The 104,084-nt window shown below is 60.0% G+C and carries 91 protein-coding genes and 1 other RNA gene (1 of these 92 running past the window's edge); 54 read left to right on the plus strand and 38 right to left on the minus strand.

The features are described 5' to 3' along the window. Both ACYQ1A_RS05860 and ACYQ1A_RS05865 read right to left on the minus strand, forming a co-directional pair. On the minus strand, positions 1 to 1,279 hold the 5' portion of the coding sequence (locus tag ACYQ1A_RS05860) for a hypothetical protein (RefSeq protein WP_499360961.1). The gene continues 176 nt to the left of window position 1, outside the view; only the first 1,279 of its 1,455 coding nucleotides appear in the window; the start codon lies at positions 1,277 to 1,279; the stop codon falls past the left edge of the window. Positions 1,280 to 1,677: 398 nt separating this feature from the next. Next, positions 1,678 to 3,468 carry a bifunctional metallophosphatase/5'-nucleotidase gene (locus tag ACYQ1A_RS05865; RefSeq protein ID WP_499360963.1) on the minus strand — a complete coding sequence of 597 codons (1,791 nt, stop codon included), beginning with the start codon at positions 3,466 to 3,468 and terminating at the stop codon, positions 1,678 to 1,680. A gap of 219 nt (positions 3,469 to 3,687) precedes the next feature. Here ACYQ1A_RS05865 and ACYQ1A_RS05870 point away from each other — a divergent pair, with 219 nt between their 5' ends. Beyond that, on the plus strand, positions 3,688 to 4,335 hold the full coding sequence (locus ACYQ1A_RS05870; RefSeq protein ID WP_062221407.1) for a TetR/AcrR family transcriptional regulator: 648 nt from the start codon (positions 3,688 to 3,690) through the stop codon (positions 4,333 to 4,335). Positions 4,336 to 4,460: 125 nt separating this feature from the next. Here the strand turns inward: ACYQ1A_RS05870 and ACYQ1A_RS05875 are convergent, their stop codons facing one another. Then, positions 4,461 to 5,585, minus strand: a complete 1,125-nt coding sequence (locus tag ACYQ1A_RS05875) for a hypothetical protein (RefSeq protein ID WP_499360964.1) — start codon at positions 5,583 to 5,585, stop codon at positions 4,461 to 4,463. A gap of 278 nt (positions 5,586 to 5,863) precedes the next feature. Here ACYQ1A_RS05875 and ACYQ1A_RS05880 point away from each other — a divergent pair, with 278 nt between their 5' ends. The 5 genes from ACYQ1A_RS05880 (at position 5,864) to ACYQ1A_RS05900 (ending at position 9,326) form a co-directional block, all read left to right on the plus strand. Next, positions 5,864 to 6,313: a PTS sugar transporter subunit IIA gene (locus ACYQ1A_RS05880; RefSeq protein ID WP_499360965.1), complete on the plus strand. Its 450-nt coding sequence runs from the start codon at positions 5,864 to 5,866 to the stop codon at positions 6,311 to 6,313. 20 nt (positions 6,314 to 6,333) lie between these two features. Continuing rightward, positions 6,334 to 6,600 (plus strand): PTS sugar transporter subunit IIB, encoded by a 267-nt coding sequence (locus ACYQ1A_RS05885; RefSeq protein ID WP_499360967.1) that lies wholly within the window; start codon positions 6,334 to 6,336, stop codon positions 6,598 to 6,600. Between the two features lie 80 nt (positions 6,601 to 6,680). Continuing rightward, entirely contained in the window at positions 6,681 to 7,937 is a 1,257-nt protein-coding gene (gene ulaA / locus ACYQ1A_RS05890) for a PTS ascorbate transporter subunit IIC (protein ID WP_499360969.1), read from the plus strand. 228 nt (positions 7,938 to 8,165) lie between these two features. Continuing rightward, entirely contained in the window at positions 8,166 to 8,723 is a 558-nt protein-coding gene (locus ACYQ1A_RS05895) for a hemerythrin domain-containing protein (protein WP_499360970.1), read from the plus strand. Between the two features lie 51 nt (positions 8,724 to 8,774). Then, positions 8,775 to 9,326 carry a type 1 glutamine amidotransferase domain-containing protein gene (locus ACYQ1A_RS05900; RefSeq protein ID WP_499360971.1) on the plus strand — a complete coding sequence of 184 codons (552 nt, stop codon included), beginning with the start codon at positions 8,775 to 8,777 and terminating at the stop codon, positions 9,324 to 9,326. 149 nt (positions 9,327 to 9,475) lie between these two features. On the opposite strand, the gene ACYQ1A_RS05905 is transcribed toward ACYQ1A_RS05900, so the two are convergent. Further along, on the minus strand, positions 9,476 to 10,279 hold the full coding sequence (locus ACYQ1A_RS05905) for a substrate-binding periplasmic protein (RefSeq protein ID WP_499360972.1): 804 nt from the start codon (positions 10,277 to 10,279) through the stop codon (positions 9,476 to 9,478). Between the two features lie 205 nt (positions 10,280 to 10,484). Between ACYQ1A_RS05905 and map the strand changes: the two genes are divergently transcribed. Together map and dbpA are read left to right on the plus strand one after the other, a co-directional pair. Continuing rightward, positions 10,485 to 11,252, plus strand: coding sequence for a type I methionyl aminopeptidase (gene map, locus ACYQ1A_RS05910; protein WP_062221386.1), 768 nt, complete (start codon positions 10,485 to 10,487; stop codon positions 11,250 to 11,252). A gap of 14 nt (positions 11,253 to 11,266) precedes the next feature. Next, positions 11,267 to 12,652: an ATP-dependent RNA helicase DbpA gene (gene dbpA / locus ACYQ1A_RS05915; RefSeq protein ID WP_499360974.1), complete on the plus strand. Its 1,386-nt coding sequence runs from the start codon at positions 11,267 to 11,269 to the stop codon at positions 12,650 to 12,652. A 157-nt stretch (positions 12,653 to 12,809) separates the two neighbouring features. Here the strand turns inward: dbpA and ACYQ1A_RS05920 are convergent, their stop codons facing one another. The 3 genes from ACYQ1A_RS05920 to ACYQ1A_RS05930 form a co-directional block, all read right to left on the minus strand. Further along, positions 12,810 to 14,984 carry a response regulator gene (locus ACYQ1A_RS05920; protein WP_499360975.1) on the minus strand — a complete coding sequence of 725 codons (2,175 nt, stop codon included), beginning with the start codon at positions 14,982 to 14,984 and terminating at the stop codon, positions 12,810 to 12,812. A gap of 179 nt (positions 14,985 to 15,163) precedes the next feature. Further along, complete coding sequence (locus ACYQ1A_RS05925) at positions 15,164 to 15,352, minus strand: hypothetical protein (protein WP_499360976.1); 189 nt, start codon at positions 15,350 to 15,352, stop codon at positions 15,164 to 15,166. Positions 15,353 to 15,541: 189 nt separating this feature from the next. Beyond that, complete coding sequence (locus ACYQ1A_RS05930; RefSeq protein ID WP_499360977.1) at positions 15,542 to 16,879, minus strand: cytochrome-c peroxidase; 1,338 nt, start codon at positions 16,877 to 16,879, stop codon at positions 15,542 to 15,544. 194 nt (positions 16,880 to 17,073) lie between these two features. Here ACYQ1A_RS05930 and acpA point away from each other — a divergent pair, with 194 nt between their 5' ends. Next, positions 17,074 to 19,203: an acid phosphatase gene (gene acpA, locus ACYQ1A_RS05935; protein WP_499360978.1), complete on the plus strand. Its 2,130-nt coding sequence runs from the start codon at positions 17,074 to 17,076 to the stop codon at positions 19,201 to 19,203. 77 nt (positions 19,204 to 19,280) lie between these two features. Here the strand turns inward: acpA and ACYQ1A_RS05940 are convergent, their stop codons facing one another. Next, positions 19,281 to 22,898: a hypothetical protein gene (locus ACYQ1A_RS05940; RefSeq protein ID WP_499360979.1), complete on the minus strand. Its 3,618-nt coding sequence runs from the start codon at positions 22,896 to 22,898 to the stop codon at positions 19,281 to 19,283. A gap of 259 nt (positions 22,899 to 23,157) precedes the next feature. Between ACYQ1A_RS05940 and ACYQ1A_RS05945 the strand changes: the two genes are divergently transcribed. The 13 genes from ACYQ1A_RS05945 to ACYQ1A_RS06005 all read left to right on the plus strand — a co-directional run bounded on the left by ACYQ1A_RS05945 (position 23,158) and on the right by ACYQ1A_RS06005 (position 38,310). Next, a complete protein-coding gene (locus ACYQ1A_RS05945) occupies positions 23,158 to 23,604 on the plus strand; it encodes a GNAT family N-acetyltransferase (protein WP_062224711.1) in 447 nt (148 codons plus the stop codon). Positions 23,605 to 23,719: 115 nt separating this feature from the next. Continuing rightward, on the plus strand, positions 23,720 to 24,919 hold the full coding sequence (gene macA, locus ACYQ1A_RS05950) for a macrolide transporter subunit MacA (RefSeq protein ID WP_499360980.1): 1,200 nt from the start codon (positions 23,720 to 23,722) through the stop codon (positions 24,917 to 24,919). A gap of 2 nt (positions 24,920 to 24,921) precedes the next feature. Continuing rightward, positions 24,922 to 26,886 (plus strand): macrolide ABC transporter ATP-binding protein/permease MacB, encoded by a 1,965-nt coding sequence (macB, locus tag ACYQ1A_RS05955; protein ID WP_499360981.1) that lies wholly within the window; start codon positions 24,922 to 24,924, stop codon positions 26,884 to 26,886. 43 nt (positions 26,887 to 26,929) lie between these two features. Further along, positions 26,930 to 28,294: an efflux transporter outer membrane subunit gene (locus ACYQ1A_RS05960; protein ID WP_499360982.1), complete on the plus strand. Its 1,365-nt coding sequence runs from the start codon at positions 26,930 to 26,932 to the stop codon at positions 28,292 to 28,294. A gap of 197 nt (positions 28,295 to 28,491) precedes the next feature. Further along, complete coding sequence (locus tag ACYQ1A_RS05965; protein WP_499360983.1) at positions 28,492 to 29,436, plus strand: alpha/beta fold hydrolase; 945 nt, start codon at positions 28,492 to 28,494, stop codon at positions 29,434 to 29,436. 44 nt (positions 29,437 to 29,480) lie between these two features. Next, positions 29,481 to 30,026: a DUF2214 family protein gene (locus tag ACYQ1A_RS05970; RefSeq protein ID WP_499360984.1), complete on the plus strand. Its 546-nt coding sequence runs from the start codon at positions 29,481 to 29,483 to the stop codon at positions 30,024 to 30,026. Positions 30,027 to 30,321: 295 nt separating this feature from the next. After that, a complete protein-coding gene (locus ACYQ1A_RS05975; protein ID WP_499360985.1) occupies positions 30,322 to 31,329 on the plus strand; it encodes a putative 2-aminoethylphosphonate ABC transporter substrate-binding protein in 1,008 nt (335 codons plus the stop codon). Between the two features lie 64 nt (positions 31,330 to 31,393). Further along, positions 31,394 to 31,954 (plus strand): phosphonate degradation HD-domain oxygenase, encoded by a 561-nt coding sequence (locus ACYQ1A_RS05980; protein ID WP_062224272.1) that lies wholly within the window; start codon positions 31,394 to 31,396, stop codon positions 31,952 to 31,954. A 14-nt stretch (positions 31,955 to 31,968) separates the two neighbouring features. Further along, entirely contained in the window at positions 31,969 to 33,072 is a 1,104-nt protein-coding gene (locus ACYQ1A_RS05985) for a putative 2-aminoethylphosphonate ABC transporter ATP-binding protein (RefSeq protein WP_499360986.1), read from the plus strand. Then, a complete protein-coding gene (locus ACYQ1A_RS05990; protein ID WP_499360987.1) occupies positions 33,069 to 34,766 on the plus strand; it encodes a putative 2-aminoethylphosphonate ABC transporter permease subunit in 1,698 nt (565 codons plus the stop codon). Before ACYQ1A_RS05985 ends, ACYQ1A_RS05990 begins: the two co-directional genes overlap by 4 nt. A 103-nt stretch (positions 34,767 to 34,869) precedes the next feature. Then, entirely contained in the window at positions 34,870 to 35,967 is a 1,098-nt protein-coding gene (locus ACYQ1A_RS05995) for a 2-aminoethylphosphonate--pyruvate transaminase (RefSeq protein WP_499360989.1), read from the plus strand. A gap of 55 nt (positions 35,968 to 36,022) precedes the next feature. Beyond that, entirely contained in the window at positions 36,023 to 36,862 is an 840-nt protein-coding gene (gene phnX / locus ACYQ1A_RS06000; RefSeq protein WP_499360990.1) for a phosphonoacetaldehyde hydrolase, read from the plus strand. Positions 36,863 to 36,864: 2 nt separating this feature from the next. Then, positions 36,865 to 38,310 carry an FAD-dependent oxidoreductase gene (locus ACYQ1A_RS06005; RefSeq protein WP_499361087.1) on the plus strand — a complete coding sequence of 482 codons (1,446 nt, stop codon included), beginning with the start codon at positions 36,865 to 36,867 and terminating at the stop codon, positions 38,308 to 38,310. A 207-nt stretch (positions 38,311 to 38,517) separates the two neighbouring features. On the opposite strand, the gene ACYQ1A_RS06010 is transcribed toward ACYQ1A_RS06005, so the two are convergent. From ACYQ1A_RS06010 to ACYQ1A_RS06040, 7 genes are all read right to left on the minus strand, one after another. Next, positions 38,518 to 39,450: a DHH family phosphoesterase gene (locus ACYQ1A_RS06010; RefSeq protein WP_499360991.1), complete on the minus strand. Its 933-nt coding sequence runs from the start codon at positions 39,448 to 39,450 to the stop codon at positions 38,518 to 38,520. Between the two features lie 83 nt (positions 39,451 to 39,533). Continuing rightward, the gene (locus ACYQ1A_RS06015; protein ID WP_499360992.1) at positions 39,534 to 40,472 is read right to left on the minus strand and encodes an SPFH domain-containing protein; all 939 of its coding nucleotides are present in this window, start codon (positions 40,470 to 40,472) and stop codon (positions 39,534 to 39,536) included. Between the two features lie 113 nt (positions 40,473 to 40,585). Continuing rightward, on the minus strand, positions 40,586 to 41,014 hold the full coding sequence (locus tag ACYQ1A_RS06020) for an NfeD family protein (protein WP_499360994.1): 429 nt from the start codon (positions 41,012 to 41,014) through the stop codon (positions 40,586 to 40,588). Positions 41,015 to 41,197: 183 nt separating this feature from the next. Continuing rightward, positions 41,198 to 42,484 (minus strand): serine--tRNA ligase, encoded by a 1,287-nt coding sequence (gene serS, locus ACYQ1A_RS06025; RefSeq protein WP_499360996.1) that lies wholly within the window; start codon positions 42,482 to 42,484, stop codon positions 41,198 to 41,200. Positions 42,485 to 42,582: 98 nt separating this feature from the next. Next, complete coding sequence (locus ACYQ1A_RS06030; RefSeq protein ID WP_499360998.1) at positions 42,583 to 43,902, minus strand: replication-associated recombination protein A; 1,320 nt, start codon at positions 43,900 to 43,902, stop codon at positions 42,583 to 42,585. Beyond that, the gene (gene lolA, locus ACYQ1A_RS06035) at positions 43,886 to 44,500 is read right to left on the minus strand and encodes an outer membrane lipoprotein periplasmic chaperone LolA (RefSeq protein WP_499361000.1); all 615 of its coding nucleotides are present in this window, start codon (positions 44,498 to 44,500) and stop codon (positions 43,886 to 43,888) included. The genes ACYQ1A_RS06030 and lolA overlap by 17 nt, the downstream gene beginning before the upstream one ends. Positions 44,501 to 44,608: 108 nt before the next feature. Further along, positions 44,609 to 45,307: an OmpA family protein gene (locus tag ACYQ1A_RS06040; protein WP_499361001.1), complete on the minus strand. Its 699-nt coding sequence runs from the start codon at positions 45,305 to 45,307 to the stop codon at positions 44,609 to 44,611. Between the two features lie 303 nt (positions 45,308 to 45,610). Here ACYQ1A_RS06040 and gyrA point away from each other — a divergent pair, with 303 nt between their 5' ends. From gyrA to hisC, 7 genes are all read left to right on the plus strand, one after another. Continuing rightward, complete coding sequence (gyrA, locus tag ACYQ1A_RS06045) at positions 45,611 to 48,292, plus strand: DNA gyrase subunit A (RefSeq protein WP_499361002.1); 2,682 nt, start codon at positions 45,611 to 45,613, stop codon at positions 48,290 to 48,292. A 21-nt stretch (positions 48,293 to 48,313) separates the two neighbouring features. After that, a complete protein-coding gene (locus tag ACYQ1A_RS06050; protein ID WP_499361003.1) occupies positions 48,314 to 48,781 on the plus strand; it encodes a PaaI family thioesterase in 468 nt (155 codons plus the stop codon). Continuing rightward, positions 48,778 to 49,200 (plus strand): PaaI family thioesterase, encoded by a 423-nt coding sequence (locus tag ACYQ1A_RS06055; protein WP_499361004.1) that lies wholly within the window; start codon positions 48,778 to 48,780, stop codon positions 49,198 to 49,200. Before ACYQ1A_RS06050 ends, ACYQ1A_RS06055 begins: the two co-directional genes overlap by 4 nt. A 73-nt stretch (positions 49,201 to 49,273) precedes the next feature. After that, complete coding sequence (gene serC, locus ACYQ1A_RS06060) at positions 49,274 to 50,368, plus strand: 3-phosphoserine/phosphohydroxythreonine transaminase (RefSeq protein ID WP_499361006.1); 1,095 nt, start codon at positions 49,274 to 49,276, stop codon at positions 50,366 to 50,368. Positions 50,369 to 50,411: 43 nt separating this feature from the next. Continuing rightward, positions 50,412 to 51,485 (plus strand): prephenate dehydratase, encoded by a 1,074-nt coding sequence (pheA, locus tag ACYQ1A_RS06065; protein ID WP_499361088.1) that lies wholly within the window; start codon positions 50,412 to 50,414, stop codon positions 51,483 to 51,485. An 18-nt stretch (positions 51,486 to 51,503) separates the two neighbouring features. Next, positions 51,504 to 52,091, plus strand: coding sequence for an LOG family protein (locus tag ACYQ1A_RS06070; RefSeq protein ID WP_499361008.1), 588 nt, complete (start codon positions 51,504 to 51,506; stop codon positions 52,089 to 52,091). Positions 52,092 to 52,146: 55 nt separating this feature from the next. Next, positions 52,147 to 53,247, plus strand: coding sequence for a histidinol-phosphate transaminase (gene hisC, locus ACYQ1A_RS06075; protein WP_499361010.1), 1,101 nt, complete (start codon positions 52,147 to 52,149; stop codon positions 53,245 to 53,247). 38 nt (positions 53,248 to 53,285) lie between these two features. On the opposite strand, the gene rarD is transcribed toward hisC, so the two are convergent. The 4 genes from rarD to rquA form a co-directional block, all read right to left on the minus strand. Then, positions 53,286 to 54,170, minus strand: coding sequence for an EamA family transporter RarD (rarD, locus tag ACYQ1A_RS06080; RefSeq protein ID WP_062222966.1), 885 nt, complete (start codon positions 54,168 to 54,170; stop codon positions 53,286 to 53,288). A gap of 119 nt (positions 54,171 to 54,289) precedes the next feature. After that, the gene (locus tag ACYQ1A_RS06085) at positions 54,290 to 54,781 is read right to left on the minus strand and encodes an SRPBCC family protein (RefSeq protein ID WP_499361012.1); all 492 of its coding nucleotides are present in this window, start codon (positions 54,779 to 54,781) and stop codon (positions 54,290 to 54,292) included. Between the two features lie 111 nt (positions 54,782 to 54,892). Then, positions 54,893 to 56,794, minus strand: a complete 1,902-nt coding sequence (locus ACYQ1A_RS06090; protein ID WP_499361014.1) for a DEAD/DEAH box helicase — start codon at positions 56,792 to 56,794, stop codon at positions 54,893 to 54,895. 304 nt (positions 56,795 to 57,098) lie between these two features. Then, positions 57,099 to 57,851 carry a rhodoquinone biosynthesis methyltransferase RquA gene (rquA, locus tag ACYQ1A_RS06095; protein WP_499361015.1) on the minus strand — a complete coding sequence of 251 codons (753 nt, stop codon included), beginning with the start codon at positions 57,849 to 57,851 and terminating at the stop codon, positions 57,099 to 57,101. Positions 57,852 to 58,049: 198 nt separating this feature from the next. On the opposite strand from rquA, the gene ACYQ1A_RS06100 reads away from it, so the two are divergent. Continuing rightward, positions 58,050 to 59,153, plus strand: a complete 1,104-nt coding sequence (locus ACYQ1A_RS06100) for an NADH:flavin oxidoreductase/NADH oxidase (RefSeq protein WP_062223280.1) — start codon at positions 58,050 to 58,052, stop codon at positions 59,151 to 59,153. After that, positions 59,150 to 60,028: an NAD(P)-dependent oxidoreductase gene (locus tag ACYQ1A_RS06105; protein ID WP_499361018.1), complete on the plus strand. Its 879-nt coding sequence runs from the start codon at positions 59,150 to 59,152 to the stop codon at positions 60,026 to 60,028. The genes ACYQ1A_RS06100 and ACYQ1A_RS06105 overlap by 4 nt, the downstream gene beginning before the upstream one ends. A gap of 70 nt (positions 60,029 to 60,098) precedes the next feature. Here ACYQ1A_RS06105 and ACYQ1A_RS06110 read toward each other — a convergent pair whose 3' ends face one another. Then, positions 60,099 to 61,709: a GGDEF domain-containing protein gene (locus ACYQ1A_RS06110; RefSeq protein WP_499361020.1), complete on the minus strand. Its 1,611-nt coding sequence runs from the start codon at positions 61,707 to 61,709 to the stop codon at positions 60,099 to 60,101. Then, the gene (locus ACYQ1A_RS06115) at positions 61,706 to 63,259 is read right to left on the minus strand and encodes a diguanylate cyclase domain-containing protein (RefSeq protein ID WP_499361022.1); all 1,554 of its coding nucleotides are present in this window, start codon (positions 63,257 to 63,259) and stop codon (positions 61,706 to 61,708) included. The genes ACYQ1A_RS06110 and ACYQ1A_RS06115 overlap by 4 nt, the downstream gene beginning before the upstream one ends. A 322-nt stretch (positions 63,260 to 63,581) precedes the next feature. On the opposite strand from ACYQ1A_RS06115, the gene ACYQ1A_RS06120 reads away from it, so the two are divergent. Continuing rightward, positions 63,582 to 63,767: a hypothetical protein gene (locus ACYQ1A_RS06120; protein ID WP_499361024.1), complete on the plus strand. Its 186-nt coding sequence runs from the start codon at positions 63,582 to 63,584 to the stop codon at positions 63,765 to 63,767. A 74-nt stretch (positions 63,768 to 63,841) separates the two neighbouring features. On the opposite strand, the gene ACYQ1A_RS06125 is transcribed toward ACYQ1A_RS06120, so the two are convergent. The 6 genes from ACYQ1A_RS06125 to ACYQ1A_RS06150 form a co-directional block, all read right to left on the minus strand. Next, the gene (locus tag ACYQ1A_RS06125; protein ID WP_499361025.1) at positions 63,842 to 66,112 is read right to left on the minus strand and encodes an Orn/Lys/Arg family decarboxylase; all 2,271 of its coding nucleotides are present in this window, start codon (positions 66,110 to 66,112) and stop codon (positions 63,842 to 63,844) included. Positions 66,113 to 66,482: 370 nt separating this feature from the next. Next, a complete protein-coding gene (locus ACYQ1A_RS06130; protein ID WP_499361027.1) occupies positions 66,483 to 67,469 on the minus strand; it encodes an L-threonylcarbamoyladenylate synthase in 987 nt (328 codons plus the stop codon). 156 nt (positions 67,470 to 67,625) lie between these two features. Then, positions 67,626 to 68,297: a Crp/Fnr family transcriptional regulator gene (locus ACYQ1A_RS06135; protein ID WP_053938593.1), complete on the minus strand. Its 672-nt coding sequence runs from the start codon at positions 68,295 to 68,297 to the stop codon at positions 67,626 to 67,628. A 21-nt stretch (positions 68,298 to 68,318) separates the two neighbouring features. Further along, positions 68,319 to 68,660 carry a hypothetical protein gene (locus ACYQ1A_RS06140; protein ID WP_499361029.1) on the minus strand — a complete coding sequence of 114 codons (342 nt, stop codon included), beginning with the start codon at positions 68,658 to 68,660 and terminating at the stop codon, positions 68,319 to 68,321. Positions 68,661 to 68,806: 146 nt separating this feature from the next. Next, positions 68,807 to 69,685 carry a Tim44 domain-containing protein gene (locus tag ACYQ1A_RS06145; RefSeq protein ID WP_499361031.1) on the minus strand — a complete coding sequence of 293 codons (879 nt, stop codon included), beginning with the start codon at positions 69,683 to 69,685 and terminating at the stop codon, positions 68,807 to 68,809. A 424-nt stretch (positions 69,686 to 70,109) separates the two neighbouring features. Continuing rightward, positions 70,110 to 70,466, minus strand: a complete 357-nt coding sequence (locus ACYQ1A_RS06150) for a dihydroneopterin aldolase (RefSeq protein WP_499361033.1) — start codon at positions 70,464 to 70,466, stop codon at positions 70,110 to 70,112. An 85-nt stretch (positions 70,467 to 70,551) separates the two neighbouring features. On the opposite strand from ACYQ1A_RS06150, the gene plsY reads away from it, so the two are divergent. After that, positions 70,552 to 71,181, plus strand: coding sequence for a glycerol-3-phosphate 1-O-acyltransferase PlsY (gene plsY / locus ACYQ1A_RS06155; RefSeq protein WP_062222746.1), 630 nt, complete (start codon positions 70,552 to 70,554; stop codon positions 71,179 to 71,181). A gap of 51 nt (positions 71,182 to 71,232) precedes the next feature. On the opposite strand, the gene smpB is transcribed toward plsY, so the two are convergent. Next, the gene (smpB, locus tag ACYQ1A_RS06160) at positions 71,233 to 71,691 is read right to left on the minus strand and encodes an SsrA-binding protein SmpB (RefSeq protein ID WP_499361034.1); all 459 of its coding nucleotides are present in this window, start codon (positions 71,689 to 71,691) and stop codon (positions 71,233 to 71,235) included. Positions 71,692 to 71,761: 70 nt separating this feature from the next. Between smpB and ACYQ1A_RS06165 the strand changes: the two genes are divergently transcribed. The 6 genes from ACYQ1A_RS06165 (at position 71,762) to ACYQ1A_RS06190 (ending at position 75,204) form a co-directional block, all read left to right on the plus strand. Then, the gene (locus tag ACYQ1A_RS06165; protein WP_499361036.1) at positions 71,762 to 72,745 is read left to right on the plus strand and encodes an asparaginase; all 984 of its coding nucleotides are present in this window, start codon (positions 71,762 to 71,764) and stop codon (positions 72,743 to 72,745) included. Between the two features lie 41 nt (positions 72,746 to 72,786). Then, positions 72,787 to 72,884, plus strand: an RNA gene (gene ffs / locus ACYQ1A_RS06170) — signal recognition particle sRNA small type. Between the two features lie 231 nt (positions 72,885 to 73,115). Next, positions 73,116 to 73,763, plus strand: coding sequence for a septation protein A (locus ACYQ1A_RS06175; protein ID WP_499361038.1), 648 nt, complete (start codon positions 73,116 to 73,118; stop codon positions 73,761 to 73,763). 4 nt (positions 73,764 to 73,767) lie between these two features. Next, positions 73,768 to 74,070: a YciI family protein gene (locus tag ACYQ1A_RS06180; RefSeq protein ID WP_499361040.1), complete on the plus strand. Its 303-nt coding sequence runs from the start codon at positions 73,768 to 73,770 to the stop codon at positions 74,068 to 74,070. Positions 74,071 to 74,078: 8 nt separating this feature from the next. Next, positions 74,079 to 74,345, plus strand: a complete 267-nt coding sequence (locus ACYQ1A_RS06185) for a BolA family protein (RefSeq protein WP_499361041.1) — start codon at positions 74,079 to 74,081, stop codon at positions 74,343 to 74,345. A 76-nt stretch (positions 74,346 to 74,421) separates the two neighbouring features. After that, positions 74,422 to 75,204: a peptidylprolyl isomerase gene (locus ACYQ1A_RS06190; RefSeq protein ID WP_499361042.1), complete on the plus strand. Its 783-nt coding sequence runs from the start codon at positions 74,422 to 74,424 to the stop codon at positions 75,202 to 75,204. A 79-nt stretch (positions 75,205 to 75,283) separates the two neighbouring features. Here ACYQ1A_RS06190 and ACYQ1A_RS06195 read toward each other — a convergent pair whose 3' ends face one another. The 9 genes from ACYQ1A_RS06195 to radC form a co-directional block, all read right to left on the minus strand. Next, the gene (locus tag ACYQ1A_RS06195; RefSeq protein ID WP_499361044.1) at positions 75,284 to 76,048 is read right to left on the minus strand and encodes a YdcF family protein; all 765 of its coding nucleotides are present in this window, start codon (positions 76,046 to 76,048) and stop codon (positions 75,284 to 75,286) included. 113 nt (positions 76,049 to 76,161) lie between these two features. Then, a complete protein-coding gene (locus tag ACYQ1A_RS06200) occupies positions 76,162 to 76,875 on the minus strand; it encodes an ABC transporter ATP-binding protein (RefSeq protein WP_499361046.1) in 714 nt (237 codons plus the stop codon). After that, on the minus strand, positions 76,872 to 77,642 hold the full coding sequence (locus tag ACYQ1A_RS06205) for an ABC transporter ATP-binding protein (protein WP_062222756.1): 771 nt from the start codon (positions 77,640 to 77,642) through the stop codon (positions 76,872 to 76,874). Before ACYQ1A_RS06205 ends, ACYQ1A_RS06200 begins: the two co-directional genes overlap by 4 nt. Beyond that, positions 77,635 to 78,786 (minus strand): ABC transporter permease subunit, encoded by a 1,152-nt coding sequence (locus ACYQ1A_RS06210; protein ID WP_499361048.1) that lies wholly within the window; start codon positions 78,784 to 78,786, stop codon positions 77,635 to 77,637. Before ACYQ1A_RS06210 ends, ACYQ1A_RS06205 begins: the two co-directional genes overlap by 8 nt. A gap of 21 nt (positions 78,787 to 78,807) precedes the next feature. Continuing rightward, a complete protein-coding gene (locus ACYQ1A_RS06215; RefSeq protein ID WP_499361050.1) occupies positions 78,808 to 79,737 on the minus strand; it encodes a branched-chain amino acid ABC transporter permease in 930 nt (309 codons plus the stop codon). A gap of 450 nt (positions 79,738 to 80,187) precedes the next feature. Further along, on the minus strand, positions 80,188 to 81,405 hold the full coding sequence (locus ACYQ1A_RS06220; protein WP_499361052.1) for a branched-chain amino acid ABC transporter substrate-binding protein: 1,218 nt from the start codon (positions 81,403 to 81,405) through the stop codon (positions 80,188 to 80,190). A gap of 274 nt (positions 81,406 to 81,679) precedes the next feature. After that, complete coding sequence (locus tag ACYQ1A_RS06225) at positions 81,680 to 82,648, minus strand: hypothetical protein (protein WP_499361053.1); 969 nt, start codon at positions 82,646 to 82,648, stop codon at positions 81,680 to 81,682. Between the two features lie 95 nt (positions 82,649 to 82,743). Next, positions 82,744 to 83,769: an SPM autocatalytic domain-containing protein gene (locus ACYQ1A_RS06230; RefSeq protein WP_499361055.1), complete on the minus strand. Its 1,026-nt coding sequence runs from the start codon at positions 83,767 to 83,769 to the stop codon at positions 82,744 to 82,746. Between the two features lie 97 nt (positions 83,770 to 83,866). Then, positions 83,867 to 84,541 carry a RadC family protein gene (radC, locus tag ACYQ1A_RS06235; RefSeq protein ID WP_499361057.1) on the minus strand — a complete coding sequence of 225 codons (675 nt, stop codon included), beginning with the start codon at positions 84,539 to 84,541 and terminating at the stop codon, positions 83,867 to 83,869. 106 nt (positions 84,542 to 84,647) lie between these two features. Here radC and coaBC point away from each other — a divergent pair, with 106 nt between their 5' ends. The 3 genes from coaBC (at position 84,648) to ACYQ1A_RS06250 (ending at position 86,751) form a co-directional block, all read left to right on the plus strand. After that, entirely contained in the window at positions 84,648 to 85,844 is a 1,197-nt protein-coding gene (gene coaBC / locus ACYQ1A_RS06240; protein ID WP_499361059.1) for a bifunctional phosphopantothenoylcysteine decarboxylase/phosphopantothenate--cysteine ligase CoaBC, read from the plus strand. A 48-nt stretch (positions 85,845 to 85,892) separates the two neighbouring features. Continuing rightward, complete coding sequence (gene dut / locus ACYQ1A_RS06245) at positions 85,893 to 86,342, plus strand: dUTP diphosphatase (protein WP_499361060.1); 450 nt, start codon at positions 85,893 to 85,895, stop codon at positions 86,340 to 86,342. Positions 86,343 to 86,487: 145 nt separating this feature from the next. Further along, the gene (locus ACYQ1A_RS06250) at positions 86,488 to 86,751 is read left to right on the plus strand and encodes a hypothetical protein (RefSeq protein WP_499361062.1); all 264 of its coding nucleotides are present in this window, start codon (positions 86,488 to 86,490) and stop codon (positions 86,749 to 86,751) included. Positions 86,752 to 86,784: 33 nt separating this feature from the next. Here the strand turns inward: ACYQ1A_RS06250 and ACYQ1A_RS06255 are convergent, their stop codons facing one another. Further along, entirely contained in the window at positions 86,785 to 87,711 is a 927-nt protein-coding gene (locus tag ACYQ1A_RS06255) for an oxidoreductase (RefSeq protein WP_499361063.1), read from the minus strand. 149 nt (positions 87,712 to 87,860) lie between these two features. Here ACYQ1A_RS06255 and ACYQ1A_RS06260 point away from each other — a divergent pair, with 149 nt between their 5' ends. The 12 genes from ACYQ1A_RS06260 to ACYQ1A_RS06315 all read left to right on the plus strand — a co-directional run bounded on the left by ACYQ1A_RS06260 (position 87,861) and on the right by ACYQ1A_RS06315 (position 103,972). Further along, positions 87,861 to 89,645: an FAD-dependent oxidoreductase gene (locus ACYQ1A_RS06260; RefSeq protein ID WP_499361065.1), complete on the plus strand. Its 1,785-nt coding sequence runs from the start codon at positions 87,861 to 87,863 to the stop codon at positions 89,643 to 89,645. Positions 89,646 to 90,203: 558 nt separating this feature from the next. Continuing rightward, positions 90,204 to 91,298 (plus strand): AraC family transcriptional regulator, encoded by a 1,095-nt coding sequence (locus ACYQ1A_RS06265; protein ID WP_499361067.1) that lies wholly within the window; start codon positions 90,204 to 90,206, stop codon positions 91,296 to 91,298. Positions 91,299 to 91,449: 151 nt separating this feature from the next. Continuing rightward, positions 91,450 to 92,250, plus strand: a complete 801-nt coding sequence (locus ACYQ1A_RS06270) for a gamma-glutamyl-gamma-aminobutyrate hydrolase family protein (protein WP_499361069.1) — start codon at positions 91,450 to 91,452, stop codon at positions 92,248 to 92,250. A gap of 129 nt (positions 92,251 to 92,379) precedes the next feature. Next, the gene (locus tag ACYQ1A_RS06275) at positions 92,380 to 93,714 is read left to right on the plus strand and encodes a glutamine synthetase family protein (protein ID WP_499361071.1); all 1,335 of its coding nucleotides are present in this window, start codon (positions 92,380 to 92,382) and stop codon (positions 93,712 to 93,714) included. A 44-nt stretch (positions 93,715 to 93,758) separates the two neighbouring features. Next, positions 93,759 to 95,138 (plus strand): aspartate aminotransferase family protein, encoded by a 1,380-nt coding sequence (locus ACYQ1A_RS06280; protein ID WP_499361072.1) that lies wholly within the window; start codon positions 93,759 to 93,761, stop codon positions 95,136 to 95,138. A 267-nt stretch (positions 95,139 to 95,405) separates the two neighbouring features. After that, the gene (locus tag ACYQ1A_RS06285; protein ID WP_499361073.1) at positions 95,406 to 96,440 is read left to right on the plus strand and encodes a polyamine ABC transporter substrate-binding protein; all 1,035 of its coding nucleotides are present in this window, start codon (positions 95,406 to 95,408) and stop codon (positions 96,438 to 96,440) included. 163 nt (positions 96,441 to 96,603) lie between these two features. Then, a complete protein-coding gene (locus ACYQ1A_RS06290; RefSeq protein ID WP_499361075.1) occupies positions 96,604 to 97,743 on the plus strand; it encodes an ABC transporter ATP-binding protein in 1,140 nt (379 codons plus the stop codon). An 11-nt stretch (positions 97,744 to 97,754) separates the two neighbouring features. Beyond that, complete coding sequence (locus ACYQ1A_RS06295; RefSeq protein WP_499361076.1) at positions 97,755 to 98,663, plus strand: ABC transporter permease subunit; 909 nt, start codon at positions 97,755 to 97,757, stop codon at positions 98,661 to 98,663. Next, positions 98,660 to 99,481, plus strand: a complete 822-nt coding sequence (locus tag ACYQ1A_RS06300; protein ID WP_499361078.1) for an ABC transporter permease subunit — start codon at positions 98,660 to 98,662, stop codon at positions 99,479 to 99,481. Before ACYQ1A_RS06295 ends, ACYQ1A_RS06300 begins: the two co-directional genes overlap by 4 nt. Positions 99,482 to 99,567: 86 nt before the next feature. Beyond that, on the plus strand, positions 99,568 to 101,085 hold the full coding sequence (locus ACYQ1A_RS06305) for a DUF3138 family protein (protein ID WP_499361079.1): 1,518 nt from the start codon (positions 99,568 to 99,570) through the stop codon (positions 101,083 to 101,085). Positions 101,086 to 101,158: 73 nt separating this feature from the next. Further along, complete coding sequence (locus tag ACYQ1A_RS06310) at positions 101,159 to 102,445, plus strand: NAD(P)/FAD-dependent oxidoreductase (RefSeq protein WP_499361081.1); 1,287 nt, start codon at positions 101,159 to 101,161, stop codon at positions 102,443 to 102,445. 30 nt (positions 102,446 to 102,475) lie between these two features. After that, a complete protein-coding gene (locus tag ACYQ1A_RS06315; RefSeq protein WP_499361082.1) occupies positions 102,476 to 103,972 on the plus strand; it encodes an aldehyde dehydrogenase in 1,497 nt (498 codons plus the stop codon). Positions 103,973 to 104,084 lie beyond the last annotated feature (112 nt).

Here is a 104,084-nt window from a genome sequence, read left to right on the forward strand (position 1 = left end):
AGGTTGCTGCTGCCCAGGTGAAATAGAACGTCACCGGGATGGAATCACGGTTGACGCCCATGATGGCGGTCTTGCCTGCACCATCGGTGGTGGAGCAATGGCGCATCTGGTATCCGCCGCCGTAGCTATAGGGCGAGGCTGTGTTTTGATTGTTTTTGGGGTTTTGCGAGGCGTAGGTCGTGGTGACATCCGCCAACAGGCCCTTGCGCAAGGCCTTCAGGGCTTCGTAAGTGGCCGAGGTGTATATCGTGTTGTTAGTCGCGTCAGGGTGGAACACGGTCCATGGCGCCACTTCGATGGCCTGGTAGCATGATCCGGCAAACATCGGCGAGGTCATGGTCATGATGGTGTAGTCCGCAGTAGAGGTTGCCGCCAGGCCGCCGCTGTCGTCGACCGCATTGCAGCTACCGCCTTGCGTAATGCAGGTGTCGTACCGGGCATGCTCCGTCACCACAACGGGTAGCGTGCCCCATGCCGAATACTGGTTCTTGGTCGCAAACGTCGCGACGTCCTGGATATAGAAGCCGTAGTCGTAATAGACATGGATCGCGATGCCATCCGGGACCGTAGTCATGTTGGGCGCCACGCTGCTGATCCAGGTGGGGTTGGTACTGTAGCTGGTCTGGCCATGGATCAGGATCTTGCGGCCCACGTATTTGGCGCGAATCGCCTTGATGACCGTATCGCAACAGCTTGCATATTGGGCACCGGTCCAGAGCGGTGTCGTGGTACCAGGAATCGTGGGCAAGTCCAGCTCATTGCCAAGTTCGTAATACGAAATCAGGTTGCTGTAGTGCGCTTCCAGATAATCGACCAACTGCATGATGTCGGCGGCAGCGGCGGCATCCTGATCTGCCTGCGTTGCGCCTGGCCACTTCTGATTAACCACCCACCCTGTCTGTGCCTGGTTCTGGTAAGCAGGTTGCATCAGATTCAGCGTGTAGACGACTTTGCCGCCTGCTGCGCTAACAAAGCTGAAAAACTCGTCGATGCCCATATTGACGGCTGATACAGCATGGGAAGACGTTGGCGCGAATTGGTAATACTGGAGCGCGCGGCTGCTGCTGGCCAGCGCCTGGCGCCAGTTGAAATAGTTGGATGGCGTGCCGCCGGGATAGCGATATAAGGCGCCGGGAAAATCGGCGCCCAGCTTGATCGCCATCTGATCGCGCTGAGCCGCGCTGAAGGCGCCGCTGCCTTCAAAACTGGCCCAACACACGTTAAAGCCGAACAGTTCTGGCGTGGCGTTCGTGCGTAGAGGCGTATTCGCGGTCAGCATCGCGGATGGCCACGCTGTAGGGGTTGTGCCTTCGTCGATCACGGTGCCCGTCAATGGGGCGGTGCAGCTTGAGGTCGCAATGGCAAGTTCAGGAAAAGCAAGTGTAAATCCCAATGCTGGGACGGTTTTTAATAAATCACGACGACCGATCATGGTGGCAAGTCCTTTAGTTTATCCCGGAGCGCAGGGGCAACGCCCCCACGCGTTCAGTATTGGATAAACTATTAAAAACTTTGTACCGGCTGTCATTTTTTTTCAATTAAATGTCAGCAAAAACTTGATCTCGAAGATATCTGCTTACGCAAATACTTACTGAAATTTCTGGCTCGACATGGCGGTGAGGTGGATTTAAGTGGAGGCTCAGAGACAAGACGAGGCGCGGCTGGAGGGCGTGCGCGTTATTCCACCCGCACAATCCGCCCTTGCGGTTGCGCCCAACCAGCGGGTTTACCAGCATCGGCGGCGGCCTTCAGATAATCCGCCAACGCGTCGCTATCTAGCACGCCGGGGGCGAGGCGGTTGGTGCCTTCTTTGAGTACCACAAAGCCATCGCCACCTTCGGCGAGGAAGTTATTGACCGCGATGCGATAAGCGCCGTCGGGCCGCACCGGTTTGCCGTCAAATTTCATATCCAGCACACGATGGCCGACCGGTGCGCTGGCTTTCCAGCGGTAGCTGAAGCCGTTGGAGACTTGCAGAACAAACTGCGCGTTGGTGTGGCGCAGCCATTGTTGTTCCAGCAGGGTCTTCAGTTGCGCGCCGCTTAGCGTCATCACTTGCAAGGTGTTGTTGAACGGCTGGCTGGCGGTGACATCGCCCCAGCTCACTGCGTTGTCGATGGCGGGGATGTGGTCGGGCAGCGGGGCGCGCAGGCCGCCGCGGTTGGTGATGGCGATTTGCGCGCCATAGATGCGGGTGGCGGCCAGTTGGGCATCGGCGACCACATCGCCCAGCGTGGATTCACCCGAGCCTTTGTCGTTGCCGCCCGGGGTTTCCAGCGTCAGTTGCGGTACGGCCAGTTGTGCCACCGGTTGTTTGATCACCGGCTCGGTAATTTCACGCGCGCGGTCGAGGATTTTTTGCATGGCCGGGTCAGGTGCCAGGGTCGTGGCATCGACCACCAGGTTGGTGGCTTTAACGCCGACCACGCTGGCGCTGGCTTTATCGACTGACAGCGTCAAGCGCGTGGCCAGATGGCCATAGGCGTCGGCCTGGGTGACCAGCGTGTTATTCACGCGGCAGTTGTAGCCCTGGTGCGTGTGGCCACTCAGCACGGCGACCACGGCGGGGTCGAGGCGGCGGGTGATGCCGACAATATCGCCGCGCAAGGTGCTGCAATCTGCCACGGCAAAGCTGTCGGGCGTGTCGCCGCCCTGGTGGATCAGCGCAACCACGCTATTGACGCCCTGGCCTTTAAGGCGGGTGACGATGCGGTTGATTGAGTCGGCTTCGTCTTCAAAGCGCAAGCCGACCACGCCGGAGGGCACCACCACGCGCGGGGTGTCTTCCAGCACGGCGGCCACAAAGCCGATTTTTACGCCGTGAAATTCGCGGATTTCATAGGCGGGCAGCAGCGGCTTGTCAGTGCGGTCTTCAATAACGTTGGCAGCCAGCCAGGTGTATTTGGCGCCGGGGTACTTACGTGCAAATTTGCAGGCCTTTTGCGGACGATTGGAGCCGCAGCCGCCGCGCTGCATGCGTTGTAATTCATCCTTGCCCTGATCGAATTCGTGATTACCCACGCTGCTGAACGCCATGCCCATGCCGTTCATGGCATCGACCGTGGGCTCATCGCGCCACAGGGCTGACAACAGCGGGCTGGCGCCGATCAGATCGCCCACGCCGACAAACACAAAGTCAGCGTTGCGGGCGCGTTCTTGCGCCACCAGCGTGCCCAGCGCCGGAATGCCGCCCGCCATGATGGTGCGGGTCTGGCCGGGATGATCGGGGTCAGGAATCTTGAAAGGGGTGGGTTCCAGATGCCCATGCAGATCATTGATGGCCAGTACTTCGACCTCAAACGGCGGCGTGCTGGATTTGGGTTTGCTGTCACCAAACGGGTTGAGCGAACTCATCGACGGCAACGACACGCTCGGCATCGATGGCATATGCATCGAGCTGCAGCCAGACATCAGGGCTAACAGCGCCGACGTGGTGGCGTAGTAAGCAAAGCGGCGTTGCAATTGCATAAAGCGAATGATCCGGAAAGGGGCGGGCCTAAGTTAGCTGTCAGCAGTGTACTTGTGCAAGATTTCTGCGGTACTTCTACGTACAGCGTTGTATTCAAATCAGCAGCCCTTCATGCTGCAGGGCGGCACGCTTACAACAGCGGCCGGTTGTCGCTTGCAGCGCGCCGTTGGTTTGCCGGTAGAATACAGCGCCCCCTTTGTCTGTTATGGAAAACCCCTATGCCATCTGCTTCAGCAGTATCAGCAGTGCGCGCCAATCCAGTAGCCGCTTTGCTGGACAGCGCAGAAGACGTTTTCGCCACGCGCGGCCTGGAAGGCGCCACCACCGGCCTGATCGCCGAACGTGCTGGCGTGCCCAAAGCCACGCTGCATTACCATTTCCGGACCAAAGAAGTGCTGTACAAACACGTGCTGCAAGATGTGTTCCAGGAATGGCTGCAAGCGTCGGACAGTTTTAATGAGACGGACGATCCGGCCGAAGCCATTGCCGGTTATGTGCGGACCAAGATGGAACTGGCACGGCGGCGCCCCAAAGGTTCCAAGATCTGGGCCCTCGAAATGATCGCGGGTGCACCGCATTTGCGCGAAATGATGTTGCAAGAAGTCAAACCGTGGTTTCAGGCGCGCGTAGCCCGTATCGAGCAATGGGTGGCGGCCGGTCGTATTGCCCCGGTGCATGGCGAGACCCTGATGTTCATGATCTGGGCGACCACGCAGCATTACGCGGACTTTGAAACCCAGATCCGCATGGTGACCGACACCTCGCGTCTGACCAAAGCGTGGTTTGAACGCGCTACCGAAGAAGTGACTGCATTGGTGTTGCGCAGCGTGGGCCTGGAAGCCGCCGCTGTCTCTGACGCCGCCTGACGCGCCGCCCCGAGGTCACCCCTCAGCGCGAGCCGCGGTAGCGGGTTGGTTGATCCTGACCTGCCATCGCAGTCCCCCAATCTGCCGGTTGATCGCCGCCAGAGGCTGGTATCAGCGCCACATGGCTAGGCCGATGCGTGCAAGTTGCTGCCGCCCGCCGCCAATGCCACTGCCAGATGTGGATCAATAATCTGGTAACGCCCGGTACTGTCCTGGGCCAGCACGCGGTTACGGATCAGCTTTTTCAGGCTGCTCTGAATTTGCGAAGTCGAAACTTGCGCCACGCCGGTTTGCGCGGCCAGCAGGGTGCGCATTTCGCCGCTGTAAAACCCGGTTTGCCCCTGCGCTACCTGCGCCAGCAACAGCCGATCCAGTCGGCTCATTTCGTCCCACGACAACACCGAAACGCGATGCCGTTGCAGCCGCGCCAATTGCGTTTGCAAGGCCTCCGCCGGTGAGCGTTCCGGATTGAGCACCAGGTCTTCGACCAGCGCGCGAAAGTAATACGGAATGCGCTGCAAACGCTGGAATGCATCCAGCAGAATGCCCTCATCGGCCTGGCCCCAGGTAATGCCTTGATACGGGCTGCCCAGCTTGCCGAACAACGAGTCGTTTTGCCGTTTGCTCTGCGTCAGCTGTTGATATTGCTGGGCCAGATGCAGCACAAACCCGTCGCCGATATCCGGCAAGGCCAGAATGGTGCTGTGTTGTTGTAGCAGCGCGGGCAGACCTTGTTGGCCGCTTTGCGTGGTTGCGCTCATGATCAGCCGCGCCTGGCCGCTGGTGCTGGCAAATGCAGACAGGATTTCGCGCAGCAGGGCCTCGCCTTGTGGCAGCTGCAGCACCCGGTCCACGTCATCCAGCAACAACAGCGAGCGTTTTTTTTCGCCCCGCAATTGCGCCAGTTCGCCCACCAGCCGTGCGGCCAGCCCCTGGCGTGCAGTGCTGCGCTGTCCGCTAAGGCGGGCGAATTGCTGCATCAACCATTTCTCGCCGGCGGCAAAGTCCGAAATTGCTTCTTCCAGCCGGCGCTGCAGCACGCGCGGCGAGACCGATGCGCAGCTGAAATAGCGCACGCGCCAGCCGCTGTTTTCGGCCTGCGGCAGCACGTCTTGCTGCATGAATTCGGATTTGCCCATCTGGCGCGGGGCGATCACCGTAACGGCTTGCGACAGCCCGGCCTGCAAGGCGGCAAGGGGGATTTGGGCGAGATCGCTGCGGGCAAAATGCCAACTGATGGCGGCAGGCATTCAAATTTCTCGTTTATGCATGAGTGCATAATTATGCACCGAAAGAATACTAGATATAAGTCCGCATAAGCGCGGGCAGGCAAACGCGGCGCGCTACATTTTTATAAAAATAGCTGCATTAAATCAGTCAGATAAAAATATCCAGTATGTATCTGCCCGCTGCCGAAAAATTTTATGCCAGCGGCTGAATTTTCTTTGCCTTATGGGTAATTTTCCAATTTATGCGTTTTCGAGCGGCGAGGAACATGCATCCACGCCATCCACCGCAAGGAAACGCAATGCTTACCGAAATTATGCCCGCCGACAGCATCCGCTTTGCCGAAGGCTTTACCGACTGGCGTGAAGCGGTGCGCGTCTCGTGCCAGCCATTGCTGGAACGCGGCGCCATCGAAGCGACTTATATCGACGCGATTATCGAAAACGTCGAAAAAATCGGCCCGTATATCGTGATCTCACCCGATGTGGCCATTCCGCATGCCCGACCTGAGGCGGGCGCACGTGCCATCGCAATGGCACTACTTAAGACCACCACGCCGGTGCAGTTCAGCGCCGACCCCGATCACCATGCCCGCTTGCTGTTTGCCTTTTCCGCCACCGACAACCACAGCCACCAACGTGCTTTGCGCCAGCTGGCGCGCTTGATCATGGACGAGGCGCGCTTTGCCCAATTGCAAGCCGCAACCAGCGCCGCCGCCATTCTTGAACTGATCGCCTCACAACCCGAATAAAAACCCCAAGGAATACCGCAATGAAAATCCTGATCGTATGTGGCAATGGTCTTGGCAGCAGCCTGATGCTGGAAATGGCCGTCAAAGACGTGCTGAAAGAACTGAAGAGCGATGCGCAAGTAGGGCACGCCGATCTGTTTACCGCCAAGGCGGAAACGGCTGATCTGTTTCTGGGCGCCAAAGAAATCATCGACAACCTGAACGACGGCAGCCGCAAGGTGGCCTCGGTTAAAAACATCATGGACAAGGTTGAGATCAAAGCGGTGCTGGCGCCTTTCCTGAGCTAATTCGTCCGTCGTACGGCTGCTGCAAGGCGGCCCGGCCTGGCCGGTGCCGCCACCTCAAGCTTTATCGGAGTCAGACCATAATGATCAAATTCATCCTCGATATTCTTTCTGATCCAGCCATCCTGATCGGGATCTTTGCGCTGCTGGGTTTGTTGCTGCAACGGGCCAAGGTGTCCGATGTGGTGGCGGGCACCATCAAGACCATACTGGGCTTTGTGATTCTGGGCGCCGGCGCACAGATTCTGGTTGGCTCGCTTGATATCTTCCGCCAGATCTTTGACCACGCCTTTGGCCTTAAAGGCACCATCCCCAATAACGAAGCCATCGTGGCGCTGTCGATGAAGCAATTCGGCTCGCAAACCGCCTATGTGATGATCCTGGGCATGCTGGTCAACCTGCTGCTGGCGCGCTTTACGCCGCTCAAATACATTTTTCTGACTGGCCATCACACTTTGTTCATGGCGTGCTTGCTGGTGGCGGTCATGAGCGCCGGGGGCATGACCGGGCTGCCGCTGGTGTTGGTAGGCGGCGCCATGCTGGGCGCGCTGATGGTGATCATGCCGGCGTTGACGCAGCCATTTACCCGCAAGGTCACCGGTAGCGACAGCTTTGCGCTGGGCCATTTTGGTTCGTTTGGCTATATCGCCGCCGCGCTGGTGGGCAAGGTCATCGGCAAAAAAGGCCGCAGCACCGAAGACATCAAAGTGCCGGAATCGCTGCGCTTTTTGCGTGATACCTCGATCTCGATGGCGCTGACCATGGGCATCCTGTTTATCGTGGTATCGCTGGTGGCGGGGCCGACCTTTATCGAAGCCAATCTGTCGGCCGGCGTTAACTTCCTGGTGTTCTCGATCAAACAAGCGCTGGTGTTCTCGGCCGGTGTCTACATCATTCTGGCGGGCGTGCGTTTGCTGATTGCTGAAATCGTGCCCGCCTTCAAAGGCATCTCGGACAAACTCATCCCCAACGCCAAACCAGCGCTGGATTGCCCGGCCGTGTTTCCGTTTGCACCTAACGCCGTGGTGATCGGCTTTATGTCGAGCTTTGTCGGGGGCCTGGTGGCAATGTTTATTACCCCGGCGTTTGGCCTGGCGGTGATTGTGCCAGGGTTGATTCCGCACTTCTTTACCGGCGCCACGGCAGGCGTCTATGGCAATGCCACCGGTGGCCTGCGTGGCGCGGTGCTGGGCGCCTTTGTTAACGGCATCCTGATCAGCTTCTTGCCTGCCGTGTTGCTCACTTGCCTGGGTGCCATCGGCTTTGCCGGTACTACCTTTGGCGATACCGATTTCAGTGTGGTGGGCATCTTGATGTCTTTTGTGATGCGCGCGCACTGATCACTGCGCAATCCGTAGTAGCCCTTCAGAGCCGGCCTTGTGCCGGCTTTTTTTTGCCCGCTGTCTGGCGCGCCCAGGCGGGGACGGCGTCGGGCCGCCGCGCGGGGCTACAGCGCTGACTCACGTCGTCTTACTCCCGAATCGCTGGCGCGCCGATAATTTGCGCGCCACGGCGGCACTAGCATGGTCAGCGTCCAACACTGTCCGTCTATGCAACCGGAGGCCATCATGGCACAGCTCCCTCAAGCCGCACCCGAACCCCGCAGCGGCCCTGCCGCGCGTGTATTGGCCGTGCGCAAAGACGCCGCCACCAGTTTGTTGCTGGAAGACCATCTCAAGATCAAGAAGCTGTTCAAGCAGTTTGGCCAGGCCCGTTCGGCGGGCAGCACGGCACTCAAAAAGCAACTGGTGCAGCAGGTGTGTGCCGAGTTGCGCATCCACACCCGGATTGAAGAAGAGATGTTTTACCCGGCCGTGCGCCGCGCTTCGGGTGATCCCGACATGGTGTATGAAGCCGTAGTCGAGCATGCCAGCGCATCGGCCTTGATCCACCAGCTGGAAAACATGCCTGCCGATGACCCGATGTTCGACGCGCGAGTCAGCGTACTGAGCGAATACGTGTTGCATCACATCAAGCAAGAAGAAGCCGAGATGTTTCCGGCGGCGCGCAAAGCGCTGGCTGGCGAGCTGGATGGCCTGGGCCAGCAAATGGCCGCGCGCAAAACCGAGCTGATGCAAGAAGCAGGGATCGCGCTTGAACCGCATGTACATCCGCGCACGCATTAACCCGCATTCATTCCAGTAAAACCCCGCTTTAAATCAACCAAGGAGTTCGAGATGACTGCAGCCGCAACTTTGCAAGGCGTCAAAGTGGCCATATTGGTGGCCGATCTGTTTGAACAAGCCGAACTGGCCGAACCACGCAAGGCGCTGGAAGCCGCCGGCGCCCAAACGGTGGTGGTCTCGCCCAAAAGCGGCGAAGTGCACGGGCTTAACCATGTGGAACCCGGTGATACCTTCAAGGTGGATCTGAGTTTGTCTGACGCCAACGCGGCCGATTTTGACGCGCTGCTGTTGCCCGGTGGCGTGGTGAACGCCGATGCGCTGCGCACCGATCCCAAGGCTCAGGAATTTGCCCGACAGATTGATCGTAATGGCAAGCCGATTGCGGTCATCTGCCATGGCGGCTGGTTGCTGGTTTCGGCTGGCCTGGCCTCCGGGCATACGCTAACCAGCTGGCCGTCCTTGCAAGACGACATCAAGAACGCAGGCGGCACCTGGGTGGATCGCGAAGTGGTGGAAGACGGCAACTGGATTAGCAGCCGCAAACCGGACGACATCCCGGCATTCAACCGCGTGTTGCTGGAACGGCTGGCGCGTCTGCATTAAGCAAGCGGGCAGGTGACGCATCCCGTTGACCTGCCACCGCGCATAGGGTGGGTCAAGACCCACCACCCAAAGTGGCATGCCAGGCTCGCAATGTTTGATTGATGGCTTTGGCGGGTGGGTCTTGACCCATCCTATGCGGTTTCCGCGCTTTATACGCCCGCTTCGCTGATCCAGCGCGCCAGCGAGCCGTCTTTCTTCAGCGCTTCCAGCCCCTGGTTAAACGCATTCACCAGTTCGTCGTGGTTTCTGGCGTTGCGCGAGAACGCCACATACAGCGGCATGACCGAGACGGCGGGCTCCATCCACACCAGCTGGTTTTTAAGCTGCGGCAGGCTGTTGTTGAGCAAACCCTGCGCCACGCCTTTTTCGATCAGCACAAACTGCACGCGTTTGCCCGCCAGCTTGCGCAGATTGGTTTCGTCGTCGCTGGCTTCTTCGGTATGTAACCGCGCTTCTTCAAACGCTGGCGGATTGGCATAGCCGCGTACGGTGCCAATGCTGTAGCCACGCAGCTCGCTTAGCGTGGCAAACGTCACCGGATTATCGATGCGCTTGAAAAAGCCGATTTTGGTGCTGGTCAACGGGTTGGAATACTGCAGCGTGCTGGCGCGTTCGGCGGCAAACCATACCCCCGCAATGCCATCGACCGTGCCTGCCTTGGTCAAATCCAGCGCGCGTGCCCACGGCAGAAAGGTGGTTTTGACTTCGTAGCCGCTGCGGTTCATGGCGGCGGTGGCAATGCGGATCACCAGGCCCTGGCCTGGCGCGCGTTCGCTCATATAAGGCGGATATTCAGTGGTCACAAGCTGTATGCTGCGGCTGGCCGTGGCGCTGGCAGTGGCTGCCATGGTGCAGGGCGTGACAGCGCCCAGCACGGCAAGCAGCACCGCTGCCCGCGCGCGGCCACGGCTTGGCGTGCGGGTTAAAAGGCCAGTAGAAACGGGCTTGCGCATCGGTCTTCTCCCTGTTGCACGGCGTGACCGTATTGTCCGGCTTAATCATATGGCATAAAAAACCGGTTGCGCGCAATTCAGGTGGCGGGTGTGGCGCCTGCGCCCAAAGCGCCGTCTGCAGTCCGACCGGCGCGGGCAATCCGCGATGCATAAATTGCCTTAACGCGGGATAATCGCGGCTGCCCCCGCGCTTTAAGGACTATGAATGGCTATCACGATCAAGACGCCCGAGCAGATTGCCGCCATGCGCGTCGCCGGCCAGATGGCGGCCGAAGTGCTCGAGATGATCTCGGAATACGTGCAACCGGGAGTGTCGACTGAAGAACTCGACCGCCGTTGTTTTGAATACATCACCAAAACCCAGAAAGCCACGCCCGCCAATGTGGGCTACCACGGCTTTCCTAAAACCCTGTGCACCTCGATCAATAGCGTGGTTTGCCATGGCATACCCAGCCCGCGTGAAATCTTGCGCGATGGCGATATTGTTAATATCGACGTCACCGTCATCAAGAATGGCTGGCATGGCGATACCAGCCGCATGTTCTACGCCGGTACGCCGTCGCCCGAGGCGCAGCGTCTGAGCGACGTCACCTTTGAAGCGATGATGGCGGGTATCAACGCCGTCAAAGCGGGCGCCACGCTCGGTGATGTCGGTTATGCCATCCAGACCCTGGCCGAAGCTGCGGGCTATTCGGTGGTGCGGGATTATTGCGGGCACGGCATCGGCCGCGTGTATCACGAAGAACCGCAGGTGCTGCATTACGGCCGTCCCGGCGCCGGTTTGCGCTTGCGCGCCGGCATGACGTTTACGGTCGAGCCGATGATCAACGCCGGCGGTGCCAGCGTGCGCGGCTTGCCGGATGGCTGGACCGTGGTGACGCGCGACGGCTCGCTGAGCGCGCAATGGGAACACATGATTGCCGTCACTGAAGACGGCTTTGAAATTTTGACCCCCTGGCCGTCCGCGGCCTGATATCGAGTATCAAGTTGAACGCTAAAACCGCATTTTCCTCGTTGCCGCTCGACGCGGCCCAGCTCTCCAATCTGGAAAGCCTGGAATACCACGAGATGACGCCGATCCAGGCCAAAGCCCTGCCGCTGATCCTGGAGCGCAAGGATGTGATCGCGCAGGCCAAAACCGGTAGCGGCAAGACCGCCGCGTTTGGCCTGGGCATTTTGCATAATCTGAACCCGAAGCTGTTTGCCATCCAGGCCATGGTGCTGTGCCCGACGCGCGAACTGGCCGATCAGGTGGCCAAATCGCTGCGCCAGCTGGCGCGGCATATGGACAACATCAAGATCATCACGCTGTGTGGTGGCACGCCGATGGGGCCGCAGATTGGTTCGCTGGAGCATGGCGCACACATTATTGTCGGCACGCCGGGCCGTCTGCATGACCATCTGTACCGCGAAACGCTGGACTTGCGCCGTCTGAATACGCTGGTGCTGGATGAAGCCGATCGCATGATCGATATGGGCTTTTACGATGAAGTGATCAATATCGTGCAGCAGTGCCCGGAACGGCGGCAGACGCTGCTGTTCTCGGCCACCTATACCGAAGACGTGCGCAAGCAAAGCGCGGCGTTTTTGCGCAATCCGGTCGAAGTTAAAGTTGAAGCGCAGCACGACAACAGCCGCATCGAACAACGTTTTTACGAAGTCGAGCACACCGCACGCAACGCGGCCGCGGCGCAGCTGATCAAGCATTTCCGGCCGGAATCAACGTTGGCCTTCTGCAATACCAAAATTCATTGCCGCGAACTGGCTGAGCAATTACGCGATGCCGGGCTGTCGGCCGAAGCGCTGTATGGCGATATGGAACAGCGCGATCGTGACGAGATTCTGGTGCGCTTTGCCAACCGCAGCATTTCGGTGCTGGTTGCGACCGACGTCGCGGCACGCGGGCTGGATATCGCATCGCTGGATATGGTGCTGAACGTTGATGTGTCGAAAGACAGCGAAATCCACGTGCACCGCATCGGCCGCACCGGTCGCGGCAGCGCGCGGGGCCTGGCGGTTACGCTGGCGGCGCCGAACGAGCAGAAGTGGGTCAAGCTGATCGAGGATTATCAGCACGGTTTGAAGGCGCAATGGTTCAAGCTGAGCGAAGCCACCATCGCCAACGACGGCCCGCTGTTACCGCCGATGTCCACGCTGGTGATTGCCGCTGGCCGCAAAGACAAAATCCGCCCCGGCGATATTCTGGGGGCGCTGACCGGGGATGCGGGCTTCAAGGGCGAGCAGGTGGGCAAGATCAATGTGTTTGATTTTTCCACCTACGTCGCCGTGGACCGCCGTATCGCGCATCAAGCCGAAACCCGCCTGGCCAATACCAATATCAAAGGCCGTAAATACAAATTGCGGCTGATCTGAGCCGCGCGCCGCGCATAGGGTGGGTCTGGACCCACCAATCAAAGCCGCTGCTCAATGCTGCGGTCGTGGCAGACGGCTTTGGACGGTGGGTCTAGACCCACCCTATGCGGCGCCGCTGGCATCAAGCGGGCAGTCCCGTTTACTTCCGTCCAAGGGCTTACAGATTTGCGCTGCGGGCCAGTGCTTCGTGCAGCGCCAGATTCAGTTTTTCTTCGCTGAATGGTTTGGCCAGCACGTTGATGCGGGCTTTCAGCGCGCGCTGCAGTTCTTCGGCGTAGCCCGTCATCAGCAGCACGGGCAGATGCGGCCATGCCACTTTGATGGCTTCGGCCAGATCGATGCCGTTGATTTCGCCGGGCATATGAATATCCGACAGCACCACATCCAGCAGCGCATCGCGTTGCAGCGCTTCCAATGCCTCGGCGGCGCTGGCTACGCGGCTGACCACGTGGCCATCGGTATCCAGCATGGCGGCGATGCCGGCGGCGACTTCATCGTTATCTTCCACCAGCAAGATCCGCAGCGGGATCGAACTGCGGGTGGCCTGGGCGCGCAGCTCACTGGCCTTGACCGCTTCGGGCTGGGCGCGCGGCAGATAGAGATTAACGCTGGTGCCGCCGTTGAGCTTGCTTTCCACATTAACCAGGCCGCCAGATTGTTCGCAGAAAGCAAACACTTGCGCCAGGCCCAGGCCGGTGCCCTGGCCTTCCGCCTTGGTGGTAAACAACGGTTCAAACACGCGTTCGCGCACCGATTCCGGCATGCCGGGGCCGTTATCCGCCAGCGTCAGGCGCACAAATTCGCCGGAGCGCCCGGGGCCGCCGGCCGGCAGCACGATGTTTTCGGCCCACACGGTAAACACGCCACCATAAGGCATGGCATCCCGCGCATTGACTGCGATATTGATCAGCGCCACTTGCAGCTCGCTCGGGTCAACTTTAACCGGCCACACGCTGTCGTCCAGCGCAATGCGCAGCTCGACTTTTTCGCTTAGCGCCGAGCGCAGCAGTTGTTCGGCCAGTTGAATCTGGCGCGGCAACACCACGATTTCGGCCTGCAAGGGAAAGCGGCGGCTAACTGTCAGCAACTGGCGCGTCAGCGATTCGCCCGTTTGCAGTGCGCGTTCGATCGCGTCGATATAGCGGTTTTCTTCGGTCAGATGGCGACGGCGCAGAATTTGCACATTGGCCGACACCACCATCAGCAGATTATTAAAATCGTGCGACACGCTGCCCATCAGCTTGCCGAGGGCTTCCATCTTGCGCGATTCGCGCCAGGCCGCTTCCATGGCGTGGCGCGCGGTGGCCTCGGTCAGCCAGCGTTGCCAGGCATCTTCTTCGCGCGAGAGCTGGCGCAAGGAATAGACAATGACGGCCCACAAGGCGGCGCAGGGCAGGATGAAGATCAGGCTGAAGCCCGCCATCTGCCTTAGCCAGGCCACGTATAGATCATGCTCGGGGTAGGCCGAGATCACATAGCCGCCGTGCGCTTCCACGCGGCGATAGGCAAAGAATTTCCATTTGCCATCCAGCGCAGAGCGCGCTTCGAGCGTGCCAGCCTGCGGCGCGTTTTGATAAGCAGTGGCAAATTGCAGCGATGAGTTAAAGCGCATGCCCACGCGATCGCTGTGCGGATAGATGGCCAGCAGGGTGCCGTCGCTGCGGGTCAGGGCGATGGATTGGCCGGGCAGGTCGCCGGCAAGTTCGGCGTAGAACTTCTGAAAATAATCCGGGCTGAGCGAAATCAGCACCATGCCCGCAAAGCGGCCGTCACTTTTGCGCCAGGCCACGCTGTCGTTAAAAATGGGTTTGGGTGTGGCGCGCGCGATCATCACATCCGACAAACGCCCGCCCACGCCGGCGCGGACATCCTGAAAATCCTTGCGGTCGGCAATATTGAGCGGCTTGACCGGATAAACCCGGCTGCTGACCAGCACCGTGCCTTGAGAATCGATGACGCCGATGGCAAACACTTGCGGCAGATTGGCCGCCATCGGGGCCAGCCGCGCATGCAGTTCGGCTTCGTCGGCTTTGACTTGCGCCTCGCTGCGATCGCCCAGCACTTCGGTCACGCGGTCGGTCAGGGCGGTGTCGAGATCAAAGACTTTATTGGCTTGTTCGGCGGCAACGCCGGTGGCGCGGACCAGGGTGGCTTTGACTTCAGCCTTGCGGTCTTCCAGCGCGCGGTGCGCCACAAAGATAAACAGCAGCAGCGGCAAGATGACGGCAGCCGCCAGCGTTGCCTTGAGCATGCGCCGCAGCAGTTCAAAATTGCGAGGAGGAAGTGCCCGCAGCGGGGTGATTTCCGCCGAGGAGTCGTGCACGCGCGTCATGCTGCGGGAAGGCCTTTTCAGTTCTTGCGATAGACAGCGTCAGAGGCGCCAATTATGCCGGGTCCGACCGGTCGGTTTCTACCGGCAACGCCTTGTGTACAAAATAAACGTGAGCCAATAAAAACCCCGCCGAGGGCGGGGTGGGATGCAGCGCAGCGGCCAGTCTGGCTGGCGGGCGCTTAAAAATCGTAAGTCGAGCCGGCGTTGCGCGCTTCGACCAGATCTTCCAGTTGGCGACGGCGTAAAGTCTTTTGCCGGTTGGCGTTGGAAATCATCTCTTCGGTGGGACCACGACGGCGGGCCGGAGCCGGGCGCGTGGTCATCTGGGCCACTTCTTTTTCAAGCGTTTCGTCTGCGTTCATTGACATCTACCCCTTCCTGGAAACGTTACGCGGGTTAACAAGGTGTACAGCGGGTTGTTGTTAAGTCTTGCCTGAAACGTAATCACAAACCGCAAGAATACCACCATCTGTACAGAAATTTCTGATATTTCCTTGTAACCCTCGAAAAAGCCAACGCGGCCCAGCCGGGCCGCGTTGCTTGCACTGCAGTAGGGCTTACTGCGCTTTGGCGGTGCGGATTTTGCCCCCTTGCTGGATCGGGTCGGTGTAGCCATCGGTCAGCGTTTTCATAAACGCCACCACATCACGAATCTCGGCATCGGTCATCGGCGGCTTGTCACCGCGTTTGTGGTTGAACGGCGCTTCCATATTGATATTGGCGTCATATTGGCGCGGCAAATCATCGTATTTGATGACCTTGCCGTGACTGTCTTTGGCATACCACTTGCCGGGGTTGGTTTCGCGTTCGTTATAGAAATGCACCACTTTTTCCAGATCATTGAATGCACCGTTATGGAAAAACACTTTGCGCGTGGCCACGTTGCGTAAAGACGGGGTGCGGAACAAACCGCAGAATTCATTACGCCCTTTAAGATCAGTACGGTCCGGGCCGCATGCGCCCATATCGTAGAACTTGCTGTTCTGGTTGATGGCGAGCTTCATATTGCGTGGCACGCCGATGGCCAGCAATCCGAAATCACTGAAGTTGGGGAAGATGCCTTCGGGCGTCACAGCGCTGATATGGCAGCTGGCGCAATTGCCTTTTTCTTCGTCGTTGAAGACTTCCAGACCATGCAGTTCTTGCTTGGTCAAGGTGGTCTGGTGGCGCAGGTAGGCGTCATATTTGCTGCTGTAGGGATAAAACTCAGCCGGCGTGTCTTGATAGTTTTCCAGTGCCAGCGTGCTCCACTTGAACAGCTGTTCCGGATTATTGAAAATCTCGTCGCCCAGCATTTTGCGCAGTTGCGCGGCGTAGGGGGCTTTCTGCAATTTAGCGGCCACGTCAGCGGGGGATGCGTTCGCCATCTCATTCACCGCCAGCAGCGGAATTCGCGCCTGCTCGTGCACATTGCGCGCCCGGCCGTCCCAGTTATGCCCGCCGGTGGGGCCGGCATCGACGCTGTCATCGCCATCATCATCAAAGAAGTGTTCAGTAAACGCCGGCACGGTTTGCAGATAACGCAAGGACGGCACCGCGCGCGTGCCTTCCAGCTTGCCGTCGCGGCCGCCCAGTTGCACTTGCAGATTATTGGGCGGACCAAATGCGTGGTCCGGGCTGTGACAGGTGGCGCATGCCATCTTGCCCGAGGCCGACAGCGACGGATCAAAGAACATCAGTTTGCCGATGGCGGCCAGGTCTTTGTAGCCGGGCTGATTCTTGATCGGGGCGTAATCAGAACTCTTCCATGCCGGTTCTTTTTTGCTGACCGGCGCACTGGCCACGGTGGCAGCCAGGCTGTCCTTGCCGCCATATAAAGCACCCAGTGCCAGCAGGGCAGCGCAACTGAAGACGGGAAAAAAGAGCCGGGATTGGGACTTGCTCAGACGGGGCATCGCGGTGGCCTACTTATCAAGAATTATTCTCAAGGCCCGCAGTCTAGGTTTGACACATTACCGACATATGACAAGTTGGCGTAACGCTGACACGTCAGCGACAAAGAAATTGCTCCACGCAACATTTCGCTAACATCGCTGAAACATTGCAATACACATAATGCGCGCACTTCTAACAAGGAGATGTACAAAACATGAAGCGCGCACTTGTCTTTCTGCCCATGGCTGCGGCCATCGCGGGCGCTCTGGTGGCCTGTGGTGAGGGCAACGATGGCGGTACGCCTACGCCCGTGACCAACGGTGTTGTTACCGGCAGCTACTTCCAGAACGCTACGGTTTGTCTTGATGCCAACAATAACGGCGTCTGTGACAGTAATGAAGTTTCCACCAAAACCGATACCTCCGGCGCCTTCAAGCTGGTAGGCACCGGCGCCCTGGTCGCGGTGATCGACACCAGTGCCACCCGTTACGATCCGGACACCAAAGCCAGCACGCCAGTAAGCAGCAAACTGGTGTTCCGCGCCCCGAGCGGCGCCAGCGTGGTCAGCGCATTGACCACCGAAGTGGTAGCGCTGGCCGCAACCAATGGCGGCGATGTAAGCGCTGCGCAAACCACGCTGGCTAACCGCCTGGGCGTGACCGCGGCGCAAGTGATGGAAGATCACAACAAAGAACTCGACGCCAACGTCAAAGCCATCCTCAAGGCCGAGAGCGATCAGGGCATTACGCGCATTGCCACCGCCGTGGCTGCGGGCGGCGATGTGAGCAAGGCGCTGACCAACGCGCTGGCACTCGACCAGATCCAGAACGTGGTGGTGATCTACGCCGAAAACCGCGGCTTCGATAACCTGTATGGCCTGTTCCCGGGCGCTAACGGCATTCCCGGCAAAAACGCGACCGCCACCGGTAGCGTCGCCGCGCAAACCGACTATGACGACAGCGTGCTGCCGAACCTGCCCAAGACCTGGGGCGGCCTGACCGCCGCAGGCCAGAAGGTGACCATCAGTGAATCGATGACGGCCAGTTTCCCCAATGGCATGTTCCAGATTGATGATCCCAAAGGGCTGCTGAGCACCGGCGTGGTGGTTGATCAATCGGTGCTGACGCGCGATCTGGTGCACCGCTTTTATAACAACCAGATGCAGATCAACGGCGGCAAGAACGACAAGTACGCGGCCTATTCGGATGCCGGTGGCCTGAGCATGGGCTACTTTGATGGCAGCAAGATGCAGATGTGGAAGGTGGCACAGAACTACGTGCTGGCCGACAACCTGTATCAAGGTGCTTTTGGCGGTTCGTTCCTGAACCACCAATACCTGATCTGCGCCTGCGCGCCGACCTACCCGAACGCTGAAGACGCCAGCAGCCCGGCCAAAAACTCGATCGCGGCAATTGATGTGGATGCCAATGGCAACTTTGTACGCCTGACTCCGGGTGCCACCGCCTCGACCAGCGCGCTGAACGGCGCCCCGGTGTACAAGCGCGACAGCACGATTACGCCGAAGGACGCGTCGGGCATGTACTACGCCGTCAATACGATGCAGCCGCCGTATCAGCCGTCTGGCCTGGCCCCGGTTTCGACCGACAGCACCCGGTTGTATGCCGATGCGACGCAAGCAACCTACTTGCCGCCGCAAACCCAGACCAATATCGGCGATCTGCTGAACGCCAAAAAAGTCAGCTGGGCGTGGTATGGCGGCGCATGGAAAGACACTCTGGCGCAAGGCGTGGCGGGCCGCGTGTTTGGCAGCCCGATCCCCAACTTCCAGTTCCACCATCAGCCGTTTAACTATTACGCCGAGTTTGATCCGGTGACGCACGCTGCTGACCGCGCTGCCCACCTGAAAGACTTCGACACCGACATGCTGGCGGACATCAAAAACGGCACGCTGCCCGCCGTGGCGTTCTACAAGCCGCAGGGCAACCTGAACCAGCACAACGGCTACGCCAACGTCACTGACGGCGATGCGCACATTGCTGATCTGATTGCCAAGCTGCAAGCCAGCCCGCAATGGAAGCACATGCTGATCATCGTGACTTACGACGAAAACGGCGGCTTCTACGACCACGCCAAAGTGCCGAAGGCTGACCGTTGGGGTCCGGGTACCCGTATTCCGGCCATCATCGTGTCGCCCTACGCCAAAAAAGGCACCGTGGACCACACGCAATACGACACTGCCTCCATCCTGCGCTTTATCACCCACCGTTACTCGCTGCCGGTGCTGCCGGGCCTGACCCAGCGGGATAGCGCGCTGGTGGCTAATGGCAGCCAGCCTATGGGCGACTTTACGGCCGCGCTGGATTTCACCCAGACCGTGCAATAAAGCCTGAGTCAAAACACGTAGTGAACACCCCGGAAGGCGTTAGCCGACCGGGGTTTTTTATTGCGGCCCGGCGCGCATCAATTGGCCGACATGGTCGGCGGCAACCAGAATTCGATCACGCCCGGGCGCGGCGACAGCACCGCAGGTAATTGCCGTGACACCGCCCCCGGATAGGCCGCCGCCAGCGCATCGGCACAGGCGGCATCGCTGGGCGCATACAAGAAGGTCGGCACGCTCCAGCGTTGCGGTGGCAGCGTGTCTTGCTTGAGCGCGGTGGTGGTGACGTTCTCGATGCCTGGGGTCCGGATGCCGGAGCCCGCCAGCCGGTTGATAAAGCGCAACGCCTTGCTGCGTTCGCTCTCGGCATAAATCTGCACAAACAAACGGATGGGCCGTAGCGACAGATTGCACGACACCACCACGCGGTCAAACGGCGCCGGTGCCGCCGTGGGGAGAGGCGTGGGCTGCGGTTGGATGACCACCACCGATTGCGACGCGCTTGTGGGCGCTGGCGTGGTCCTGCTGGCACTAGGGGCCGGCGCGGGCAGGGGCAACACCGCATCCGGCGCCACGCTGGCGACGTCTACCCGCTCGGTCAGCATCATGTGCAGCAGTTGGCTTAGCCATGCCTGTGCCCCGCCTATCCACGGCAGATTGCCCAGATCAAACGAGGCAGGCCGCGCAGTCTGATCGCCGCCGGTCACGCCGTACCAGTACTGGTGCCAGACCTCGCCCGGTTGCGCCCGGCCCGGCAGCGCCTTGAGCGTGGTGCAGCGGTCGTCTTGTGCGTGCTTGCTGCAAAACGCCGAGATGGCTTTTTCGATACTTTTAAGCGCCGCATCGGTGGCATCGCTGCGGCCAAAATCCTGCTGCATTTCACGCAGACGCGTAATGCGCACATTGATCGCCAGCGCGTCATCACAGGCACTGGCGCTGCATTTGTTCAGATCGCTTTGCACCTGGTCGTACAGCTTGAAGAAGTCCGCTGCCGCCTTGCTGTTGTCGGCATGTTGCTGATCCACGCCGTGCCACAAGGCCGCCAGCAACGACAAGCTGGCGGTGGCGCCCACGGTCCAGCGCAGCGCGGGCGTGGCGCGCTGGCGGCGGGCGAGGGCGGGGTCAACGCTGTCGGCGGCCGGGGCGCGCGCGGTTTCAACTTGCTGGATCGAGGTCTCGGCCGCCCAGCGCGGCAACTGCCAGATCAGTTCAGGCGTGATGGTCTGGCCCAGTATGCGGCCCAGGCAGTGATAGCTTTCCCACTGCGCCTCATCAAAGAACTGATCGTTAGTGCTTTGCTGCGGAAAATCCGGATTGCTGTCGGCGTAACCGATCAAATCAAAGTCCGGGTGCGGCGCGCGGCGCGGCTTGACCACCAGCAGCGCGCCTATGCGCGGCAACTCGCCATTGCGCTTGCAATAGCGGATGCGACCCAGCAAAAAATGTTCGGGTCCGGCTTCTTTGGTCAGCGTGCTGACGGTACCCACACTGGCCATAAATGCGTCGTGGTCGGGCCAGCGCTGCCGCAAGGCATCGGGGGCGAGGAATTCAATTTCCACGCCGTAATCAATACGGGCCTTGCGGATCAGGTTTTCCAGATCTTCAAACAAATACTCCGGATCAATACCGCAATCGGCCAGGATAATCACCGCCGGCCGCCGCTTGAGCAGGCTATAGACGCCGGTATTGTCAAAATGCCCGCCATCTGACAAATACCAGTGCGGGTCATTCAGGCCCGGAAAGCGCGCCAGGCATTCACCGCAAATGGCCCAGTATTTGGCAAAGCGGTGTTGCCAGCGCCGGGCGCGGCTGCGGTGGTCGGCATCCATCGCGGCATTCGGCGCGCGCAGGCGCGGTGACCAATAGCCCAGGCGCAATGCCGACAAAAAGAACAACGCGCTCAAACCACTGCGCGTGCGCGATCCCATGCCAGAACCTATGGCCGCGCCGGAAATCACCGTCCATTGCGCCAGCGTGGTGGCGGGCGGCAAGGCCGCAGCATCGGGAAACCGCGTGCCGGTTTCCACGCCCAGCCCGCTGACCGCCATGGCGATGCCTTTGCGGTCTGCGTTATAGCTGTCGGTGCGGTCGTCCACAGTTTGATTGATGCAACAGTTGATCAGATGAATCGGGCCGCCATGTTTATGCGGAGCGTACTGGCTCATCGGCGGATCGTCTCCGTCGACGAATTCGGAGATATTGCAAATCTGATCGGCAATGGTCGATGACACCGGGTCCAGCGGCGAGCCGGCGCGAAAGCGGCCGCCGACCCCGATATTGCCCAGCGAGATATACGCCCGCGCCATGCGCAAACGATAGAAGTAATGCAGCGAGGCCAGATTGGCATGTTCCAGATCGCGCCCGGTCAGGAGCATATAAATCAGCAACGGCACCAGTAGCACCAGCCAGCGCAGCAAGCCTTGCCATAAGGGGGGATCGGCTTGGGCCGGCAGCGTCCACGAAAAAAACAAAAAGAACTGCAGCGCCACTGACCAGAGCAACAAGATAAACAGCAACAGCGCAATGCCGACGTAATGTGCAATGCGCTCGAGCGGGATCGAAGCGCGGGTTTTGGCTTCGAGTGCTTGCTGGAATACCCGCACCGCCAGCAAAACGATGCTGCTGGTTGACGCACCGGTCAGCAATGACCAGCCGTGTTCGCTATTGGCCAGGCGAAATGCCAATTGCCAGCTGAGGGCATCCAGCCCACATGCCGCCAATAACAATCCGGCACCGTACAGGGCCCGGGTCAATCCCGCAGTGGCCCATTGTCGCAAGCCCGCGGGTGGCATCTGTTTGACGCGCAAATGGCAACTGGCCCAGGCCGCACTGAGCAAGCCCGATAACACGGCCAACAACACCAGACTGGTGAACACGCTGGGGCTGATCTGATAAACATCCATCGAACACGGAAACACCGCCGCCTGCGCGGCATCGCGGGCGCATTCGGCGGCATCGCCCAGCCCGTCCAGCACGGTGCCGCTGAGCGCGCCCACAAAGCATAAAACCAGCGCCGCCAGCGCCAGGGTCTGACGCGGGGTGCTGGTTTCGCTCTGGGAAAACCAGAACACGCCGATATGTTTGGCGAGGTAATACAACGCAATCGGCCACAGTAAAAACCAGCACGACGGCAGGGTGACATTGTGCAAGGTCAGCCATGGGGTGCGCGGGCTGATCTGCAGCAGGTTTTCCAGTGCGTGGGGCAGGGTGACGATGCCGGCCAACAGCAGCATCAACAAGGCGACTTCAAATTGCGTAGCGATAAAACCGCGCAAGCCGGTGGCAAAAAACAAAGCCTGATCGCGCGCGCCGCCCGGCATCAGATAACGGCCGTTGCTACGCAGCCACCACAGCAAGGTCGAGTCGTCGCGGCGCATGCCGGATTGCACTTCTTCGGCGTTGGACGTTTCGATATCGCCCGCTTGTGCGGCATGCACGCGCAAGCCAAACAAACGCCCGAACGCCGCGCCGATATAGCCGCCGCCCGAGACGGTGGACAAATAATCCACGTGTTCCAGCACGCGGTTTTTGGCCAGCGCGCGCAATAAACCAAAGCAGAACGTCGCGCTACGGATTCCGCCACCGGATAAGGCAACGCCCACCACCGGCCGCTGCTGATCCGCCACCCCGGCATGACGTCGCCGTTCGGCAATGACTTCATGTTCGAATTCCAGACCGGACGGCTCGGGATGTTCCATGCGCAGCGCTCCCACAAGACGGGATGGTGACGGGGGCGAGCGAGGGCGGCCGGTCTGCGGAGCAATTGCCGGATATGGCAGGAGTATATGTGGGGCAAGGCGGCTTGCAACCGACGACGTTTGAACGGACACGATGCCCGGCACAGCCGACGCAGGCGGCCCCGCCTGGGTTGCGCCGCATTTTGTTTATGCGCAGAAATCAGCGACGATAACGGCTGTCGCAACGCCCGCCTTCAACCCCTTTTTTAAAAGCCACGCCATGCTGCAGTTTTGCCCCGTTAGCGCCGCCGATGCCCCGGCACTGGCCGATTTGCGTGCCGCCGCCATGCGTCCCAGTCTTGAACGGGTCGGCCGCTTTGATCTGGCCCGTGCCCGCGCCCGTTTGCTCGATGGTTTTGACGCGGCGCGCACCACGGCCGTTGATTACGCGGGCCGACGCGTTGGCTTCTTTGTGCTGGATGCGCCGCTGGCTGATGGCAGCGTCTATATCCGCCATCTTTATCTCAGCCCGGAGGCATCGGGCCAGGGCATCGGTAGCCAGGTCATGCAGCATTTGTGCGCGGCAGCCGATGCGGGCGGCTATGCCTTGACGCTGGGCGCCTTGTTGGAAAGTGCGGCCAACCGCTTTTACCAACGCCACGGTTTTGTTGAAACGCATCGCGATACCTTCGATATCTATTACCGGCGCCCGCCTCACGTCGGTTGAATTGCGGTGCTGCCGCCGCTTATGTCTGCCTGTATCCATCGTTACCGCTGCGCGCGACGGTTTTGCGCGACTGCGGGTATGATCTTGCGGTCAATCGCTTGCCTGTCTCCTTCCGATGAAATTAAAAAATTCCAAAGTGCGCTGGCTGCTCGGCGCGCTCGTAGTGGTGGTGCTCGCGCTGTTCGCCAGGCATTTTTTCTTTAAACCCGCGCCGCCGCAGTACCTGAGCACGCCGGTCACCCGCATGGATCTGGAAGACACCGTGCTGGCCAGCGGCACCATCAAGCCGGTGAAACAGGTCAGTGTGGGCGCGCAGGTAAATGGTCAGCTCAAGTCGCTCAAGGTGGCGCTCGGCGACCGCGTCAAAAAAGGTCAGTTGCTGGCCGAAATCGACCCGGTGCTGCAAGAAAACGATCTGCGCAAAGCCGAGGCCGCGCTGGCCAATGTGCAAGCGCAAAAGGCGTCCAAGCAGGCCTTGCTGGCGCAATACCAACTGACCTTGACCCGCCAGCAAACCATGTTCGGCCAGGACGCCAGCGCCAAAGCCGATCTGGAATCTGCGCAAGCGCAAGTGGATTCGACCAAAGCGGACCTGGCGTCACTGGATGCGCAAATCCGCGAATCGGCCGTCGAAGTCGATACCGCCAAAGCCAACCTCGGTTACACCCGCATCACGGCGCCCATGGATGGCGAAATCATTTCCATCGTCACGCAAGAAGGCCAGACCGTGGTGTCGGCCCAAAGCGCGCCGACCATACTGATCATGGCCAATCTGGACACCATGACCATCAAAGCCCAGGTCTCCGAAGCCGATGTGGTACGGGTGAAAGCGGGTCAGCCGGTGTATTTCACCATCCTCGGCGCGGCGGACAAGAAGTTCTCCAGCACCTTGCGCGCGGTTGAACCGGCGCCGGAAAGCATCAGCACCGAAAGCTCGACCACCACCACGACCAGCACCAGCACCACCACGGCGGTGTACTACAACGGCCTGTTTGATGTGCCCAACCCCGGCCATGTGCTCAAGACCGATATGACGGCGCAGGTCTCCATCGTGCAGGGCGCAGTCAAGCAGGTGCTGGCGGTGCCGGTCACGGCGCTGGGGCAGAAGGCGGCAGATGGTTCGTACACCGTGCGCGTGGTGGGGCCGGATGGTCATGCGCAGCCGCGCAAGATCACCACGGGCCTGAACAACAACGTCAATGTGCAAGTGCTGAGCGGCCTGGCATTGGGCGACAAGGTGGTGGTGGGCGATTCCACCCAGGTGAAGCCGGCCAGTGAAGAAGATCAACATCGCGGCCCGCCGCCGGGGCATTGAGCATGAGCCAGGCACCCAAGCCCTTATTACAGCTGTCCGGGCTGGAGCGGCGTTTTCCGGCAGGCGAAGAAGAAGTTCGCGTGCTCAAAGACGTCAATCTGACCATCCACGCTGGCGAGATGGTGGCGATCGTCGGCCAGTCCGGTTCGGGCAAATCCACGCTGATGAACATCCTCGGCTGCCTGGACCGGCCCTCCAGCGGCAGCTACAAAGTGGACGGCCGGGAAACCCGCGAGCTGGAAGGCGACGAGCTGGCCACGCTGCGGCGCGAATATTTTGGTTTTATCTTTCAGCGTTATCACTTGCTGCCGCATTTGAGCGCGGAAGAAAACGTCGAAATCCCCGCGGTCTATGCCGGGGCCGACAAGCAGCAACGGCGCGCGCGCGCGCGGTCTTTGCTGGGCCGACTGGGTCTGGATAATCGCACCTTGCATCGGCCCAGCCAGTTGTCGGGCGGCCAGCAACAGCGGGTGAGTATCGCGCGTGCCTTGATGAACGGCGGTGACGTGATTCTGGCGGATGAGCCGACCGGGGCGCTGGATAGCCACAGCGGCGAAGAAGTCATGAACATCCTGCGCGAGCTGCATCAGCGCGGCCATACCGTCATCATCGTCACGCACGATATGCAGGTGGCCAGCAATGCCCAGCGCATTATTGAACTGCATGACGGCGCGGTCATATCGGATCGGCCCAACGGGGTGCAAACGCCGGACCAGACCACCTTGCTGGATGCCAAACCCAGTGCCATGCAGGCCTTGTGGCAAGCCGCCTGGGGCCGCTTTGGCGAGGCCTTCAAGATGGCGTGGATTGCCATGGCATCGCACCGCATGCGCACTTTGCTGACCATGCTTGGCATCATCATCGGCATTACTTCGGTGGTGTCGATTGTGGCGCTGGGGCAGGGCGCACGGCAGAAGGTCATCAATGACATCAGCTCCATCGGCACCAACACTATCGATATCGTGCCCGGCAACGGCTGGGGCGACGACCGCGCCAGCACCATCCACACCCTGGGCGTGAATGATTTGAGCGTGCTGCAACAGCAGTTCTATATCGATAGCGCCACGCCCGGCGTCAGCGGCAGCGTGATTTTGCGCTATGGCAACGTCAAGGCTTCGGCCTCGGTCAGCGGCGTGGGCGAACAGTATTTCCGCGTGCGGGATATCGAGATGGCGGAGGGCCAGGCGTTCTCGACGGCCGATGTGCATCGTCAGGCGCAGAGCGTGGTGATCGACGACAACACGCGCAACAAGCTGTTCAAGACCTGGGAACAACCGGTAGGCAAAGTGATTTTTCTTGGCGGCATGCCCGCCACGGTGGTGGCCGTGGCCAAGAAAAAAGAAAGCGCCTTTGGCAATAACACCAGCCTGGAAGTCTATCTGCCCTACACCACGGCGATGGGGCGTTTGCTGGGCCAGACCTACTTCAACAGCATTACGGTGCGAGTGCGTGACGGCATGCCCAACGATATTGCCGAAGCCAGCCTCACCCGGCTGCTGACGCTGCGCCATGGCACCAAGGATTTCTACACCAACAGCAGCGACAGCATTCTTAAAACCGTGGAGAAAACCACAGCCACGCTGACTTTGCTGATCTCGGCCATCGCGGTCATTTCGCTGGTGGTGGGCGGCATCGGGGTGATGAATATCATGCTGGTGTCGGTAACCGAGCGCACCCATGAAATCGGCATCCGCATGGCGGTGGGCGCGCGGCAGAACGACATCATGCAGCAGTTTCTGATCGAGGCCGTGCTGGTGTGTCTGATCGGCGGCATGATCGGCGTGGTGCTGTCATTTGGCATCGGCGTGGTGTTTTCGATGTTTGTGAAATCCATGTCGATGCAGTTTTCGATCTTTTCGATTGTGGCGGCGTGCGTGTGCTCCACCTTGATCGGCGTGATCTTCGGCTATCTGCCCGCGCGCAATGCGGCACGGCTTGATCCGATCCAGGCGCTGGCGCGTGAATAAACGGCGGCCGCTCGACATGCGTTATTTATCAGGTTGTCGTGTTATGAAAACTTCGTTTCTTGCGCTGGCGCTGGTGGCCGGCGGCGTATTGAGCGGCTGCGGTAGCGCGCTGCAAACGCAATATCACACGCCCGCAGCCAGCATGCCGGCGCAGTGGTCGGGCGCGGTCGATGCGGTCAGTCCCAACCGCAGCGCGTGGTGGCACGCGTTTAATGATCCGCAACTGGACGCGCTGATCGAACGGGCGCTGGCCAGCAATAACGATCTGGCCGTTGCTGGCTGGAAAGTGCGGCAGGCGCGGCTGCAGGCTGGTTTGACCGATACCAATCTGACGCCCACGGTCACCGTCGGCGCCAACGGCAGCATCGAAAAGCCGCTTGATGGCGGCGCCAGTACGCGCGCTTATGGCGTGACCGGCTCGCTCAGTTATGAAATAGATCTGTGGGGCAAGCTGGCCCGGCAACGCGATGTGACGCAATGGGAAGCCACCGCCACCGAGCTGGATCGGCAAAACACCGCGCTGACGCTGGTCGGCACCACCGCCGACTTGTACTGGCAGATTGCTTATTTAAACCAGCGCATTACCTCGACCGAGCAAAGCATCGCCTATGCCGAGCGCACGCTGGCGCTGGTCAGAACCCAGCATGCAGCGGGGGCGTCCAGCGGGCTGGATGAGGTGCAATCGGCGCAAGCGCTGGCCACGCAACGTGCTGGCCTGGCTACGCTGCTGCAGCAGCGCGAAGAAGCGCGCAATGCGCTGGCTATCCTGTTTGATCAAGCCCCGGAACACCGCAGCGCCGAACTGGCGCAGCTGCCGCTGGGCGCGCTGCCTGCGGTGCCAGCGGGTGTGCCCGCCGATGTGCTGGCGCGGCGCCCCGATCTGCAAGCGGCCGAGGCGCGCCTGCGCGAAAGCCTGGCCAATGTGGATTACACCCGGGCCAGCTTTTATCCAGCGTTTACGCTCACCGGCAGCGTCGGCACCAGTAGCACATCGCTGTCGAATGTATTGCGCGATCCGCTCGGCACATTGGGCGCGGGCCTGACGCTGCCGTTTGTGCAATGGAACACCACGCAACTGACGATCAAGGTCTCGCAAGCGCAGTACCAACAAGCTGTGGTCAGCTTCCGCCAGACCTTGTATTCCGCGCTGGCCGATGTCGAGAACACCTTGTCGGCGCGCACGCAATATCTGCAGGAACAAACGCAACGCCAACTGGCCTTTGATTACGCCGTGCGCGCGGAAAAACTCAGCGAAACGCGTTATCGCGTGGGTCAGACCGGTGTGAAAGATTGGCTTGATCAACAGGAAGCACGCCGCACTGCCGATTTGTCGCTGGCGGAAAATCGCTATAACCAGTTGTTGAATTTGATGAAATTGTATCAATCCGTCGGCGGCCAGGCGCTGTAAGGCAGGGTGGGGCAGGTGCCGTGTAAGAACCGGCCCACAGCGCTAACAGCGCGGCGGGGGCTGCAAACTGTGGCGTAGTGTGTGAATTTTTGGGCCAGTAGCGCAACGCGCTGGCCCAATTTTCTCAAGAACGATATTTTTGAGAAATACGGCTTTCGACCAAAGTCAGCTGCCCGCAACCACACACCGACGCCACCATGCCCCGTGCCCAGCTCAACCCGATCGAACTCGAATATCAAACCTTTGGCGATGCCAGCGATCCGCCCGTCTTGCTGATCATGGGGCTGGGCATGCAATTGCTGGGCTGGCCCGAGGAGTTCTGCCGCAATCTGGCCCGAGCGGGCTATTTTGTAATTCGCTACGACAATCGCGATGTCGGTCTATCCAGCAAACTTGAGCATCTGGGGCGTCCGCCGCTGCTGCTGAATATGCTGCGCCACAGTCTGGGCTGGAAAATTCCCGCGCCCTACACCTTGGACGATATGGCCGAAGACGCGATCGGCTTGCTCGACGCGCTGGGCATTGCGCGCGCGCATATTGTGGGCGCATCCATGGGCGGGATGATTGCGCAACTGCTGGTCACCCATGCGCCGGAGCGTGCTTTGTCGCTGACCAGCATCATGAGCAGCACCAGCGCACCGGGCTTGCCCGGCCCCAGCGTCGCTGCACGCGCCTGTTTGACGCGTCGGCCGCCGCGCAAAGCTTATCTGCCGGAGCAACGCGAACTGATGGTCGAGTTCATGCTCAACAATCTGCGCGTGCTGCAAAGCCCGGGCTTTCCCATGGGCGACGACATCGCCGCCGCGCGCATCCGCGAATCGCTGGATCGCTCGCTCTATCCGGCCGGTGTGCTGCGGCAATTGCTGGCGGTGGTGTCGGCGCCGGACCGGAGTTCGCTGTTACAACAAATCACTACGCCGACGTTGGTGGTCCACGGCGTGGACGATCCACTGATCCCGCTGGCGGCGGGCAAAGACACGGCCGATAAAATTCCCGGTGCACGATTTGTGGCGGTGCATGGCATGGCGCATGATCTGGCGCCCGGGGTCTGCACCCGGCTGGAAGCGCTGCTGCCGCCGCATTTTGCTGCCGCCGAAGCAGCGGCCGCGGCGCAGGCGACGCTGGTCGAGACAGTGGGCTAAGCACGGCGCGGCACTGACGGCGTGGTGCGTGGCACGAGCGCCGCGTGCCCGCGCTGCGGCGCGGTGTGGGGCACGGCAGCCAGCAAGGGCGCTGCCCATGGACTAACCTCGATGGAAACCCATGCCGAGCACATCCCATGATTGAACGCTGGCTCCTCGCCGCCCTGCATCTGCTGGCCTTCGGCTTTGCCCTGGCCGCTATCCGTAACCGCGCCAGGGCGCTGCGCCAACCCATCCCGCTGTTTGACCCGGGCGATATCCTGCGCCAGGACATGCTGTGGGGCCTCACCGCACTGGTCCTGCTGCTCACCGGCCTTTGGCGCGCTTTCGGTGGCGTGGAGAAGGGCGCGGCCTATTATCTGCACCAGCCGTTCTTTCACCTCAAAATGACCTGCCTCGCGCTTATTCTCATTCTGGAAGCGTGGCCCATGCGCGCGCTGATCAAATGGCGCCTGGCCCGCAGCAAAGACCCCAGCGCCCCGCTGCCCGAAGCCCGCCAATTGGCCATCATCAGCGATGTGCAATTGTTGTTGCTGCTGTTGATGGTGCTGGCGGCAACAGCCATGGCACGCGGTGTGACGATGGGCTAGCGGCGGCATCTGCCGCAGTACCCACACGGCGGGCCCGGAGCGGGGCGCCGCGTTGGGCCGGTCAGGGACTTCGCTGCGTTGCCTGGCCTGAATGCAACCGCTCGCAGGGTGGCTGCCGATCACCGCGTATATCGCGGCCCGCGCCCGCCTTCGGCGCGCCAAGCGCTCAGCCAGGCAGACGGTTTTGCGCCACCGCCGCCGCACTCTTGCTGGAAAGGTCTAGACGTTCATATCGTTGTAACGTGCCGGCCGCATTATCGCCTCGAACCAAACCACTACATCGAGGATCACGGAAATGCTGCCACGCCTGTTTGCCGCCGCCCTTGCACTAAGCGCCACTGCCGCCTGGGCCGACACCACCTTGACCGTCTACACCGCGCTGGAGGCCGATCAGGTCAAGGCGTATCAAGACAAGTTCGAGCAAGAAAACCCGGGCCTGCATATCAACTGGGTGCGTGATTCCACCGGCGTCATCACCGCGCGTTTGCTGGCCGAAAAGGCCAATCCCAAGGCCGATGTGGTGATGGGCCTGGCCGCGTCTTCGCTGTTGATCCTGGATAAAGAAGGCATGCTGCAGCCTTATGCGCCCAAGGGTGTGGACAAGCTGACCAGATCGTACGTCGACAGCAAAAATCCGCCGGCTTGGGCCGGTATGGACGTGTGGGGCGCAACGGTCTGTTTCAACACCGTCGAGGCCGGCAAGCTGGGTTTGAAGAAGCCGGAATCGTGGAAGGATCTGCTCAAGCCCGAGTTCAAAGGCAAGATTGTGATGCCGAACCCGGCTTCCAGCGGCACCGGTTATTTTGACGTGACCGCATGGCTGAAGATTTTTGGCGAAAAGGGCGGCTGGGATTACATGGATGGTCTGCATCAGAACATCGCCCAGTACGAACACTCGGGCAGCAAGCCGTGCAAGCAAGTAGCGGCGGGCGAATATCCGGTGGGTATTTCGTTTGAATATCGCGCGGCCACGCTCAAGAAAGGCGGCGCGCCGATTGATCTGGTGTTCCCGAAAGAAGGCCTGGGCTGGGATCTGGAAGCTACCGGCATCATGAAGGGCAGCAAAAACCTCGACGCCGCCAGAAAGCTGGCCGACTGGTCCGCTTCGCTATCGGCCAACCAGTTGTATGAAAAGAACTTTGCCGTGGTCGCCATCCCCGGCGTGGCCAAGCCCATCGAATTTATTCCTGCCAATTACGAGCAAATGCTGATCAAGCAGGATCTGGGCTGGTCCGCCAGCAACCGTGATCGCATCCTCGCGGAATGGACCAAGCGTTACGACAGCAAGTCCGAGCCGAAATAAGCCTTGCCCGCACGGCGCGCGCATCCGTTCGGGCTGTGCGCGCTGTGTTTTGCTGGATGTCCTTATGCCTTACTCCCTTGCCGATCTACACGCCCTGTATGCCCATCAGGGTGATGAGCAGTATGGCGGCGAAGCCGTGTCGCAATGCGAGCACGCCTTGCAATGCGCCTGGTTTGCCGAGCAGGACGGCGCGCCCGAACACCTGGTGATTGCCGCCTTACTGCATGACGTGGGCCATCTGCTGGCCGGGCAGCAGGAAGACGATATCGCCCACGGCATCGATGACCGGCATGAGGCCGTCGCCATGGCTGCGCTAAAGCCCTTGTTTGCTGAGAACGTGCTGGCGCCGATTGCCCTGCATGTGGCGGCCAAGCGTTATCTGTGCACGGTGCAGGCGGATTATTGCGCCAGTTTGTCCGCCGCCTCGCGCCAGTCGCTGGCCTTGCAGGGCGGACCGATGCAGGCCAGCGAGGCGCTGCGCTTTGCCAGCAACCCGTATGCCGCCGCCGCGATTGCGCTGCGTACTTACGATGACCGGGCCAAGATTCCGCAACTGGCCACGCCCACCCTTGACCATTATTTTGCCCGCGCGCATGCCCTCAGTGTGCGCGCTGGCTTGCGCTAAGCCAGGAGCCGTACATGCGATCTGACCCGGTCATTCATCTGACGCCAGCGGCCGCGCTGGCGCTGAGTGGGGTATCCAAACGCTTTGGCGATTTCACTGCCTTGCACGAGATCGAACTCAATGTTCATAAAGGCGAATTCGTCTGTTTGCTGGGGCCTTCGGGCTGCGGCAAGACCACGCTGTTGCGCATTATTGCCGGGCTGGACAGCGCCGACCGTGGCCGCATAGACATGCATGGCCAGGACGTCACGCGCATGCCGCCGGCCAAACGCGATTACGGCATTGTGTTCCAGTCCTATGCGCTGTTTCCCAATCTGACCGTGACGCAAAATATCGCGTACGGGCTTAAAGGGCGTCGCCAGGACCGGCGTCAGCGCGTCAGCGAATTACTGCAGTTGATTGGCCTGGCTGGCATTGAAGCGCGTTATCCCAATCAGCTGTCCGGCGGCCAGCAACAACGGGTGGCCTTGGCACGCGCGCTTGCCACCGCCCCCGGCTTGCTGTTGCTGGACGAACCGTTGTCAGCGCTGGATGCACAAGTGCGCGAACATCTGCGCCGCGAAATTCGCAGCCTGCAACAGCGGCTTGGCATTACCACCATCATGGTGACGCACGACCAGGAGGAAGCGCTGACCATGGCCGACCGGATAGTGGTGATGAACCACGGCGTGATCGAACAAATCGGCACGCCCGAACAGATTTACGCCAGCCCACGCAGCCGCTTTGTGGCTGAATTCGTCGGCCGTGCCAACTGGCTGCCGGGCGTGGCGGAGGCGGGGCATTGCGTGCGGGTGGGCGATGTCAGTCTGCAACTGGCCGATTCCGCGGTGATGCAGCCCGGCCAGGCGCTACAGCTGTTTATCCGGCCCGAGGCCATCAGTGTTACGCCGCGCTGGCAGGGCGGCAGCAATACCGTGCTGGCGCAATTGCTCAGCCAGGAATTGCTGGGCGGATTTTGTCGCTTGACGCTCAGCGTGCCCGCGATGGGCAACCTCAATCTGATCGCGGATGTGAGCCGTCCGGCGCTGGCGCAACTCAAGCTCGACGCCGGCCAACGCGTGCCGCTTACTTTGGCCGCGTCGGCATTACGCGTGTTTGTTGACGGGGCCACCGCATGAATCTGTCCCTGCTGCTTTGGCGCGGCAGCCAGCCGCGCGCGCGCACCGACCACGTGGCTGGCGCGCTGACGTGGTTGTCGGCCTTGTTGTTGCTGGTGTTTCTGGCCTTGCCGCTGTTGGCGATGCTGGGCAAAGCCTTGTGCGACAAGTCGGAGCAATGGGTGGGCCTGGCCAACTTTGCCGGCCTGCTCTCGCCGCGCTCCATCTTTTTGCTGGGCAATAGCCTGAGCGTGGCTGTGCTCAGCACGCTGCTGACCGTGCCACTGGCCTTTGTATTTGCCGCTGCGCTCACTCGCAGCTGTATGCCAGCGCGGCCTTTGTTCCGCATGTTGGCGCTGATTCCGCTGCTGGCACCGTCATTGCTGCCCGGCATTTCGCTGATCTATCTGTTCGGCAACCAGGGTTTGCTCAAAGCCTGGTTCGCCGGCGCCGGGCTGTCGATTTACGGGCCTTGGGGCATCGTACTGGGCGAGATGTTCTACACCTTTCCGCACGCCTTGATGATCTTGCTGACCGCCTTGTCGCTGGCCGATGCGCGTCTGTACGAAGCCGCCACCGCCCTCGGTGCAGGCCGGGTGCGGCAGTTCATGACGGTGACTTTGCCGTCGGCGCGCTACGGGCTGATTTCGGCGGCGATGCTGGTGTTTACCCTGGTGATTACTGACTTTGGCGTGCCCACCATCGTTGGCGGTCGCTACGACGTGCTGGCGGTCGAGATCTACAAACAAGTCATCGGGCAGCAGAATTTTGCGCGCGGCGCGGTGTACGGCATTTGTCTGTTGATGCCTGCGGTATTGAGCTGGTTGCTGGATCGGCATGTGCAGCGCAAGCAGCAAGCCATGCTGAGCGCCCGCGCCCAACCTTGGCAGCCCCAACGCCAGCCGGTGCGCGACGCCTTGGCCTTGCTGGTATGTGTGCTGGTGGCGTTGTGGCTGCTGGGCATGCTGGGCGTTTCGGTGGCCGCTGCGTTTATCAAACAATGGCCGTACAACCTGAGCCTGACGCTGGCGCATTTTGATTTTGACAATATGGATGGCGGCGGCTGGCAAGCCTGGCGCAATAGTCTGCGCCTGGCCGGTGGTGCCGCCGTGGTGGGTGGGGTGGTGGCCTTTATCGGGGCCTATTGGGTGGAAAAAAGCCGCGCCGCAGCGCTGGGCCGCGCCACCATCAATATGTTGGCGATCTTGCCGATGGCCGTGCCCGGTCTGGTGCTGGGCCTGGGCTACATCTTTTTCTTTAATGCGCCGGGCAATCCGCTCAATCTGTTGTACGGCACCATGACGCTGCTGGTGCTGTGCACGGTGGTGCATTACTACAGCACGGCGCATCTGACCGCGCTCACCGCGCTCAAACAACTCGACGGCGAATTTGAACACGTTGCCGCCTCGCTCAAGGTGCCGTTCTGGACCACCCTGCGCCGCGTAACCGTGCCGATCTGCTTGCCTGCGCTGCTCGATATTGCGCGTTATTACTTTGTGTCGGGCATGACCACGCTCAGTGCGGTGATCTTTCTGTACACCCCGCAAACCGTGCTGTCGGCGGTGGCGGTGCTGAATATGGATGACGCGGGCGATACCGCGGCCGCCGCCGCCATGGCCAGCCTGATTGTGGCCACCTCGGTCGCGGTTTGCATCGTGTCTGGTGGGGTGTCGTGGTGGGCTTTGCAGCGGACCCAAGGCTGGCGCCAACGCTGATTTCCAGCCTGATCCTCATGATTCCGGACCGGCGTGCCGCGGTGTGCCGGTGATCTTCAAACTGTTTTTTTGCTTCGATTTCGTCCAGACGTTCGGGAGATATATGCGCGAACCCATCCTGTTAACCCCAGGCCCACTCACCACCACGCTCAAAACCAAAACGGCCATGTTGTCGGATTGGGGCTCGTGGGATGCCGCCTTTAATGAACTGACTGCCAGCGTTTGTGCCGATTTGCTGGCGATTGCGCATGCCGAGGAAGACCACGTCTGTGTGCCGCTGCAAGGCTCGGGCACGTTTGCGGTCGAGGCCGCCATCGGCACGCTGTTGCCGCGGCAGGGCAAATTACTGGTACTGGTGAATGGCGCTTATGGCAAGCGTATGGCGCGCGCGGTCGAGGTGATGGGGCGGGCAGTGGCGGTGCTGGAATTTGCCGAAGACCAGGCGGTAGACGCGGCCGCCGTGGCCAGGCGGCTGGCACAAGAGCCTGCGATTACCCATGTCGGCGTTATCCACTGCGAAACCAGCACCGGCGTGCTCAACCCTTTGGCCGAGATTGCCAGCGTGGTCGCGGCGCAAGGCAGACGGTTGATTATTGATGCGATGTCGAGCTTTGGCGCGCTTGCTATCGATGCGCGCAGCGTACCGTTTGATGCACTGGTGGCGTCCAGCAACAAGTGTCTGGAAGGCGTGCCCGGCATGGGCATCATCATCGCCCGGCGTTCCGCCCTGGTGGAAAGCCTGGGTAACAGTCATTCGCTGTCCATGGATTTGCATGATCAGTACGTGTACATGCAAAAGACCGGCCAGTGGCGCTTTACCCCGCCCACCCATGTGGTGGCGGCATTGCGCGCCGCGCTGGATCAATACCATGCCGACGGTGGCCAACCGGCGCGTCTGGCGCGCTATCAAGCCAACTACGAGATGTTGGTCAGCGGGCTGGCGCGGCTGGGTTTGCGTACTTTTCTCGCCCGCCAGGATCAGGCCCCCATCATCGTGACCTTTCATGCCCCGGCACATCGCGACTATCACTTTCGCGCTTTGTATGAAGCGGTGCGCGAGCGCGGCTTTGTGCTGTATCCAGGCAAGCTCACTCAGGTCGAAACCTTCCGCGTGGGCTGCATCGGCGCCATCAACGAAGCAGAAATCGGCCAGGCCGTGGCCGCTATCGGCGAAGGGTTAAACCAGTTGGGCTGGCTGTAACGCGCGGACAACGTTTCATATCGTTTTCATATATGCGGTTTAACCTGAGGCCATCATGAATATTGCACATCCAACCAATGCGTCCATCGCGTGCCAGGTGCAGGCGGTCATTTTTGACTGGGCTGGCACCATCGTCGATTTCGGCTCGTTTGCGCCGACGCAAGTGCTGGTCGAAGCCTTTGCCGGCTTTGATATCGAACTGACGCTGGACGAAGCGCGCGGCCCGATGGGTGTGGGCAAGTGGCAGCATATCGAGGCGCTGGCCGCGCACCCGGCAATTGCCCCACGTTGGCAAAAACGCTTTGGACGCCCGCTGTGCGCGGAGGATGTCGACGCGCTGTACCAGGCGTTTATGCCCTTGCAGATTGCCCGGGTCGGCCATTATTCGTGGCCCATTCCCGGCGCACTGGAGATGGTGGAACGCTTGCGCGCGGCCGGTGTGCGCATCGGTTCTTGCTCCGGCTATCCACGCCAGGTGATGAACGCCCTGCTGCCGCTGGCGCGAGAACGCGGCTACGTGCCAGATACCGCCATTGCCGCCGATGATCTGGCCGCCGGTGGCCGTCCCGGCCCTTGGATGGCGCTGGCCAGTGTGCTGGAACTGGGCGTCGATGAAGTTGCTGCCTGCGTCAAAGTGGACGATACCGTGCCTGGCATTGCAGAAGGTATACGCGCCGGCATGTGGACGGTGGGTTTGTCGGCCAGCGGCAACGAAGTCGGCCTGACGTTTGAGCAGTGGCAGGCGCTCAGCCCGGCCGAGCAACTGGCGCGCACCGCGCCTGCTGAACAAAAGCTGCGTGATGCCGGTGCGCATTATGTGATTGATACCGTGGCGGATTTGTGGCCGGTGCTGCAAGACATCGCCTGGCGTCGCAGCCGCGGAGAGCGTCCGTGAACATGCCCAGCGCGCCCGCTGAACTCAGTGCTTCTGCCTCCACCACCGCTTTTCGTCCGTTCTGGTTTGAGCAAGCGTTAGCGCGTGAAGCGCTGCCGCCCGCCGCGCCTTTGCAAGGCGCAACGACGGCCGATGTCTGTATCGTCGGCGGCGGCTTTACCGGTTTGTGGACGGCATTGCAGTTGAAACTGGCACGGCCCGAGCTCGATATCGTCATCATTGAGCGCGACCTGTGCGGCGCGGGCGCTTCGGGCCGCAATGGCGGTTGCATGCTGAGCTGGTCGACGCGGCTGTTCACGCTGCAACGTTTGTTTGGCCAGCGCGAGGCCACACGGCTGGTGCGGGCCTCGGAACAAGCCGTGCATGACATCGCGGGTTTCTGCAAAGCGCATGGCATCGAGGCCGACCTGCGCGTGGATGGCACCTTGTATACCGCCACCAACCAGGCGCAGATGGGCAGCATGGATGAATTGATGGCCGGGCTGACCAGCAGCGGCTGCAACAGCTGGCAGCGCTGGAATGCCGCCGATATCCAGAGCCGCGCAGGTTCGGCGCGGCATCTGGAGGGCTGGTATTCACCCGCTGCGGGCACAGTGCAGCCGGGTTTGCTGGTGCGTGGGCTGGCCCGCGTGGCACGGCAGATGGGCGTGCGCATTTACGAAAACACGCCGATGTGCACGCTCAAGCCCGCCGACCAGCCGCTGGTGCTGACCGAACAGGGCAGCGTGACGGCCGGGCAGGTGGTGCTGGCACTCAACGCGTGGATGGCGACGCAGTTCAGCCAGTTTGCGCGCAGCATCGCCGTGGTCTCCAGCGACATGATCATTACCGAGCCGCGCCCCGGCCTGCTGGCGCGCACCGGGCTGGCCCATGGCACCAGCGTGCTGGATTCGCGCACCTTTGTTTACTACTACCGCAGCACCCCGGACGGCCGCATCATGCTGGGCAAAGGCGGCAATACCTTTGCCTGGGGCGGCAAGATCCTGCCCGGATTTGATCAGCCCTCGGCCTATGCCAGCCCTTTGCAGGATGCCTTGCACGACTTCTTTCCGGCCTGGCGTGAAGTGCCGATTGCGGCGTCGTGGAATGGACCATCGGATCGCTCGGTCACCGGGCTGCCGTTTTTTGGACGGCTCGACGAACACCCGCGCATCTTTTATGGCTTTGGTTATTCCGGCAACGGCGTGGCGCCGAGCTATATGGGCGGGCAAATTCTGGCCTCGCTGGTGCTGGGGCTGGATAACGACTGGACGCGCAGCGGCCTGGTGCGCGGGCCGCGCGGCAAGTTTCCGCCTGAGCCGATCCGCTACGCGGGTTCGCTGCTGGTGCGCGACGCCATCCGGCGCAAGGAATTTGCCGAAGATATCGGCCATGCCCCCAGCCAGCTCGATTGCTGGCTGGCGCGGCTGGCCAATGCGGCGGGCAAGTCGGACAAGCGCGGCGCTTGATCGAGCCAGCTCTCATAGGGTGGGTCAAGACCCACCATTCAAAGCCGCGGATTGGTGCGGCAATGGTTGGCGGTAGTGAGTTCCAAGCCAGGTTGGCCAACCCGAGCGTCAATCAGACTAGCCTTTTGGGTTCGGATCTGCGGCTTTGTATGGTGGGTCTCGACCCACCCTATGGGGGCTGGATTGATTTTGTGCGGCCGGGCCTGGTCAGCCGTCGGCGGTTATTTTGAGTATCAGCTCGCGCAAAATCTGCTCGGCGCTGTCATTGGGTACCTGGCAAGTACCGGCCGCTTCGTGACCGCCGCCGCCGTAATCCAGCATCAGCTCGCCTATCCGGGTGGCCGAACTGCGGTTGATGATGGACTTGCCGGTGGCAAACACCGTGTTCTGTTGCCGCACGCCCCACAACACGTGGATCGAGATATTGCACTGTGGAAACAGGGCATACACCGTAAAGCGATTGGTCACGTAGATCGTTTCTTCATTGCGTAAATCAAGCACCAGCAAATTGTCGTAAACCCGCGCGCAACGCTGGATTTGCTCCAGCGCCAGCGGGCTATGTTGCTGGTACACCGCAACGCGTTCCTGCACATCGGGCAAGGCCAGAATGTCTTCGATGCTGTGGTCGCGGCAATAGCTGATCAAGTCCATCATCAGCGCGTAATTCGAAATGCGAAAGCTGCGGATGCGACCAAGACCCGTGCGTGCATCCATCAAGAAGTTGAGCAAAACCCAACCCTGCGGCTGCAGGATTTCTTCGCGGGTAAATTCGCCGGAATCGGCCTTGTCAACGGCGCGCAGCATCTCGCTGCTGATATGCGGAAACGCCTCGGCGCCGCCGTAATAGTCATACACCACGCGTGCCGCCGACGGCGCTTCGGGGTCGATGATGTGATTCGGGCGTGCGCCCTGGTTACGCACGGTCTCGGACTGGTGATGATCAAACACCAGATGCGCGTCGGCCACATAGGGCAGGTTGGTGGTGATGTCGCTGGAATTGATATCGACGCGACCATCCTGCATGTCTTTGGGATGGACAAACAGGATGTCGTCGATCAGGTCGAGTTCCTTCAGCAACACGGCCGAAACCAGGCCATCAAAGTCGCTGCGCGTCACCAAACGATAGCGGCGGGGCGGCATGACTAGCTCCTTTACGCCAGTGTGGGGCCGCGCCGGCTGGCGAGGCACTCCACAATATAGACGCTATGACGCCGCCCGCAGCCTTAAGGTTTCTTGCCGATGATGGTGGTGGCAGTGGCCACCAGACTGGCTACATCACCCGCATTCGCGGGCAGCAAGATGGTGTTGCCTTGCTTGGCGATATTGGCAAAGGCGGCGATATATTGTTCGGCCACTTTGAGGTTCATCGCCTCCAGACCGCCCGGCGCGCGTACCGCATCCCCGACCGCGCGTACCGCATCCGCCGTGGCGGCCGCCACCAGCCGCAGCGCTTCGGCTTCGCCTTGTGCCCGGTTGATGCGCGCCTGGCGTTCACCTTCGGACTGGTTGATCTGCGCACGCATATCGCCCTCGGATTTCTGGATGGCGGCGGTACGCTGGCCTTCCGACAGGTTGATCTGCTCCTGGCGTACGCCTTCCGACTGCGCGATGCGGCCGCGCTTTTCGCGCTCCGCCGTAATCTGCTGCTGCATGGCATGCAGAATCTCTTTGGGCGGCGTCAGGTCTTTGATTTCATAACGCAATACCTTGACGCCCCAGCTGGTGGCAGCCTCGTCCAGGGCCAGCACTACGGCGCGGTTGATATCGTCACGCTCTTCAAAAGTGCGGTCGAGTTCCAGTTTGCCGATGACCGAACGCAAGGTGGTTTGCGCCAGTTGCGAAATCGCCATCACATAGTTGGACGAGCCATACGAGGCCAGCTTGGGATCGGTTACCTGAAAATACAGAATGCCGTCGACGGTCAATTGCGTGTTATCGCGCGTAATGCAGACCTGGCTGGGCACGTCGAGCGGGATTTCCTTCAGCGTGTGCTTGTACGCCACCGCATCCACAAAAGGGATAACCAGGTTAAGGCCCGGCTGCAGCACCGAATGAAAACGGCCCATCCGTTGCACGATCCAGGCTTCTTGCTGCGGCACAACGCGAAAGGTGCGTGCCACAAAAATCACGGCAATGATAAAGAGGGCTATGGCAAAAGGCATGGTGTTCCTCAAAAGCTGATGTGAGCGTGGCGCGTGCCAGCCCGCGCTGGCGTACCGGCGCGTGGGGCGTAACCACAGAGTGCGGTTTGATTGTTGTGAGGGTGGGGTAATGGCTAGCGCGGGGGCGGCAGGATATCGATCAACAGCAAGTTGCCGCGCTGCGCCACGATATACCAGGCATTGGCATCGGGCACGGCGCCACGGCTTGCTTCGGCATCCCACAAGGTGCCGCGATAGCGCACGCGGGCGTGGATCTGGTCGGTCCAGCTATCGATACTGACGCGCTGGCCGATATCAAGGTTGGGCATGGGGGCGGGCACCAGGCCATGTTGGCGCCGGGTGCGCCACTGGTGCAATGCACCCACCGCAACCACCGCCGCCAGCGCGGCGCAGATAATCTGTAGCGGCGGCGACCATAGCAGCGAGGCCAAAGCGCCGGTGACCAGGCCGCAGGCCACCGCCAGCAGATACAAGGTACCGCTTAGCAGTTCCAGCCCCGCCAGTACCAGCGCGGCCACCATCCACATCATAAAAACTGACATACAGAGTGTCCTTCGTTCTGGCCTTATGACCAGGGTTCTTATTGTGTGCTGGAGATATAGATCAAGCCTGGGGTTAGCGCAAAGAAGCGGCAGATAAACTGTTGCGCCGCAGCATCAGCGGTATTTAAACGCCAAATAAAAAGGCGCCCGCGGGCGCCTTTTATGCAAATTGGCCTGTGCCAATTACGCAGCCAGTTTTTCAATCCCGCCCATATACGGCCGCAGCGCCGTCGGCACGGTCACGCTGCCGTCGGCGTTCTGATAGTTCTCCAGCACTGCCACCAGCGTGCGACCCACCGCCAGGCCAGAGCCGTTCAGCGTGTGCAGCAGTTCTGGCTTGCCGTTTTCGTTGCGGAAACGCGCTTGCATGCGGCGGGCCTGGAAGGCCTCGCAATTAGAGCAGCTGGAAATTTCGCGATAAGTGTTTTGTGCGGGCAACCAGACTTCAAGGTCATAGGTTTTTGCCGCGGAAAAACCCATATCGCCGGTGCACAAATTGACCACGCGATAAGGCAATTCCAGCTTTTGCAGAATTGCTTCGGCATGGCCGACCAATTCTTCCAAAGCAGCATATGAATTATCCGGATGTTCAATTCGCACCATTTCAACTTTATCAAATTGATGTTGGCGGATCATGCCGCGCGTATCACGCCCATAAGAACCTGCTTCGGAACGGAAACATGGCGAATGCGCGGTTAATTTGATCGGCAATTCTTCAGCTTTAACAATGCTATCGCGCACAGTATTAGTCAGCGTAATTTCGGAGGTCGAAATCAGATATTGTGCCGGGCTGTTTTCATCACCGCCTTTTTCCACCTTGAACATATCTTCGCCAAATTTCGGCAATTGGCCGGTGCCAAACAAAACGTCGGCATTGACGATGTAAGGGGTGTAAGTTTCGGTGTAGCCATGCTGCGTGGTGTGGGTGTCGATCATGAACTGCGCCAGCGCCCGATGCAGCCGGGCAATCTGGCCACGCAGCAAGGTAAACCGGGCCCCGGACAGGCGCGCGCCGCCTTCAAAGTCCAGACCTAGCGGGCCGCCAACGTCAACGTGGTCTTTTACTTCAAACTCAAACGTACGTGGCGTGCCCCAGCGGCGCACTTCCACATTGTCTTTGTCATCCTTACCGGCCGGCGTATCCGGGTGCGGCAGATTGGGAATGGACAGCAACAGGGCGTTCAGCTTGTCTTGCAGGGCGGCCAGCGCGGTTTCGTTGGCTTTGAGCTCATCACCCAGCGTGGCCACCTGGGCCATGATGGCGGATACATCTTCACCGCGTTGCTTGGCCGCGCCGATGGACTTTGAACTGGCGTTGCGCTGGGCTTGCAGATCTTGCGTGCGGGTCTGCAGGGTTTTGCGCTCGGATTCGAGCGCGGTAAAGGTCGCCGCGTCGAACTGAAAGCCACGGGCGCCAAGGCGGGCGACGACCTGGTCGAGGTCGTTGCGGAGCAGATTGATATCGAGCATGTTTGGCCGCTGTTTAAATAATAAGAGTTTGATCGAGGTGGTATTTGCTCTGGCAAAGAGCAGCGCGCCGACGGCTAGCGCGGGCGCGTCGGGCGATTTTACCCGTTTTGCTCGCGCCACGCGGCATCGAGTTCGGCCAGATGGCGCAGCTTCTCGGCAATTTTTGCTTCCAGCCCGCGCGGCGTCGGCTCATACAGTCGGGTGCCTTCCAGTCCTTCCGGCAAATAAGTCTCACCGGCGGCGTAGGCATCGGGCTCATCGTGCGCATAGCGATAGAGCTTGCCGTAGCCCAGTTGCTTCATCAGTTTGGTGGGCGCATTGCGCAAATGCTCGGGTACCGGCCGCGATTTGTCCTTGCCGATCAAGGCGCGCGCGTTGTTGTACGCCATATAGCCGGCATTGGATTTGGGCGCGATCGCAAGGTAGATCACTGCCTGGGCCAGCGCCAGTTCGCCTTCCGGGCTTCCAAGGCGCTCATAGGTATCAGCCGCGTCCAGCGTAATGCGGGCCGCCCGCGGGTCGGCCAGTCCGATGTCTTCCCACGCCATGCGCACCAGGCGGCGTGCCAGATAGCGCGCATCAGCGCCGCCATCCAGCATCCGTGTCAGCCAGTACAAGGCTGCATCGGGATTGGAACCGCGTACTGATTTGTGTAGCGCCGAAATCTGGTCATAAAAGGCATCACCGCCTTTATCGAAGCGGCGCGCATTCAGCGACAGCGCGTCTTGCAGAAAGGCCGCATCGATGTCAGTGCGTTTGCTGGCATTGGCGGCATTGGCGCTTTGCTCAATCAGATTAAGCATGCGGCGCGCGTCGCCATCGGCATAACCGACCCAGACATTAATGGCATCGGCACTGGCCTGCAGTTGCGGAAAGCAGCCGAGTGCGCGCGTGGCCAACTGACGCAGGTCGTCGTCGCCCAAGGCTTGCAGCACGTAGACCTGGGCTCGCGACAGCAAAGCAGCGTTGACCTCAAATGAGGGGTTTTCTGTGGTCGCACCAATAAAGGTGACCAGGCCGGATTCGACAAAGGGCAAGAAGGCGTCTTGCTGTGCTTTGTTAAACCGGTGCACTTCGTCCACAAACAGCAGCGTGGCGCGGCCGCGCATGCGATTGCCTTGCGCCTCGTCCATGGCGGCCCGGATGTCTTTGACCCCGGAGAACACGGCCGAGAGCGAGATAAATTCGGCATCGAAGGCATTCGCCAGCAAGCGGGCCAGCGTGGTCTTGCCTACGCCTGGCGGCCCCCACAGGATCATCGAATGCATTTCGCCCGAGGCGATGGCCAGCGCCAGTGGCTTGCCCGCGGCCAACAGATGGCGTTGGCCTACGACCTCATCGACCGTAGCGGGCCGCAGCCGCTCGGCCAGAGGCTCGTGCGGCATATCGGGCGTAAACAGATCATTGGTGGACGACATCGGCGTCTTTAGGGGGGGTGAAGTGGAACAAGCTGGCGTCCAGCTTGGGATTGCGTGTGATCTGGCTAAAGCGGATCTGCGTGGTCTGGCCAAATTTGTCGAGCAGATCCATCTGCGCGATCTGGCCGTTGGCAAAGCCGAGCCGCACTACTTCAAAGCTGCTGTCCGCGCGCTTGGGCGTGGCTTCCAGCCAGGTCATATTGTCTTTGTCAGCCAGCGTGCGCAGGGTGTAGTTCTTTTCCCAGCCGGTGTCGCCCGCCAGAATGGCGGCGGGGCTGCTTTCCAGCGCGTTGCCCATATCCTTGACCGTGGCTTGTTTCAGGTCCGGGTCGTACAGCCAGACTTGTTGGCCGTCGCCGACGATCATTTGTTGATACGGCTTTTGATACTCCCAGCGGAACTTGCCCGGGATGGCAATCGCCACCGTGCCGCTGCTGTTCTGCGCTTTGCCTTTGCCGGTAACGGTCTGGTTGAACTGCGCCTGCAGCGAATGCGTGTTGGCCAGAAACTGTTTGAGGTCAGCATTGGCATCGGCCTGGGCAAATGCAGCAACGCCGGCAAAAACCAGGGCGCTAGCGGTAATCAGAATTCGAGTCATTGAGTGTTCTTCTGGTGACAGTCTGTAAACAAAGACCGGCTTGCAACGAATGCGTTCTCCAAAAAGAAAAAGCCCCACCATCGGCGGGGCTTTTGCTGCTAGCGCTGATTACTGAGCGGCAGGCTGGGTCACTTCGTGAACGCCTTGCACGTCGATTTCAACGCGACGATCCGGAGCCAGACACTCGATCAGTTTCTTACGCGGCTTGACCTTGGCGCAAGAATCGCCAGTTACCGGATCAGCCTTGCCCTTGGATTGAGCGTCAACCTTGTCAGCCGGTGCGCCCTTGCTCACCAGGTAGTCAGCAACGGACTTGGCACGACGATAGCCCAGGTCGAAGTTGTACTTCTCGCTACCGATACGGTCGGTGTAGCCAACCACAACGGCTTTGCCTTCCTTCGGATCCAGGTCTTTCACTTGTTCGTACAGCTTGTCCAGCGCGTCCTTGCCTTCAGGCTTCAGGGTGGACTTGTTGAATTCGAACAGCACGTCAGCCTTCAGCGTGAAGTGCTTGGTCACGGTAACAGGGACCGGAGCCGGTGCCGGAGCAGGGGCAGGGGCCGGAGCCGGTGCCGGAGCAGCAACAGGCTCAACGTAACCTGCACAACCTTTCACAGCTTTGTCTTTGGACCACGTGCCGGTTTGCCAGCATTCGCCAATACCATTCTTCACAACGCCTTCAGGGTTGGCGTCATTTACGTTGGTGCTATTGGTCAGGTATGCATCAGTTGCAGCGAAAGCGGAAGCGGAAAAACCGAGTGCCGCAACTACGGCGAGACTCGTCATCGTTTGCTTGAGCGACAGCATAGTTTTTTCTCCTGGTTGAATATCGTTCGTTTGAGATGATTTATATGGTGGTACAGATGTTATTGGGTATAACCAACATACCCTGGATGTCAAGTTGTTCTTCTTTCCAAACACCTTGCGCATTTTAGTGGTTTAACTTAAACGCAGGCAAATAAAAACACTGTGAACTTTTGCCGCCTCCGCGTTGAAATTGGTCTACCTGGCGCGACATGTTAAACTCCCGCACATGTCACGGCCTGCTTATGCAGGCTGTCCACCTGATCCGGTCCGCAAGGGCCACAACGCCAGATCGAATCCAGGAAGATGTCCGAACAGCCTAGCTTTGCCAAAGAAACCCTACCCGTCAGCCTCGAAGAGGAAATGCGCCGGTCCTATCTTGATTACGCCATGAGCGTCATCGTTGGCCGCGCCCTTCCTGATGTGCGTGACGGCCTGAAACCGGTCCATCGTCGCATCTTGTTTGCGATGCATGAAAGCAACAACGTCTGGAACAGACCTTACGTCAAATGCGCCCGCGTCATCGGTGAGGTACTGGGTAAGTACCACCCGCACGGTGACTCCGCCGCGTATGAAGCCCTGGTGCGTATGGCCCAGGACTTCTCGCTGCGCTACACGTTGATTGACGGGCAAGGCAACTTTGGTTCGATTGATGGTGACATGGCCGCGGCATATCGATATACCGAATGCCGTCTGGAAAAGTTGTCAGCGGAACTCTTAGCCGATATCGATAAAGAGACCGTCGATTTCACGCCCAACTATGACGAAAAAGAACTTGAGCCGAGCGTATTGCCGACCCGGGTTCCTAATCTATTGATTAATGGTTCGTCGGGTATTGCGGTCGGTATGGCCACCAATATTCCGCCGCATAACCTGAATGAAGTCATCGACGCCAGCCTCAAACTGCTGCACGAGCCTGAGACCACGGTCGACGACATCATCGACATCATTCCCGCGCCTGACTTCCCCACCGCCGGCATCATCTATGGCGTGCATGGCGTGCGCGAAGGCTATCGCACCGGCCGTGGCCGCGTGGTGATGCGCGCCCGTACCCACTTTGAAGACATCGCCCGCAGTGCCGATCGCCAGGCCATCATCGTGGATGAATTGCCCTACCAGGTGAACAAGGCGCGTCTGCTCGAGCGTATTGGCGAACTGGTGCGCGAAAAGACCATTGAGGGCATCAGCGAAATCCGCGACGAATCCGACAAGTCGGGGATGCGCGTGGTAATCGAACTCAAGCGCGGCGAAGTGCCTGAGGTGGTACTGAACAATCTGTACAAGCAGACCCAGCTGCAAGACAGCTTCGGTATCAATATGGTGGCGCTGGTCGATGGCCAGCCGCGTTTGTTGAATATCAAGCAAGTGCTGGAAAGCTTCCTCAAACACCGGCGCGAAGTGGTTACCCGGCGCACCGTGTTTGAACTGCGCAAGGCGCGTGAGCGTGGCCATATTCTGGAAGGCCTGGCCGTTGCGCTGTCCAACGTCGACGAAATCATCGAGCTGATCAAGGCCGCGCCGACCCCGGCCGAAGCCAAGACCGGCCTGATGGAGCGTTTGTGGCGGTCCAGCCTGGTCGAAGACATGCTGGCGCGCACTGATATCGGTGCCTCGCGTCCGGATGGTCTGGGCGAAGAATTCGGCATGACTGCCGAGGGCTATCGTCTGTCCGACGCTCAGGCGCAAGCAATTCTGGAGCTGCGTCTGCAGCGCCTGACCGGTCTGGAACAAGACAAGATCGTCGCTGAATATAAAGAAGTGATGGAACGTATTCTTGATCTGCTCGACATCCTGGCCAAGCCGGCCCGGGTAACGCAAATCATCGAAAACGAACTGGTCGAAGTGAAGGCCAACTTTGGCGACGCGCGCAAATCCGAAATCATTACGCACGCCGAAGATCTGTGTCTGGAAGACCTGATCACGCCGCAAGACATGGTGGTGACGCTGACCCACAGCGGCTATATGAAGGCGACCTCCACCGAGGAGTATCGCGCGCAGCGTCGTGGTGGCCGTGGCAAGCAGGCGGCAGCGACAAAAGAAGACGATTTCATCGACAATCTGTTCGTAGCGAACACCCACGATTACATCTTAAGCTTCTCCTCACGCGGTCGGGTTTACTGGCTGAAAGTGTATGAGGTGCCGCAAGGCGGCCGTAACAGCCGTGGCAAGCCGATCAATAATCTGTTGCCGCTGGAAGATGGCGAGAAGATCAACGCCATTCTGCCGGTGAAGGAATTCCGTGAAGACCAGTATGTCTTTATGGCGACGGCCGATGGCACGGTGAAGAAGACCTCGCTGACTGATTTCTCGCGTCCGATGAAGCGCGGCATTATCGCCATCAATCTGGACGAAGGTAACAACCTGATCGGTGTGGCGCTGACGTCCGGCAACGATCAGGTCATGTTGTTCTCCGATGGCGGCAAGTCGGTGCGCTTTACCGAAACCGATGTGCGCCCGATGGGCCGTAACGCCGGCGGTGTGCGCGGCATGATGTTGGGCGAAGGCCAGAAAGTGATATCGCTGCTGGTTGCCAACGATGACGCACAGCAGGTGTTGGCGGCAACCGAGAAGGGTTACGGCAAGCGCACGCCGGTGGGCGAATATCGCCTGACCAGCCGTGGCACGCAGGGTGTAATTGCCATCGATACCGGCGAGCGTAACGGCAAACTGGTTGCGGCAACCCTGGTCACCGAGAGCGATGACGTGATGTTGATTACCACCGGCGGCGTGCTGATCCGCACCAAGGTGGCCGAGATACGCGAAACCGGTCGAGCCGCGCAAGGCGTACGCCTGATCAACCTGGATGAGGGCGAAGCATTGTCCGGCCTGGAAAAAGTGGTCGAAACCGGTGACGACGACGAAGAAGTGATCGAAGGCGAAGAGGGTGGTAGCGACAGCACCGCCGCGGCTGCTGACGATGCCGCACCGGCAGCACCGGCCGCTGATGATGCATCGGATGCTGACGAAGGCCCGCAAGACGAAGTATAAAAATCACGGAGAGCGGCACGCATGAACAGCCTTTGGTTGCCTGTAGAAAACCCGGTGTTTTTTGAGCAGTTGCAGCAGTGGTTCATGGCGTTGCCGCATTGCCGTGCGCTCGGCATGCGTTTTGCCAGTGCCGAGCGCGGTCGTGCCACGCTCGAGCTGCCGTTCAGCGACAAGCTGATCGGCAATCCCGATACCCGTGTGATCCACGGTGGCGTGGTCACTTCGCTGATCGATACCTGCAGCGGTACAGCCATCTATACCCTGCTGGGCGGGCCGGAACCGCTGGCCACGCTTGATCTGCGCATCGACTATCTGCGCCCGGCCCGGCCGGACGCGCCACTGTATTGCATGGCCGAATGCTACCGCCTGACCGACAATGTGGCGTTCACGCGGGCGACGGCGTATCAGGATGATCCTCAGAAGCCCGTGGCCCACAGCGTGGCGACGTTTGCCCGCGGCATGGACCCGAAAAGCAAGGCGGCCGCATGAGTACATTGCATCCGGTACACAGCATAGAAGACCTGGTCTGCGCCATCGCCGCGATTCCGTATGCCTCTTTATTAGGCATGCAGGTGCGCGATGAAGCCGGTCAGCCCATGTTTTTTCTGCCGTATGCCGAACACAATATCGGCAACACCTTGTTGCCAGCGCTGCATGGCGGCGTCATCGGCGGGTTTCTCGAAAACGCCGCCGTACTGCATTTGATGTGGGCGCGAGAAGCCGAAGGCATTCCGCGTGTGATCGACTTTTCGATCGATTATTTGCGTAGCGGCAAGCCGCAAGATTTGTACTGTCGCTGCGATATCGTGCGCCAGGGCAAGCGCATCGCCAATGTGCTGATGACCGCGTGGCAAGAAGACGCGGCCCGGCCGGTGGCGCAAGCCCGTGCGCACTTTCTGCTGGCCTGAGGGCCACGCACCCGACACATCGTGCGCCGCTGCGGCGGCCGCGTTTTCCACTGCGTAACCAGCAAGGATGATCATGTCCCAGATCTATAACTTCAGCTCCGGCCCCGCGGTACTACCGCGTGAAGTTCTGCAGACCGTGCAGGCCGAATTGACCGACTGGCACGGTTCCGGCATGTGTGTCATGGAGATGAGTCATCGCGGTAAAGAATTTACCCAGATCATCCACGAGGCCGAAGCCGATCTGCGCAAGCTGCTGAATGTACCCGCCAACTATCGCGTGTTGTTTTTGCAAGGCGGCGCGCATTTTAACTTCGGCATGGTGCCACTCAATCTGTCGACTGAGGGTTCGACGGCCGATTACGTCGATACCGGGCACTGGTCGCGCATTGCCATCAAAGAAGCGCGCCGTTACGCCAATGTCAATGTGGTCACCAGCAACGAAGATCGTGGCAGCACTTATGTGCCGGACGAAGCCAGCTGGAAGCGTTCGGCCAGCGCGGCATATCTGCATTACTGCTCCAACGAAACCATCGGTGGCGTCGAGTTTCCGTTTGTGCCCGCCAGCACCTTTGAGGGCAAAGACATTCCGCTGGTGTGCGACATGTCGTCCAACATCCTGAGCCGTCCGCTCGATATCAGCAAATTTGGCGTGATCTACGCGGGTGCGCAAAAGAACATCGGACCGTCGGGCCTGACGCTGGCCATTATCCGCGAAGACCTGCTGGGCCATGCGCGCCCGGGCACGCCGACCATGCTGGATTACCAGGTGCATGCGGCGGCCGATTCGCTCTATAACACCCCACCCACCTTCGGCATTTATGTGGCCGGGCTGGTGTTTAAATGGCTGTTGTCGAATGGCGGCGTGGCCGCGATGGAAGCGCGCAATATCGAGAAGGCGGCGTTGTTATACGAAGTGATTTCGGCCTCCAATGAGTTCTATCGCTGCCCGGTAGAAAAACCATTCCGTTCACGCATGAACGTGCCGTTCTTCCTGCACGATGACGCGCTCAACGCGGCCTTCCTTGAAGGTGCGCAAGCGCACGGTCTGTTGCAACTGAAGGGCCATCGCGCGGTGGGCGGTATGCGCGCCTCCATCTACAACGCCATGCCATTTGAGGGCGTCAAAACCCTGGCAGAATATATGCGTGAATTCGCGCGTTCGCACTGAACGCGCCAGTCAGACCTGATAACACATGAATACTGGAGAAGGCATGTCGGATGACTTGCTGAAGGCGCATCGCGACGCAATCGATGCGATCGACGCCGAAATGTTGAAAATGCTGAACCAACGTGCCGAGCACGCCCGCACCATCGGTGAAATCAAAGGCGGTGGCGTGGTGTACCGGCCCGAGCGCGAAGCGCAGGTGCTGGCACGCATCAAGCAGCTCAACCAGGGCCCGCTGTCGGACGAGACTGCCGCCAAGCTGTTTCGCGAAGTGATGTCGGCGTGTCTGGCGCTGGAGCGCCCGCTGACCATTGCTTATCTGGGCCCGGAAGGCACGTTTAGCCAGGCGGCATCGATCAAGCATTTCGGCCACGCCGCGCACACGCAAGCGTGTACTTCGATTGATGAAGCTTTCCGCGTGGTGGAAAGCGGCTCGGCCGATTATGTAGTGGCGCCGGTCGAAAACTCGACCGAGGGTGCCGTCGGCCGCACGCTGGATTTGATGGTGACCTCGCCGCTGCATATCTGTGGCGAGGTGGTGCTGCGTATTCATCACCATTTGCTGCGCAGCCAGCCCGGCGTCGCGGGCATTTTGCGCGTGTATTCGCATGCGCAAAGCCTGGCGCAATGCCATGAATGGCTGAACAAGAATCTGCCCGCGGGCGTGGAGCGGATTTCGGTCTCCAGCAACGCCGAAGCCGCACGGCTGGCGTCGCGCGAACCCAATAGTGCCGCGATTGCCGGTGATGCCGCTGCCGAGCGTTTCTCGCTGCAACGGCTGGCGGAGAATATCGAAGACGAACCCAATAACACCACGCGTTTTCTGGTGCTGGGCCGGCAACAGACCGGGCCGTCGGGCAAGGATCGCACGTCGCTGGTGATCTCGGCACCCAATCGTCCCGGTGCACTGCATTCGCTGGTCGAGCCGCTGGCCCGTAATGGCGTGTCGATGAGCAAGTTTGAATCGCGCCCCAGCCGTACCGGTTTGTGGGAATACGTATTTTTTGTCGACATCGAAGGTCACGCCAGCGAGCCGCACGTCATGGCCGCGCTGGAAGAACTGCGCGGCGTTGCTGCGTTTGTCAAAGTGCTGGGTTCTTACCCCCAAGCGGTGATCTGAAGTCGTGTTGGAGTCGTTATGAAGTCAGTGGTTGTTTTTTGTGGTTCGCGCCACGGAGAGAAGCCGCAATACGCCGAAGCCGCACATGCGCTCGGCATCCAGTTGGCGCAACGCGGTTTGACGCTGATTTACGGCGGCGGCCGCGTCGGCCTGATGGGCGAAGTTGCGCTGGCCGCATTGCACGCGGGCGGCAAGGTGGTGGGCGTGATCCCGAGTTTTATGAGCGAACGCGAACTGGCGTTGCGCGAATGCACCGAGCTGATCGAAGTCGATTCGATGCACACGCGCAAAGCGCGTATGGCGCAATTGGCGGATGCGTTTATCGCATTGCCCGGTGGTTTCGGGACTTTTGACGAATTGTTCGAGATCCTGACCTGGTCGCAAATCGGCCTGCATGGCAAACCGGTTGGCATCCTCAATACCGCCGGATACTACGACGGCCTGCGCCAGTTTCTGGGCACCACGGTCAGCGAGGGATTTGTGCGTGCCGGTGAGTTCTCCAAGCTGCAATTCGCCGATACGCCGACGGCCATCCTCGACAAACTGGCCGCCACGCCAGCCCTGCCTGGGCGCTGGGAAAAGGCGGATCTGGTCAACAAGACCTGAGCGGTGCGGCGCAGCCGCCTGCATGAATCAATAGCAATCAGAACTGGAAAAACGTATGTCTCTGCGTGAACTTGCCCCTGAATACATCCGCGCCATTGCGCCTTATCAAATCGGTAAACCCATTAGCGAACTGGCGCGCGAAACCGGCATTGCCGAGGCGGATATCGTCAAGCTGGCGTCCAATGAGAACCCGCTGGGGCTGAGCCCGAAGGCGCATGCGGCGATCGAGCAAGCCTTGGCCGAGCTGGCGCGCTATCCGGATGGCAACGGTTTTGATCTGAAGGCCAGGATTGCGCAGAAATATAACGTTGGCCTTGATCAGATCGTGCTGGGCAACGGCTCCAATGACATTCTCGAACTGGTCTCACATGCATTTTTGACCACGCAGGATTCGTCCGTCTATTCGCAATACAGCTTTGCCTGCTATCCGCTGGCGGTGCAAGCGGCCGGTGCGCGCCATATCGCGGTGAAGGCAGTTGAATATGGTCACGACTTGCCCGCCATGCTGGCCGCGATTGCGCCGGATACCAAGGTGGTGTGGATTGCCAACCCGAACAATCCAACCGGCACCTATGTGCGCCCGGGCGATTTGATCGAGTTTCTGGAAGCCTGCCCGGCCAACGTCATCGTGGTGCTGGATGAGGCGTATACCGAATTTCTGCCGCCGGAAAAGCGCACAGACACGCTGGCCTGGGTCAAGCGCTTTCCCAACCTGGTGGTGGTGCGGACTTTTTCCAAAGCATACGGCCTCGCCGGTTTGCGCGTGGGCTTTGCCCTGACCAGCCCGGAAGTCGCCGACATTCTCAACCGTGTGCGCCAGCCGTTTAACGTCAATAGCCTGGCGCAAGCGGCAGCCTGCGCAGCGCTGGATGATGTGGAGTTTCTGGAGCAATCGCGCCGCGTGAACGAGGCCGGGATGAAACAACTGACCGAGGCTTTTGTGCGACTCGGCCTGGCGTTTATCCCGAGCTATGGCAACTTCGTGACTTTCCATTGCGGCGACGCGGCGGCACTGAACCAGTTTCTGCTGAACAAAGGCGTGATCGTGCGTCCGATTGCGGGCTACGGTTTGCCGGACAGCCTGCGGGTATCGATTGGATTGCCGGAAGAAAACGCACGCTTTATTGCTGCGCTGGAGCAAGCGCTGGGCGACTGAACCCGCCGCCAGCAAACAGAGTACGGGCCGTCACTGCTTTATGCGGTCGCGGCCCGATTTCTTTGCGCCTGGCGCAGGTTGTCGAAGGTGTACACGGCAAGCGCGATCCAGATGATGGCGAAGCCAAAGAAACGTTGCTCATCAAACGGCTCATGCCAGAGCAGCGTGCCGAGGATAAACTGCACGGTCGGCGCAAGGTATTGCAACAAGCCCAGTGTACTGAGCGGGATGCGCTTGGCGCCGAGGGCAAACAGCAGCAGCGGGATGGCCGTAACCGGGCCCGCCAGCACCAACAAGGCCTGCAGGCTGAGCGGCGCATTGAGCATCATGCTATGGCCCTGCACGGCCAGCACGGCCAGCCAGATCAAGGCAAACGGAAACAGCACCAGTGTTTCCAGGGTCAGCCCTTCCAGTGCGCCTACCGGATTGGTTTTGCGCAGCAAGCCATAAATGCCAAAGGTGCAGGCCAGGCCCAGCGAAATCCACGGCAGCGTGCCCGCCTGCCAGGTCAGCCAGAACACGCCTGCCGCCGCAATCGCCACCGCCAGCCATTGCCCCGCCCGCAGGCGTTCGCGCAATACCAGCACCCCCAACAAAACATTCACCAGCGGCGTAATGAAATAACCGAGGCTCGCGTCGATAACGCGGTTATTGGCGACTGCCCAGATGTAGATAAACCAGTTGGCCGAGAGAAACAGCGCGGTGCAGGCAATGCGCGGCATCAAGCCCGGTTGCGCCAGCGCCGGTTTCAGCCATGACCACTGCTTGCGTAGGGCCAGTACGATGCCGAGGAAGACCAGCGACCACGCGATGCGGCACATCAATACTTCAGCGGGCGATACGCCTTGCAAGGCTTTGAGATAGAGCGGCAGCAGGCCCCACAGCAGATAGGCGAGGGCGGCAAAGGCAACGCCAGATTGCATGGCTGGATACCGGGAAAAGAACAAGGCCGCCGATGATACCTGGCGGCCTGATCTGTGCAAAGTCTGCGTAATGCCAGGCGGGGGCCATGCGCATTACGCGATACGTTGGGCGTGGGGGCTTAATCTGCGCCGAGCAAGCCAGCCGCAGCCAGTTCACGGATACGGCGCACCGTGTCTATGTCGGCTTCTTGATAAGCCGACTTTACATAGGACGCGTAGTAGGCGTCTTCGGCCGCTTCCGAGCCCGGCGTGGCGGTTTCGGGCAGGCTGGTGCGGTAGATAAAACGCACAAACAAATGCAAGGGCTCGGGTTGCTCCAGCCGCATGGTGAGCACGCCGCCGTTATGCTGATCATTGGGCTGCGTGTCATAAATGATTTCGCGGCCCGTATCCCATTCGATGTGATCGCGGATATTGAGCTTGCCGAGGGCAAATTCGCGCACCAGAAAATCATCACCGCGTTCCATGATTTCCAGTTCGCTGATGTCTTCCTGAAAATCTTGCGGCTTTTCAGCGCGCCACATCAGGCCGCGCCAGACTTGCGCAGGCGTTAACGTGGTCAGCATCGGGTTGTTGGGGTCGTTGATTTCGACCAGATGTTCAAAGATCAAAGCGGTGACTCCTGTTCAACATGGCTGACTAGATCGGGGCAAAACCCGCTAACCCAATCCGGCAAACAAAAACAGGGCCGTAACGGCCCCGTTTTTAGCGAACACATCGGCTTAACGATGACGGCCGTGGGTACGGCGCGGCTGGTCAAACCACGTCGACACCGGGGTGTTTTCGTTGCTCAGCGGCTGGGCATCGCCACGCCGGATGGCTTCACGCAGCGAGGCGTCCACCTTGGGTGCGGCATTACCGTTGCCATTGCCATTGCCACCGCGGGCGCCACCGGCATTACTGCGCGGTTGACCGGTGCCACTGCCCTGACCTGCACGGCCCTGGCGCGCCTGACCATTGCCAGCGGCCTGACCTTGCGCGCGGCCCTGGCCACCCTGACCACCGTTGCGACCTTGACGCGGCTGCCCGTCGCCACGGGCCTGGCCTTCGCCACGCGGTGCACGCGGTTGACCCTCAGCGCGGCCTTCACCACGCGGTGCGCGCGCCTGGCCATCGGCACGGCCTTCGCCGCGCGGTGCCCGCGCCTGACCGTCTTCGCTGCGCGCCTGGCGCGGTTGCCCATCGCCCGTTTTGGCGCCACGGCCTTGCCGTTGCTGACCGTTGCTGCGGCCTTCGCCACGCGGCTGACCTTCAGCGCGCGGTTGACGTGGGCGCCGCGGCTGTTGGCCTTCTTCGCCCACGACTGCGCTGTCGCTATCCGCACCGGCTTCGGCACGATCACGGCGCGGTGCCTGACCGCGTTGGCCACGACCGGCACCACCGCTGCGCGCTTGCTGATCGCCACGGCCTTGACCACGGCCCTGGCCCTGTTGCTGGCGACCACGGCGGCCTTGTTCAATCGGCTCCGCCTTGGCATTCGGATCCGGCTCGAAGCCCGGCACAATTTCGCGCGTCAGGCTGCGTTTGGTCAGCTTTTCGATATCCGACAACAGTCGCATTTCGTCTATGCATACCAGCGACAGCGCTTCGCCTTCGGCACCGGCACGGCCGGTACGGCCGATACGGTGAACGTAGTCTTCAGCCACCATGGGCAGCTCAAAGTTGATCACGTGCGGCAGTTCTTCGATGTCGATGCCACGGGCGGCGATGTCGGTTGCCACCAGCACTTGCAGCGTGCCGGATTTGAACTCGCTCAGCGCACGGGTACGGGCCGACTGGCTCTTGTTACCGTGGATGGCAAGAGCGGGAATTTCTTCTTTGCTGAGTTGTTCCGCTAGCCGGTTGGCACCGTGTTTGGTGCGCGTGAATACCAGCACCTGGAACCAGTTGTTCTGCTTGATCAGATGCGCCAGCAACTGGCGTTTCTTTTCGCGATCAACCAGCACCACTTTTTGCGTAATGGCTTCAACCGTCGCATTGCGACGTGCCACTTCGATCAGCACGGGCTGGTTCAGCAGGGTGTCGGCCAGTTGCTTGATTTCGTCCGAATAAGTGGCCGAGAACAACAGGTTCTGGCGTTTTTTCGGCAGCAGGGCCAGCACTTTTTTAATGTCGTGGATAAAGCCCATGTCCAGCATGCGGTCGGCTTCATCCAGTACCAGGATTTCTACCGTCGACAGATCGACCGTGCCTTGCTGGGCGTGGTCGAGCAAGCGGCCGGGCGTGGCAACCAGAATATCCACGCGGCCCTTGAGCGCCTTGATCTGTGGATTGATGCTCACACCGCCAAAAATGCAGTGCGATTTGTGTTCGGTGTATTTGCCGTAATCGCGCACGCTTTCTTCAACTTGCGCGGCGAGTTCACGGGTGGGGGTCAGCACCAGCGCACGGATCGGGGCTTTTTCGCCGCGTTTGACCGTAATCGGATTGGCGCTAAGTAATTGCAGAATGGGCAGGGTAAAGCCGGCGGTTTTGCCGGTGCCGGTTTGCGCACCGGCCATGATGTCGTCTCCGGCAAGAACGGCCGGGATCGCTTGGGCTTGAATGGGGGTCGGTTCGGTGTAACCCAGTTCGGTTACGGCGCGAACGAGTTCATCCGCGAGTCCTAAAGCGGAAAAGGTCATGCAAATAACTCCAGAGCGTGTATCGGCCCACGCCGCGTGCGCGGCCCAGTCCAGAGCGGATACAGAGAATTGTCAGGTGAGAACGGCGACGACTGGTACGCTCAGCGTGGTTCGGTTTATTTGGCTTTAAGGCAACTGCCGGCGTCGACAGTTTGCGCTATCAGAAAACCTGCATGCTGGTTGCACACCCGGTATTGGCTGCCTGAGGGGTACGGCGCCAGTTTGCGACCACGCCGGGCACATTATACGCATGCCATCCCCCCCGTCGAGTGTTTTGCCGGAAACACCTGTCAGCGCGATGACATCACGCGCCGTTTTCAGGCAACCGGGTGGCGACAACGCATTGATAAACGCCGCCAAAAAAGGTGCGTTTGTGCCAGTGGAATAACTGCGGCGCGTGGGCGTAGCTGTAGATTTCGCGCTGCCACAAGGCATAGGCAAACGGCTCCAGCCATGCATTGACGCCGCGTAGCAACCAACCAACCGGATGCCACCATGCCGGTTTGTGGTAATCGACAAACACCGCCTCAGCGCCTGGCGCCAGTTGCTCCAGCATACGATTGACCACGGCGGATTTTTTGTCTTCCGGCACTTCGTGCAGCAAAAAGAAACTGCAGATCAGATCGTACTGGCCCACGCCAGCAAACTGCGCTGCGTCGTATTGCCACACTTTGGCCCAAGGCATGCCTTCAAGCTTGGCGCGCGCATGGCGTACCTGCGCGGGCGTCACGTCGGTCAGGTGGAACGCGCCCGTCGCCTCAACCCGGCGCGCCGCCCGCTGTACCAGATCACCGTACACATGCGCCACTTGCCACACCCGCGCGCAGGGGCGGATACGCTCCAGATAGGCGCGCATCAGGCGTTGGTCTTGCGCAAACAACAAGGTGCGCACCACCAGATTGCGGTCCAGCCAACGCACATTGCGAGAATTGACATAGGCCCAGTCATACACTTCGAGCATGTAATCGGGCACGCCATGATGATCGGGTTCAAGGTCGGGCCGTGGCGTGGTGGGCAGCGTGTCGACAAGCGTTTCTGGTCGCGGAGGTGTAGTCATGATGGGGCATAGCCTCTACAAAGAAAGACCACAGCATGGCAGTTTGCGAATGGTCTGATATTGCGCTGCACCAAATTCTGATCACAAAAACACTTGTGCGTGCGCGCGGCGGCTCCATCTGCCAGGATGACGCGACCGATCGGTCTAAACCGGCGGCGCCAGGTTGTGCTTATCAACTGATTGCGGAGTACCTGCCCGATGTCTCATCTGTTTGCCCCATTTCAATTACGCGGCGTGACCTTTCCAAACCGCGTGGTCATCTCGCCCATGTGCGAATACTCGGCCGTCGACGGTGTCGCCACCGACTGGCATCTGGTCCACCTTGGCAGCCGTGCCGTCGGCGGTGCTGGCCTGGTGATCCTGGAAGCGACCGCAGTCAGCCCGGAAGCACGCATCAGTCCCGCTGATCTGGGGCTGTGGAACGATACCCAGACCGCCGCGCTCAAGCGCATCGTTGATTTTATGCATCAGCAAGGTAGCGCGGCCGGGGTGCAACTGGCACATGCCGGCCGCAAAGCCAGCACTTACGCCCCGTGGGCCGGCAATGGCGCGGTCAGCAAAGCACAGGGCGGTTGGGATGTGGTGGCGCCGTCGGCGGTACCGTTCTCGCCAGAATATCCGCAGCCGCAGGCACTGGATCAGGCGGGTATCGATAAAGTGGTGGCAGATTTCGTCGCCGCCACGCAACGTGCGCTGGCCGCCGGTTTTGACGTGATCGAAATCCACGCCGCCCATGGTTATCTGCTGCATCAATTCCTGTCGCCGCTTTCCAATCAGCGTACTGACCAATACGGCGGCAGCCTGGAGAACCGGGCGCGCTTGTTGCTGGCGGTGACCAAAGCCGCGCGCGCTGCATGGCCCGCTGAATTGCCTTTGTTTGTACGTTTATCGGCCACCGATTGGGAAGAGGGTGGCTGGACCGTGGATGAGACCGTCACCGTATCGCGCTGGCTGAAAGAAGCCGGTGCCGACCTGATTGATGTGTCGAGCGGTGGCTCGGTGCCAGCGCCCAGAATTCCGGTTGGCGCGGGCTACCAGGTGCCGTTTGCCGAACGCGTGCGCAAAGAAGTTGAGGTACCTACCGGCGCCGTCGGCATGATTACCGATCCGATGCAAGCCGATCAGCTTGTGCGCAATGGCCAGGCTGATCTGGTGTTGATTGCGCGGGAATCGCTGCGCGATCCGTACTGGCCGCTGCACGCGGCCACCGCGCTGCACCAGACGCCGCACTGGCCGGAGCAATATCTGCGCGCGGCGCCCAAAGGCGCAGTGGCACGCAAACCGTTGGGAGCCGACGCATGAAGCTGGCATTTATTGGATTGGGGCAAATGGGCGCGGGCATCGCGGCCAATCTGCTCAAGGCTGGCCACGATGTGACGGTGCACAACCGCAGCGCCGCCAAGGCCGAGGCCTTGTTGCAGCAGGGCGCGCACTGGGCCGCCACCCCGCGTGAAGCGGCGATCGGGGCCGAAGCGGTGTTTACCATGGTGGCCGACGATGCTGCGCTTTTGGGTGTAACCCAGGGTGAGCAGGGCTTGCTGGCAGGTTTAGCGGCCGGCGCCGTGCATGTGTCGATGAGCACGGTCAGCTCGGCCTTGGTGGAGCAGTTGGCGCTCAGCCACGAAGCCGCAGGGGTCACGCTGGTGGCGGCGCCGGTATTTGGTCGCCCCGATGTGGCCGCGGCCGGCAAGCTCACTGTGGTTGCCGCAGGTGCGGCCGCCGCCATCGAAAAAGTGCGTCCGGCGCTGGAAGCCGTAGGCCAGAAACTGTTCGAGATAGGCACGCAGCCGCAACAAGCGGCCTTGATCAAACTGATCGGCAACTTCTTGATCAGTGCCGTGATCGAGGGGCTGGGCGAGGGCGCTGCCCTGGCCCGCAAAGCCGGGGTGGAGCCCGCCACGCTGATCGAGGTGCTGACCAGCACTTTGTTCAACGCGCCGGTTTATCACACCTACGGCAATCTGATTGCGCAAGGCCAATATCATCCGGCCGCGTTTGCTTTGCCGCTCGGTGCCAAAGACAACCGGCTGGTGCTGCAAGCGGCCGAGGCGCTCAATGTGCCGCTGCCGTTTGCCAGTGTGGTGCGCGACAAGTTTGTGCAGGCGCAGGCCCTGGGTCTGGGCGATGCCGATTGGTCGGCTATCGCCAGCGTCGCGGCGACCAACGCCGGTCTGTGAGCGCAGCGTGGTAATGCCAAAAAGGGCGGCCTGGGCCGCCCTTTTTTACCGCAGTACCTGCCGCGCCCACTCAGGCATTGATGCGGTTGCGGCCCGCGCGTTTAGCGGCATACAAGGCCATGTCCGCGCGTGCCAGCAAAGCCTGATGCGGCTCATCGCTGCGCAGCGCGGCCGCGCCTATGCTGACCGTAACGTGCAATTCTGCCTCGATGGCGCGCCAGTCATAAGCCGCCACCGCATGGCGCACACGTTCTGCCACATGGCTGGCCGCCTCCAGCGAGGCACCGGGCAGTAGCAGGGTAAATTCTTCGCCGCCATAGCGCGCCACGAATTCGTTGTTGCGACAAGTCTGGCCGATCAGCTTGACCACCTGCTGCAAGACCTTGTCGCCCACCAGATGGGTAAAGCGATCGTTGATTTCCTTGAAGTGATCCAGATCGATCATCAACACGGACATCGCCTGTTGTGAACCGCGGGCTTCGGCATGCAAGGTTTGCAGGCGCTCTTCCAGCGCCCGCCGGTTCCATGCGCCGGTCAAGGGGTCAGTCTGCGCCGCGCTCGACAGGTTCTGGATGGTCTGTTCATGCGTCTGCACCCGTGCCATCAAATGATGGTTTTCGTGGCGCGCCTGCTCCAGCTCCATACGTTGTTCCAGCTTGTGCAAACGCCGTTGCGTCGCGCGTTGCAGGCGCTGCTCACGCGCGCGTTGTTGCAGCGTGATCTGGCATTGATGCAAAGCACGGTGATGCAACAACGCCAGCTCATGTTGCGCGCCGTCTTTATACAACTGGTACAGCAAGCGATGTGCTTGCAGCGTCTGCCATGAGGCATTCACGGCGGTGGCAAATTCGAGTGCTTCATGCAGCGATTGAATGGCGTCCTCGGGATCGCCGTTGCGCGTTAGATAAGTGCCATGCGACAGCAAGGCCAATGCGCGCGCCCATCGGAACAAGGGGCCTGCATCACGCGACAAGGCCAGCGCCTGGCTGATCCAGCGCTGCGCTTCTTCGGCATGGCCGGCAGCGGCATGGGCCTCGGCGTAATACACCGCCAGTTCCACATGCCAGGCTTCATAGCCCTGCACTTCGGGCAGCGCATCGTGGGCAATCTTGAGCGCGACAAAGGCGCTGGGGATCTGGCCGAGGCGCAGGTAATCGGTGGCCAGGCACAGATAGATTGCGCTGTAGATGGTCGGGTCGTAAAACGCCAGGCCGTAGCCAGCCGAGCGCAAATGATGCGACTTGGCTTGCTCGTAATCTTCCAGCGCGTAATAGATCTTGCCAACGCCTAGATGGCCGCACACGCACATCGCGGTGTCTTGCGCTTCCATCGCATATTCGAGGCACTCCACCCAATGGCGCATCGCCATGTCAAAGCGGCCGTGCATCAGCGCCAGGTCGGCTGCGCGGTCGAGAGCCATCGGCAAGTCCGCATCCAGGCGCTGGCGGCGCGCCAGGTCGATGGCTTTTTCCAGCAAGCCAGCGGCAGCGTCCTCACCTTCCCAACTCAGTGCCAGCGCGTGGTACAGCTGCGCCCGGCTCAGCGTTTTGCGGGCGCGCAATACGCTGGCTTCTTCCGCGATATCGAGTGCGGCGCGGCGTGCTTCGTCGGGCGCCGATTTCAGAAACAAACGCACGCGATCGAGTTCGGCGTCGAGCAGGGTGATGGGTTCGAGGCTCATGGCAACAAGTCCATTGCATCAAACGTGGTCCGCGGCAAATGTGCGAGCGGCGGTGCCTTGAGCACGCTGCGGAACGCGGTGCGGTGATCGTGCACGCGACAGGCACGCAGCACAATGCGCGGCTGCGGCTCGGTCTGCATGGTGGCAATCAGCGCTTCGAGCGCTTGCAACAAGGGCTTGACCACGCCATCGAGTTGCTCGCCGGGCACGATCAGCACAAAGCTGGCGGTTGAATAACGCGCGGCAAACCAGGCGTGGCGCAGCGTAAATGTGGCGAGCGCGCGGCCGAGATCAGCCAGCATCTGGTCGCCGGTGGCAAAGGAATAACGCTCGCTGATGGCGTTGAGGTTTTCCAGTCGCACATTCAGCAGGGTGACCGTCTGGCCATCGAGGCGCCCCAGTTCTTGCTCCAGCCCGCCGCGATCAATCAGTGCCAACTCGCTGCGCAGGGTCTGGCGCGCCTGGGTGGCCAGCCGTTGTGCGTTGGAGGCGTGGCGCTCCAGCAAACGGTCGGTCTCTTTGCGTGCCTGTATCACTTCAAGCCGCAATTCCAGCTGCGCCAGGCGCCGGTGCGAAGGGCGGCTGCCCGGGTCATCAAGGCTGGACAGGTAGCGCAAGCGCACATCGTGATAGGCCTCGTGCGCGGCCAGTGCCTCGGCAAAATGCCCGCGCGCTTCTTCTGCGGCGCACAAAGACAGATACAGGGATTGCAGCAAATAGCCGGTATCGAAGGCATGGGCCGCGGCAATGGCCTGATGCAGGCAGACCACGGCCTCGTCAAACTGGCGGGCGTGCCGGTGCAGACGGGCCAGCTCGTTCAGACATTGCACTTCGACCCAGGGCGCGCCGCCATTGGCCATGCGCAGCGCTTCATGCAGCTCGCGCGTGGCGCGGGCGGTGTTGCCGTTTTGCGCTTCGATCAGACCGTTGTAATAGTGAATTTCGGCCAGCCAGGTCGGATTGGCTTCAGCCGAAACCAGGTCTTGTGCCGCATGCAGCAGCGGCTGCGCCTGGCGGATCAGACGTTGCCGGGTGTAATCGCCTGCCAGCGCGATCGCGCATTGCGCGATGATGCGCGGCTGCCCGCTTTGGCAAGCAAAATCATAGGCTTGGCGCCGCAATGCCATGGCGCGCTGCGGCTCTTCGATAATCTGGTAGTAGTTGCCGATGCCCAGATAGGCAAGGGCGGATAGATGCGGTTGGCGGCTGAGCATGCTGAGCTCCAGCGTCGCCATCCAGGTGTCCAGCGCTACGCCATAACGGCCTTGGGCGCGTTGGCATTCCGCCAGCACCCAGAGCACGCGCGCGCGCAGATCGGGCAGACGGTCACACAATTTAAGCCCACGCCGCGCTGCCGTCGCGCCTTGGCGAAAATGCATCAACGCCCATCGCGCGCGGGCTTCCACTTCCCAGCTTTCTGCCAGCGTTTCCAGCGCCGTTGGCGCGCAGGCGCGCCTTGCCTGGCGGGCCAGTTTAAGGGCCAGCCCGGCATCCGAATCCACCTTGGAGCAGGCAGTTTCGAGCAACGCGGAGGCGTTTACGGTTTTCACGGCGGCAGACGTGCTTGTGGTTGTGGGATCGACGGGTCAGTCTATATTAGAAAATTCTTTCTTGCTCATGTAGACAGTCCGTTTGTCGTTTTCCTGCCATATCCTGCCGTTTTCGTAAGTTTGAAGGTGCGCAAAAGATAAGAGTTGCGCTGGCCATGCACAAAAATCGCTCAGCAAGGGGCTGTGTAAGCGTAAACGTAAGCTGGGGCGCCACGCAGTTTCAAACCGTGGCGACCGCCCGCGTGAACGCCGGATGGCACGGCAGGCGCGTGCGATCCCTGTATACTGCCGCCTTTATGTAACACCCTGAGCAGGAGGCGCCATGCCTATCAATCATTACGATCTGCAGCGTCTGGCCGCAATCAAGATCAAGGAAGACATCCGCAAAAAGGGTTCGCCGGACCGTTTTGGCAAAGATTCTTCGGGCAACCAGGATCGCCCCAAAGGCAAATCACTGGTCGAACGCCTGATCCAGAAAAAGATCGAAGCCGGCGATAACGACAAGTAAGCGCCGTCGCAGCAATAAAAAAACCGCCATCCGGTTGCCCGGTGGCGGTTTTTGTTTGGGCGCTACGCTGGCGATTAGCTGGCGTCGGCCACGCAATCAACAAAGTAGGTGGTGGTATTGCCTTCCTTGACGGCGACCAGACCGTGGATATAGGTCTCGAAGCCGGGGAAGTTATTGTTGAATTCGCGAGCGAACTTCAGGTATTGCACGATGGTGTGATTAAACACCTCGCCCGGAATCAGCAAGGGAATGCCCGGCGGATACGGTGTCAGCATCACGGCGGTGATACGGCCTTCCAGTTCGTCCAGCGGCACGCGTTCGATTTCGCGATGCGCCATCTTGGCAAACGCCTTGGCCGGTTTCAGTGCCGGCACCAGGTCGGACAGATACATCTCGGTGGTCAGGCGCGCCACATCGCGAGCCTTGTAGATACCGTGGATTTGCTGGCACAGATCGCGCAGGCCGATGCGTTCGTACTGCGGAAACTGCTGCACGAATTCCGGCAGGATGCGCCACAGCGGCGCGTTCTTGTCGTAATCGTCCTTGAACTGTTGCAGCGCGGTCAGCAGCGTGTTCCAGCGGCCTTTGGTAATGCCGATGGTGAACAGGATAAAGAACGAATACAGGCCGGTTTTCTCGATCACCACGCCATGCTCGGCCAGATATTTGGACACGATTGAAGCGGGGATGCCGGTCTCGGCAAAGTCGCCGGCCATGTTCAGGCCCGGGGTGATGATGGTGGCCTTGATCGGGTCCAGCATGTTGAAGCCTTCGGCCACATCGCCGAAACCATGCCATTCTTCACCCGCCTTCAGCATCCATGCATCACGGTGGTCGAGGCCTTCATCGGTCAGATCAGCCGGGCCCCACACTTTGAACCACCACGAATCACCGTACTCTTCGTCCACCTTGCGCATGGCGCGGCGGAAGTCGAGTGCTTCGGACAACGATTCTTCCACCAGCGCGGTGCCGCCTGGTGCTTCCATCATCGCGGCCGCCACATCGCAGCTGGCGATAATCGCGTACTGCGGGCTGGTGGAGGTATGCATCAGATAGGCTTCGTTGAAGATGTCGCGGTCGAGTTGGTTCTCTTGCGCATCCTGCACCAGAATCTGCGACGCCTGGCTCAAGCCCGCCAGCAGTTTGTGCGTGGATTGGGTGGAGAAAATCATCGACTCTTTGCAACGCGGACGGCCTTCGCCAATGGCGTGGTAATCGCCATAGAAATCATGGAAGGCGGCGTGCGGCAGCCATGCTTCGTCAAAGTGCAGCGTCTCGATCTTGCCATCCAGCAAGCCCTTGATCTCTTCGACGTTGTACATGATGCCGTCGTAGGTGGACTGCGTAATGGTCAGCACGCGCGGTTTGACGTCCGGGTCGGCTTCGAGCTTTTCGCGGCAGAACGGGTTGGCCAGCATTTTGCGGCGGATGTTTTCCGGCTCGAATTCGCTGCGCGGAATCGGGCCGATGATGCCGTAGTGGTTGCGCGTGGGCATCAGGAACACCGGCACCGCGCCGGTCATCATGATGGCGTGCAGGATGGACTTGTGGCAGTTGCGGTCGACCACCACGATATCGCCGGGCGCCACGGTGCTGTTCCACACAATCTTGTTGGATGTGGAGGTGCCGTTGGTAACAAAGAACAAATGGTCGGCATTAAAAATGCGCGCGGCATTGCGTTCTGATGCAGCCACCGGGCCGGTGTGATCCAGCAACTGGCCCAGCTCGTCAACGGCGTTACACACGTCGGCGCGCAGCATGTTTTCGCCAAAGAACTGGTGGAACATCTGACCCACCGGCGACTTCAGAAACGCGACGCCACCAGAGTGACCCGGGCAGTGCCAGCTGTACGAACCGTCTTGAGCGTAATGCGTGAGCGCGCGGAAGAACGGCGGGGCCAGCGTATCCAGATAGGAACGCGCTTCGCGGATAATGTGACGCGCCACAAATTCGGGCGTGTCTTCGTGCATATGAATAAACCCGTGCAGTTCGCGCAGCACATCGTTGGGGATGTGGCGGGCGGTGCGGGTTTCGCCATACAGATAGATCGGGATGTCCGGATTGCGACGGCGAATTTCTTCCACAAAATGGCGCAGACTGGTCAGCGCATGTTGCGTTTCTTCGGCACTGCCGCCACCGAATTCCTCATCATCAATCGACAGGATAAAACCGGCCGCGCGGCTTTGTTGCTGCGCGAATGAAGTCAGATCGCCATAGCTGGTATAGCCGATGACATCCATGCCCTCGGCCTCGATGGCTGCGGCAAGTTCACGAATACCTGATCCGCTGGTGTTTTCCGAGCGGAAATCTTCATCGATGATAACGAGGGGAAAATAAAAACGCATGCCAATGTCCTTCTGTAAAAAACATTAGCGCTTCGGGCACGAGGCTTATAGGCGCAACTAAAAAATGGGCGCTAGGGCCGTGTGCCTGGGGTGCAGGCACAAGACCCATCCTCCGCATGGCGGTGGACGGCGGCTGCGGGCTCTGACCTGGCAGGCGTTAAAACGTTGCAGGGCAAGGCTTGCCGCCGGTTCTATACCGGTCTGGGACGTCCGTGAAAGGCGCGTATATTAACCGGTTTTGCCGCGTTGAAAATGGCGAATTGATGAAATGCGCATCACGTGCCGCCCCTGCGGCCTGATGTCGGCGCTTTTCTCGCAATTAGCAGCTTTTTGAGAGTGGATTCGCAGACGTTGGCGTCTGCCGCTGGGATCAGCCCAGGCGTTGGTGTGCAGCCCGATGCAGCCTGTCGTGCACGGCCAGCCAGGCCGGGTTGGCCGGGGGCAATTGCAGATAAATAGCGTGATAATTGCCACGATCAAGTTGACGGAGCGTGTCGTAGATCTGGCGCGCATATTCGGTGGGCTCGGCCGCCAGCGCCACCTGGTCAAGACCACAGACGGGGGCAGCTGGGCCACAGCTGATCAGCGCAACCCGTTCACCGCGTTCAAAGGCCAGATAGGCCTGATCATTGACCCGTTGCGCTGCGCCCGTAATCAATGGTGTGCGCGGGGAATAATGGGAATCGAGCAGGCCCGAGACGCGTACCTTGGCGGTGTCGGCCTTCTGATGATGTTGCAAGCGCAATCCCAGTACGTCTTCAATCGCCTCTCGACTTACGCCACCCGGCCGCAGCAAGGTCGGCGCGCCTGCCGCCAGGCCAACGATGGTGGATTCAACGCCAACATCGCAGGCGCCGCCATCCAGCACAATCGGCAAGGCGTCAGCAAATTCGTCATGGACGTGCTGCGCCGTGGTCGGGCTGACGTGGCCAAAGCGATTGGCCGACGGCGCCGCCAGACCGCCTCCAAACTGCTGCAACAAGGCCTGCGCCACCGGGTGCGATGGTGCGCGTAAACCGACCGTATCCTGTCCGCCCGTCACTGCGTCCGGCACATGCGGCTGGCGTGGCAAAATCAGCGTGAGCGGGCCCGGCCAGAAAGCCTCGGCCAGTTGCCACGCGGCATCGGGAATGTTTTGCGCCCATTGCTGCAATTGCTGCGCCCCGGCGATGTGAACGATGACCGGGTGATCAGCGGGGCGGCCTTTAAGCGCAAAAATCGCGCGGACCGCAGCCGAGTTATCTGCATCTGCGGCCAGGCCATAGACGGTTTCTGTAGGCAAGCCGATAAGGCGGCCATCGCGTAATGCATGGATAGCGAGATCGAGACTGGCAGCGGAAACAGGTAAGACAGGCATGGCGCAAACTTCAATTCAGGGGTGGGGGCAGGGCATGATTATACCGGCAATCCAGTCCACCCCGGCGCGCGCATGCAGCCAGCTGCCGGCGGATGGACGCACAACGGCCCGCCGCTGCGAGGCATAGGCGGGCCGTTGGGTCTGCTGGCAAGGCGCTTAGAAGCGCTCAGGCATCTTTTGCAGCAGGATGATGCGTTTGTTTTCCAGGCGCACATAGCCGCCGAAAACCAGCTCTTTAAGAATGCGCGCAATCATTTCGCGCGAGGAACCGACGCGATCGGCAATCGCCTGTTGCGTCAGCGGTTCGGTGATCATCACCACGCCGCCTTCCTGTTCTTCTTGCGGCAAACCTTCAAACAGCGCCCGGACGCGGCCGTAAACATCCAGCAGCGCCAGGTTTTTCATGGTGGCAGACAGATTGCGCACCATGCGGGCCAGATTGAGGATGAGCTTGTCTTTAAGCTGGGGATACGCATCCATGGCGGTGCGGAAATCCTGCTTGGTAAACATCAGGAAGGTGGAGTCTTCTTCGACCTGCGCCGACCAACTGCGCGGTGAGTCGTCGATCATCGACACCTCGCCGAACACATCGCCGGGCTCGCCAATCAAAAAGACGAATTCTTTGCCCTGGTTGTCGCTGGTAAATGAGCGTGTACGGCCTTCGACCAGTAAGTACATCGCTTCGCCCGGGTCGCCTTCGCGGAACAGGAAAGTGCCCTTGGGCAGGTGGCGCTTGACCGCAGCCTGCAGGACGACTTCCAGATCCTCTTCCGAGAAATCCTCGAAGGCGGGTATGTTGCTCAAGAAATTCTTCAAGGTTGTATCCATTTATCTAACGTCTCCTGGAACTCAACCGTCGTGTGCTTTCGCAGCGGCTGAGGCTGCTGATGCATTACTCTTCGGTGTCTCGGTGGCATCGTCATGCGCGTCGCCTGGACCGCAGTTATCAGGAGGCGGAGGCACGATCTCCATTTTTTTGGAAATCATGTACTCGTTCATTTCTCGCCAGCCGCCAAAAATATCTGCTTTGGCGACCCGCCCGTTGCGCTTGTAACAATCCTCCAGACCGCGTCCGCTCTCGCGGCACGCTGCGCCGATCGCCTTGCCATTAGCTTGCTGTTTGTTGAGCAGCGTATTGACCTGATCACACCCGGTCATGCCCAACGCCGCCAACGCCATGGTCAGGCTCATCAGTACACATCGCGACATCATTCAACCTCGGTTATCCTGGTTTACGTTATATCGGGTTGAACCGTACCTACTTTAGAACGCTTTTGCCATCACCGCGAGCGCCGCGCACTGCTGTTTAAAACAAAAGGCGCCGCAGCGCCCCTTGCTTATACGGGTTGCTCGATGCCAGCCAGTAACCAGCGCGCGCCCGGCGCGGGTTGCTTGGTGAAATGCCAGACTTCTTCAAACGGAATGGCCGGGGCGTTAACGCGTTCGCTGACCAGACCTTTGAACCGCACGCTGGCAACAACCTGGCCGGGCTGTTCAGCCACGTCCAGCAAATCAATATCCAGCGACGGAAAGTCGGCGATATCGCGATTGGCGTCGATTTCGTCATGCAGCGCTGTGAAAAGTTCCGGTGTGAGGTATTTCCGTAGCTCTTCGAGCTGATCCGGACTATTCAGCGCCTGCAAATGCTGGAAGCTGGCTTTGGCGTGGCGCAAAAACGCGGCCGTATCGGTGCCTTCCGGCAGTTTTTGCGGCGCTTGCTGGCCATTACTCATGGCATTTTCGCCAATGCGATAAACCTTCTGGCCTTGGGTATTCAGTTTGGTCGGGTCATTCCAGCCCGGTACCGGTCGGGTTTCCGGGTAGGCATTCACAATGGGCCGCTCACGGCGGCGCAAGAACATAAAGCCGGCGAACGTCAACAGACCCAACAACAGCAGCCAGCCCCAAGGCACGCCACCGCTCGATTCAGCCGCACCGGATGCATGATTGTTGCCGCTGCGTGCCAGCGCATACCCGGCGGCCGCGCCCACCGCGGCACCAGCCAGTGCCGTGCCCACGCCCGCGTTACCGCGTTGCGCGGGGGGCGCCTGCGGCGCTTCACGCTGGGGCGGTGGGGCCTGACGGCTGATCTGACCGCGCTGCATGCCCGCAGAACGGCCGCCCCCCAGTCGAGCCGCTTCGGCTTGCGCACCAAGGGTAAGAGCCAGAATAAGCGTCGCAAGAAACAGGCGCGATCCGGTCAATCTATTCAGCATTAATAAAAGTCCATGTCAAACGTTTGTCAGTTTGCATTTTTCAGCAAGCTGGATCGTACATTAGGGAGGGCTTAAATGGCGAGCGTCTCTATGGTGATGCATGCACTTTTTTCTGTATAACCCAAAACCGCTTTTCTACCGCATTGGCGCTACAGACGGTCTATATCAGCCGCTGGGTGCCCGTTCCGACGGCAACAGGGTCGTGGTATCAGCGCGACACCCGGCCTTGTTTTGCACGGGGCTCCGCGCTTGCCACAAGCCAACACGGCACGTCAGTCCACAGTTTGTCAGTTTGCGTTCGGATTAATCTTACAAGGGTAAGTGGCGGCGACGGTCTTGCAAGCACTAGACTCCGCGCGCGCGACGGGGTTCAACGCAGGTGCGTCAAGGGTGTGATCAGAACGATCAAAAGAATGTAGATCTATTACGCCGCAGCGTGGCGCTCGATGCGGACGCCCACCTGGCCCACATCTTGCAGAATGCCGGGCTTGGTTACAGCAACATTGACCCACGGCGCTTTGAATTCACCAAGCAGGAGTGTGGCGATGTGTTCGGCCAGCGCTTCGAGCAGCAAAAACTGCTGTTGCTGCAGACTGGCGCGCAGGCGTTGCACCACTTTGTCGTAGTCGATGGTATCGACCAGATCGTCCGATGCGCTGGCATCGCGCGACGGCAGGCCGATTTCAAGGTCAAGTATCACCGGCTGTTGCGCGGTGCGCTCCCAGTCATACCAGCCGATCAGTGTGGTGGCGCGGACTTCGCGCAAGAAAATATGATCCATGTTGTATCTGACGCAGCTTGTTTGACGGGGCAGGCGACGAATCGCTTACAATCGAAGCCCGTTATTGTAGTGGAATTCATCCAACATGCAGTCGTTTATTGTGGTCGTGGCCGCGTATCTGATCGGCTCGTTGTCTTTTGCCGTGATCGTGTCGCGCGGCATGGGCCTCGCTGATCCACGGTCTTACGGCTCGGGCAACCCTGGCGCCACCAATGTGTTGCGCAGCGGTAATCGCAAAGCGGCCGCGCTGACGCTGCTCGGCGACGCCATAAAAGGTCTGGTCGCGGTCTTGCTGGCACGTGCGCTGGTATCGTGGTGGCAACTGGATGCTGCGCTGATTCCGGCGGCAGCACTGGCAGTAACGCTAGGCCATATGTGGCCGATCTTCTTCCGCTTTGCCGGTGGCAAAGGCGTGGCAACCGCCCTGGGCGTGTTGCTGGGGCTGGACTGGCGCGTTGGGGTGATCGTACTGGTGGTATGGCTGATCATCGCCAAAGGCATGAAGATTTCTTCTTTGGCGGCCTTGGTCGCGGCATTGATCGCGCCAGTGCTCGCCTGGTACTTTATGCCGGATCGCGCCAGCGTACTGGCGGTGACAGCGATCTCGCTGCTGCTGATCGCACGCCATCACAAGAATATCCGCGGGCTGTTAAGCGGCAGCGAGCGGCGCATTACCGGTCGCGACGAGAGCGGCCAGCAAGATAGCGCCGATTGATGCGGGAGCAGGGCGGCCGGGCCGCCCGGGCTTGATTCGAGCAGGCGCCCGTTAATCCCCGGAGCGATTATTGCTGCGCACCAGCCGTGCTTTTTCGCGTTCCCATTCGCGTTCTTTGGTCGCTTCGCGCTTGTCGTGCTGCTTCTTGCCCTTGGCCAGACCGATTTCAAGCTTGATATAGCCGCGCTGGAAATGCATGTTAAGCGCCGCGACGGTATAGCCCGAGCGATCCACCTTATCCGACCACTTATTGATCTCGCTGCGCTTCATCAGCAATTTGCGACTGCGCGTGGGATCCGGCTTGACGTGCGTCGAGGCGGTGGGCAATGGTGAAATATGCGCGCCGATCAAATAGAAATCGCCGTGCATGAACGTCACATAAGATTCTTTAAGAGCGGCACGGCCGGCACGAATCGATTTGACTTCCCAGCCTTCAAGCGCGATGCCGGCTTCAAGGCGGTCTTCAATAAAGTAATCGTGAAATGCTTTGCGGTTGTCGACGATAGTCATCAGTTTCTTTGGTGCGTCACGGAGTTACAGGGCTAGATTGTAGCGGCTGGCGCCATTTCGAGGTATTGCTGTGCACATTTGCGTACTTTACACCGGCGGCACGCTGGGCATGCGGGTCGGCCCCAACGGCCTGGCGCCCGCGCCTGGTTTTTTGACGGAACAACTGCGCGCGCGCTATCCAGACGTTGAAGTCATTGAATACCAGCCGCTGCTGGATTCGAGCGATATGACGCCGCATGACTGGAACCGGATCGGGCAGGATATCAGTGATCGGATCAATCTGGCGGATGCGTTTGTGGTGCTGCACGGCACCGATACCCTGGCTTATACCGCAGCGGCGCTGTCTTTTATGTTGGCCGGGATAGCCAAACCGGTGCTGATTACCGGCGCGCAGCGGGCGTGGGAGTCTGATAACAGTGACGCCCCACGCAACGTCGAGGCCGCCTTGCTGCTGGCGCGGTCGGGTGGGTATCGCGGCGTAGGCGTGGTTTTTGATGGGATGTTGCTGCAAGGCAATCGGGTGCGCAAAGCCGACTGTGAAGCCGATGCTGCTTTCGCCAGCCCGAATCAGGCGCCGGTTGCACTCACATTCGGCCAGGGCTGGGCACTGCCGGGCATGCTGCCCGATGCGACCTCTTTTTCGGGTTTTGAGCCAGTTCGGGCCGACGCGCGCATTGTGCGATGGCCCATCACGCCAGGCTTTGGCATCGAGTGGATGGCAGATCAGCTATTAAATACGCAGCTCGACGGCGTGGTGCTCGAGACCCTGGGTAGCGGCAATATCCCGTCGCATCCCGGGTTGACGCAGGCGTTGCAGCAACTGGCGACGTCCACGCTGGTTGTCAATTGCACGCAATGTTGGCGCGGTCGCGTGCATATGGGCGCGTACGCGGCCAGCCAGGCTCTACTCGATGCGGGCGTTCTGGATGCCGGCGACATGACGCCCGAGGCTGCCGTCGCCAAACTGCACTGGATAGCCGGCAAAGCCTTGCCTCTGGCGGCACAACGCGAATTGTTCTTGCGCGATATCGCAGGGGAAGCACGTCGTTTCTGATGCAATTCTCAAATAACGATGCTATAGTCGCGCTTCTCTATGGCGGGTCTCCCCGCATGGCTAAGAGGTGAACCTGGTCAGGTCCGGAAGGAAGCAGCCACAGCCTTTGATGCCAGTGCCGGGGGTCGGGCTCGCCACCTCTTCCCTTCGCAATGCCAGCAAAAATCCAGAAGCACTCTGCGGCGTTGTTGATCTTGATCAATATCGCACTGTCGAGATCCAGGCATCATCTGTTTCGCAAGCTGATGCTTCGTGTATCTCCAGTGGAATTTAGCGCCGTGCTCGTCACGGCGTTTTTTTTCGTCCTGATGAACCTTGTCAGCATGGCACGTCGAATGGATAATGCGCCAACCACGGAGCGTTATTGACTATGAAGGTTTTCTTCGATCTGTTCCCCATTTTGCTGTTCTTTGGCGCTTACTACGGCGCCAAATTGTCGATTGCGGCGCCGCTATGCGCCTGGGTCGCACATACGCTCAATATCACTTCCCCCGAAGACATCAAGAACATCCCGATCTACATCGCCACCGGCGTAGCCATCGTGGCCAGCACCGTGCAGGTGATCTGGGCACTGATCAAATGGCGCAAGGTCGAGCCGATGCTGCTGCTCAGTTTTGCGCTGGTGGCGGTTTTTGGCGGCGCCACCTTGTATTTCCACAGCGACACCTTCATTAAATGGAAACCCACAGCGCTGTACTGGCTGTTTGCGATCATCCTGTTGGGGGCCAAGGTATTCCAGGGCCGCAACCTGATGAAATCGATGATGGGCCAGAATATGGAACTTCCTGAGCCAATCTGGACCAATCTCAATCTGGCCTGGGTGGCATTCTTTGCCGCCATGGGCGCGCTCAATATCTGGGTGTTTCTGACTTTTAGCCAGGAAGCCTGGGTCAATTTCAAGGTTTTTGGTACCCTGGTGCTGACGCTGGTGTTTGTGGTGGCGCAGGGCTTGGTACTAAGCCGTTATCTTGTGGATGAACCCGTCAAGGCGGGCCATTCATCTGCCGATCCGGAGTAAGTCGATGGCTTTATACGCCATAGTGGGCGAAGACAAACCAGATAGCCTGGCTGATCGCCTTGCCGTACGGCCCGAGCATCTGGGCCGTTTGCAAGCGTTGAAAGAAGCGGGTCGTCTGGTATTGGCGGGGCCGTTTCCCGCGGTTGATGCAGCTGACCCGGGTGCGGCCGGATTTACTGGCAGCCTGATCGTGGCTGAGTTTGCAGACCTGCAAGCGGCCACTGACTGGGCCGAGGCAGATCCCTACCGACGCACGGGCGTGTACACCGCCGTGACGGTTAAACCGTTCAAACATGTGCTGCCATAGGCTCTGGTATGATCGGCACGCTTGAAAACGAAATCCACGCCCGTCTTGCACCGCTTGAGGCTGAATCGATAGAGTTGCACGATGACAGCGCGGCGCATGCAGGCCACGCAGGGTCGGGTGGTGGCGGGCATTTCGATGTGATCATTGTTGCGGCGGCATTCACTGGTTTAAGTAAACTGGCACGTCATCGCAAGGTTTATGAATTGCTGGCTGACTTGATACCCACGCGCATTCATGCGCTCAGCATCAAGGCGCTGGCCCCCGAAGAGTTTTGATTTGCGGCTATATCCAACCAGTCCACAGTCAAAATAAAACGTAAATACAAGCACGACAACGAACAAGGAATCTGTAATGCGTTCTACCAAGAAAATCGCGTTCGCGCTGATCGGTGGTCTTATTTCCGTGTCGGCGTTCGCCGATGGTCCGGTTGCTACGGTCAATGGCGTTGCCATTCCGCAAAGCAAGATGGACGCCTTTGTGAAGCAGTTGGCTGAACGCGGCCAGAAAGACAGCCCGGAACTGCGTGATCGCATCAAGCAACAGCTGATCAACAACGAAGTGATCTACCAGGATGCCGTGAAGAAGGGCACCGACAAGTCGCCGGAAGTTCAAGCGCAACTTGAAGCCGCCAAGCAACAGATCGTGATCGGCACCTACCTGAACAACTACGTTAAAGCCAACCCGGTTTCGACTGCGGATGAGCAAAAAGAATACGACCGCGCGAAGGCTGCGCAGTCGGGCAAGGAATACCACGCTCGCCACATCCTGGTGAAGACCGAAGCTGAAGCAAACGCCATCATTGCTGATCTGAAGAAAGGCAAGAAATTTGACGATATCGCCAAGGCCAAGTCGCTGGACAAGGGTTCCGCTGCAAACGGTGGCGATCTGGGCTGGGCTGATCCGAACAACTTCGTTCCGGAATTCTCCTCCGCACTGACCAAGCTGCAAAAAGGCAAGATGACCGATACCCCGGTCAAGACCCAGTTCGGTTACCACATCATCAAGCTGGATGACGTGCGTGATGCCAAGGGTCCGGCCTTTGAAGAAGTGAAGGGCGAGATCGAGCAAGGCATTCAACGTCAGCGCGTACAAAAGCTGGTTGAAGATCTGCGCGCTAAGGCAACCGTGCAATAAGTATTGCCGGCTTACCGCGATCAAGAAAAACGCCATGCGCATGCATGGCGTTTTTTTTATGGTTGCGCGCGCAGCAGTCCTAACGTCCGCCTGGCCCCCAGCGATACCAGACGATGCCCAGCCCCTCGTGCAGGGTCCAGAACGCGTTGGACAGGGCATCGACATCCGGCACCCACAGCAAGGCCGAAGCGGGTGGGGTGCTGATATAGCCAGTTGGCGCGGGCGTAACGATAAAGCCGGCGCGTTCGAATAAAGGCACGGCGCGTGGTAGATGCCACGCACTCGAAACCAGAATAATGCGGCGATAGCGCGGCAGCAGTTTTTGCGCGGTAAAGCGCGCGTTGTCGCCGGTATCAAACGCCGTATTCTCTACCCAGCGCGCTTGCATGCCGAAGTCGTCGTGATAGCTGCGCGCCATCAATTCAGCCTCGGACATCTTTTCGCCAAACGCAGCGCCACCGGTAAACGCCACCGGCAAGCCACTGCGGCGCGCCAGGCTGGCGGTGTAACGCACGCGTTGCAAGGTCACTTCGCTTACGTCACGTCCATCGCTGGTTTCGAGCGCGCCAAAGCGCGTGCCGCCGCCTAGCCCGACAATGGCATCGGCTTGTGCCAAAGCCTGCGGATTCAGCGGGGGCGGTTCTATGGTCTGGCGTAGCGCGATGCTGACCGCAGGCAGGCTAAGCAGCAGCAAAATCAGCACATTGATGCCACACAAGTAGCGGGCAAAGCGCGGATAGCGCCGCCACATCAGCACGGCGCAAGCCAGCAGCAGCAGGCAGAGCCCGGGCGGCAGCACCAGTCGGCCGATGGCGTTCTTTAATAAATAAGACGTTTTGATCATCAGTCACCTACGCATAGGCTGCGCACAAAGAAAAAGGCCGCTATGGCAGCGGCCTTGGGGCGGGGCCGGATGCAGATTAGCATTCCGGCTCCGGTTGTGGCGTTCACTGGGCGTTAATCACCCAGATAGGCGTGCTGGATGCGTTCGTTAGCCAGCAGATTGGCGGCGGAATCGGCCAGCGTAATCTTGCCCGATTCCATCACGTAGCCGCGATTGGCCGTTTGCAGAGCCAGCTTGGCGTTTTGCTCCACCAGCAACATGGTTACGCCCTCGGCTGCGATCATGCGGATGATTTCAAAAATTTTCTGCACGATAATCGGCGCCAACCCCATCGAGGGTTCGTCCAGCAACAGCAATTTGGGACGGCTCATCATGGCGCGGCCCATCGCCACCATTTGCTGTTCACCGCCCGATAAAGTCCCCGCCAATTGCTTCTGCCGTTCCTTAAGACGCGGAAACAGGTGATAAATCCGCTCCAGATCTTTGGCGATTTCGGCTTTGTCATTGCGGGTGTAAGCACCCATTTGCAGGTTCTCTTCCACGGTCAGTCGCGAAAAAATGCCGCGGCCTTCGGGCACCATGGCCAGTCCCTGCGAGACATAGGCATACGAGGGTAGTTTGGCCGTCGATTGGCCCTGGTACAGAATCTCGCCCCCGGCCGGTTTGATCATGCCCACCAGCGTCTTGAGCGTGGTGGTTTTGCCCGCGCCATTGGCGCCAATCAGCGCCACCAGCTCGCCCTGCTGGATATCCAGATCAATGCCTTTGACTGCATGGATGCCGCCATAGGCCACCTGCAGGTTTTTTACTTGTAACAAGCTACTCATTCGGGTGCGACTCCCAGATACGCTTCGATCACGCGCGGATCATTCTTCACGGCTTCGGGAATGCCCTCGGCGATTTTCTTGCCGTAATCGAGCACGGCAATGCGGTCACACAAGCCCATCATCAATTTGACGTCGTGTTCAATCAGCAGAATGGTCACCCCATCGGCCCGGATTTTTTCCATCAGCGATTTCAGCGCTGCGGTTTCTTTCGGGTTCATGCCCGCCGCCGGTTCATCCAGCGCCAGCAGGGTAGGATTGGTGCCCAGTGCGCGCGCGATTTCAAGGCGGCGCTGATCGCCGTACGACAAATTGCGGGCCACCTCGTCGGCGTGGCGCTCAATGCCGACATAGCGCAGCAGTTCATCCGCGCGCGCACGAATGGCGGCTTCTTCCTTGCGGGTGCGTGGGCCACGGAACACGGCGCCAAACACGCCGGCATGCGTGCGCACATGTTGGCCGACCATCACGTTTTCGCGCGCGGTCATATTGGCAAACAGGCGGATGTTCTGAAAAGTGCGCGCGATGCCACTTTCCACCACCACATAAGGTTTCTGCCGAAACAGATTGCGGCCATTAAAGTTGAAGCGACCTTCATCCGGCTGATACAAACCCGTCAGCACATTAAACAGCGTGGTTTTACCCGCGCCATTGGGGCCGATCAGACCGTAAATCTCGCCTTTATTGATGGTCAGGCCCACGTCGTTCAGCGCATGCAGACCGCCAAAGCGTTTATGGATGCCTTCGATGCTCAGTAATACTTCAGCCATGAGTACGCTCCGCGTCCTGGAGACCGGCGTTCTCCTGTTCAGAAATCGTGGCGCTCGGGTGCAGTTCGGCGCGACGACGACGAGACGGCCACAGCCCTTCGGGGCGGACCAGCATGATGATGATCATGGCAAGGCCAAACAGCAGCATGCGCAGGTTTTCCGGGTCGACGATCTTGCGGCCGAACAGACCCTGCTGCAGCGGGTTGATCACGTCGCGCAGGATTTCCGGCACCACCGAGACCAGAATCGCGCCCAGGATCACCCCGGCAATATTGCCCATGCCGCCGAGTACGACCATACACAACACCATGATCGATTCCATCAGCACAAAAGATTCCGGACTGACAAAGCCCTGGAAGCTGGCAAACAACGCCCCCGATACCCCACCAAATGAAGCGCCCATGGCAAAGGCCAGCAATTTGACGTTGCGGGTATTGATACCCATGGCGTTGGCGGCGATTTCGTCTTCGCGGATGGCCACCCAGGCACGGCCGATGCGCGAATATTGCAAACGGCTGGTCACAAAGATGATCAGGCAGCAGAACGCCAGAATCAGGTAGTAGTACAGATACACCGGCTCAAAGCGCAGGCCGAGAAAGTCGATGGGTTTGGCAAAGGTGTAATTAAAGAAATGCACCGGTGCCACATTATCGATCCCTTGCGGGCCGTTGGTGATATTGACCGGGCGGTCCAGGTTGTTCATGAAGATACGGATGATCTCGCCGAAACCCAGCGTCACGATGGCCAGATAATCGCCGCGCAGTTTCAGCGTCGGCGTGCCCAGCAGTATGCCGAATACGCAGGCGGCCAGACCGCAGATGACGATCATGATCAAGAACGGCGGATGTTGTAGCCACAAGGGCATCACCGCCTGCAGCTGCGGCGAATTGAAAATGGCGTACATATAAGCGCCCACCGCATAGAACGCGATGTAGCCCAGATCAAGCAGGCCGGCAAAGCCCACCACAATGTTCAGACCCAGCGCCAGCATGATGTACAGCAGGGCAAAGTCGATCACGCGGATCCAGGAATTGGCGCTGCTGAATGTGGCGCCCAAAGCCCAGGGCAACACCAGCAACACCGCCGCAAAGATGAACAGCGCAATCTGGCGCTGGCGCGGCGTCTTCAGAAAAGCAAAATGCATGTTGATTCCTTTCAGACCCGGTTACGCACGTTCTGCAACGCGCTCGCCCAGCAAGCCGGACGGGCGGAACACCAGCACCAGGATCAGCACCAGGAAGGCAAAGATGTCTTTGTAGTTGCTGCCCAAAAAGCCCCCGGTCAGGTCACCCAGATAACCCGAGCCCAGGCTTTCGATAATGCCCAGCGTAATCCCACCCAGCACCGCGCCCTGCAGGTTGCCAATGCCGCCAAGTACCGCAGCGGTAAACGCTTTCAGGCCGATCAGAAAGCCCATATACGGATGTGCCTGATCGTAGTTGGCGGCAACCATCACGCCAGCCACTGCGCCCAGCGCCGAGCCGGTCACAAAGGTCATCGAGATTACGCTGTTGATATTGACGCCCATCAGGCCAGCCACCTCGGGGTTTTGCGCGGTGGCGCGCATGGCGCGGCCAAGGCGGGTGCGTTCGATCATGTAGAACAGCGCCCCCATCAACACGATGGCCAGGATGATGATGGCTACCTGCAGATCGGTAATTGCGGCGCCATAAAAGTTATGCACGGTTTGCGGCAGGATGTTGGGGAAGGGGCGATAGCTGCGACCCCAGATCAACGATGCCACTTGTTGCAGCACGATCGACACCCCGATGGCCGTGATCAGCGGGGCCAGGCGTGGTGCGCGGCGCAGTGGGCGGTAGGCGATGCGTTCCACCGCAAAACCCAACAGCATCGAAACGGGGATGGCCATGACCAGACCGGCCACCAGCATGAGCGGGCCCGGCAAGCTGATGTGGTTGCCCACCAGCACGTTGATGCAGGTAATGGTGACCATGGCGCCAAACATCACGATTTCGCCATGGGCAAAATTGATCAATTGCATGATGCCGTACACCATCGTGTAACCCAGCGCGATCAGCGCATAAATACTGCCGATCACCAGGCCATTGATGATTTGTTGCAGAAAGATATCCAATCGGTCCTCCCTGGACTGCTACTTGGCTGCTTAAAACGGGGCCGTATGTGATGTCCCGGTCGGGTCACACACAGGCAACAGATCGTGATGGCCTGCGCCGGGCTGGCTGCGTAGCGGCTTGTGGCCAGCCTTGCGGGGCTCGACGGGTGCAGTGGCGGATGATTTGTACCATAACAGTTGCGGCCATGAACTTACCCGTATCGCAAATATGCGAAAACTTGCCACTTTCCCTTACATTCAAACGCGGATATTTGCGATGGGCAAACGCTGCGCTTGCCGGGGCCATCCCGTCAGTTCAAGCACGATACGTGCCGCCTGCCACGCTTACAGCGCAAACTGCCGCTCACACGGGCAGCCCAGCCCGATACCGCAGCTTGTCAGCATGGGGCTGGCCGCAGCACCAATAAAAACGGCAGCGCGCGGCTGCCGTTTCCAGTTTCAAGCGCGGCCTTATTTGGCTGCGCCTTGCACGATTTCGAGCACTTCCCACTTGCCACCCTTCACGGTGTACAGCGTGATGGCACCGTTCTTGATGTCGCCCTTTTCGTCGAATTCGATCGGGCCGGTTACGCCGTCGTAATGGATCTTGGCCAGTTCCGGCAGGTACTTGGCCGGTTCGGTCGAGCCCGCTTTCTTCATGGCTTCGACCATGACCTTCACGGCGTCATAGCAATACGGTGCGTACAGCTGCACGTCCTGGCCAAAGGTCTGCTTGAACTTGGCCAGGAATTCCTTGCCGCCCGGCAACTGGTCTTTCGGTTGGCCTGGCGACGAAGACACCATGCCTTCAGCATCATCACCCGCCAGCTTGATCAGCTCAGGCGTCTGGGTGCCGTCGCCGCCCATGATCTTGGCGTCGATGCCCAGCTTGTGCGCTTGTTTTTTCAGCGGGCCAGCTTGTGCGTCCATGCCGCCGTAGAAAATCAGATCCGGCTTTTTGCCCTTGATCGAGGTCAGGATCGCGTTGAAGTCGGTTTCCTGGTTGGTGGTGAATTCACGGCCAACCACTTCGCCACCGGCAGCCTTGGCGGCTTTCTCGAATTCATCAGCCAGACCCTGGCCGTAGGCGGTGCGGTCATCGATGATGGCCACTTTCTTGGCACTCAGTTTCTTGACGGCGTATTCGCCCAGCACTTTGCCCTGTTGCGCATCGTTAGCCATCACACGGAAGGCGGTCTTCAGGCCAGCGGCGGTATAGGCCACGGCGGTGGCGGACGGGCTGATTTGCGGAATGCCGGCAGCGGCATACAGCTTGGAAGCGGGGATGGTGGTGCCGGAGTTCAAGTGGCCAATCACGCCCACGACTTTTTCGTCAACAAAGCGCTGTGCCACGGTGTTGGCGGTTTTCGGGTCAGCCTGGTCATCTTCGGAGTCCATCTCGAATTTGACTTTCTTGCCACCAATATCGGCGCCGCCTGCAGCGTTGATTTCGTCGATAGCCAGCTTCACGCCGTCTTCGTTGTCTTTACCCAGGTGGGCAATGTTGCCGGTCAGCGGGGCAGCATGACCGATCTTGACGGTGGTAGCGTCGCCGCCGGCCGGAGCGGCAGCAGCTGCCGGAGCAGAAGCGGCAGGCGCCGAAGCGTCGGGCGTGGCGGTTTCTTGCTTGCCGCAAGCCGCCAGGCCAACGATGGCCGCTGCAATAAGGCTGTAACGCGCGATAGTCATAAGCTTGATCCCCTATCTGATCGTGATTGTGCGATTTGATCGTCTGAATGATATGAATGCCGAACAGGGCATCACGTCAGTTTGATGAAGCAAGAACCGTGCACTGTCGTAATGCCGCCGTTAAGGTGATCGATAATGAGTAGGCGCGTTTCGCTGTGTCAAATACTGGTTTTCCCGGATGCGACCGCGTTGGCATGTATGCAACAGCGCTGTTTGCTTGCAACAGACAATAAAAAAGCCGCACCACAGCGGTGCGGCTTTGGGGGCCACTGCTTTATATAGCAACATTCAGCGTTCTGGCGCCGCCCTGGTTGTCGTCCAGCTTCATATATCTGGAGCTGACTGCATTGGGTGCAGTGCTGTCTTTTTGTGCATCACTGGCCGCATCGGATGGGCTGGCGGCCGCTGTAGCCGGGGCGGCGGCACTACTGCTGGTGCTGGACTGCGCGCTGGCACCGCCACTGTAACCTTTGAGCCACACCGACAGCTGCTGCAGCAGCGGATCATCAAACAAGGCAGTAAACGGACCGTGATGCGACTTGACCGCAGCTTTGTTCTGATCGCTATCGTTTTGCAGCAGTGACTGGAGCACATCTAGATCGCTGTGCGTCACTTTGGCTTTGGAATAATCCGGGCTGGCCGCCTGGCTATTTGCCGCCTGGGTGTTTTGCCACGCACCACTATCGGTGGATTGCGGCAGGCTGCTGCTGCTGGCATCCGCGCCATTATCGTAAGTGTTGCCGTAGCTGTTACTGATACCCGCGGTAGTTTGCAAAGAAACGCTCAGGCTCAGTGCAGCGGAAAACTCAAAAGTGCGGCCATCGGCTGTGGTCAAAGTGCCCTGGGCTGCTAATTGATAACTGCTGCTGGCATAAGTAGTGGCTTGCGCGGCGTAGCCATTGCGACCCGCCACCGCGTTGACCGAGGCGCCACTGCTTTCGCTCTCGCTCACATCGCCGTCAAAGTTCATCGAACTGATGCTGACACCCAGCATCTTTTCCATCAGGCCTTTGAAGGCATCCATTTGCGCGCCGATCTGGCTGTTGGCATCGGTCGCGCTGGTGCCATCACTGGCGGCCGCTTTGCGGCCTTGGTCCGAAATCTGCACATGGCTGCTGCCGGCCCCGCCGTCCAGCGCCGAACCCGCCGCCGCGCCGGACGTGCCAGTACCCAATGCGCTGGCATCAGTCTGATAGGTGCCGCTGAAATGCTGCGTGGACTGCGTGCTCCATGCAGATTGCATGGCCAGTCCGGATTGATCGATGCGCATGGGGGAGGGCTTGTGCAGTTGTTATGTCACTGTATCGGCATGTATCGGCCTGGCTTGAGGACCGTTGATCAAATGCTGAGATCAACGTGCTGTATGGTGCCGACACTGCCGTTGTTATTCAGATACACCCCGGTGGACTGGATGCGGCCAGCCAGTGCATTGCTGCTGTCCTTCAGGTCGAACGAGGTGCTGGCTGCGCCAAGATAAATTGCGCCAACACCGGCATCCGCCAACGAAATCACTTTGTCCGCGCCGCTGGCGTCTTTCAGCCAGACCTTCAGCCGGGCGTAGACCGGATCCCCTTCGTCGATCCAGCCGTTGCCATCGCTGTCGTATCTGGCCAGGTCGGCAAAACCATCGCCGCTTTGCGTGCCAAACAGCTCTTTGCCGTTATCGATGCGGCCGTTGTTATTGCTGTCCAGCCCGAGGAAACCCGAGCCGCTCTTGAGCAGATTCACCTGATTGGTCTGGCCGGTGCCAAGCAGGTCAAAGCCAAAGCGCTGATCGGATAACTGCGCGGCGCTGCCATTAAAATTGATAACCAGCGGGTCATGCAGCCGCGAGCCGCCGTTGCCCTGGGTGATACCCAACGAAACCGTCGAGGTGTGCTGGCTTGCCATCGAGAGTTCGGCCGAGAACTGGATGTGCTGGCCGTCTGCCGTCACCACCGTGCCTTGCGCGCTGAAGTCAGTGGACTCGCTCTCGCTGCTGGTCATGCTGGCGCTGGCCGTGAAACCGGCTGAGCCGCTGGCGCTGGCTTCGGCGTCGGCGCTGGTCGCCGCATTAGCGTCGCTGTCCGTGCCGCTGCCTGCTTTGATGAAATTGATCTTGTGGCCAAGAATGTGCTCGAGTATGGCCTTGAGCAAATCCAGCTTGGGGTCGCCGGTTGAATCCTGGGTGGCCTGCGCCAGCGCTTTGGCTTCGGCAGTTTTGCGCGCCGCCTCCGAGATCTGGATGTGGCGCGTGTCCTGCTCCATATTCACCGCCGCCGTGGTGAGCAACAGCGACTCGGAATGATAGTTGGCCGTCGAAAACTGGCTGCTGCTCTGGCTATGGGTCGAAGCCAGATCGACTTGGGATAGGCTGATACGCATGGGTGCGGCCGGTCGTTGTTATCACGACGTATCGGCATGTATCAGACCGGCTTGAGGCAGACGTCGTGCAATGGACGATGAATGGTCGCAAGCGCAATCAGAATTCGCCCAGTTCAGCCAGGGACACCAGATGCTCACCGGCCACAATCCAGTGATCGATCAACTGGATGTCCAGCAATTTGAGCGACTGGTTCAGCGTGCTGGTCAGCGCAATATCGGCCATGGACGGTTCGGCGCGGCCGGAAGGGTGGTTGTGCGCCACTATCACTGCGCTGGCGTGATGCAACAGCGCCTGGCGCGCCACTTCTTGCGGATAGACATGTGCCTGTTTGAGGCTGCCTTGCGAGATCTCGACCACCGCAGTGACCCGCAGCGCCGTGTTGAGCATCACGGCAACAAAACACTCCACCTTGCGTTGGCGCAATAGCAGACGCAAATAATCTTTGACTGCGGCCGGATGGGTTAGCGCGTCGCCTTGCTGCATTTGCTCGCGCAAGGTGCGGCGCGCCAGTTCCAGCACCGCGCGCAGCTGGGCAAACTTGGCTTCGCCCATGCCGGCGATGCTGCACAGCTCGGCCTGGCTGGCGGCAAAAATGCCGTTCAGACTGCCAAACCGTTGCAGCATCTGGCGCGCAATATCAACCGCGCTATGGCCCGCCACACCGACGCGCAGAAAAATCGCCAGCAGTTCGGCATCCGACAATGCGCTACCACCGCGCTGGATCAGCTTTTCACGCGGACGTTCGGCCGAGGGCCACGCAAGGATATGCATCGGAAAACTCCTGGGGGTCTGAGCAAAGGGCAGAGCCTGTTACACTTCGCGCAGACCAGCAATGCCAACCCGCAGCAAGTTTGCGGTGGAACAAACAAGGATATTTATGAAGCCCAGAAAGATCGTTCTTGGCGTCACCGGCGGCGTGGCTGCCTACAAGGCGGCCGAGCTGACCCGGCTGCTTGTCAAGGGCGGACATGAAGTCCAGGTGGTGATGACCGCGGCCGCCACGCAGTTCGTCACGCCGGTCACCTTTCAGGCGCTGTCGGGCAAACCGGTGTTTACCGATGCCTGGGATGCGCGCATCGACAACAATATGTCGCACATTGATCTGACCCGTGGCGCCGACGTGGTGCTGGTGGCACCGGCCACCGCTGATTTCATCGCCAAAGTGGCGACCGGCCTGTGTGACGATCTGCTCACCACGCTGGTCGCGGCGCGCGATTGCCCCTTGTTGGTGGCGCCGGCCATGAACCGCCAGATGTGGGAAAACCCGCCCAATCTGCGCAATGTAGCGCAACTCAAAGCCGACGGCGTGCAGGTGTGCGGCCCCGATAGCGGTGACCAGGCCTGCGGCGAAGTGGGGCTGGGGCGCATGCTCGAACCCGAAACCATCGTGCAGTATCTGGAAGCGTTTTTTCAGCCGCGCGTGCTGGAAGGTCGCAAGGTGCTGATCACGGCCGGTGCCACGTTTGAGCGCATCGACGCCGTGCGTGGCATTACCAACACCAGCTCGGGCAAGATGGGGTTCGCCATTGCCCGTGCGGCGTGGGAAGCCGGCGCGACGGTGACGCTGGTGGCTGGCGAAACCGCACTGGCTACGCCGCCGGGCGCGCGTCGCATCGATGTAAAAAGCGCGCAAGACATGCTCAATGCCGTCAACGCCGAAATCGATACGCAGGACATCTTTATCAGTGTGGCGGCGGTCGCCGATTACTACGTGCTGAACCAGTCCGAGCAAAAAATCAAAAAAGACGCGCATATCCTGACGCTGGAACTGGCGCCCAATCCGGACATTCTGGCCAGCGTGGCCTGCCGTCCGCGTCCGCCGTTCTGTGTCGGCTTTGCCGCCGAGTCCGAGAACCTGATCGAATACGCCCAGGCCAAGCGCAAACGCAAACAATTGCCGCTGCTGGCCGCCAACCTGGTGCAAAACGCCATGGGCGCCGAAGACAACGAGCTGATCCTGCTTGATGACGCGGGCGAGCACCGCGTGCCGCGTGCGCCCAAGCTGGATGTTGCGCGCCAGCTGATCAAGCATCTGGCCCGGCTGTATGACGCAGACCATCCCACCGCACTTTAATAAATAACCCGATCAATCGACCCACCGCTAAACCAGGGCCCCCCAAAGATGAGCACTCTCGATATCCGCATTCTGGATGAACGCCTTAAAGACAATCTGCCAACCTACGCCACGGCGGGTGCCGCAGGACTGGATCTGCGCGCCTGCCTGGCCGCGCCGCTGGAACTGGCGCCGGGCGCTACCGTGCTGGTGCCGACCGGCATGGCGATCCACCTGGCTGATCCCGGTCTGGCCGCAATGATCCTGCCGCGCTCGGGGCTGGGCCACAAGCACGGCATCGTGCTGGGCAATCTGGTCGGGCTGATCGATTCGGACTATCAAGGCCAGGTGTTTGTCTCGATGTGGAACCGCGGCGGCCAGGCGTTTACCATCCAGCCGCTGGAACGGATTGCGCAGTTGATCGTGGTGCCGGTGGTGCAGGTTGAGCTGAATGTGGTTGATTCGTTTGAAGAAAGTACGCGCGGTGAAGGCGGCTTTGGCAGCACCGGCACGGCGTGATGCCGCTTTGCGCCATGGTGAACGACCGTTCAGCGGTTTTTGTGGTTGCAGAACGTTCGTTCAGCAAATAATGCTTGCGACGATCTCGGGGCCTGGTTATTGTTTGTAGAACGATTGTTCTATATGACGACTTCAGGAGCCCGCCATGCAAGCAACCACCCGTTTCCGTATGACCGATTCTGCTTCCATTCACAAGCAAGTCTTGCGTGTGCCGGCGGCGATCATCGAACACCTGGTCCAGCAGGCAAAAGATGAATCCGCTTTTGGTATCCGCTGGTTGCACAGCACCGATATCGCTGCGCTGCAGCCCGAACTGCAACGCGATGGCCAACGCCTGGTGGGCATGTATGTACGCATGGACCAGGGCGGCGTGGTCACCGATATCGGCATGCGCAAGCAACTGCACTGAGCGCAATGCGGGCTTCTGCGGGGCGAGGTGGCGCTAGTTGCCGGGCCACCTTACCCCGGTCAGTTCGGCCGAGATTTGCCATAACCGTGCCGCGACGGTCTCATCGCGGGCATAGGGCGCTACCCGCGCTGGATGCACATTGCCTTTTAATTCCTGCCAGCCATCCGGCCCGTAATACTGGCCACCTTGAGCGGCGGCTGCAGTGGCTGCATACAAGGTCGGCAAGGCGCCCGCTGCGGCAGAGTGGCCAACCCACGGTTGGACCAGCGTCGTCATGCGCTTGAGCCAACTGTCGTTGCCCGACGCGTTATGAAACAGATCGGTGCTGGCATAACCCGGGTGTGCTGCCATGCTGTCTATTCCCCAGCCCAGACGCTGACTTTGCCGTTGCAGTTCCAGCGCAAACAGCAACATTGCCAGTTTTGATTGCCCGTACTCGCGCCAGGCGCGGTAGCCGCGCTGCGCCTGCAAATCGTTAAAGTTAATCCGCGCGCCTCGATGTGCCACGCTGGCCAGATTGACCACCCGTACGTGCTGACCAGCGCGCAGCACCGGCAACAGCCAGGCGGTTAGCGCGTAATGCCCCAGGTAGTTGGTCCCCAGTTGCAATTCAAAGCCGTCCACCGTGCTGGCACGTTGCGGCGGCATCATCACGCCCGCGTTATTGATCAGCACATCAATCGGCTTGCCGGCCTCGCGCTGTGCTGCGGCGAAGTCACGGATCGAATGCAGACTGGCAAGGTCCAGATGCGCAAATTGCACGCGCGCAGCCGGGTGTTGCTGGCAGATGCGGGCGAGCGCTGCAGCACCTTTGCTGGCGTTGCGGCCGGTCAGTAGCACCTCGGCCCCGGCACCTGCCAGGGCCAGGGCGGTTTCGAACCCCAGGCCGCCGGTCGCGCCGGTGATCAGTATGTGTCGGCCGGTTTGCGGCGGAATATCTTGCTGGCGCCATGCGCTCATATGCTGGTTTTCCCTTGATCGCCGTAGCTGGCTGGCGGCGTGCTGACGAGCATAAAGCAAATGCCCGCTCGCGCCGTGCCCCGGATGGCGGAGGCTGTATTTGCGCCGGGCAACTATAGTAAGCAACGACCCAGTCAAGGAGCCCCTCCATGCCGCCGATCCAGCCCGGAAACCTGAACGACCCGTGGGCGCCCGCCGCCCAACCGGCTACCATCGCCGCCCTGACCGAAATGGCGCCCGACCCCATCCCCGCCGCCGCCCCCGAAGCGCCGTACTCGCCGCTGGAGTCGCGCAAGCACCAGATGTTTCCGGTGCTGAGCGCGCACGACATCAGTCGCATTGAGCGCTTTGGCGAGCGGCGCAGCTATGCCAGCGGCGATGTGTTGTACCACCAGGGGCTGCCCGGTCCGGGGCTGTTTGTGATTCTGCAAGGCAATGTACAGATCGTCACGCGGGATGGTCTGGGTCATGTCAGCGTGGTGGTGGAGCAGGGCGCCGGGCAATTTATGGCGGAAGTCGGCCAGCTCTCGGGCAAGCCCGCGCTGGTGGAAGGCATTGCACTCAGCCACGTTGAGGTGTGGCTGGTGTCGCCCGAGCGGCTGCGCGCCTTGCTGGTGGCTGAAGCCGATCTGGGCGAGCGCATTATGCGCGCAATGATTTTGCGCCGGGTTGGCTTGATCGAAAAAGGGCGCGGCCTGGTGCTGGTGGGCGGCGAGGCCAGCGGCCGGCTGCATAATCTGCAGAGTTTTCTGCGCCGCAATGCCTATCCGCACGCCGTGATGCAAGCGGACGAAGATGCCGATATCAAATTGCTGCTGGAACGTATTACGCCCAAGGCCAGCGAATACCCTTTGGTGATCTGCCCGGATGGCACGGTGCTGCGCGCGCCCGATGAAGGCGAGCTGGCAACCCACCTGGGTTTGCTGCCGGAGTTTGATCCGGCCCATGTTTACGATGTGGCCGTGGTCGGCGCGGGCCCGGCGGGTCTGGCGGCGGCGGTGTACGCGGCCTCGGAAGGTTTGTCGGTGGCGGTATTTGAATGCCGTGCGCCCGGCGGCCAGGCCGGTGCCAGTTCGCGCATCGAAAATTATCTGGGTTTTCCCACCGGTATCTCGGGCCAGGCGCTGGCCGGGCGCGCGTTTGTGCAGGCGCAAAAGTTTGGCGCGCATCTGGCCATCCCGCTGGAAGTCAAAGCGCTGCATTGCCAGAAAACGCCGCTGCAACTTGAATTACGCGACGGCCGCCGCATTGCCACGCGCACGGTGGTGGTGGCCAGTGGCGCGGTCTATCGGCGTCCGCGCATTGAGCATCTGGAACGCTTTGAAGGTCGCGGCGTGTATTACTGGGCGTCGCCGGTCGAAGGCAAACTCTGCCGTGATGAAGACGTGATGCTGGTGGGCGGCGGCAATTCGGCCGGGCAGGCGGCGGTGTTCCTGGCCACGCATGCCAGGCATGTGCACATTTTTATTCGGGCCGCTGATTTCTCCGCCAGCATGTCGCGCTATCTGATCGAGCGCATCGAATCGCAACCCAATATCACGCTGCATGTGCGCGCAGATATCTGTGCGCTGATTGGTGATGAACACGGCCTGACCGGGGTGGCTTATCAAACGCATGGTGACCACGGTGAACTGGATCTGGCCACGCTGCCGGTGCGCCATCTGTTCCTGTTTATCGGCGCCGACCCCAATACCGACTGGCTGCGCGATTGCGAAGTAGAGATCGATAGCAAAGGCTTTGTGCCGACCGGTGCCGCAGTGGCTACCCAGGCCAGCGGCCCGGACTACGCTTTGCAAACGTCGGTGCGTGGCGTGTTTGCCATTGGCGACGTGCGCTCGGGGTCGACCAAGCGCGTGGCAGCCGCCGTGGGCGAGGGCGCAGGCGTTGTCGCGCAAATCCACGCCTACCTGGCGCAGGCGGTGACCACTGCATAGGGTGGGACTCGGCGTCCCCGTCTGTACCCACCATTCAAAGCCAGGTGTCACGGACGCAATCCTGACAAACCATGTTTTCAACGCATGCGATGGAGCGGTGCAGCCCCTCGCCAAGAACGCCTGTTCAAAGCCTGTCGTCACGTGCGCGATCTTGGCATGCCACTTCGAGTGGTGGGTCCTGACGGGGACGCCGAGTCCCACCCTATGCGCACCGCCGCGTGCCGCGTTGCACCAAACTGGCGCGTTTCTGACAAAAATACAACACTGTCTGTGGCCGCGCCCGCTGGCATGCTTCTTGCCATCATCAAACCGTAACGTGGCGCCAAGGCGACAGCCTGCACCGGCGTCATTGCCGGAACCCCAACGCAGGGGTTAGAACTTGGGCTGCCACGGAAAAAATACACAAACACAAAAAAAGCACAGCTCAACGCACAACAGACTGGATGGAAGCGTCCCGACGCCAGCGCATGCGCGGCAAGGGGAAGAAGTGTCAGGCCTGCCGGGAGTCCCTCTCACTGGCGCCGCACTTCGACACGCCAAAAAAAAGGGACCTGGAGCATGAAAAACGCGGGCTCATGTGTGCAAAAACAGGCGGCATTGGTGCCGTCGACCTTACAAACCATTTCGACCATCGCGCGCCTGACCGGGCGGCGCGACATCCCCCCGGAAGCCGTACTGGCCGGCAGCGGCATTGCGGTCTCCGATCTGCAAGACACCACCATGATGGTGACGCAGGCCCAGGAATTGATCGTCGCCGGCAACGCGCTCGATCTGACGGGCGACGCTACGCTGGGTTTGCAGATAGGCAATGCCTTGCGCGTCTCCAGCTTTGGCTTGCTCGGCTACGCCATGTTGGTCAGCCCCACGCTGGCCGATGCGCTGGAATGCCTGTTCGACTTTCCGCTGCTGTTCGGGGCGTATTTTGATATTTCGCTCAGCGTGGAGGGTTACGGCGCCACGCTGGCGGTCAGTAACTATCAGTACCGCGCCGATCTGGAAATTCTCAATACCGATATGTGTCTGGCCGCCTTGTGGGCCGTGGTCTGTGATGTGATGGCCGACAAGATTGCGCCCGACTGTGTGACTTTGCGCCACGCCAAGCCGGAGCACGCGGCGGCGTATCGGCAGACCTTTGGTGGCCCGGCTTATTTTGGCCGCACGCAAAGCGCGGTGCATTTTCCGGCTGAGCTATTGAATATGGCGCTGCCGCTGGCCGATCCGTTCAGCTACAACGTGATGCGGCAGCAATGCCAGCAACTGCAACGCAGCTGGCAGAACAGCAATACGCTGGATGTGATTTCGCGCGCGCTGCGGCTGATGTATTCCGATCCGCTGGTCTACAACCAGCTCAATAACGTGGCGGCCGAGTTGTATATGTCGGAGCGCACCTTGCGCCGGCGGCTCGACGAAAAAGGCGTCAAGTTCCAGCATTTGCTCGACCAGGTGTTGCGTGACAAGGCGCTGGAATATCTGTCTGGCAGCAGCCTGCCGGTGGCGGAAATCGCCGAACGGCTTGGCTATAGTGAGACGGCGAGCTTCCGCCATGCTTTCCGCCGCTGGACCGGTCGCTGCCCCAGCGACTACCGCGCTACCCCGGCACCGCAGCGGATTATTTCGGCCAGCACAAGTTGGCCGGAATTATCTCCTGGCTGACCGGTTTCGCTCTCCAAGGGCCACAGGCGGCCCAGGCACAATGGGTTCAACGGCGTCGCTCGCAGGACGCAAAGCGCTCCAGCGCGTAACTGATTGATGGGCTGTTCATCAACAGGCGCGCCGGGCGGCTGAACAACAACCGGTGTGCCCCATGATGCAAGCGCAAGTTCCATCTTCCAGTAATGCACCCGTCGTAGGCGTGATCGCCGACCTCAAGCAGATCGGCGCGCATGGCTTCCACGCGGCGGGTCACAAATATATCGCCGCCGTCGTCGGTGGCGCCCACGCCTTCGCCATCGTGCTGCCGGTGTTGTCCCCGCAACAGGATTTTGCGCAAACGCTGGCGCTGGTGGATGGCCTGTTGTTTACCGGTAGTTATTCCAACGTTGAACCGCATCACTACGCTGGCCCGGCCAGTGCGCCCGGCACGCTGCATGATCCGGATCGCGATGCCAATAGCTTGCCGATGATCAAGGCTGCCATTGCCGCGGGCGTGCCGGTGCTGGGCATCTGTCGCGGTTTCCAGGAAATGAATGTGGCACTGGGTGGATCGTTGCATCAGCGCGTGCACGAAGTCGCCGGAATGATGATGCACAAAGAGCGGGACGAAGACCCGCTCGATACCCAATACGGCCCGGCGCACCCGGTTAGCGTGGTGGCCGGCGGCAAGTTGGCGGCGTGGTTGCAGGGTGCTAGCGAAATCACGGTCAATTCCTTGCATAGCCAGGGCGTGCAGACGCTGGCGCCGCGTGCCCGGGCCGAGGCGATTGCGCCGGATGGCCTGGTCGAAGCCTTCAGCGTGCCCGAAGCATCCAGTTTTGCCTTTGCCGTGCAATGGCATCCCGAATGGCGTTATGCCGATAACCCGGTTTCGCTGGCGCTGTTTGGCGCGTTTGGCGAGGCCTGTGTAGCGAGGAGGGCAGCACGACTGTCGCAACCAGTGGCAGCTTGATCAGCAGTACATGAGGCGGATTACGGCATGGGTCGTAATCAAAGAGTTCGATATCCGTGGTTTAAGCATTCTGTTGTGTCAGATGGACTGTAACCACCGATATGGGCCCTGAAACCAGGAACCATCCAGATGGACAAGATCACCGATTTTTTGCGCGAACATCGTATTACTGAAGTGGAATGTGTGGTGCCGGACATGACCGGTATCGCCCGCGGCAAGATTATTCCGCGTGCCAAGTTTGAGGCCGGCGAAAACATGCGCCTGCCGGCCGCCGTGCTGTTCCAGACCGTCAACGGCGATTATCCGGAAGACGAATCGGTCTCCGGCGTCACCGACCCCGACATGATCTGCGTGCCCGACGAGGAAGCCATCCGCCTGGTGCCGTGGGCCGTGGACCCGACCTGCCAGGTCATCCATGACTGCGTGCATTTCGACGGCTCGCCGGTTGAATTTGCACCGCGCCACGTGCTGCGCCGCATTCTGGCCTTGTACAAGGAACGCGGCTGGAAACCGGTGGTAGCGCCAGAGCTGGAGTTCTATCTGGTCGACGTCAACAAGAATCCGGATATCCCGCTGCAACCGCCGGTAGGCCGCTCGGGCCGCGCGGAAGTGGGCCACCAGGCTTATTCGATTGAAGCGGTCAACGAGTTCGATCCGCTGTTTGAAGACATCTACGATTATTGCGAAGCACAGAATCTGGAAGTCGATACGCTGATCCACGAAGTGGGCGCGGCGCAGATGGAGATCAACTTTCTGCATGGCGATCCACTCGATCTGGCCGACCGCGTGTTCCTGTTCAAGCGCACCGTGCGTGAAGTGGCGCTGCGCCACAATATGTACGCCACGTTTATGGCCAAGCCGATGGAAAACGAGCCCGGTTCGGCCATGCATATCCATCAGAGCATTGTGGATGCCGAAACCGGCGAAAACATCTTCAGCGACGCCGATGGCAAAGAATCGAAGCTGTTCTATCACTACATCGCCGGTCTGCAAGCCTATGTACCGGCGCTGATGCCGATCTTTGCGCCGTTTGTAAACAGCTACCGCCGGCTGAGCCGCTTTACCGCTGCGCCGATCAATATCCAGTGGGGTTACGACAACCGTACCGTCGGCCTGCGCGTGCCGATGTCGGGCCCGGCCAATCGTCGCGTAGAAAACCGCATTGCAGGCGTCGATTCCAATCCTTACCTGGCCATCGCTGCCACGCTGGCGGCGGGCTACCTCGGCATGGTGCAGCAGTTGGAACCGACCGAGCCGATCAGTACCGATGCCTACAACATGCCGTATGAATTGCCGCGCAATCTGGAAAGCGCCATTGCCTTGATGCGTGGGTCGGAGGATATCGCCAGTGTGCTGGGCCAGACGTTTGTTGATGCCTACACCAGCGTCAAAGAGACGGAGTATGAAGCGTTTTTCCGAGTGATCAGTTCGTGGGAGCGGCGCCATTTGTTGCTGTACGTCTAAGCGCTCACTTCCAACGACTCTGCCCGACACAAGGAAAAATCATCATGTTGAACCAGACCATCAGCACGCGCAGTACGCAGCAATGGCAACAACTGGACGCCGCCCACCATCTGCATCCGTTTTCGGATATGGGCTCGCTCAATCGCGCGGGCAGCCGCGTGATTACGCGCGCCGAAGGCGTGTATCTGTGGGATAGCGAAGGCAACAAGATCATCGACGGCATGGCCGGTCTGTGGTGCGTCAATGTCGGCTATGGCCGCCATGAGCTGGCCGACGCGGCACAACAACAGATGCTGCAACTGCCGTACTACAACACCTTCTTCAAGACCACGCACCCGCCGGTGATCGAGTTATCGCACCAGTTGGCGCAGCTGACGCCAGAAGGCTTCAATCACTTTTTTTATTGCAACAGTGGCTCGGAAGGCAACGACACGGTACTGCGCATCGTGCATCAGTACTGGGCCGCCCAAGGCCAGGCCAGCAAGCGCTATGTGGTATCACGCCACAACGCCTATCACGGCTCGACCATTGCCGGAGGTTCGCTCGGCGGCATGGGTTATATGCACGAACAGATGCCCAGCCGCGTGCCCAACATCGTGCACATTGGCCAGCCATTCTGGTTTGGCGAGGCGGTCAACCAGACGCCAGCCGAGTTTGGCCTGGCGCGCGCTGCCGAGCTGGAAGCAAAAATTCTGGAGCTGGGGGCCGAGAATGTCGCCGCCTTTATCGGCGAGCCGTTCCAGGGCGCAGGCGGGGTGATTTTTCCGCCGGAAACCTACTGGCCCGAAATTGAACGCATCTGCCGCAAATACCAGGTGTTGCTGGTGGCCGATGAAGTGATCGGTGGCTTTGGCCGCACCGGCGAATGGTTTGCGCATCAGCATTTCGGCTTTAAACCCGATCTGATGACGCTGGCCAAAGGCTTGACCAGTGGCTACGTGCCGATGGGCGCGGTGGCCATCCAGGATCATGTGGCGCAAGCGCTGATCGAGGGCGGCGACTTCAACCATGGGCTGACCTATTCCGGGCACCCGGTGGCGGCGGCCGTTGCACTGGCGAATATCGCCATCCTGCGCGACGGCGGCGTGATCGACACGGTGAAGTCCGATACCGGTCCGTATTTTCAGAAGAGCCTGCGCGAGGCGCTGGCGGCATCGCCCATCATCGGGGAAATCCAGGGCCACGGCCTGGTGGCAGGCATGCAGTTCAGCCCGGACGCGCAGGCGCAAAAACGCTTTGAGAACGGCGGCGATATCGGCCTGATCTGCCGCGACCATTGCTTTGCCAACAATCTGATCATGCGCGCCACCGGCGACCGGATGTTGCTGTCGCCGCCGCTGGTGATCAGCCGCAGCGAAATTGATGAACTGGTCGAAAAAGCCGCGCGTTGCATCCGGCTGACGGCAGAAGGCCTCGGTTATTAAAGCGCGGCGGGGCTCAGGCCCGGACGCGACGGCAATACGGGGTAGCAAACCCGGCACGCGGGTGGGGCAAGGCGTGACCGGGCGGCTTAAATGCGCCGCCATATGCATTTAATCCGCACAACAACGGTTTTTGTTTTGGGTAGTCAATGTCGCGATCCGGCTTGTGTCCGGAATTCATTCAATAGATCTTCCTGTGGGAGTAGGGAAATGATGCGCAAGCTTTCTGGCAGTCTGGCCATATTGGCCCTCTGTTGTACGGCGCCCGCCATGGCCGCTGATTCGGTGCTCAATGTCTATAACTGGTCGGACTATATCGCCAAAGACACCATCCCGAATTTTGAAAAAGAAAACAATATCAAGGTCAAATACGACGTTTACGATAGCGACGATACCTTGCAGGCCAAATTGCTGACTGGCCGCGCTGGTTACGACATTGTGGTGCCAACCAGCAGCTATGCCGGCAAACAGATACAGGCCGGTATTTTCCAGAAGCTGGATAAATCCAAGCTCCCCAATCTTAAATATCTTGACCCCACCCTGATGGCCTTGATTGCCGGCGCTGACCCCGGCAACCAGTATCTGGTGCCGTGGGCATATGGCACGGATGGCCTCGGGTTTAACGTCACTAAGGTGCGCGCTATCCTGGGCAAAGATGTGGATCTGGCTAACTGGGATTTGCTGTTCAAACCGGAATACGCCGCAAAACTTAAATCCTGCGGTATTTCGATGCTGGATCAGGGTTCGGAAATCTTCCCCAATGTTCTTAAATACATGGGCAAGAATCCGGATAGCGTTAATCCGGCCGATTACCAGGAAGCTTTTGAATTACTCAAGAAAATCCGTCCGTATATCGGGCAGTTCAATTCGTCGGGTTATATCAATGATCTGGCCGGTGGCGATATCTGCATGGCGTTTGGTTGGTCCGGTGACGTAACCATTGCTAAACATCGCGCCAAAGAAGCCGGTAAATCCTACGAGATCGGGTATTTCATTCCGCATCAGGGCGCCGGCATCTGGTTTGACACCATGGCGATTCCGAAAGACGCCCCGCATCCGGAAGCCGCGCTCAAATGGATTAACTACATCGAAACCCCGCAAGTGCATGCCGCAATTACCAACGAGGTGTTCTATCCCAACGCCAACCTCGAAGGCAAAAAGTATGTGAAGCCGGATGTGGCCAATGATCCGGCCGTTTACCCGCCGCCTGAAGTCGCCAAAACGCTGTTCCTGATGAAGCCGCAACCGGCCGAAATCCTGCGGCTGGAAAACCGGCTCTGGGCGCAATTCAAATCAGGTCGCTAAACGCCTGATGTTTTGACGGTGCGCGGGCCATCACCGCCTGCGTACCGGTCATTCCCGCAAAACCGTAGCACCGCCGCGCAGGCGACTTCGTTGCAGAAGCTCGTCCGGGGACGTCTGCGCGCGTTATTTCCGCAATCAAGGTTAAAAGGTTGACCCCCCTATCATGAATGCAGCTCAAGCCCAGGCCCTGAACCATGCCAGCACGATATCGGACGCCGACGCGTTTGTGCGTGTGGTGGATGTGGTTAAAAAGTTCGGCGAGGCCACCGCGGTCGCCGGTGTCAATCTGAGCGTGGCGCGCAACGAACTGTTTGCGCTGCTGGGCAGTTCGGGCTGTGGCAAATCCACCTTGCTACGCATGCTGGCTGGCTTTGAAGAAGTCACGTCGGGCCGCATCATCATTGATGGCGAAGACATGGCCGCGCTGCCGCCGTACAAGCGCCCGGTGAACATGATGTTCCAGTCGTATGCCTTGTTTCCGCATATGAGCGTGGCGGCCAATGTGGCATTTGGCCTCAAGCAAGAGAAAATCGGTCCGCGTGAGATCGATGAACGCGTGGCGGATGTGCTTGAGCTGGTGCAGATGAGCAAGTACGCCAAGCGCAAGCCGTATCAGTTATCCGGCGGCCAGCAACAGCGCGTGGCGCTGGCGCGTAGCCTGGTCAAACGGCCCAAATTGCTGCTGCTGGATGAGCCGATGTCGGCGCTGGACAAGCAGATCCGCCAACGCACCCAGATCGAACTGGTCAATATTCTCGACAAGGTGGGTGTCACCTGCATGATGGTGACGCACGATCAGGAAGAAGCCATGACCATGGCGACGCGGCTGGCGGTGATGTCGGAAGGTCGCATCGTGCAGCTGGGCACGCCGCACGAAGTCTATGAGTACCCCAATACCCGCTTCAGCGCCGCCTTTATCGGCAGCACCAACCTGTTTGACGGCAACGTGACCGTCGACAATCCCGATCACATTTACGTGGAATGCGCCGCGCTGCCGCAGCCGGTGTTTATCAGCCACGGCATTACCGGCCCGCTGGGCATGCCGGTCACCTTGTCGGTGCGGCCGGAGCGCGTGCGGCTGACGCGCAGCGCACCGGAAAACGCACCCAACGTGGCGGCGGGCAAGGTCTGCAATATTGCCTATATGGGCAGCTACACGCTGTATCACGTGATGTTGGCTTCGGGCAAAAACGTGATGGCCAATGTCTCGACGCTGACCTTCGACAATGTCGACCCGCCCTCGTATGACGAAGAAGTATTCGTCAGCTGGGCGCCCGATGCCGTCACCGTGCTGACCAAGTGAGGAGGGCGACCATGACCCCGCTTTCCACACGCCTTAAACGCTATATCCCCAGCGGCCGCAGCCTGGTCATCGGCGGGCCGTATCTGTGGCTGGCGCTGTTTTTTCTGGTGCCGTTTCTGCTGGTGGTCAAGATCAGCTTTGCCGAGCAGCAACTGGGCGTGCCGCCGTACACCGAGCTGGCGCAGCTGCAAGACGGCATGGTGCATATCAATCTGCAGCTGGGGCATTACACCTTTCTGCTGTCCGACAGCCTGTATTTCGCCACCTATCTCAGCTCACTACAGATGGCGGCCATCTCCACCATCCTGTGTTTGCTGATCGGTTATCCGATGGCGTATTACATCGCGCGCAGCAATCCGGCCACCCGCAACATGCTGATGATGGCGGTGATGCTGCCGTTCTGGACCTCCTTCCTGATCCGCGTTTATGCCTGGATCGGCATTCTTAAAAACAACGGTTTGCTCAACCAGTTTCTGATGTGGGCGCACCTGGTGCGCACGCCGCTGGAGCTGTACCACACCAACACCGCCGTCTACATCGGCATGGTTTATTCCTATCTGCCGTTTCTGGTCATGCCGCTGTACGCGCATCTGGTCAAGATGGATCTGTCTTTGCTCGAAGCCGCGTATGACCTTGGCGCCAAGCCATGGAAGGTGTTCTGCCAGATCACGCTGCCGCTATCGCGCAACGGCATTATCGCCGGCTGTTTGCTGGTGTTTATCCCGGCGGTGGGCGAGTACGTCATCCCCGAACTACTGGGCGGGTCGGACACCTTGATGATCGGCCGTGTGATGTGGGACGAGTTCTTTAACAACGCAGACTGGCCGATGGCCTCGGCGGTGACGTGCGCGATGGTGCTGCTGTTGCTGGTGCCGATGGCGCTGTTCCAGCACTACCAGGCCAAGGAGTTCGAACAATGATCAAGCCCAATAAAAAACTGCAGGTGGGCACGCTGGCGGTGGGGTTCTTTTTTCTGTATGCGCCCATCCTTAGCCTGATCGTGTACTCGTTTAACGACAGCCAGTTGGTGACCATCTGGTCGAAAGTGTCCTTGCGCTGGTACTACGCGCTGGCGCAAGACGATGAACTGATCAATGCCGCGTGGCTGTCGCTCAAGATTGGCTTGCTGACCGCATTTGCCTCGGTGGCCATCGGCACCTGGGCGGGCTTTGTGCTGGCGCGCATGGGGCGGTTCCGCGGCTTTACCTTGTACAGCGCCATGATCAATGCGCCGCTGGTGATCCCGGAAGTCATCCAGGGTATTTCGCTGCTGTTGCTGTTTGTCGAAATGGGCAAGGTGCTGGGTTGGCCGGCCGAACGCGGCGTGTTCACCATCTGGATTGGTCACGTCATGTTATGCGTCAGCTACGTCGCCATCATCGTGCAAAGCCGGATCCGTGAACTGGACACCGCGCTGGAAGACGCCGCCATGGACCTTGGCGCCACGCCGTTCCGGGTGTTCTTTGTCATCACGCTGCCGCTGATTTCGCAAGCGCTGATCTCGGGTTGGCTGCTGTCGTTCACCTTGTCGATCGACGATCTGGTGCTGTCGGCCTTCTTGTCCGGGCCAGGCTCGACCACCTTGCCGCTGGTGGTATTCAGCCGCGTACGGCTGGGCCTTAACCCCGAAATGAATGCGCTGGCCACCCTGTTTATCGGCCTGGTCACCGTGGGTGTGATCGCCGCCAATTACTTTATGCAACGTGCTGAAGCGCGCCGCGCCATGCCCGCCAGTTAAGCAAGCGTCGTACGGAATCTGAAAGTAGATACAGCTGTTTGAGTAGTTTTTATCGGGGTGCAATTTCAACCATTGGGATGACGAAAATGCGCAAGAAGATCTTATGTACCTTGCTGGCCGGCTTGACCGTGTCCGGGGCGGCGCTGGCGGCGCCGAAACAGAGCGATATCGACGCCCTCAAGGCGCAGGTAAACGCGCTGCAAAAGCAGATTCAGCAACTGGAAGCCCAACAGGCCACACAAGCCGCCGCTCCGGCACCGGCTGCCGTGCCTGCTGCATCGGCCAGCACCACGCCGCCGCTGTCACCAGAAGACGTGGAATCGATGAAGCAATCGATTGCGCAATTGCAACTCAAGGTCGATAGCCTGGATACCACGGTTAATGAAGGCGGCCTGGCGGGCTTGTCCATCACCGGCTACATGGACCCGGTGTACATGTACAACAACAACGACCATGCCGGTTCGTTCAGCTTTGTAAATCACAACGGCGCGTACAACTACGACGGCAGCACCTTTGGCGATGTGTATCTGGATATCAAAAAGACCTTTGGTTCCGGTTCGCTGGCCCCGAGCGCCGAGATTTCCATCATGCCTAACCGTGGCAATGGCGCCACCCTGCTGGCCACGGATGATGGCTCCAACAGCTTTATGAACATCATCAACACCGCGGTGGCCACCATTCCGCTGGATACCAGCAGCAGCTTTGTGGTCGGCCTGATGAGCAGCTTTGGCGGCTATGAATATCAGCTGTCGACGCTGATGCCGACGCTGACGCACAACCTGCTGTATGACTTCTCCGATCCGGGCAGCTACACCGGCGTGGGCTACAACTATTCCACCGGCAACTTTGCCTGGAAGTTCATGCTGGCCAACGAGCAATACCGCACCAAGGGCGCCAGCACCCAGACCGACACCAATGCCGATACCGGCCAGGCCGTGTTCCATAGCAACAGCACGCCGACCTTTACCACGCGTCTGGATTACACCTGGTCGTCGTCGATTGATCTGGGCTGGTCCGCCAACATCGGCCGCCAGACTCTGGCCACCGGCAGCACGTGTGCGGGCGGTTATGGTTACCAGTGCACCAGCGGCTCGCCGTATAGCAAATATCTGTTTACTGAAGCCGATATGACCTACACCTGGGCCGACACCACCATCAATGCTGAAGTGGACTACGGCCGCCAGGACAGCGCCGCTTATAACGGTGGCACGGCAGTCTGGTATGGCGTGTCGTTGCTGGGCCTGCAAAAGTGGCATAGCGATGCCGGTTCGTTTGGCACCGCGCTGCGCTTTGACTACCTGAACGACAGCAAGAACGGCGGCGGTGGCGGCGGTATCGTGCTGGCCGACGGCGGTCTGGATGGGCATAACGGCTTTGGTATCAGCCAGGAATGCGCCGCCAACAGCGAAAACGCCGGTATGGATTGCAAAGGTGCCAATCGCAGCGATATCGCGTTCGACCTGATCTGGTATCTGACCGACCAGGCCACGCTGAAGCTGGAATACCGCCATGACATGGCGTCGGAAAGCGTGTTTGTGCGCAACGATGGCACTTACAGCAAGCACAACGACCTGTTCGGCACGCAGTTTATCTACGCGTTCTAAGTCATCACCGCAGGCCACCCCGGCCGGCCAGGCTGGCCGGGGTTCACCGAAAGGTTCACCGGATCTGAATGCAATGCATATCGAACAAATCGAACACATCGACAGCTGGTACGCGGCTACAGCCAACGACCGCACGCGGCACCCGGAACTGACCGGCGCGGTTGCTTGCGATGTGGTGGTGGTCGGGGCCGGGCTGACCGGCTTGCATGCGGCGCTGAACCTGGCCGAGCGTGGCCTCAAGGTGGTGGTGCTGGAAGCCGCCCGCGTGGGCTGGGCCGCCAGCGGCCGCAATGGCGGGCAAGTGATCAACGGCTTTGCTTGCGGCATGGATACGTTTGAATCCGAACTGCCCCAAGCGGACCTGCAGCGCGTGTTCGATATGGGTATCGAGGCCAATGACATCCTGCGCCAACGCATTGCCCTGCACGCCATCGATTGTGATTACCGCGCCGGTTATCTGACCGCCGCCAACAAGCCGGCGCATGTCAAAGAGCTTAAAGCCTGGCGCGACGAGGCCGCGCAACGCTGGGGCTATCAAGATCTGCGTTGGGTGGAACGCGCCGATCTGCCCGCCTATGTGCAATCCGATCGCTATGCCGGCGGTCTGTTTGATCCGAACAGTGGCCACCTGCATCCACTCAATTACACCTTGGGGCTGGCACGCGCTGCCGTCGCCGCCGGGGTACAGATTTATGAACACAGCCTGGTCACGGAAATGCGCCAGGGTCCGCCGCACATCCTGAAAACGGCGCAGGGCCAGGTAGAAGCGCAATTTGTGGTGCTGGCCTGCAATGCCTTTATTGAACATTTATCGCCCGCGCTCAATCGCAAGATCATGCCGGTGGGCACATACGTGATTACCACCGAGCCCATCGCACCGGTGCGCTTTGCGGCCTTGATGCCGGCGGGTGCGGCAATTTGCGACAGCCGGTTTGTGCTCGATTATTTCCGGCCCACGCCGGACGGCCGCGTGTTGTGGGGCGGCAAGGTCAGTTATTCGACGCTGGCGCCGTCCAACCTGGCGCAAGCGATGCGGGCCGATATGTTGAAGACGTTTCCGCAGCTGGCCGACGTCAAGATCAGCCACGCATGGGGCGGCATGGTGGACATCACCATGAACCGCGCCCCGCATTTTGGCCGTCTGGCCAACACGATTTATTTTGCTCAGGGCTTCTCCGGGCATGGCGTCAATGTGAGCGGGCTGGCGGGCAAGCTGATGGCCGAAGCCATCGCCGGCCAGGCCGAGCGCTTTGATATTTTCAGCAAGATTGGCCACCACGATTTTCCGGGCGGCGATCTGTTGCGCACTCCTTCGCTGGTACTGGCCATGGCCTGGTACCGGCTTAAAGATCTGGTTTAAACCCTGCGCCAGCGACCAAGGAAACAAACGATGTCCCAAACCAAAGACTTTGCATATTGGCGCCACCTGGCAGAAGGCCTGCAGATTGAAGGCCGCGCCTTTATCGACGGCGTATTTACCGCCGCAGCCAGTGGTAAGACCTTCGACTGCATCAGCCCGATTGACGGCAAGTTACTGACGCAGGTGGCGTGGTGCGGCGAGGCCGATGTCGACCAGACGGTAGCGATTGCGCGCCAGCGGTTTGAGAGCGGCGTCTGGTCGGATCTGAATCCGCGCCAGCGCAAAGAAATCATGCTGCGCTGGGCCGCGCTGATTCGCGAACACGCCGACGAAATCGCGCTGCTGGAAACGCTGGACGCGGGCAAACCCATAGGCGACACCACCACGGTGGACGTACCTGGCGCGGCGTATACGGTGCAGTGGTACGCCGAGGCCATCGATAAAGTCGGCGGCGAAGTCGCCCCGGTGGACCACCATCTGGTTGGCCTGGTGACGCGGCAGCCGATCGGCGTGGTGGCGGCGGTGGTGCCATGGAATTTCCCCATCCTGATGGCGGCGTGGAAGTTTGGCCCGGCGCTGGCGGCGGGTAATTCAGTGATCTTGAAGCCGTCGGAAAAATCGCCGTTGTCGGCCCTGCGCGTGGCGCAGCTGGCGCTGGAGGCGGGCATACCGGCCGGTGTATTCAATGTGCTGCCAGGCTTTGGCGATACCGGCAAATTGCTGGCGCTGCATATGGATGTGGATTGTCTGGCCTTTACCGGCTCGACCTTTGTCGGCAAGCAATTGATGCAGCACAGCGGGCAATCCAACCTGAAGCGGGTGTGGCTGGAACTGGGTGGCAAGTCACCGAATATCGTGATGCCCGACTGCCCCGACATGGCCCGCGCCGCGCGCTCGGCCGCAGGCGCCATCTTTTACAACATGGGTGAGATGTGCACGGCGGGCTCACGGTTGTTGGTGCATCGCTCGATCAAGGATGAATTCATCAAGGCGCTGATCGCCGAAGCTGCGGCGTACAAACCGGGCAATCCGCTGGATCCGGCTACGTCGATGGGCGCGATTGTGGATCACATCCAGCTGGAGCGGGTGATGAGCTATATCGAAACCGGCAAGGGCGAGGCGACGCTGTTATTGGGCGGCGGCCGCACGCTGACGGAGACGGGTGGCTATTACATCGAGCCGACCATCTTCGACGTAGCCAGCCAGGATGCGCGCGTGGCGGCGGAGGAGATTTTCGGGCCGGTGTTGTCGGTGATTACGTTTGACACGCTGGATGAGGCAATTGCCTTGGCGAATGCCAGCGAATACGGTCTGGCCGCGGCCATCTGGACCGCCGACCTGACCACCGCACACGAGGCCGCCCGGCGGCTGCGGGCAGGGACGGTGTGGGTGAATTGTTATGACGAAGGCGGGGATATGAATTTTCCGTTTGGCGGGTTCAAGCAATCGGGCAATGGGCGGGATAAGTCTTTGCATGCGTTGGATAAGTACACGGAGTTGAAGTCGACGTTGGTGCGGTTGCGGTAAGGGAGGGGGCATGCAGCGCGGGTTTTGCTGTTGGGGTGGTGTCGAACAAACCTTTAACTGCTTAGCCTGCGGCGCATGTTTTGGTGTTCAGCTTGCGCTGAACAAACCTTTA

It is taken from the genome of Silvimonas sp. JCM 19000 (genome assembly GCF_054652575.1).

Bases quoted from the DNA above. Each gene is read 5' to 3' on its own strand.
- ACYQ1A_RS06015 (WP_499360992.1), bottom strand. From the start codon at position 40,472: ATGCCTTTTGCCATAGCCCTCTTTATCATTGCCGTGATTTTTGTGGCA.
- ACYQ1A_RS05930 (WP_499360977.1), bottom strand. From the start codon at position 16,879: ATGCCCCGTCTGAGCAAGTCCCAATCCCGGCTCTTTTTTCCCGTCTTC.
- ACYQ1A_RS06310 (WP_499361081.1), top strand. From the start codon at position 101,159: ATGCATATCGAACAAATCGAACACATCGACAGCTGGTACGCGGCTACA.
- ACYQ1A_RS06225 (WP_499361053.1), bottom strand. From the start codon at position 82,648: ATGCAATCTGCATGGAGCACGCAGTCCACGCAGCATTTCAGCGGCACC.
- ACYQ1A_RS06150 (WP_499361033.1), bottom strand. From the start codon at position 70,466: ATGGATCATATTTTCTTGCGCGAAGTCCGCGCCACCACACTGATCGGC.
- ACYQ1A_RS06120 (WP_499361024.1), top strand. From the start codon at position 63,582: ATGCCTATCAATCATTACGATCTGCAGCGTCTGGCCGCAATCAAGATC.
- ACYQ1A_RS05900 (WP_499360971.1), top strand. From the start codon at position 8,775: ATGACTGCAGCCGCAACTTTGCAAGGCGTCAAAGTGGCCATATTGGTG.
- serC (WP_499361006.1), top strand. From the start codon at position 49,274: ATGTCCCAGATCTATAACTTCAGCTCCGGCCCCGCGGTACTACCGCGT.
- ACYQ1A_RS06305 (WP_499361079.1), top strand. From the start codon at position 99,568: ATGCGCAAGAAGATCTTATGTACCTTGCTGGCCGGCTTGACCGTGTCC.
- macA (WP_499360980.1), top strand. From the start codon at position 23,720: ATGAAATTAAAAAATTCCAAAGTGCGCTGGCTGCTCGGCGCGCTCGTA.
- ACYQ1A_RS06315 (WP_499361082.1), top strand. From the start codon at position 102,476: ATGTCCCAAACCAAAGACTTTGCATATTGGCGCCACCTGGCAGAAGGC.
- ACYQ1A_RS06210 (WP_499361048.1), bottom strand. From the start codon at position 78,786: ATGCATTTTGCTTTTCTGAAGACGCCGCGCCAGCGCCAGATTGCGCTG.
- radC (WP_499361057.1), bottom strand. From the start codon at position 84,541: ATGCATATCCTTGCGTGGCCCTCGGCCGAACGTCCGCGTGAAAAGCTG.
- ACYQ1A_RS06200 (WP_499361046.1), bottom strand. From the start codon at position 76,875: ATGAGTAGCTTGTTACAAGTAAAAAACCTGCAGGTGGCCTATGGCGGC.
- ACYQ1A_RS06285 (WP_499361073.1), top strand. From the start codon at position 95,406: ATGGCCGCTGATTCGGTGCTCAATGTCTATAACTGGTCGGACTATATC.
- ACYQ1A_RS06295 (WP_499361076.1), top strand. From the start codon at position 97,755: ATGACCCCGCTTTCCACACGCCTTAAACGCTATATCCCCAGCGGCCGC.
- ACYQ1A_RS06005 (WP_499361087.1), top strand. From the start codon at position 36,865: ATGCCCAGCGCGCCCGCTGAACTCAGTGCTTCTGCCTCCACCACCGCT.
- pheA (WP_499361088.1), top strand. From the start codon at position 50,412: ATGTCGGATGACTTGCTGAAGGCGCATCGCGACGCAATCGATGCGATC.
- serS (WP_499360996.1), bottom strand. From the start codon at position 42,484: ATGCTCGATATCAATCTGCTCCGCAACGACCTCGACCAGGTCGTCGCC.
- ACYQ1A_RS05880 (WP_499360965.1), top strand. From the start codon at position 5,864: ATGCTTACCGAAATTATGCCCGCCGACAGCATCCGCTTTGCCGAAGGC.
- coaBC (WP_499361059.1), top strand. From the start codon at position 84,648: ATGAAGCCCAGAAAGATCGTTCTTGGCGTCACCGGCGGCGTGGCTGCC.
- ACYQ1A_RS05960 (WP_499360982.1), top strand. From the start codon at position 26,930: ATGAAAACTTCGTTTCTTGCGCTGGCGCTGGTGGCCGGCGGCGTATTG.
- map (WP_062221386.1), top strand. From the start codon at position 10,485: ATGGCTATCACGATCAAGACGCCCGAGCAGATTGCCGCCATGCGCGTC.
- ACYQ1A_RS05975 (WP_499360985.1), top strand. From the start codon at position 30,322: ATGCTGCCACGCCTGTTTGCCGCCGCCCTTGCACTAAGCGCCACTGCC.
- phnX (WP_499360990.1), top strand. From the start codon at position 36,023: ATGAATATTGCACATCCAACCAATGCGTCCATCGCGTGCCAGGTGCAG.
- ACYQ1A_RS06100 (WP_062223280.1), top strand. From the start codon at position 58,050: ATGTCTCATCTGTTTGCCCCATTTCAATTACGCGGCGTGACCTTTCCA.
- ACYQ1A_RS06265 (WP_499361067.1), top strand. From the start codon at position 90,204: ATGAAAAACGCGGGCTCATGTGTGCAAAAACAGGCGGCATTGGTGCCG.
- gyrA (WP_499361002.1), top strand. From the start codon at position 45,611: ATGTCCGAACAGCCTAGCTTTGCCAAAGAAACCCTACCCGTCAGCCTC.
- ACYQ1A_RS06270 (WP_499361069.1), top strand. From the start codon at position 91,450: ATGATGCAAGCGCAAGTTCCATCTTCCAGTAATGCACCCGTCGTAGGC.
- ACYQ1A_RS05965 (WP_499360983.1), top strand. From the start codon at position 28,492: ATGCCCCGTGCCCAGCTCAACCCGATCGAACTCGAATATCAAACCTTT.
- dut (WP_499361060.1), top strand. From the start codon at position 85,893: ATGAGCACTCTCGATATCCGCATTCTGGATGAACGCCTTAAAGACAAT.
- ACYQ1A_RS06140 (WP_499361029.1), bottom strand. From the start codon at position 68,660: ATGAGCCTGACCATGGCGTTGGCGGCGTTGGGCATGACCGGGTGTGAT.
- ACYQ1A_RS05885 (WP_499360967.1), top strand. From the start codon at position 6,334: ATGAAAATCCTGATCGTATGTGGCAATGGTCTTGGCAGCAGCCTGATG.
- ACYQ1A_RS06290 (WP_499361075.1), top strand. From the start codon at position 96,604: ATGAATGCAGCTCAAGCCCAGGCCCTGAACCATGCCAGCACGATATCG.
- ACYQ1A_RS06130 (WP_499361027.1), bottom strand. From the start codon at position 67,469: ATGCCTGTCTTACCTGTTTCCGCTGCCAGTCTCGATCTCGCTATCCAT.
- ACYQ1A_RS06300 (WP_499361078.1), top strand. From the start codon at position 98,660: ATGATCAAGCCCAATAAAAAACTGCAGGTGGGCACGCTGGCGGTGGGG.
- ACYQ1A_RS06205 (WP_062222756.1), bottom strand. From the start codon at position 77,642: ATGGCTGAAGTATTACTGAGCATCGAAGGCATCCATAAACGCTTTGGC.
- ACYQ1A_RS06220 (WP_499361052.1), bottom strand. From the start codon at position 81,405: ATGACTATCGCGCGTTACAGCCTTATTGCAGCGGCCATCGTTGGCCTG.
- ACYQ1A_RS05995 (WP_499360989.1), top strand. From the start codon at position 34,870: ATGCGCGAACCCATCCTGTTAACCCCAGGCCCACTCACCACCACGCTC.
- ACYQ1A_RS05945 (WP_062224711.1), top strand. From the start codon at position 23,158: ATGCTGCAGTTTTGCCCCGTTAGCGCCGCCGATGCCCCGGCACTGGCC.
- ACYQ1A_RS06145 (WP_499361031.1), bottom strand. From the start codon at position 69,685: ATGCTGAATAGATTGACCGGATCGCGCCTGTTTCTTGCGACGCTTATT.
- ACYQ1A_RS06260 (WP_499361065.1), top strand. From the start codon at position 87,861: ATGCCGCCGATCCAGCCCGGAAACCTGAACGACCCGTGGGCGCCCGCC.
- smpB (WP_499361034.1), bottom strand. From the start codon at position 71,691: ATGACTATCGTCGACAACCGCAAAGCATTTCACGATTACTTTATTGAA.
- rquA (WP_499361015.1), bottom strand. From the start codon at position 57,851: ATGACTACACCTCCGCGACCAGAAACGCTTGTCGACACGCTGCCCACC.
- ACYQ1A_RS06110 (WP_499361020.1), bottom strand. From the start codon at position 61,709: ATGAGCCTCGAACCCATCACCCTGCTCGACGCCGAACTCGATCGCGTG.
- ACYQ1A_RS05940 (WP_499360979.1), bottom strand. From the start codon at position 22,898: ATGGAACATCCCGAGCCGTCCGGTCTGGAATTCGAACATGAAGTCATT.
- ACYQ1A_RS06175 (WP_499361038.1), top strand. From the start codon at position 73,116: ATGAAGGTTTTCTTCGATCTGTTCCCCATTTTGCTGTTCTTTGGCGCT.
- hisC (WP_499361010.1), top strand. From the start codon at position 52,147: ATGTCTCTGCGTGAACTTGCCCCTGAATACATCCGCGCCATTGCGCCT.
- ACYQ1A_RS06180 (WP_499361040.1), top strand. From the start codon at position 73,768: ATGGCTTTATACGCCATAGTGGGCGAAGACAAACCAGATAGCCTGGCT.
- ACYQ1A_RS06090 (WP_499361014.1), bottom strand. From the start codon at position 56,794: ATGACCTTTTCCGCTTTAGGACTCGCGGATGAACTCGTTCGCGCCGTA.
- macB (WP_499360981.1), top strand. From the start codon at position 24,922: ATGAGCCAGGCACCCAAGCCCTTATTACAGCTGTCCGGGCTGGAGCGG.
- rarD (WP_062222966.1), bottom strand. From the start codon at position 54,170: ATGCAATCTGGCGTTGCCTTTGCCGCCCTCGCCTATCTGCTGTGGGGC.
- ACYQ1A_RS06280 (WP_499361072.1), top strand. From the start codon at position 93,759: ATGTTGAACCAGACCATCAGCACGCGCAGTACGCAGCAATGGCAACAA.
- ACYQ1A_RS05920 (WP_499360975.1), bottom strand. From the start codon at position 14,984: ATGACGCGCGTGCACGACTCCTCGGCGGAAATCACCCCGCTGCGGGCA.
- ACYQ1A_RS05990 (WP_499360987.1), top strand. From the start codon at position 33,069: ATGAATCTGTCCCTGCTGCTTTGGCGCGGCAGCCAGCCGCGCGCGCGC.
- ACYQ1A_RS06185 (WP_499361041.1), top strand. From the start codon at position 74,079: ATGATCGGCACGCTTGAAAACGAAATCCACGCCCGTCTTGCACCGCTT.
- ACYQ1A_RS05925 (WP_499360976.1), bottom strand. From the start codon at position 15,352: ATGTCAATGAACGCAGACGAAACGCTTGAAAAAGAAGTGGCCCAGATG.
- ACYQ1A_RS06055 (WP_499361004.1), top strand. From the start codon at position 48,778: ATGAGTACATTGCATCCGGTACACAGCATAGAAGACCTGGTCTGCGCC.
- plsY (WP_062222746.1), top strand. From the start codon at position 70,552: ATGCAGTCGTTTATTGTGGTCGTGGCCGCGTATCTGATCGGCTCGTTG.
- ACYQ1A_RS06070 (WP_499361008.1), top strand. From the start codon at position 51,504: ATGAAGTCAGTGGTTGTTTTTTGTGGTTCGCGCCACGGAGAGAAGCCG.
- ACYQ1A_RS06010 (WP_499360991.1), bottom strand. From the start codon at position 39,450: ATGCCGCCCCGCCGCTATCGTTTGGTGACGCGCAGCGACTTTGATGGC.
- ACYQ1A_RS06040 (WP_499361001.1), bottom strand. From the start codon at position 45,307: ATGCTGTCGCTCAAGCAAACGATGACGAGTCTCGCCGTAGTTGCGGCA.
- ACYQ1A_RS06250 (WP_499361062.1), top strand. From the start codon at position 86,488: ATGCAAGCAACCACCCGTTTCCGTATGACCGATTCTGCTTCCATTCAC.
- ACYQ1A_RS05870 (WP_062221407.1), top strand. From the start codon at position 3,688: ATGCCATCTGCTTCAGCAGTATCAGCAGTGCGCGCCAATCCAGTAGCC.
- ACYQ1A_RS05895 (WP_499360970.1), top strand. From the start codon at position 8,166: ATGGCACAGCTCCCTCAAGCCGCACCCGAACCCCGCAGCGGCCCTGCC.
- ACYQ1A_RS06190 (WP_499361042.1), top strand. From the start codon at position 74,422: ATGCGTTCTACCAAGAAAATCGCGTTCGCGCTGATCGGTGGTCTTATT.
- ulaA (WP_499360969.1), top strand. From the start codon at position 6,681: ATGATCAAATTCATCCTCGATATTCTTTCTGATCCAGCCATCCTGATC.
- ACYQ1A_RS06195 (WP_499361044.1), bottom strand. From the start codon at position 76,048: ATGATCAAAACGTCTTATTTATTAAAGAACGCCATCGGCCGACTGGTG.
- ACYQ1A_RS06275 (WP_499361071.1), top strand. From the start codon at position 92,380: ATGGACAAGATCACCGATTTTTTGCGCGAACATCGTATTACTGAAGTG.
- ACYQ1A_RS05905 (WP_499360972.1), bottom strand. From the start codon at position 10,279: ATGCGCAAGCCCGTTTCTACTGGCCTTTTAACCCGCACGCCAAGCCGT.
- acpA (WP_499360978.1), top strand. From the start codon at position 17,074: ATGAAGCGCGCACTTGTCTTTCTGCCCATGGCTGCGGCCATCGCGGGC.
- ACYQ1A_RS06255 (WP_499361063.1), bottom strand. From the start codon at position 87,711: ATGAGCGCATGGCGCCAGCAAGATATTCCGCCGCAAACCGGCCGACAC.
- ACYQ1A_RS06135 (WP_053938593.1), bottom strand. From the start codon at position 68,297: ATGGATACAACCTTGAAGAATTTCTTGAGCAACATACCCGCCTTCGAG.
- ACYQ1A_RS06050 (WP_499361003.1), top strand. From the start codon at position 48,314: ATGAACAGCCTTTGGTTGCCTGTAGAAAACCCGGTGTTTTTTGAGCAG.
- ACYQ1A_RS05865 (WP_499360963.1), bottom strand. From the start codon at position 3,468: ATGCAATTGCAACGCCGCTTTGCTTACTACGCCACCACGTCGGCGCTG.
- ACYQ1A_RS06125 (WP_499361025.1), bottom strand. From the start codon at position 66,112: ATGCGTTTTTATTTTCCCCTCGTTATCATCGATGAAGATTTCCGCTCG.
- lolA (WP_499361000.1), bottom strand. From the start codon at position 44,500: ATGACTCGAATTCTGATTACCGCTAGCGCCCTGGTTTTTGCCGGCGTT.
- ACYQ1A_RS05875 (WP_499360964.1), bottom strand. From the start codon at position 5,585: ATGCCTGCCGCCATCAGTTGGCATTTTGCCCGCAGCGATCTCGCCCAA.
- ACYQ1A_RS06020 (WP_499360994.1), bottom strand. From the start codon at position 41,014: ATGTCAGTTTTTATGATGTGGATGGTGGCCGCGCTGGTACTGGCGGGG.
- ACYQ1A_RS05980 (WP_062224272.1), top strand. From the start codon at position 31,394: ATGCCTTACTCCCTTGCCGATCTACACGCCCTGTATGCCCATCAGGGT.
- ACYQ1A_RS06030 (WP_499360998.1), bottom strand. From the start codon at position 43,902: ATGTCGTCCACCAATGATCTGTTTACGCCCGATATGCCGCACGAGCCT.
- ACYQ1A_RS06230 (WP_499361055.1), bottom strand. From the start codon at position 83,769: ATGCGTATCAGCCTATCCCAAGTCGATCTGGCTTCGACCCATAGCCAG.
- ACYQ1A_RS05985 (WP_499360986.1), top strand. From the start codon at position 31,969: ATGCGATCTGACCCGGTCATTCATCTGACGCCAGCGGCCGCGCTGGCG.
- ACYQ1A_RS06105 (WP_499361018.1), top strand. From the start codon at position 59,150: ATGAAGCTGGCATTTATTGGATTGGGGCAAATGGGCGCGGGCATCGCG.